We start from the raw sequence: 115343 nt of genomic DNA on the forward strand, positions 1-115343 counted from the left end.
GCGCCAAGGCCGGACTGCTGCTACCGGGATCGATAGAGAAAGCAGGGAAAGGTCTGAAGGAAGTGTGCGGTGCCCTGGGCATTCCGCCGGTACTGCATATGGGCTCTTGCGTCGATAATACCCGAATCCTGAACCTGGTCGCTGCGCTCGCCCAGCTGGCCAATGTTAGGATCGATCAGCTGCCAATAGGAGGGGCTGCGCCGGAGTGGTACTCCCCTAAGGCCGTGGCTATAGCGAAGTACTTTGTGGGGTCGGGTGTGAGCACGGTGTTGGGCATCTCCCCCAGGATACAGGGAAGCCCTAGGGTGACCAAACTGCTCACAGAGGGGATAGAGGCCAAGATGAACTCACGCTTCTGGGTGGAGCCGGAGCCCCGTAAGGCGGCTGCGCTGCTTTCCGATCACATCGAAATGAGGCGCAAAGAACTAGGCATCTGAACAGTGAATTCGACCCTATTGCGTAGAAAGATTTCCGGGTATCATGAGCTCGTGCTCGATTGAAAAGATAACACTGCACTTTCAAACTTTGAACATACGCACGGCTGGGATTGCTGAAAAAATAGGATTAAGGAAAGGGGTTTGGTGCCTGTCGAGCCTGATCAATCCGTTCAGGACTTGATCATCAGGGGCAGGACCTGCTTGCCCTTCATAACCAGCAGGACGATCGCAGCAGCCATGTAGAACGACAGCAGAGAGTAGATCATCCACAGGGCGCCCGCGAGGAAGTCCAGATCGGTGCTTCCTAGATAGAAGGCTGCGGTCACGAAGAACGCGATGGCGGCGATCCCTAGCAGTATGGGCAGCATCTTAACTGGCTGGAACAGTGATAGGAACATGTCTATCGCTGCGATGATGCCAATGACAATGCAGAGATAGCCTAGTGCATCTCCAACGGACATGGAGACGATGGTGAGGAAGAACACAGCCAGGGGGCCAAAGATAGCGGTTCCCAGAAGGTTCTCATTCAAGAACATCATTATTGCCGTTACGATGCAAAGGATTCCGACCCATGGGCCAACAGCTCCAATGAACTCTCCAGTGTCCCCAAAGTCCATTAAAGTCACGGCGACCGCGAATGTAAACATCGAGATCACCAATATTCCCATCACATCGGCCATCGCCACTTTCATGTGCGCATTCGTTTCTTCTGCCATTTTTACTATTCCTCCTTTTTTCCCACTAACTAACTTTTATGGAAACCCTCTTGGGCGATTGGGACAAACGAATGAGACCATTCGTCGCCCCGAATCGTCTCTTTAAAGGGCCTCCTCCCTTTCCACGGGTACCTTGAAGTTCAAGGGAACCCGATTCCTGTATAAGCTTGATGTATTAAAGCTATTATTATCCATACATGCCGTTAATACCATTTTTATGCCCTTTGGAATTTATCTGGTTTAACCTATATATGGTGCATTTATAGTCCGGAATCATTCCCCCTCCCTGTGGCGGGATTCCGTGTGTTTAGCCGAATCGATTTTGATTCCGCTGGGGATTCACGGAATTAACATGTAGAAAAAGGTTTGCCACGGATGTATTATGGCGCAGGCAGTCTTCCGAGCTCGTCCAGTCGTCTCAAATATGTCTTCCTACGGGTCTCATAACCCTCTTTATGGGGTCCGAAGGGTACGTACTCTGCGACCTTCCACCCGTCCCATACCAGCCTTTCTTTGGTCTCATCGGCCAGACCCTTAAGGAAGCTGAACTCCAGGATGTCCCGGTCGCTTATCCTATCCTGGCTCCATTCCAGCAGGTCCGGGTCATGGGTAGCGATGCAGAAGGGGACGTCCCGCTCCAGGATCTGCTCTACCAGGTCCTTGAAGACCTCTTGTATGATATTAAAATCAGCGATGTCACCGGTGTACGCGCCCTTGACCAGACGTATCTTGACCCCCGCGTCCAGCATCCTTTCGATGTCCTTGGGAGTGCGTTTTAGATATGATTGCAGGGCGATGGTCGGCCGCAACCCGGAGCGGGCAGATTCCTCTGCTATCAGCAGGGTGAGATCGATGGTGCGCTGTCCCTCCATATCCAGTTCGAACCCTATGCCCAGGTCCCCGGCTTTCTCCCCTATGCCCCGGACCAGCTCCATCGTGAGATTACGACTGATCACCCCACCCAGAATTGACGGCTTGACGGCGAACGAGGCCTTCAGCCCTCTCTTTTTGACCTGCTCGGCCAACTTGATGTATGCAGCATATGACTCCCTGGCCAGGGTCTCATCGCGATTATAACGTCCAAGAACATCAAGTATGCAACGTATGCCCTGCTCGTTCCTATGAGCGCACCATTGCAGAGCGGAGGCTTGATCGGGGAGGGTCCATCGCGTTGGCATGCTAGTCCATATCCATACAACCGACAAAAAGGTTAGGATATTTCGGGCTCCAGGAGCTTCGCCCCCCTTTTCCTCGGGTCCTTGGTCTTCATCGAGGCCAGTTCCTGCACTCGATTGAAGGTGTCCTGGTCGATTATGGAGGCGTGGTCGCTTTTCACCAGATAACCGTCCCATCGCCGGTAGCCAGCATAGGCGGGGTTGTGCAGTATCTGCCTTATGGAGTATAATGTCCAGTGGCCTTCCCGCCTTGTGAGTATCCCCCTGCCGTTCAGTTCATTTGCTATCTCGTTCATGGACCTCCCGGCGTTGTATGATATGAATATCTCCCGAACCACGTCGGCCTCACCATCGATGATGATCAGGTCATTGTTTGCAATGCCGTAACCGAACGGAGGGTTAAACCCCAGGAGTCCACCGGTCTCGGCCTTCTGGGCCATGCCCATGTAGGTCCTCTCCCCGATCTGCTCCGATTCCAGTTGGGCTATCCGCTGTATCATGTCCACAACGAACCTGCCGATGGAGGTGGAGGTATCCAGCTCCTCCTGCATGGAGGTGAACTTCTTGTCCCACCGCTCCAGGTCCTCCATCATGATCATGAAGTTCTTGGAGTTACGGTGGATACGGTCCATCTTCAGGACGAGGATGGTGTCCCACATGTCCTTCTCGGCGATCATCCTCTTGTACTCCTCGCGAGTGGTGATCTTTCGCCCAGTGTGTCCTCGGTCAGCATATATGTCCGTGATTTCCCAGCCCTGAGCCTCGCAGTACGCCACCAAACGCTCCCTCTGGGCCTCCAGGGAGTAGCCTTCCTCGGCCTGCTCCTCTGTGGACACACGGATGTAGATCGCTGCTTTAACCACCGGAATCCGCCTCCACCAGCTCATGGCCGGAACCCGAGCGGTTCCTGCGCCTCTCCTCCATCAGCCCCTGTACAAGATTATACGCGCCCTCGGTGACCAGAGGTTGGTGGTCCAGGCGGATGAGCCTGCCATCCCAGGCAAGATAACCGCAATACAGGGGATTCCGCAGTATCCTGCTGACCGCCTGTTTGCTCCACCGCAGCCCCTTCTTGGACAGTATCCCCCGATCGTTGAGCGTCCCGGCGATCTCGCCTAGCGAGCGCCCGTTGATGTAAGAGCTGTAGATGAAAGGGACGATGCCGGCCTCATCATCTACTACCTTCAACTGAGCCTTGACTATGATATATCCATAGGGATGGGGCGACCCCAGGTGACCTCCCCCCTCCTTGGCCTTCTGGGACATGCCCGCCTTCACCCGTTCTCCGATCTGCTCCGATTCCAGCTGGGCTATGCGCTGTATGATGTCCATGACGAACCGACCCATGGCCGAGGTGGTATCGAACTTCTCCTGCATGGAGCTGAACTGCTTCTTCCACACCTTCAAGTCGTCCATCATCTGGGTGAAGTTACGGGAGTTGCGGTGGATACGGTCCATCTTCAGGACGAGCAGCACGTCCCACTGATCGCGCTCGGCCATCATGCGTTTGTAGTGAGGACGGTTGACGTCCCTTCCTGAATAACCATCGTCCACGTACTCCGAGGCCACCTGCCAGTTCTTGGCCTTGCAGTATGCCTGGAGCCTCTTCAGCTGCGCTGGTATGCTGTAACCCTCTCGGGCCTGATCGTCGGTGGAAACCCTGGCATAAATGGCAGCACGCAATCTCATTCTCTCCTGTGTCGAGACATGGCTCTTTCGCGCATCCCAGGCGTGAATAGCCTTGGTGGGATTTAGGCTTACCCCGGTGCTTTATCACGGCCAGAACATCTTTTTTACATAGAAGTTCAAGGGTCAGGAATAGGCTGAGAGTTGATCAATTGTAGGCATTGCCTATACCTTTCCTCATAAAGGCGGATTATTAGAATATTTAAGCTTGTATCGTTACCATTTACCTTATTAATATGTATACTTACGTAACCGTTTAATGCAAAATGCACATTGGGGCCATAGGATGAGTGACAGCCTCGAGTCCAAGATGGCAAGGCTCAGAGACGAGTTCGGGGGACTGGTGGATGATGCCACCATCCGCAAACTGGTCCTCTCCGAGGGAGGAATTAAGATGGCATCCAAGAAGATCGCAGAAATCAAGGACCGTGAAGAGATCACCGTTACCGCCACTGTCAGCAAAATAAACCCTACCAGGACGTTCAACAAGAGGACCGGTGGTCAGGGGAAGGTCCGGAACATCGATGTTCAAGATGAGTCCGGAAACTGCCGCATCACGCTATGGGACGAGGATGTGGACCTTCCTGAGAGCATGGAGATCACCGTGGGGACTGAGCTGGTCCTTACTGATTGCTACGCCAAGCAATCCGATTATGGCCTGGACATCTCCAAGGGCAAGAAGGGAAAAATAGAGAAGGTTAATTAGTAAAGCTAATAACTTTACTTACTTTTTTCTTTTATGTTAAACATTATAATCATATTGATATCATGATCATCTCCATAAGGAGTGGAGCTTGTCATTGAACGGGGATCGAACATGTGTTGTAAAAATGAGGAAGAAGGTTTGAAAGAGGTTTAGGGACCAGGCTTCCTGCCCCTTGTACCAACATATAGGATGATGCCTATACAGGCAGCCGCCCCAATCACCATCAACGTTCCCAGGTATGGACTGCTGAAGAAGAAGTCGGCGATGGAGCTTCCACCCGTGGCCTCCTTTTCCACAGAGCTTGTATACGACTCAATGGAAGATATCTCACCAGCCACCGAATCCGCGGACAGTGGGTCCATGGATAGCTCATCACCGAGCATACCTGTGAACATATCAGTGCCCTCTGGAAGCTCGATCGGCATATCGTCCGTCTCGGTGGAGACTGCGCCGCCGCACATGAATCCCAGGGTTGGGCAATACAGGATCTTCTGGGCATCGTTGACCTCTATGACCAGGTACTCCTTGGATACACCATTCACCTCATGGGTGACCGATGTGCTCAGGCACCTCATCTTCATGGGTGGTATCTCGTTGGTCACGGGCCCGAAGTGGCCATTAGTTATGTTCGCATCCTCGGAGTTGAGCTTGTCAAGGTTGATGGGAAAGTCAGAAGATCCCGTGGCTTCCACGAACTCCTCGGTGAAAATGCTCTCCTTCCACTCATCCTCAAGGCCATGGGCATCCACGAAGCCAGTTACCTGACCGCTCATGGTCATGGTGCTGGAGTTGGTGTACCACAGCTCCCCCTGCATCACTGGCAGCTGGAACAGGTCAAGGGCGGGTGAGAAGTCCATGTACATGGTCAAATCGATACAGGCCTTCACTCCCAGGTCATAGTTCTTGTATGACAGGACCTGCTGACCGCTGGAACTGTTGACATTGGGGATGTTGTTGGCGTCCACTTCCAGGCAGAAGGCACCATTGGTCTGCATGGTGATATTGGAGATGGCGTGCGAACTCTTCTGCACGATGGCAGTGGTGGTCATAACTACGCCGAGCTTCTCAGTAACGTCCACGGTCACTGTCTTGGACTGCTTGGCGACCGTCGAGTCCGGGTTGAATGGATTGTCGCTGTAGCTGTAGGTACCGGCTGCAGGCAGCATTCCTGAGACACTGACATCGATCTTGGTATCCAGTTTCATGGCCACCTTCGATGTTACGATGTATGTTGTGGCGGTCTCGCCCGTCACCTCGAAGAGGACGTAGAAGCACGCCGTGCCATCGACATCAAGCTTGTTCACCGTGAGATTGAGGTACCCCTCTATCATGTCCTCGATCTCGCCCTTCATGTCAGTGAAGTTAGCACCGATGTCCATCTCCTTGCCCATGGCCCATTTGTCCCCTACATCCCATCCGGTGATGGGAGTGGTAACGGCGTTGGCCGGGACAGCGATGAAGCTGACCAGGAACAAACCTACGATCAAAAATGCGAGCGCTGATCCGATCTTTCTCATGTTTTCCCTTCCTACTTCCTTGTTCTCCTATGCTGGAATCAAGAAAGCTCATATTTGTAGGTACCGAGGTCGAATTCATAGAACGACAACGAGGCGCCAGCACTGATAAGATTCTATTAATAGTATCAAATATAAAAATTAAAAGATGGAAATTGTTTTAGGAAGGAGGGACACGGCTCGCGTCCTTACATCATACCAGGCATGCCCATTCCGGGGGGCATTCCGCCTGGGGGCATCCCAGGAGCTGCGCCGCCGGGACCGGTGGGCATCTTCTTAGAGGCGATGACGTCGTCGATCCGGAGGATCATGCCAGCGACCTCGGTCGCGGACTCGATGGCCTGGGTCTTGACACGGAGGGGCTCGATGACGTTGGCCTCCAGCATGTTGGCCGGTTCGCCAGACTCCAGGTCAATGCCCATGTAGGCGGCGTTCTTCTTGCCCTCATGAGCGGTCTTCAGCTTGATGACCAGGTCGATGGGGTCCAGACCAGCGTTCTCGGCCAGCGCCCAGGGGATGATCTCCATGGCCTCAGCGAAGGCCTCGATGGCCAGCTGCTCGCGGCCACCAACGGACGAAGCGTAATCGGCCAGCCTCAGGGCGAGCTCGATCTCCGGAGCACCGCCGCCGGCGACAACCTTGCCGTCCTCCAGTGCGACACCGACGACCCTCAGGGAGTCGTGCAGGGCGCGCTCGACCTCATCCACAACATGCTCGGTCCCACCGCGGACGATGATGCTTATGGCCTTGGGGTTCTTGCAGCCGGTGACGAAGGTCATGGACTCCTCGCCGATCTTCTTCTCCTCGACCTGCTCAGCAACGCCCAGGTCTGACTTGGTGATGGAGTCGATGTTGCCAACGACGTTCCCTCCGGTGGCCTTGGACAGCTTCGCCAGGTCGGATTCCCTGACCCTGCGGCATGCGAAAATCCCGGCCTTGGCCAGGTAGTGCTGAACCAGGTCATCGGTGCCCTTCTGGACGAACACAACGTTGGCGCCCAGGGACTTGAGCTTCTCGACCATCTCCTTCAGCTGGTTCTCCTCCTCATCGAGGAAGCGCTGCATGGAAGCGGGGTCGCGTATCTGGATCTTGGCCTCGACCTCGGTCTTCTTGACCTCCATGGCGGAGGATATGAGGGCGATCTTGGCGTTCTTTACGACCTTAGGCATGCGGGGATGGATCTTCTCCTTGTCGATGACAAGCCCGTTGATGAGCTCGGTGTCAGCGATGGATCCGCCGGTCTTTGTCTCCACCTTGATGTTGTCCACGTCAACAGTGACCTTTCCGTCGCGCTTCTCGGCGATGGACTTGATGGCCTTGACGGACATATCGGAGAGCAGTTCCCTCTGGTCGCCCACGGACTTGCCGGTCATCGCGGTCATGGCCACGCGCTTCAGCATCTCATCGCTCTTGCTGTCCACGGAGATCTTTTCGAGGACCTTCACAGCCTCGGATGCCGCCAGCTTGTAGCCATTGGCGATGATGGTGGGGTGTACATTGTGATCTAGAAGTTGCTCGGCCTGCTTCAGCAGCTCACCGGCGAGGACCACGGAAGTAGTGGTCCCATCGCCGCACTCGGTGTCCTGGGTCTTAGCTACCTCGACGACCATCTTGGCTGCCGGGTGCTGAACGTCGATCTCCTTCAGGATGGTCACGCCATCGTTGGTGATCACAACATCTCCCAGGCTGTCCACGAGCATCTTGTCCATGCCCTTCGGTCCCAAGGTGGAGCGTACCGCGTCCGCGATCGCGCGGGCGGCCTGGATATTGTTACCCTGCGCTTCCTTGTTCTTGGTGCGCTCAGTGCCTTCTCGAAGCACGATGATAGGTTGGCTTTGTCCTAGAGAATATGCCATAAATTATCCTCCTTTCCGTTGGGGGGCCATATTTTATCGCTTCTATATAACTGTTATGGTTTTTCGTCGTCCCGCAGGCACCTTATGTGGCTGCTCCGCGTTGTGATGAATTTTATCCGCCTAATGTCATTCCCTGGAGGATGGCGGATGTTCCAGAGTTGGCCATCTCAGTGACCAACTTGACCAAGAGCTTCGGAGACCTCAAAGCGGTGGATGGTGTAAGCCTCTCTGTTCCTAGAGGGGAGATATTCGGACTGTTGGGCCCTAACGGTTCCGGAAAGACAACGCTCATCCACTGCCTCATGGGTATCTACCGGTTCGAGACCGGGAGCATCCGGGTCCTGGACCACGATGTTCCCGGCCAGAAGAAGGAGGTGCGGCGCCGGACGGGCTTCATGCCCCAGGATATCTCCATCTACCAGGACCTCAGCCCTGAGGAGAACATGCTCTTCTACGGCCGTCTTTACGGCCTTGATGACGGCTCCATCCGTCAGCGTACCCACCGCCTGTTCGAGTTTCTGGACCTCGAGGAAAAGCGCTCGGTGGTATCGAGGACGCTGTCAGGAGGTCAGCGGAGGAGGGTGTCCCTGGGCATCGCCCTCCTCCCGGACCCTGACCTTATCATATTGGACGAGCCCACTGTGGGGGTCGATCCCTTGCTACGCAAGCAGTTCTGGGACCACTTCCAGGAGCTGAGGGACCAGGGCAAGACCATCCTCATCACCACCCACATAACCGACGAAGCGCTGAGAGTGGACCGGGTGGCGCTCATGATACGCGGCAAGATCCTGGCCCTGGGGAGGCCTGGGGACCTCATGGAGCAGGAGGGGGTCAGCTCGCTGGAGGACCTCTTCCTGCGCTTCGAGGGAGGTGCCTGATGCGCCCGGCCTTGGCCATCGGCCTGAGGGTCATAAGGCAGCTCACCAGGGACAGGCGCACCATCGGGATGATACTGATCGTACCGCTGGTCATCACCCTTCTCTTCGGTTACGCCCTACAGGGGGAGACCCAGCACAATCCTGTGATCGTCGTCAACGAGGGGGCGGAAACGCCACTGAAGTCCAAGTTCGTGGAGGAGCTGCGAGCCGATGATAAGGTGGACGTGGTGGATGTCTCCGGCGACATGAACGCCTCCTGGGATAGGATACGGGCCCGGGAGGTGAGCGCCCTGGTGGTGCTGCCCTCCGAGCTCAGCACCGATGTTCCCAGCCCTCCGTTCAACATTACCCTCTTGGTATACGCGGACGAGGCCGAGCCTTCGGTAAGGGCCAGCGTCATGGCTGCGGTGAGCGCGGCCTTGGGCAGGACGGTCCAGGATTCAGCCCTCCCCGTGCAGCTGTCGGTGGAAACCCGCCCGGTGTGGGGCGAGGGGGAGCTTTCCGGCCTGGACGTTTCCCTCCCCGGGGTCATCGGCTTCATCATCATGTTCCTGGTGCTGCTGCTCTCAGTCCTTCTGCTGGTGAGGGAGGACCTGGAGGGGACCAAGGTGAGGTTCTACGCCGCTCCCATCAACCGCTGGCAGATGATGTCCGGGTATGTTCTGGGTATGACCTTCTTCGGTGTCCTCATCTCCCTGGTCGTGCTCACCGTGTCCATCGTGGTGTTCGGGGCGACGGTCCGGGGAGACATCTTGCTTGTCATAGGCTTCGTCATCCTGTTCTCCATCGGCACCATAATGCTTGCCATCCTCCTCTCGCGGCTTGCCAGGAACGAGTTCCAGGCTGTGCAGCTGGCGCCCATGATAGCCATCCCCTCCATCGCCCTGTCGGGCTTCCTGGTGCCTATCCAGACCCTGCCGGTGGAGCTGCAGTACATAGCCGCGTTCATCCCCCTGACCTATGCCATCGACGGGCTGAAGACCATCATGCTGCGCGGCGGTGGCTTTGGCGATATAACGCTGGATTTCGCGGCCCTGGTGATATACGTGGTCCTGGCCTTCGCGGGGGCGGTCCTCTCCTCCAAGGAGACGGTGGCCTGAATCTCAGAACGCCGCCGCGGTGCGGATCCCGGCCTCCCTCAGCATGCTCTCCAGCATAGCTATGATCTCCGAGTAGTAGGCATCGCTTTCTACGCGAGCGTCGAACTCGATGAGAGAGGAGGGCGATCTTTCGGCCAACCTCCGGCACATGCGCGTCTTCATCCCTGGTCTCAGGTTCAGGCGGTCGATCATGGCCGACCTCACCCCTGAAGAGGCTATTCCTTGTACCAGTCCTTCGAGGTCGTGATCGGTGATGGTGGGAATGATGGGTCCCAAGAACACATAGGTGTCGATGCCCTCGTCTACGAGGCACCGGGCTGCCCTCATCCTCCGGGAGGGGGGTGGGGCGTTGGCCTCGAATATTCCTGCCCTATCATCGGAGATGGTGTTGACTGTGATTCCCACCTCCGCGCCCCTTATCCTCTTAAGGATGTCACGGTCCCTCAGAACGAGGTCCGACTTGGTCAGCACAGACACTCTGGCACTAGCCTTTACGATCTCCTCCAGGCATCGACGCGTGAGGAGGGTCTCCGCCTCCAAGGGCTGATAGGGATCGGTGACGGTGCCCAGACCGATGACCCCCTGGCGGCGGGGCAGCTCCTTGGCCAGGACCTGGGGTATGTTGACCTTGGCTACGATCTCTTTGCCCCATTCCAAGGGCGATGTCCGCATGACATAGGGGGCGTAGCAGTAGGCGCAGTCGTGACCGCAGCGGGTGTATGGGTTCAGAGCATGGTCGAGGCCAGGAAGTCTCGAGGGGGACAGGGCGGTGGAGCACATCTTCCGAACGAAGCTGGTCCGTCCCCCATCCGTGAACGCATCGAGGTCAGACATAATCGTCGATCCTTCTCTGGGTCATCATGTCTGTTAGCACGGCGGACGAGCTGATCCACCTCTCCAGGGAGATGTCCATGCGTGAGACGATATGCTGGAGCGCGGTGCTGAGGGTCTCGAAGCCATGGGGGGTGGTCTTGAGAGCTGCCCTTACGTTCTCCCGCACGTTCCACACGCCCACGGGCATCACGTATCCAGGGTGTGCTTCCCTGAATATCACTGCCCCTGCCTGGCGACCCTCGGCCATGAGCAGTTCGTTCACCGCCAGCCGGGCGGCGTAGTAGCACCCCCCGATCTCCGCATAGTCCTTCCTGCCCTCATAGAACTCATGCGAGCTGATGATCTCGATCTGCTGCCCCAGGGGGTTCCAGGTGGTGTTGGGATACCACGCCTCGATGAGCTCGTACCTCCAGGTGGTGGGCATTAGAAGGATGCTCCAGCGGTTGTCTAGCATCTCCCAGTCGTACACGCGCCAGTCCTCTATGGTGGGATTCCTCTTGGTCGTCCGCAGCAGGTCCTTGCCCAGGATGTCATCCACGGCGGTGATCGACCATCTCGTGGGCACGAACCTCCTCCTCTTGTCGACGCCGAACGCACCCACCGAAAAGGCCTTCTGGATCTTGGAGATGAGGACACCCTCCCGGTATAACGCCTTGACCGCCTCCGTGGCCCTGAGGTCGGTGTCATAGAAGGCCTTCTCCACTCGGTGGTCGTACCGGGGGTTCCCTACCTCCAGGTTCTGCAACCGTGCCGAAGGGCCGAAGGGCTGGACCTCATCGTCCAGGATCAATCTCCCTGACGGCCTCTTCAGGAACTTGGCCTCCACCTCCGTGGGGTCGTTGGAGAGGGCCAGGTCCCTGGTGTGGTCAACGATCCGACCGTACTTGTGGAAGTCGGTGGCATCGATGCGGTACTTTCCCCGCACCAGGCTGAAGCGGAAGTCCACGATCTCATCGATGGACTTCCCCACCCATAGCTCCGGGGTGTCCATGAGAGAGGTGTCCCCCATCATGGGAGGGACCAGCGGACCTATGTCCACCTTAGGGTAGCCGAACCGGCCTACGAAGATCCCGGGCGGGGACATGCCTGCAAGGTCCAGGGAATCCATGAGGTTCCTGCTGCGGGAGCGGGAATAGAACTTGATCATCAGGGGGCAGCGGTCCTTTCCGCACAGGTTCTTCGAGCCCTTGCATATGACACAGGGCGAGCCCGCGGGCACCTCCAAGACCCCGGCGGTGGAGAGGGAGCGAACGTGGTTATCGAACGTGCTGGAGGACTGATCGAACATGCCTCTTTTCGCAGAGGCGGGTCTCTATATATCCTTTGTGACCGGACCTCCGAACACCCCGCTAACCGGCCCAGGAGGTTATGTTACAGTTCCCCACCTCGTTGTACTCTCCCTTCTTGATCATGCGCACGTTGGCCCCCTTCAGAAGGTAGGTCCGGGAGAGCATGGCCATGTATAGGGAGGTGTCGCTCACCGCGAAGCGGGTCATGACCTTCTCCTTCCCTGCCTCCAGCGTCCCTGCTTCGCACGCGGCCAGGAGGCGGTCCAGCGCCTGATTGTGATCGGGAACGGACGGGTCCACCAGCACGGTCTTGATGGACGCGTAGGCGCTCTCCTCCCCGTGATGATAGGTGTGAAGGAGGGCACAGCCCTGGACGGATTCCCCCTCCTTCAGGACATAGACCTTTCCCAGCTCCTTGCGCAAGATCACCTCGGCGTCCATGCTGTAATCCAGATAGGGATTTATCCTCTGGCTGAGCGGAGATATGTACTGCGAGATATCGCCCACGGCGTCCGGGGCGATCTCCGACACGCCCTCTGTGACCACATCGTTGCGGCGCAAGATCCTTTCCAGGATGACCACGGTCTTCTCCGGCCGGTACCCGGCGGTCAGGTAGAAGTGCAGGTTCTTCGGTATGTTGGACAGGGTCTCCAGCCCGATGACCGAGCAGCCTCTCTCTAGCAGGTGCGCCTCGCACCCGGCCAGGAGACGGCGTCCGACACCGTGGTCCTGGTACGAGGGCAGGACCTCCAGGGGGCCGGTCCAGCCCACCCTGCCCACAACATGGCAGAAGGCGGAGCCGATGATCTTACCCTTCTCCACGGCCACCAGGCAGCCCTGGGGGTCCTTCCAAAGGTATGCCGCGATGATCTTCTGGGACCGCTTAGGATACGTGAACTTCCGACCGACCGACTGCGTGGCCAGGTCTGACCAGGCCAGCTGACCGGCCTCCCGTACCTCCTCGACGTCCTCTGCGGTCATCCTCCTGATGGTGACGTCCTTTCCCTTTCGTGCGAACATGCTCATCGTTGCTCACTTCCTCCATTCCCTTTGCTGGAGTGCGTGCGGGGGCAGCACGTTCAGCATCCTTTGCGGCTCCAGGCCTGCCCGTCGGACCATGGAGACGGCCCAGTCCCAGTCTTGGGGCTTGAGGGGGCATGCGGAATCGGTACCGAGCGAGTAGAACGCTCCTAGCTCATAAAGACCATAAGCGTCGTTATCATCGAGGTCCTGTCTGTCGGGATGGGCATTTATCTCCAACGCCACCTTCCTCTCGGCCGCCCTCTCGGCGATGGGGCGTAGGTCCTGGATGACCCTCTCCCGAAGGCCCAGTACCCGGCCGCAGGGATGCCCCAGCACATCCATGCAGGGATCGTCCAGGGCGTGGAGGATCCTTGCCCTCATCCCGTCCTCTCCCATGTCGAGCTTGGTGTTCACCGAGGCTATCACCAGGTCCATGTCCTCAAGCAGCGAGGGGGGTGCTTCGAGCTTGCCGTCGGGAGCGATGTTCACCTCGATACCCTTCAACAGAGTGACCGGAGAGCGCGCATCCGCCTCATCCACCATATCGTTCCTCCGTGCCAGCGTCTCCCCGTCGACCCGCCGCCCGAGGCGATCGCACAGGCAGATATAGGAGTGGCCGATGGACGCCGCGGCCTCTGCCATCATCTCCACGTTGATGGAGCCGTCCGTGAGGATGGAGCGCACCCTCAGGTCTCCAAGGAGATCGGTCTTCGCCACCACTCCATCGTAAGGCCGGCCTCTATCCCTCATCTCCTCGGGAACGAGCTCCTGTCCGGCCGCACCATAGATCTCCGCCTCGGTCGAGAACGGTCCTTCTTCGGCCGAAAGGGGACCGTACCTGGCCTCAAGGGCGGAGAGGACCTCATCGACATGGGCCTGGGGGCCGGTGCGGCGGAAGTTCTCCAGGGCGAATCGCTGCTCGGTGACCTGGCGCAGCATGCACCCCGCCCCGGAGGAGGTCTTGCCCACAGCCAGGTCCCTTTCCACCACCGTCAGCTCGGTGATCTCCGGGCAGGTCCCGAACTTGGCTATGGCCAGTTCGGGCGTGGGGGATGCGAACAGCAGCGTTATGTTGGCCACTGCGGCCACCTTCCTTCGGGCGGGACCGGATAGCTCGATCCTGCTAACAATGCCGCCCTCCTGCATGCATGTTAAGACACGCTCGGCAGAGCGTAGGGCGTACGGAGTGGGGACCTCCGCCGCCTCTTCCCTCCTCCATACCAGCCATTCCTTGATCCGCCTCTCCGCGTCCTCGCCGATCCGGATGTTGGTGGATAGGACGCCTTCATCCAAGGCCCGGAGCAGAGCGTCCACCGAGCGCACGTCCAGGTTGCTCACCAGTTCCGCAATGGCCCCCAGGCCAAGGACAGGCGCGTCGCGGAAGATGGGAAGATCTTCCGGCAGAAGGTCGCGCACCGCCTCCAGGGCTTCGATCCTGCCCGTGGACAGAAGCTCGTTGAGCTTGGCGGCGATGCTCTCGCCGACCCCCTCTATCCTGCGCAGCTCTCCCCGTTCGCTGATGATTTGCAAAGGTTCCGCCAGTTCCTCGATGCTACTGGAGGCCTTGAGGTAGGAGCTTGAACGCCAACGGTCCCCCTTGATCTCCATGGCCAAGGCCAGCTCCCAGAACCTGTCCGCGGCCTCCTGGTTCTCCGCCCTACTGACCATGAGCATCGCCCCCTTCCGGGCGAGCGTTCACCGCCGGCACCTCAGGCTGATAAGGGCAGCCGTCGCCCCCGCCCCTATGCCGTTGTCTATGTTCACGACGGTGAGTCCCGGAGAGCATGATTGCAGCATGGAGACCAGTGCTGCCTTGCCCTCCCCTCCCGCACCATAGCCGACGGAGGTGGGCACCCCTATCACGGGAACGTCGGCAAGGGAGGAGACGACCGATGCCAATGCACCTTCCATACCGGCCACCACCACCAGGGCGTCCACCCCCGCCTCCAGCATGGCCACCAAGGGGTCTAAGAAGCGATGGAAGGCCGCGATGCCCACATCCCTGGCGACCATGACCTCTACTCCCATGGCCTCCGCCACCGTCCTCGCCTCCTCAGCGGCCCGCAGGTCCGAGGTACCGGCCGCCAGGATGCCTATCCTGCCTCTCGATGCCATCGCCTGTTCTCGCTCCACCCGTAGCATGGCAGCCGGCCGAATGTAGGATACCATGCCCTCGCCCACTGCCCTGCACACCGCCTCATAATGATGCTCGTCCGCTCGGGATACAAGGACGCGGTCCGTTTCTCTGATGACCTCGCTCACAATCTCCGCCACCTCCTCGGGGCTCTTGCTCTGTCCATAGATTATCTCAGGGATGCCCTTACGACAGGAGCGCCGGGTGTCGAACAACGTGTGCTCGCGGATGCGAACCACGTAGTCCAATCGCAGCTGACGTTCAGCCTCTTCAATGGTCAGCTCCCCGTCCCTGTATCGTTCCAGAACATCCCGGGCGGTCATCCTCGCAACATATGTTGCCTCGTAATATTATTTGTTCCCTCCCCTGGAGGAGGGAAACGATTTAGGAACGGTCGGCGTTGGAGCTTCGTGAACAGCGAGGTGGGCGAGCTCGACGATCTCAGGGCCATATTGCGAAGGATGGGGAGAGCGGCGGTCGCATACTCCGGCGGAGCGGACAGCACCTTCTTACTGAGGATCGCCCAGGAAGAGCTTCCAGGTGAGGTCCTGGCGGTGATCGTCGACTGCCAGGTCATGCCCACGGGCATGGTCGGGGAGGCCGTCGAAAATGCCCGTCAGATGGGCGTGGACACCGTGGTAGCACGAATGGACATCCGAGCGATACCAGGTCTAACAGAGAACGGCAAGGACCGCTGTTACCTATGCAAGAGGGCGATCCTTCAAAACATAATATCCGTGGCCAGAACACGGGGGTTCGATATCGTCATGGACGGGAGCCACTCGGGAGACCGTGACGATGACAGGCCAGGAAGGAGGGCGCTCAAGGAGCTAGGCATCAGGTCCCCCCTGACGGAAGCTGGGTTCAGCAAGGACGATGTGCGGCGCTTCTCCGAGCACTTGGGGCTGTCCACCGCCCGAAAGCCCGCCAACCCCTGCCTGGCGACCCGCATCCCCTTCAACGTTCCCATCACCGAGGAGATGCTGCGGCAGGTGGAGGAGGCCGAAAAGGCGGTGGCCGATCTGGGCATAGAGGTGCTAAGGGTCCGTCATCACGGCAGCGTGGCACGCATCGAGGTCCTTCCGCTTGACATGCCCAAGCTGCTTTCCTCGCGCGAGATCCTCGTATCCAGGCTCCGTGAGCTGGGTTTCACCTACGTGGACCTTGACCTCCAAGGCTACCGCGCTGGCAGCATGGGCGAAGTGTTGGGACGTCAAAGCTGAGCTTGCCGCACGGACGAGTTAAGCCTTAGAACACCTGAAGGGCGGAGGCTTTCATGAATGTTAGCTGCCCCATATTCGCCGATCACAGCGTTCAGATATTGTTCACAACTAGACCGATCCTATAGGGAACAGAAGGCCTTTGATATTACCTCCTCCCATTGTCATATCATGAGCCTAACCTTGACCATGCTGTCCTTCGACCATGGCATCCTAAGACAGGTGCTGGACGTCCTGTCCGACCTGGCCACGGAGAACGCTTTCGACCGCTTCCGACCGGAAATGGAGGAGGTAAGCGAGTTCCTGTTCGATTTCATGGACCGATACCATCATGGGCGGGAGGAGATCGTCGTGTTCCCGATATCCTCAGAAGGGGCCTCCGAGCTTCCGGCAACGATCGACGAGCTCATCCGGGAGCATCGGAGGGCGTCGGAGCTGGCCCAGAACATCGCTGCCGCCCTGCACGCCCGTGACAACGAGTCATTGAGGGAGAACTGCCTGGAGCTGGTCGCTCACATGCGGGACCACATCAAAGAAGAGGAGGACGTGGTGTTCCCCAAGCTGGAGATCCTTCTGGCAGGGGATAAGGACTTTGACGCCTTCGAGAGGTCCCAGTCCTATGTGAAGGACAATTTCGGAGAGTTCTACCCTCGCGACATGGAGGAGTTCGCTAATCGCTTCCAGGATGCGGTCTGGGGGAAGGGTGTGATCAAGTTCAGCGCCTTTAAGGACTGATGCACCCACAAGCCTGTGCACCGAGTGCGGGATGCTGCCCCTATCGTCCGTTAAGGGTTTGGAAGAGGATCAGGGCCGCCTCCGTCGTTCCCAATGCCTCGAAGGTCTCGAGGGGCATGCGGTCCGAGAGGTGGCGGTCATGCACCTCCCCCAGGTCCTTGTAACCAGCTACAGGCAGTCCGCGTCTCAAATAGAATATTATCCGGTATATGTCAGCGAAGCGGTTGAACGCATCGATGTCCATCTCCTCTCCGAGTCCGATCTCTGACAGCTCCCCGGAGCTCCATCCAACCAGGTCGGCGGTGAGGTTCTTGATGGCGGTGCAGCGACAAGTGGTCATGATCTTCGTCATTACGTAACGATGACACGAAGATAAAATGGGTGCCTGATTGAGAACGGAACGCCAATCGGAGGGGACTGGGAAAAATGGCGCCGAGGGAGAGATTTGAACTCCCGAGGCGGAGACCGCCAGTGGTTCGCTCGGAGATCTCTTTCTTTCGAGACCACCGCCTTACCGGACTAGACTACCTCGGCGTCACTCATGGTGAAACCAGCGATGGATATAAGCATTTTGTCAATGGGGGCGACTATAGTGCATCTGGAAGGGGACGCACCGAAGGCCGTCAGGTTGTCGGCAGGTGCTCTGATTTATGTTGCGAAAAGAAGAAATCCATCCGAGGTATGGACTAGGCATGCGGATCAAGATAGTTCAAGGCCAAGAGGTGCAGGCGATGGACGTCCCGGAGGGCTCCAGTCCCCTGGACATCATTGGACAGCTCGCCCTGAGCCCTGATGCCTTCCTGGTGCTGAGGGGGAGAACCCCTATTCCCTTGGACGAGGTACTGACCGAGGGCGATTCCGTCAGGTTCATAAAGGTGGCCTCGGGAGGGTGAGGCGTTCTTCTGCTATCTTGTTCGATACCATTGGTCTGAATCTTCGAACCGGACCAGAAATGTTTATTAATATCAATACTCACTATCGGGGCGAAACGACTTCCTCACAAGACTGATTTCATGCTCACTATCATCATCAAGTCTCCCTCCCTATTGAGGGATATAACTAAAACACCAGATTTGCGCCGATGGAACTCGGGCGAATGTCCTGGTGAACGTGTCGGATAGAACATGTGTTCTGGTCGTAGGAAGATCGTTCTAACGTGATACGAGGTGTAACCATAATGAACATAGATCCTAGCACTACCAAATACATGATCAAGGCCAAACTGCAGGCTGATGGCATAGTGGAGAAGCCGGACGTGGTAGGGGCGATCTTCGGCCAGACCGAAGGGCTCCTGGGCGACGAGCTGGACCTCAGGGACCTGCAGAAGAGCGGCCGCATCGGACGCATCGAGGTCGAGGTTAGCTCCAAACAAGGCAAGTCCGACGGCGAGGTCCTCATACCCTCCAGCCTCGATCAGGTGGAGACCGTCATACTGGCCTCGGCGCTGGAGACCATCGACCGGGTGGGGCCGTGCAAGGCCAAGATCAATATCCTCAGCATAGAGGATGTCCGCATCACCAAGAGGTCAAAGATAATCGAGAGGGCGAGGGAACTGCTCACCGAGCTTATCAAGCAGTCCAAGACCACCGGCATCGACCTCACCGAGAGCGTTCGCCAGAGCGTGCAGACCGAGGAGATAGTGAACTATGGCAAGGAGCGCCTCCCCGCCGGACCTAACGTCGCCGACAGCGACGCCATCATAGTAGTGGAGGGGAGATCGGACGTTCTGAACCTCCTCAAGTCAGGCATAAAGAACGCCATCGCCGTGGAGGGCACCAACGTTCCCAAGACCGTAATGGACCTGAGCAAGGAAAGGGTCATCACCGCCTTCGTGGACGGGGACCGTGGGGGAGAGCTGATCCTCCGGGAACTGTTCCAGGTCGCAGAGGTGGACTTCGTCGCCCGCGCCCCCCGGGGTATGGAGGTCGAGGAGCTGACCCAGAAGCAGATCATGAAGTGCCTCCGCAACAAGATCCCCGGTGAGCAGTTCATGGAGATGTACGGCATGTCCGGGGATAACGGAAAGACGGCCCCGGAAGCACGTGAGGAACGCGCCCCCAAGGAACTGCCTAAGGAGAGGGAGCAGCGCGAAGAGCCGCAGCCGGAGCCGAAGGTACAAGAGCGGCCTCAGGAGCGGCAGCAGGAGCGTCCCCACCGTGAGCCCCGGGAGCGCAAGGGCAGAGAGCAGCGTGAGCCCAAGGAGGTCCGTGAACCGGTGAAGGAGCTGCCACCCACCGAGCCAGTGGCGGAGCTACCGGAGAAGGCCATCGAGACGACGCCCGAGCCTGAGCCGGTAGAGGATGTCCCCACCAAGAACCTCTCGGACGCCCAGACCCAGTTCAAGACCATGATAAACGAACTGTCCACGACCTCAAAGGCGCGTATCCTGGACTCAGCAGGCGAGCTCATAAAGGAGGTCCCCGTCAGAGAGCTGGTCAACACCCTCAAGACCAACGTCAAGGGAGTGGGCGCCGTGGTGTTCGACGGTATCATCACGCAGAGGATACTGGACATCGCCGCGGACAACAAGATCGCCACCATCGTAGGCACCAAGATGGGCAACATCACCAAACAGCCTACCGCGGTAGAGGTCTGGACCAAGGAAGACCTGAACGAATGAGCGAAAAGGTGGACATCCAGTCGGAGGTGGACCTCAGGTCCATCACCACGACCGCGGATATCCTGATCCCTAGGGACCCTCTTAAAAGGGTCATCGGCCAGGACGAGGCGGTGGAGCTCGCACGTATAGCCGCCAAGCAGCGGAGGCATCTGCTCTTGGTGGGCCCACCGGGCACTGGTAAGTCCATGATCGCCCAGGCCTTGGCACTGCATCTCCCCAAGCCCCGAGAGGAGGTTCGCATTGTCCATAACCCCGAGAACCCTGAGAGGCCGCTGGTGGAGGTCAAGAGGGAGGAGGAGGTGGGCCGGGAGAAGGAGACCAGAGGATCGGCGGAGGGAGAGCTCGTAGAGCCCACTGCCGCCCCCGTCCATGTCGCCGAACGCCTGGGATACCGATGCCGTTCATGCTCCTCCTATTCCAGCCCTCAGGAGCGTTCATGCCCCAGCTGCGGGAAGAGCAAGGCGGAAACGGGCGTTCAGCCGGGAAACCCCTTCGGGGACCTCCTGGGAAACCTCATGGAGTCCATGGCCAGCGCTGCGCCTGGCCTGAACGCGGGAAAGGAAAAGGTGACCACCACCAGGAGGCGGGGCGACAAAGAAGAGGTGGTGGTGTTCGAGCGCGCCGGGGAAAAGATCAGGATGCTGGACCAGGAAGCATTGGAGCGCCGCCGGGAGGTGGAGCGCCAGCGGCCCCGGAAGGTGATCGTGCCCCTGGAACGGAACCCTTTCGTTCTGGCCACCGGGGCCTCGGAGACCGAGCTTCTAGGTGACGTGCGTCATGACCCCTTCGGGGGACACTCCTCCCTGGGAACACAGCCCTACGAGCGGGTCATTCCAGGCGCCGTGCATGAGGCCCATGAGGGCGTTCTGTTCCTGGACGAGATATCCCATCTCGGACCACTGCAGAGGTACATCCTCACCGCCATGCAGGAAAGGCGGGCCCCCATCTCCGGCCGCAACCCTCAGTCGGCCGGCGCTTCCGTCAAGGTCGATTCCGTCCCCGCCAACTTCATCCTCGTGGCGGCCTGCAACATCCAGGACCTGGAGCAGGTCCTCTCTCCTCTGCGATCGCGTATCTCCGGCGATGGGTACGAGGTCCTCGTGGAGACCTCCATGCCCGATGACGAAATCAACAGGGCACGCATGGCCCAGTTCATCGCCCAGGAGATAACCACGGACGGCCGCATACCTCATGCCTCAAGATCGGCCATAGATCTCATTATCAAGGAGGCCCGGACCAGGGCCCGGATGATGGACGGGAAGGAGAACGCCCTGACCCTGCGACTTAGGGAATTGGGCGGCCTCATCCGTGCCGCCGGTGACCTGGCCGTGGAGAACGGCGATACCCTGATCGAGGAGAGTCATGTGCTCGCAGCCCAGAGGCGCAGCCGGACGGCGGAGGAGCAGATCCGCGACCGCTACGGGACCTACATGAAGGGTCTGGGAACGGACATATCCTCGGCGCAGAAGGAGAAATCGCCCTACTACTTCTGGAACGAGCACATCAAGGACGACCAGGCCTACCATTGATCAGACGTACAGCTGCAGCTGCAGGGCGTCCTCTCCATCATTGTAGTAGCCCTTGATCTCGCCTATCAGCATGAAGTTGAACCTGCTGTAGAACTCCAGCGCCTGGATGTTACCCTTGCGTACCTCCAGGGTCAGCACCTTGGCGCCCTTCCTCTTGGCCTCGTCCAGGAACTTGGTCATGAGCATTGTCCCTATCCCATGGCGGCGCATCTCCGGCACCACCGTCAGCATCAGAACCCGGGCATGGACCGATGTGGTCATTATGCCCAGAAGGAAGGCCTTTATGTCGCCTCCGCCGTCCACGACCAAGAATCCTTGTGGCCAGGCGGAGGACACGCTAGTGAAGAGATTGGGGTCGTAGCGCTCACTGAGGGTGGAGCACGCGAGTTCATACACAGAGGCCAGGTCGTCTGGGTTGAACGTTCGGAGGTACAATGCCGCGTCAATGTCCCTTCCTCCCAATAATTGTTTTCCATGCAATCACGGCCACGGCGAACAGGGGGAGGGCCATCATCTTCCATGAAGATCCTCCTCCTTCACTGTCAGGAGGGACCACTTCCACCCAGCACCATGCCCTAACGATGTTGTTACCGAGGTCGGTGATAGTTAGGACCACCGTGTGGTTCCCCTCCCCCAGCCTCACCGCGAACTTTGTCTCGTTACTTTCCGGAATGCCGTCACCATCGATGTCCCACTCTATTGTCAGGCCAGGAGCGTTGTCTGAGCATCGGGTAGCATCAAGAAGGACCGGTTCTCCCGACCTCACCCTCATGAAGGTCCATGGCAGTTCCACCGCGGGGTGCTCAGGATCGGGGGACCAGTCCTGCCAGAACAGGTGACTGAAATATGAGGCAGCAGAGGCTGACGTCACCACCGCTCCCACCTCACGGTTCTGATAGAGGGAGGTATCCCCCCAGTTTATAGAGGATACAACCACCTGGTCATCGATTATCAGCCCCTTGTTGTGCATCACCGAGAGATTGTGATAGGAGGATATCGACCTTGCCTCCAGGTCCAGGCCGCGTGCCTGGGCGATGCTGTTCAGCTCATCGGCCACCGCGGGATTGTCCCCGCCTCCCCAGGAAGAGCCCATGAGCAGGCGCACCTGTACCCCCCGCTCCGCAGCGTCGATCAGCGAGGTCAGCAGGGTCGTCCCCTTCAACCATCTGTCGTCGACGGAGAGCTGTTCCACGAGAATGATCTCTTGGGCCTCCCTTATCATGTCCATGAGGCGTTCCGCGGCGTTGTCGGGAGCGACCAGCGCCGCTACCTCACAGCGATAACGCTCCACGTCCGTCAGTTCCACCTCTGGAACGGAGAAAAGCGGTAACGCAGAGCCTCCATCGCGGGCGGGGGCGGTGTCGATGAGACCACCAATATCGTCCTTGAACACGGCCTCGAAATACCTGCCCACCTCCCCGCTGTCCAGGGTCACGCCCCAGCCCCGATTGACGTGCAGGCCTCCGCCCCAGTTCTCAGACATGATCACCACCCTGCGGGAGTCCACGATCATGTATTTGGCGTGGAGATAGTCGTAGCGCTTGTACGACTCGAACGACCTTAGTTCCTTGACCAAGACCCCATGGGCCTGGAGGCTCGCGCTGGCGTTCAGCGATGCCTCCGAAAGTCCGCCGACAGGCTGGCCTTCGATGAGCACGTTCACCTCGACCCCCCGGAGGGAGCATGCTGCCAGAGCGTTGACGATGCAGGCGTCAGTGATCTCGTAAAGAGAGCAGTTCACCGTCCTGGAGGCCTGGGATAACTCCCTCAGAAGTCGCCCGACCGCGTTCTCGGGCACAGAGAACGGTTCCACGATGGCCTGGCAGGTCAGCGCGGGGAAGGAAGATCGCCCCGGGGGAACGACCGCCCAGTCCGTGGAGCCGTTGGTGTCAGCACCCTCTCTGATCACAGCGTGGCCTTTGGTGACGCTCTCAACGGATGGACCTGTCCATCCTTCGCCTGTGAACTGGACCTTGCCATAAATCACCCTGTCCATCAGCACCCCTCCGCTAAAAAGGCCTACGTCATCACCATCATCGGCGAGCGTGAAACGGCCACTCCAGGCAATACCGTCATCTCCTTTCTGAAGACAATCCAGGTTCGGCCGGAGGGAGCTGAAGATGGTCCTATTGACGGTAACGCCTATCGATGAGGAGCGGTCCAGAACGATGTCCTTGTCGATCCTCACCTCCCCTTCCCCATCGTCGATGGTGACATTGAATAGGGAGACCGAAGGTCCACGGTTGGTGATGACCACATATTCCACAGGTCGGCCAGGGCAGACCTCGGTGAGGACCAGCCCGCTGAGCGGTTCCGAGACCGTTCCTGTTCGGATCGTGGACATTTCCATAGAAGCGGAGGGTGATGAGAGGCCTGGCTGGGCGATCGGGAGAATCACAGCCAGCAGGACCAGGAACATCAGGCCCCTCATCGATCCTGGAGGAACGAGGAGGGGTAATATTCAAAACCACTACAATTAACGCACTCTCGGTCAGAGGAACTGAACGAGGTCCAGGAGGACCCTGCCCGGTTCCTTGGCCTTGACCACGCCGGATGCCAGGAGTACACCTGACGCCCCCAGCTCCACCGCCTTGGCCACGTCCTTGCCGGTCTTCACGCCGGCCCCGCACAGGACCTTTATGCCTTCGTCAACACGGCGTACCGCGGCCACCGCCTCGCTCACGACCTCAGGTCTGGCATCGGTCACTGATACATCGCCCCCGATCAGCTCGGGAGGCTCCACCGCGATGAACTCGGGGCCGAGGGAGGCGGCAGCGGCCGAGGTGGCCTCGGTGTCCGTGCACACGCAGCATTCCAGCCCCTTCTCCTTTGCCATCAGTATGGCTAACGCCAGGTCAGCGAGCACCATGCGGCGCTCGGAGTGGTTCAGAAGAGTGCCCTGGGCCCCCGCTGCCTTGATCAGCTCAGGGGTCGTCCATCCCGTGGCCGCCCCGGGCTTCCGGGGGTCCATGTGCTGGGCCATCACAGGAATGCTGACGGCTTTGGCCACAGCCGATATCTCTGTAATGGGAGGGCAGACCGCGAAGCTCACCCCCGTCTCATCCGAGACCTCCTGGCAGGCCGTCGCCAGGTGGACGGAACGCTCTCCCTCCACCTCGGCATAGGCCTTGAAGTTCACTATTATGACCGGAGTTCGCATCTCAATCCAGCTTTTCCATGCGTTCCTTGAGCTTGTTGAGGACCGCGGGACGGGTGGTGTACTCCATCTCCTCAGGGCCGAGCACGGCAGGCATGAAGGGCCCATGGCGCCTCATGTATATGGACGCCTTGACCGCACCCTTGCGGGCCTCATCCCAGCAGCTGCCGGAGAAGTAGTCCAGAGGCACATGGCATCCGGGCTTGGAGCCGGGATCCTCGAGACCCTGGAGCTTTCCGTTGCTGACATGCAGCCCTATGGCGCATATGCGTGGGGGACCGTCGAAGTAGACAGGGTCGGAGTCGGCCACGGAGCAGGGATACCATCCGCCGTAATGGGAGCCGCGCATCCAGCCGGAAACGAGCATAGGGAACATATAGGGCTGAAGAATCTCCCCGATCGCCGGCAGACCGCTTTGCGCGCGGCAGATACAGACAGGGTCGTCCTTGCCCACGTACTTGCCGGCAGAGATGTTGAGCTTCTCGGTGGAGACCACGGCACCGATACCGATGTCATCTATCTTGGACCATATCTTCTTTATGGCATACCTGGTGGTATCGCCCAGAAGGGTCAGGATATCATAGGTCTCATCGGGCGTGGACATGGTAACCTTCTTGGAGTCGCACACGTCCACGATATCGAACTTGAAACCCTGGTGTGCACGGGGATCAATGACCAGGCCCGTGGTCGTGAAGGGGTCCATGTAAGTCTTGCACAAGGGCAGGGAATATGCTGAAGGCTCTGTCTTGTCAGCCATGAAGAAGACGATGGGCTCGGAGCCACGCTCCTTGAACTCCATCTCCGCGGCCCCCGGCCCCGCTCCCCGGACGTTGCCGGAGAAGGCATCCGTCAGGAGGTCCTGACCGGCGGCGTAGAGCTTCATCTTCTTGGCCTCCTTGGTCGCGTCCATGAACGCTTCCCAGCACAGTCCGTGGACGTCCCTGTTGTTCTCACCGCGGGTGTGGGTGAGGATGAGGTTGATATCGTCTCCTACGCGAGTGACGTAGTAGTCATCGATGGTGCCCGCCTTCAAGCCGTCAGCGAGCCTCTCCTCGCACTTCCTCATCATGAGTGGATGAGGTCTAGCGTGACCGCCAACTGAGCCTACATCTGCTTTTATAACTGAAACAGTAACCCTGTCTGACATGTGCTTTCCCCTATTGTAATGACCTTGGAATAAAGCTTGGCGTATAAATAGGTTGATGGATTTCTCATCCATCGATTAATCGCGTTTTTAGGCCTTCCGCCAGACCATGGACAACGTTACGAAGATATGGATATGACGCTGACGGGGCAGACATCAACGGCCTTTTCAACACATTCCTTGAGGTCGTCGGGCACATTACCGTTGGCGGGAGACCCGTCCTGGTATTTGCTGGCGATCTCCGAGGTTCCGTCGGGGCCTTCCACGAAGACCTCAGGGCATTCGTCGCTGTAGCATAGGCCACACTGAGTGCAGCCCTCCTGATCAATGACCACCTTGAAGCTCATGCTCAGTGATATTGGAACTTCCTGACCATATTGTCTTCGGTCCTGCATCCTTTTCTTCTCGCTCCATCACTTTTATAGTGTCGGGTTCCATCCCGCCACGGTATCATTATGAGCGAGTCGATGCTGCGTGACTCCAGGACCCTTTCTCCTGCGGATGCGGAGAAGAACGTGATCATCAAAGGGTGGGCCCAGGAGATAAGGAATCTGGGCGGGATATCCTTCCTGATAATCAGGGACCGCTATGGCCTCGTCCAAGTAACTGCCCCGAAGAAGAAGGTCTCCCCCGAGGTCTTGAGCACCCTGACCTCCCTGTCCAGGGAATCCGTGGTCAAGGTGACCGGAGTCGCCAAGGCGGCGAACCAGGTCAAGGGCGGTGTCGAGGTCATCCCAGGGTCCATCGAGGTCCTGAGCCCCGCTGCCTCTCCCCTCCCCATGGGAGTGGTGGACAAGGTGAACGTGGAGGCCGATACCCGCTACGACCACCGCTTCATGGACCTTCGCAAGCCTGAGGCCAGGGCGGTCTTCGAGATCAAGTCCGTGGCCCACAACCTCATAGACCAGTTCCTCGTGGACGAGGGATTCGTGGAGGTCTTCACGCCCAAGATCGTAGCATCAGGGGCAGAGGGAGGGTCGACCCTTTTCCAGCTGAAGTACTTCGACAAGCCTGCATATCTCGCTCAATCCCCTCAGCTCTACAAGCAGATGCTCATGTCCACGGGTCTTGACAAGGTGTTCGAGATCGGGCCGGCGTTCCGGGCCGAACCCTCCGACACCGTTCGCCATGTGTCCGAGTTCATATCCTTCGATGGGGAGATGGCGTTCATCGACTCCATGAAGGACGTTCTGGACATCATCGAGAGATGCACCCTGGCCGTCATCAAAGGGTTGGAATTAAAGGTCGGGCCGCAGCTGGAGGCGCTGAACACCACGATCAGTGTGCCCAAGGCCCCTTACCCCGTCATCGAGTACAAGGACGCCATGGACATGGTCCAGAGCGAAGGGATGAAGCTGGAGCTGGGGGACGATCTGGGTACAGAGGGTGAGAAGTGCCTTGGCGAGATCATGAAGGAGAAGGGGCACGACATGTACTGGATAGTCGAATATCCAGAGGAGGCGAAGCCCTTCTACATAATGGAGAAGGACGGCACCCCGTACTCCTACTCCTTCGACCTGGACTATATGGGCCAGGAGATATCCTCTGGTGGGCAGAGAGAGCACCGCTACGATCACCTGGTAGAGAGGATGAGGAAGAAGGGATTGGACCCTGAGTCCTTCCGCTTCTATCTCGATGCCTTCCAGTATGGAATGCCCCCTCACGGCGGCTGGGGGCTGGGAGTGGAAAGGATGCTGCAGAAGATGCTGAACCTCCCCAACATCAGGGAGACCATACTGTTCCCTCGGGACCGTATCCGGCTGGTCCCCTGAGATCGTTAAACCTTTTCCTCCCACGCTTTCTTTTTCATGCCATTGCCGGTCCAATATGCATCGACGGGGATAGTGCCACGATCAAAGAGACAGGCAGGATCCCGGCAGGTTCCGAGGATAGGTACTTAGCTCTTGGTCTCTGATTGTTTCTCGGGAACCGCCATGAAGATACCTGGTTCGATATCAGAGGAGCATGCCCACCTGCATGAGGTGCTGGAGAGAGCTATCGATGAGCAAGGCGCCCTGGGGAGTGCGGCAAGGGAGGTTATGAAAGCGCTGGCGCCGCACTTCGAGAAGGAAGAGGCCTTCGCTCTGCCACCGCTGGGGATGCTTACCCTGACCGGGGAGGAGGTGAAGGAGGATTTACTGGAGGTCATATCACTTACCGACAGGCTCGCCGTGGAAATGCCCCGGATGGTGGAGGAGCACGCCGTTATCGTAAAGGCCCTCGATGTCCTTTCCCAGAGGGCGGCGGAAGCTGGTAAGATGGACTATGTTTCCTTCGCCCAGGATCTGAAGCATCATGCCAGGATGGAGGAGGAGGTCCTTTATCCCGCCTCACTTCTGGTGGGGGCGTACTTACGGCTGTGGAGAGGGGGGGGGGTTCGACTAATCCCTAGGATCCTCGCAGGGTTCATCCCTCTGGGGTGAAAGGGTGCGTTTCCGTTCCTTCTTTTTCCGCTCTAACTGGTTCACATAACGCTCGACGATGACATAGGCCCCGGCCCTGCGCTCGTCCCCGTACTCCTTGCTCATGGTCATGGAGACCACCTGACAGTCGTCCACGAACAAGATCCCGGTCAACGCATCGTTGATGGCGCGGACCAGCTTATCGATGTCCGGTTTCACCGTAGGGTTGATCCTCTTATGTTCCGGGACCGAAGGAGGACGGGTTAGAACGAATTCCACCCTCACCCCATATGCGGACGTACAGTCGCACACCCAGGTTTTTCCCTCCAGTGCCCGCTGGGCCTCGGTGGCGATGCGGTTCCTCCAGGCCATCAGCTCCTTCTTGTTCTGGTGCGTGGTCACTGTCCGGTCGAGATTTTTTATGTAGTAAGCTCTGGTGCTACCCTCAGGGGTAGGCTCTCCCAGTACAATGAACTCAATGGACTCAACAAGACTGTCTGATAAACTCATGATCTCACCAATCTGCGCCCCACCTGTGCCATGAGCAAGAGGTTCTTATGCCCAGCTAGCCTCGGAACGCTGACCTCCGAATGGTCCAGATGTGCATAAAGCTGTCCCTATTAAGGTTACGCCCCCTAAACCACGTGAGGCTGGCAAAGGAATTATAAAAACTGAGGGGATATGGGCCACCGGTCATAGACCTCGGATGGGATGAGAGGACCGATCATGGCGGAAGGCGGGAGTAGAAAGTTCATCGAGCGTGTTCGGTCCATGAGCCCTTATCATCATGTGGCAGCCATATTGTTGGTTGGAATTGTCGTTTATGGCTCATTCATCGTGGTGGACGGGCTGATCATCAGGCAATGGCTGGACTCATCCTTCGGCACCACCCCGGACCTGGCGATCTACCAGGAACGGACAAGCCTCATACTGAACGGCGGCCTTATCTACCGGGATCTGGACATCGAGGCACCTCCCCTCATCAACTATTTACTCCTTCCCGCCCAGATCATCGGAGGAGAATGGTGGGCCTACGAGATCTACTTCTCCCTGTTCCCCATCCTAACCTCCTTGGGGATCTACGCGGTCATGCGTCGTTGGGATGATCACCGGGCCTTCCTGGCCGCCCTCCTGTTCGTCATCTGCCCGTTCGCAGTGCAGGATGCCACCTGGGGGATCCAGGACGAGCCCATGGTGGCGTTCTTCTACATCCTTCCAGTGCTTTTGCTCCTGGGTGGACACGCCCGATCATCGGCCGTGGCCGTGGCGGTGGGCTTCTGGACCAAGTTCCTGCCTATCGTCACATATCCCATCACCCTTCTGAGCATCAAGGGGACGAGGGAACGGTTGTTGAGCATCGGCCTGGTGATCTTGGTCTCGGGCCTCGTGGCACTGCCATTTCTCATCTTGGCACCGGAGGAGTTCCTCAGGTTCCCATCATACTATCTGCTGGGCAGAAGCGGCGAGGGAAGCGCGGGGATGTCCATCATAAATCTCATAGGTGTGGGAGGTTGGCACCTTCCGGGGGAGGTGGGCGCCGGGCTCACGGTCGCAGCCTTGCTCCTCTCCTACTATCTCTTCAAGAGATGGAAGCTGGACGTTTGGAGGGGAGCTATGCTGACCACGGTGATGTTCATCTCCGTCTATCCCATGATACGGCTGGGCTACTTCATCCTCCCCTTCGCCTTCTTCTCTTTGTGGGCCGTTCAGTACAAGGGCATCGCCCTGAGGCTCATACCGATGTACGTGACCCTCCTCTTCGGACAGGGCTTTGAGCGGGCCAGCCCGGGTTTCGATTATTCCTTCTCCTGGCTCCTGGGGCTGGTCCTGGTGACGGCGGGGATATTGATAATGCTTGATATCACCCGTCTGTGCCTTAAAAGGCCGTGCCTCCTGGACGAAGCGAAGCGAGAGGGGCTCCCATCAGCCTAGAAGGTCTCATCATATCCCCAGGGATCCGCTGACCCTCTTCTCGTCACCGGGAGTCCCTCCCACGGTGGGGAGAACATTGGAAATATATCACGGTGGTGGAGTCTTTAGGGCCAAGCAATCAAGGCCTTTGTTCACTTCGAACTCGAGACAATATTTGAGAATCCATAAATATCCCGCGCAACATGGGTCGGACGATGGACCAAGCTAGCGACCCGCTCTTCTTCCTGGCCATGGTGGCTTTCATCTCCCTTAGCGGAGCCCTCATGCCCGGTCCGGTGTTCGCCACCGCTGTGGCCAAGGGGTACGACGATAGGAACGCGGGTCTGAAGATCGCCGCGGGACACGCGGTCATCGAGGTCCCCCTCATCATCGCCATTTTCCTTGGTTTCGAGGCTGTCCTCAAAGATGAGAGCGTGTTTGCCATAATCGGCCTGGTGGGGGGTGCCTTCCTCCTCTACATGGGGATCAGCATGTTCCGCACCAAGATCGATGGGGATCAGGTCCAAGGTTCCAGGCTCAGACCGTTCAGCGCCGGCATCGTGCTCACGGCCGCCAACCCTTACTTCCTGGTGTGGTGGGCCACGGTGGGTGCGTCCTTGATCGGCGTGGCCGCAGGTTACGGACTGCTGATGCTTCCGGTCTTCGCGGCAATACATCTCGCATGCGACCTGGGCTATCTGCAGTTCGTGTCCTATTCGGTGAACCGTTCCCGCTCCTTCTTCACCGGAAAAAGATACAAGCTTCTGTTCGCAAGCTGCGGGGTGCTTCTGGTCGCGTTCGCCTTGTACTTCATGCTCAGCTCCCTGAACCTCATCCTTTTCTGAGAAGGAGTAGAAGAACAGGGACCTGTTGGTCCCCTTATGAAGAACGATGATCTCTCCGTCTCAGTCGCCGCGCCCGATATCCAACATGCGCTGCAGAGGCCTCTTGGCGCGTTCCATCAGCTCAGCGTCAAGGGTGATCTCCGGGGTCATGGTCTCCAGGGCCGCTATGATGTTTTCCAAGGTGATGAGCTTCATGGTCGGGCAGACCGCACCCGTGACCGTGTAATAGGTCTTAGCTGGGAGCTCCTTCTTGAGCCGGTGGACCATGTCCTGCTCGGTGCCGATGATGAACTCGGTCTTGGGGGAGTCCCTGATATAGTTCAGCATCCCCTCGGTCGAGCGCGCAGCATCGGCCATGTCGATGACCTCGGGACGGCACTCGGGATGTACCAGGATAACTGCACCAGGATGCTCTTCCTTGAGCTTGCTGAGCTTCTCCACGGTGATGGCATCGTGGGTAGGGCAGTAACCAGGCCAGGGTATGATGTCCTTCTCAGTATACCTCTGCACATAGGAGGCGAGATTCTCGTCGGGTATGAAGATCACGAGATCGGAGTCCAGTGTGTTAACGACCTTTACTGCGTTGGAAGAGGTACAGCACACGTCAGCCTCGGCCTTACACTCCGCTGAGGTGTTGACATAGGCAACGACCTCCGCCCGGGGAAAGTCCTTCTTCAGCAGACGCAGCGCATCGGGTTCGCACATGGCTGCCATGGGGCACCTGGCTTTCTGCTCGGGGTGGAGCACCACCTTTTGTGGGTTCAGGACCTTGGCGCTCTCGGCCATGAAGTCGACCCCGCAGAAAACGATGACCTCGGCGTCGGTCTTGGCCGCTTCCACAGCAAGGCCAAGAGAATCACCTACGAAATCAGCGATGTCCTGTATCTCGGGAATCTGATAGTTGTGCGCGAGGATGACGGCATTGCGTTCCCTCTTCAGTTCCATTATTCGGTCCTGAGGCCGCATTAGTCTCGTGATATTGGGTTGTGTATAAATAACTAAGCTTCAAAACGTATCAGCTGGCCTGCTGTCGATCGTTCATCGATTTGGCCATATGTAAATGGCCCGGGGGCGGTATCTCTGACAGCAACCATGTCTGATGCGACGCCCTTTTTAGCGGCACAAATACCAATATTTGAAAGGGATCAGACGCTTGCTGCTCTTCACAAGACGTTCGCATTCTGCCCCAACTCGATCGATGAGCGTTCCCTCATCAGCTGGATTCGGCGGACGAGGTGCGAGATCAGTAGCGACATGAATTGGAACTCTTTCGCACTGACCTTCATTGTGGGAATGCCGGTTAAGGTGTGATCGCCCCCAGGTACGCAGCGTGTCGGATCCAGCGAAATATGTTGCTCTCGACCATGGTAAGGCCCTCCCTTATGCGCATATGTCCTGAGAGGTTGCCTTGTTAGGCTCCCGTCCTTCATAGGCCTTATTATAGCGGAGCGGCAATACAACGAAATGAGAGAGATTGGAATGACGACCTCTAGAGAGGAGCGGGCGGCAGGGTACTTCCGCTGCAATGACCGGGAGAGAGCGGCCTTCGAGGCCGGGATCAAGCTGGCGGCAGTGTACCACCAGTTCATAGGTACGCCGGTGACGGCGGCGAGCGTCGAAAGCCTAGAGCGTGCGATCGAGGAAGGGATAAAGGTCCAGCCCTTCGTGGAATCGGTGGAGGTGCATATTCGTAGGGACAGACTACGAATGAAGAGGAACGAGTACGATTACCAATCACTGACCGGAGAGATGTTGGACGTCATCGTGGGCATCCACATCGGCTCGGTCCGGGCCGTGGGGGAGATGCGATATCTTGAGGATATCCACTATCCACTGATGTACATTACCTCCATGGAGGAGCTTGAACGACAGGAGTGACGATGCACCCTAACTTGTTCAGGTGCAAGAACTGCCCCGTGGTCCCAGCAATTATTTCGCTGGCCAAACGATTCGAAAACCATATTAATAAAGGAGCCCCATATGGGCCGGCATCGTTCAGACCGGTTGGGGGAACTGGTCCTAGATTTATTCGGTGACACAATGAACACCACGATCAAGATCGGCATCACCGGTCTACCTGGAGCAGGTAAGACCCATGCTTTACTAAAGGTGATAGAGATGTTGGAGGCCGAAGGTGTGAAGGTCGGAGGTATGGTCACCGAGCCCATCACAGAGGGCGGTAAAAGGACCGGCTTCGCCATCATCGATTGGTCCAGCAAGGAAAAGGGGGTGTTCGCGCATGTGGACATCCAGTCCAAGTTCATGGTAGGCAAGTTCGGCGTGGACCTGGAGGCGTTGGAACGCGTGGGCGTGAAGGCTCTGATAAAGGCCTGCGAGGACGCTGATGTGATCGTCATCGACGAGGTGGGGAGGATGGAAGTGGAGTCCCAGACCTTCATTGAGACGGTGAAGCATGCGTTGGACGTGGAAAAGCCTCTTTTGCTCACTTTGCATAAGAAATCCCGAAATCCACTTTTGCAGGACATCAGGCGCAGGGATGACGTCCGCATCCTTGAGGTCACACCCATCAACCGCAACCTCCTGCCTTACAAGATCATGAAGCTTATGAAAGGCGAACTTCTGTGAGCTCTCCCCATTGCTCTGTGGTTATCAAGGAAGGGTCCACCGAGCTATACGTACCCGAACAGCACTCCAACAAGGGGCCGGGGAAGCGCATCGGAAGAGTGTTCTTCAATGACCAGATGTCCTTCAATCGAGACGTTTCGGTAATGCTTTTGGCATCCTCTCCTAGGGTCAGGACGGCCCTGGACGCCATGGCCGCCACCGGGGTGAGGGCCGTCCGCATAGCCAACGAGGCCAGGCCGGATGTGCTCATGGTCGCCAACGACAAGGACGTGGAAGCTTGCGATTATATCACGGCGAATGCGGAACTGAACTCCACGGCCAATCTGGAGGCTTCCAACGAGGACCTCCGCTGCCTGCTTGCCCGACGGGTCTTCGATTACATTGACCTCGATCCCTTCGGCACACCGGTCCCCTTCGTGCCTGCGGTCATGCAGGGATTGAGGAGGTCCGGGATGGCGGGGATCACGGCCACGGACACGGCCCCCCTGGCGGGGACCTACCCCAAGAAATGCGCACGCCGCTACGGGGCGCTCTCCCGGCGGAGCCCCTTCGGGCATGAGGCGGGGCTGCGTATACTCATAGGCCACATCGCCAGGGAAGCTGCTAAGGAGGACAAGGGCTTTGAGACCGTCCTATCCTACTATGCGGACCACTATATGCGCACCTTCGTCCGCATGAAGGAAAGCGGGGCCGAGGCCGATCGCACCTTGGAAAAGTTGGGGTACATCGATTACGACCCCGACACCGGTTACCGTTCGATATCCCCCGAAAGAACGTCGGCCCGCTCCATGGGGCCCTTGTGGCTGGGACCACTTCACGACCACGAGGTCCTGAATAGCATGAACGCGGGCGAGGGGCTGCACAAGGTCGCCCGATGCAGGAAATACCTGGACCTGTGGAGAGGGGAGCTGGAAGTACCGTTCTTCTATGACAATGATGAACTGGCCTCCTTGTCTAGAACCTCACCTCGACCCTTAGAGACGGTCCTCGAGGCCCTGGGTGCCTGCGGCAAGGTATCACGCACCCATTTCTCACCCACGGGGATCCGCACCGACCTCCCTTCCAGGGAGGTGCTCGACATATATAGAACGATATGACATATAAATGACGAAACAATTAAAATACTTCGTTCTACTGACGTAATCCCACTGGTGGACCGATGCCAACGCTTGCGGTTATTGGCTCTCAATGGGGAGATGAGGGTAAGGGTAAGATCACAGACTATTTGGCCGAGGAAGCCGACATGGTGGTCAGATACCAGGGAGGGGCCAATGCTGGCCACACCATCAAGGTGGGGGACGAGGTTTTCGCCCTTCACATATTGCCCTCGGGCATCATACGCGAGGGCGTGACCTCGGTCATCGGCAATGGTGTGGTCATCGACTGCGAGGAGCTGCTCGTGGAGATGGAGGCCATAAGAAAGACGGGGCGGAGCGGCAGCGGGCTCATCATCTCCGATCGCGCCAACGTCGTTTTGCCGTACCATCGCCTGCTCGACGGCGCTGAGGAAAGGAGTCGAGGAGCGAAGGGAGTGGGTACCACCGGTAGGGGCATCGGACCATGCTACTCGGACAAGGTCGCACGCGCCGGCATCCGCATGGGGGACCTCCAGGACGAGGTCTACCTCAGGGAGAGGCTGGACATGATCTTCCCCATGAAGGAGAGGTTAGCCAGTGCTCTGGGCGTCAAGCTGGAGCAGGACCGGTTCGCCATCCTCCGCTCCCTTCTGGAATATGGAAGGATCTTTGGTCCCTACGTTCGGGATACATCGGTGATAGTGAACTCCGCCATCGAGCAGGGGGCCAAAGTATTGTTCGAAGGGGCTCAGGGCACGATGTTGGACATAGATTACGGCACCTATCCTTACGTCACATCGTCCAGCTGTACCGCCGGAGGCATATGCTCAGGCGTGGGAGTGCCCCCCTCGGCCATTGGAGACGTGGTCGGCGTCACCAAGGCGTACACCACCAGAGTGGGGGCCGGCCCCTTCGTCACCGAGCTGCACGATGAGATGGGGGCTCGCCTCCAGAGCGTGGGAGGAGAGTTCGGTACCACCACTGGACGGCCCCGGCGGTGCGGCTGGCTGGACCTTGTGGTCGTCCGGCACGCCTGCCGCCTGAGCGGGGTGACCTCCCTGGCCATGACCAAGGTGGACGTCCTCAACGACATTCCCGTGATCAAGGTCTGCGTGGCCTACGATATCGACGGGGAGATCGTGCAGGACTTCCCGGGATCGATCTCCAAGCTCGCTCGTGCCAAGCCGGTCTATGAAGAGGTGGACGGCTGGGCCGGTTGGGGAGGGGACACCGCGGCGATGTGCAGGAAGGGGTACTCTGCACTGCCCCGCAACCTCCGCAAGTTCATGGATATAATCACCACCAGCACGGGGACGCCCATAGGGATCATCTCCGTAGGTAAGGGTCGGGACGAGACCATTGACCTGCGCAAGAGGCGCTGGTCCATCTAAGCCATCACAGCACGGCGCGGTCGAAGCCCTTGGCCCCGAAGGGCTTGGTGGCATCGATCGCGATCTTCGATGTGGTCCCCTCGGCCGAGGGGTCCAGGGAGGAGCCGGCAGCGTTGTTGACGACCAGGAGGGATCGTGAGGCCTGGAACCGGGTGGCCTCCGCCCATTCCACCTGACGGTCGTCAAAGATGTCGATGTCCTCATCAACGATGGTCACCTTCTTCATGGACGGGTGACCGGAGAACGCGGCCAGAGCGGCATTGATGCCGTCGCCTTCCTTGTTCTTGGTTATGGACACCACTCCATTGAGCCAGCAGCATCCGCCCTCGGTGAGGCGAACGCCGTGGACGCGGGGGACCACCTGGTTCACGGTGCGGTATATGATCGGCTCCCTCGGCAACCCCATCATCATGTAATGCTCGTATCCGCCCGGCAGCAATAGATGGAACAGGGGGTCCTTCCTTAGGTACAGCCGGTCCACCTCGAACACCGGTGCCGGGCGCACTGAATCATACGTACCGGTTATGTCCATGAAAGGCCCCTCATCGACCATTCGCGAGGTGATGCGCCCCTCGAACACTATCTCCGACTGCGAGGGCACCAGCAGCCCATTGTTGAGCTTGGCGACCTCCAGGGGCGACCCCAGGGTCCTCTCCTTGAGGGCAGAGGCGATATGCATCTCATCGGTGCCGTAGTCGGTGGAGGTGGCCGCCGCCAGCAGTATGGGCGGGCACAGGCCCATGCAGAACGCTACGGGAAGGTCCCTGCCCTTGGCCTGCGCTCCCTTCCACATCGTGTAAAGATGCCGGGGGACCAGCCTGAGGGCGAAGGAGCGCTTGTCCAGCAAGCACATGCGGTGGAAGGACACGTTGCGCTTTCCCTCGAACTCGGCCACGGCCACCGCCGAGGTGATGTAGCGGCCCTGGTCCCCGGGGAAGTACTTGGGTATGGGTAAGGAAGTGAGATCGAACTCCTTCCTCACGTTGTCCATGAAAGGGGCGTCACCCACCTGCTTGGGCAGGGAGGGATGGACCATGGCCTCCAGCATCATGGGGATTAGCTGCTCTTTCTTGATCTGCATGGCCTCGGCTATCCTCTCCCGGGTGGACCACAGGTTTCCGGCGGCACGCATGCCATGGAGCTTGGGGAACAGGACCGGACGGGTCTGGTCCTTCATCAGCATCCTGGTTACCTCGAGGTCCAGGGGAACGTCCTCATCGACAGTTACCACGTCCTTCATCTTCGTAAGAAGATCGCGCAGGGCCATGCCAGGTAATCGTGCCTGCCATTATAAGAATGGATGGTAGACCTTAACATAACGCCTCCAATCATTTATTTATCACTTCCCGACCATCGACCGGATGCGGCCTAGGTGTGATCCTAAAGATGAACATTGAGAGAGTTGAGATCAAGTCCCGAGGTTTCCAGGTGCCTGGCATCCTCGTCTCACCTGCCGCACCCAAGGGTGCAGCGGTGATCACCCACGGCTATGGCGGCTGCAAGGAGGAGATGCTGGGCCTGGCCTGGAGGGTCGCCGAGCAGGGACTGGCAGCGTGCACCATCGACCTGAGAGGGCATGGGGAGCACCAGCTGACCATGGACGACGAGTTCCTCGCCGACATGGAGACCACGATACGGTACTATCGTACGTTCGGGAAGGTGGTGGCTATTGGTCACTCCCTGGGAGGCCGCCTGGCGTTGCTGAGCGATGCCGACTACGCCATCGGCATCTCGCCCCCGCTCGATCCCGATTACTGCGCCAGGACGCGGGAGCTGCTGCACAAGGTGAGAAGTTACCGCGTCAAGCAGGAACGCCCCAGCGCGGTGTTCGACTACCTCAAGAGCCTTCCAGCGACCGGCAGCGACCTCTCCGGACGAACCTTGATAATCTATGGATCAAGGGACGTGGCGGAGATCGTGGACTCCTGCAACGATCTCAGGGCCAAGGGAGGGAACGTGCTCCGCATCGAGGAGGCGCGGCACGGAGATACTCACCAACTGGAGAGCACCTTCTCCGCCATCTCACACCAGCTGGCCACGTGGTTCGAGGGCAATGGGAATAACGCGACAGAACGCTCATAACGCATTGTGGCGATAAGGCGCACATGTTCATCCCCTGTAGTGGGACCAAGAGCCATGACGCGTTGCCCGGCGTGGTGAGGCGGCAGGCAGCGATAGCCGAGGGCGTCCAGCTGATCGAGTTCAGAATGAGCAGGGGTGCGGTCATCCCCTGGCATGACCATGTCAACGAACAGGTAGGCATGGTTGTCAGCGGAAGAATCGTTCTGACCATCGGCGAGGATGCTATGACCCTAGGCCCAGGTGACGGTTACGTGATACCGTCAGGAGTGGAGCATACCGTCGAGGTGCTCGAGGACTCCGTGGCCCTGGACGTGTTCTCCCCGCCCCGCGACGACTACCGGGACTTTGTCCCGTGATCCGCGCCACATGAGCTGGCCAGATCAGGTGTCCTCCCGTCGAGGAGGCTCTCTGGACCAATCCTAGGTGCGAAAGGTAGAATAACGGGTTGTCCGATGGTCGAGCAATGTCCGCCGATCTCCGAGAGGTCATCAGGAAGTATGCGCTCCAGAACGCCGCCCTATATGGGGGCAAGGCCAATCCCAAGGCCGTCATGGGGAAGGTGCTGGCCGAGCAGCCGGAGCTACGCTCCCGCGCCAAGGATGTCGCAGCGACCGCGGACGAGGTATGCCGGGAGATAGCCGGCCTGCCCTTCGATGAGGTACGCGGCCTCGCCGAGGCCTCGGACCCCGACCTTTTCAAGAAGACCAAGACGGAGAGAAAGCACGAGCTTCCGGAGCTGCCGGGAGCCGTAGAGGGCAAGGTGGTCATGCGCGTAGCACCAGGCCCGTCGGGACCGCTTCATATCGGCCACACCCGGGTCTCCATCCTCAACGACGAATATGTTAGGAGGTACAAGGGCAAGTACATCGACAGGTTAGAGGACACCAACCCTGACAAGATCGATCCCGATGCCTACAAGCTGATACCGGAGGACCTGAAGTGGCTGGGCGTGGAGATCCACGAGACAGTGGTCCAGTCGGATCGTTTCGAGCTGTACTATGATATTGCCCGCCAGCTGATCGATAAGGGCAAGGCGTACATCTGCACCTGCGAGGCCGAACCTTGGAGGGAGATGAAGGAGAAGGGGCAGGCATGCCCCCATCGCGATCAGAGCCCCGAGGAGGGGCACGAGCTCCTGGACAGGATGCTGTCGCACTCCTTCGGGGAGGAGGAGGCGGTGCTGGTGGTCAAGACCGATCTCGCGCACCCCAACCCCGCCATAAGGGACTTCATAGGTCTGCGCATCGTGGACTCCGTCCTCCACCCCCGCACCGGGGACCGTTATACTGTTTACCCCATGATGAACTTCTCCGTGGCCGTGGACGACCACCTCCTGGGGCTCACCCACGTCATCCGGGGCAAGGACCACCTCAACAACACCCTACGCCAGGAGTACATCTTCGATTACTTCGGATGGAAAAAGCCCTGGTACCACCACTACGGTTTAGTGCACATACCTGACGCCATTCTCAAGACCTCGGCCATTCGCCAGGGTATACTCAGGGGAGAGTACGCGGGCTGGGACGACGTGCGCCTGGGAACGGTGCGGGCGATGGCCAAGAGAGGCATCAAGGCCGAGGCCATCCGCCGCTACTGGATCGATGTAGGCATGAAGGAAGTGGACATCGAGTTCGCCTGGGACAACCTCTACGCCTTCAACAAGCAGATCATCGATCCTATCGCCTCACGTTATTTCTTCGTGTGGGACCCTCAGGTCCTGGAGATAACGGGTACCGACCGCATCGAGGCCCGATCGCCCGTTCACCCCGATCATCCCGAGAGGGGGACCCGGGACCACGTGCTCGCTCCACCCATAAAGGTCTACCTCACCGCGGAGGACCTGGCCGGGTTCAAGGAGAGGGGGACCGTGCGCCTCAAGGACCTGTGCAACCTCCGGTGGGAGGACGGTCATGGAGTGTACACCGGCAACGATCACAACGTTCTCCGCGAAGGGGTCAAGATTGCTCACTGGGCACCCTGCGATGGGATGAAAGGGGAGGTCCACATGCCGGACGGTACGGTGAGGTCAGGCATCATGGAGAGGATACCCTGCGAAGAGACGGACAAGGTGGTGCAGTTCGAGAGGTTCGGGTTCTCGCGCATCGAGTCACTATCCCCCAAGGTGCTCGCCTACTTCACCCAGTGATGAGCCGTCAGTTCAGATGAGGCCTGTGGAATGCAATGTGGACCATATCATGTTCACGCTAAGGTAGACCAGGAAGAGGCCGCACACCACCTCTATGAGCTGGAAGGCTCTGGGAGTAACGAAGCGGCGGCCCACGCTGACCACATAGGCGAAAAGGAAGCACCATGCCACCGCCGCGGCCTCGAAGCCCATCATGAAGACCACATAATGTATCAGCTGAGGCTCTGGTGCTATCAAAGCTATGGTGGTCACACCTATGCCCAGCCAGAAGGCGGCCTGGAAAGGGTTCCCTATGGAGATTAAGGCTCCGGTCAGGAAGTCCCCTCTGCTCTCGCCCTCCCTCCCTTCGGGCAAACCGCCCTTCCTAGCCTCCTTGAAGGCGGACCACGCCAGGTAGAGCATGAAACCGCCTCCCAGGATCCCTAGCCCTAGCTGCATGAGAACCCCCTCGAACAGGAAGGCCATGCCGAACAGCGCGATGAGCACCCACAATGTGTCGCCGACGATGGCGCCGATCTGGACCATCAGAGCAGGATGGTAACCTCCCTGCACCCCTCTCCTCAAGGCCTCGGCCGTCAATGCCCCGGGGATCGCGCAGAATATGATCTCCATGACGAACGCGGTGAGGAAGATCAGCTCCAGCTCCATGGTGGGGGGAGAAGAAAAAGCATGATATAAAAACTAAGTAAGGATGAACACCAGGTTGGCCAGACCTCCGAGCAGGAAGGCGAATACGATGGAGGCCACTGAAACCAGCGCTGCGTCCTTGATGCCGAACTCCTTGACCAGTGCTGCCAGGACACCTATGCACGGCATGTACGTGGCCATGACCAGGGCGAACACGAAGAGCTGCTGGTCGGTCAGGACCGTCCCTAGGTCCGCGCCCACGCTCAAGGCGAATATTACGAAAAGTATCTGCAGCGCCATCTCCTTGCGCAGCACCCCGAAGATGAGGGCCACGATTATGACCGCCGGCAGTCCTAAGAGGCCCACGGTCAGCGGGGCCAGCGGCTCCACCAGGGAGTCCAGGATGTTGTACAGCATCAGGAACTCCAGGATGAGGCTGCCAATCAACAGCAGGGGGAAGGCTATTATGAAGAAGTCCTTGATGCGGAGCCACGTCTTCGACAATATGTTTCGGAACGAGGGCATCGACAGGTCAGGGATCTCGATCACGAGGCTAGGTGGCTCCTGCTTGAGCACCAGGTGCAGTATCCTGCCTAGAAGTAGGATCAGGACCAGCAGGATGAGGTAGATGGCCACGGCGTACAATATGCCAGCGTGGTGGCCTACTGTGCCGATGATGATCACTGTCTGAGCTGAGCAGGGGACTGCCATCACGATTATCGTAGCTAGAATGAGCCTCTCCCTCTTGGACTCCAACGTGCGCGTGGCCAGAATGGCCGGCACGTTGCATCCCGTACCCACCACCATGGGGATGATGGCCCTACCGTGCAGCCCGAGCTTCAGCATCAGGCCGTCCAGGAGCATGACCACACGCGGCAGGTACCCTGAGTCCTCCAAAAGGCCCAGGATGAGGTAGAACACTAGTATGTAGGGGATGACGATGGCGATTATGGCCTGGATAGAGAGGTCTATTCCCTGCGCGATGGCCTGCCCCGGCGTGCCTCCGATCCATGATGCCAGCTGGGTGAAGAAGTCGCCTACGACAGCGGCGTAGACATCGGCCAAGAGGGTCTCCAGGAGCCCACCGACCACCACCACACATAGGAAGATGCTTACCAGCACGACGAGAAGGATGGGGATGCCGGTCCTTGGTCTGAGGGTCACCTCAGAGATACGGTCCTTGAGCGTCAGGTCCCTTTTCGGGAGCCAGGTGATGACCTCGCTAGCTATCTTTCCCGCCTCGCCGTAGCGGTCCCGGGCGATATGCACCTCCACATCCTCAAAGTGCTGCTCCCGGAACTCCTTCCGATACTGGTCGGCGAACTCGAGAACGCTGGGACTGAACTGACCGGTGAAGAAATGGTTCCCTTCGAGCAGCTTGATGGAAGCACCCCGTATGGGGTATCCGGAACCGGTGCTGACCGACCCCTCGGCTATGTCCTCCAGGAAGGCCTCTATGTGGCTGTCGTAGCGGGTGACGTATGGTGACCTATGGACCGTGTTCGATACGACCAGCTCCATCAATCGGTCCACGCCCTCCCCGGTGGTCGCCACCGTGGGCACCACCGGCACCATCAGGGTCTTCTCCAGGCGATCGATGTCGATGGTGTACCGCTTCCTTGCCTGGTCCATGAAGTTCAGGGCCACAATCACTCTGTAGCCCAGCTCGATGAGCTGGAGCAGCAGAACCAACCCCTGCTCCAGGCGGGTGGCGTCCAGAACCGCGATCACATAGTCAGGGGTCTTTTCCGAGAGGAGCTTGGTGGTCACCAGCTCGTCCTCGGTCTCCCCTGCCAGGGAGTAGATGCCAGGCAGGTCGTAGACGGAGATCTTCTCCCCGTGGAAGGTCACCGAGGCCTCCTCGAAGGTGACCGTGGTGCCGGGGTAGTTGGCGGAGATGACCCCGATGCCCGTGATGCGGCTGAACAGCTGGGACTTGCCAACGTTGAGGTTGCCGGCCAATAGGATCTTCAACTTAGCACTTCCGGACCATCACCAGGGAGGCACAGTCGCGTGCCAAGGCCACCTTGAGCTCTTCGAGCTGTACCAGTAGGGGACCTCCCATCGGCACCCTCTCCTCGAGGGCCACCGAGCGGCCGGGGACGAAGCCCATGGATATCAACCGTTTTATCTTCGTGGTCTCGTCGCAGGTCAAGTGAGTTATGATGCCCTTCTCACCCTCATCGAGGTCCGTTAGGTGGATGGAGAGGTCGGGATCGGGGTCAAGGGGCTCCTCGCAGGGAGGAATGGGGTCGCCATCGGGGCAAACCTGAGGATAGTTCAAAATCTGATTGAGCTTCTCCACGGACTCATCGGACACGGTGTGCTCCAGCTTCATGGCCTCATCGTGGCTCTGGTCCCGCCTTAGGCCGATGACATCGCAGAAGAACCTCTCCAACAGGCGATGCTTCCTCTTGATCCTCTCGGCCACCTTCTTACCCTTGTACGTCAGGGTGACACCTTTGTACTTCTCGTAGTTGAGATAACCTTCGGATGCTAGCTTTTGCGTCATTTCCGTTACGCTCGCCGGGGTCAGTTTTAATTTTGCGGCTATGGCGGTGGTCTTAACGACATCAGACCCGGTCCTTTGCCCCAGGTCCCAAATGCAGGCTAGGTAGTCCTCGGCGTTCTCACTTAACATCTACCCAAACCTATTGTAGTTCAATATTAAAATATTTCGGCTAACCTAAACAATATCATCAAGGATTATATGTCACGGAAGGGTACGATATCGCAGCACCCGCACTCATGGCACATGGTGTGAAGGGTCAGGGAAGTTAGGCCATTGTTCTCGAGGATCCTCCGATGCTCACGTGCCAGCCGCAACAGTCGCTCCGGGGTCAGCTCCTCCATTGTTCCCAGCGCTTCGGCCATAGGCCTGCGGTTGAGATCGTTCAGGCGCAGAGGTCGGAGGGTCGCCACGCAACCACGGCTGGCCAGTTCCTGCACGCCCTGAAGGATGTTGGCGTCGGTCTCCCCCATACCCACGATTATGTTGGAGGTTACCTTGCCGCGGCCGAAGACCCTCACGGCATACGTTATGGTCTCCAGGATGTGGTCCAGATCAAGCTCTCCGCAGACCTTCTGGAAGATCTCACGGTCGAAGGTCTCGATGTTCAGCTTTATCTCGTCCGCCCCCGCCTTCTTGAGCTGGTCGATCTGCTCCCATGTGTCGATGTATGGCTCCACGCCGATAGGTATGTCCGGCAGGAACTCCCGTACCTTCGATATCACGTAGGCAAGCTTGTCCACGGTGCTCTGCGGGTCCTTCACCACGGCCGCCGTGAAGGCCACCGCCCTCAGGTCCTCGCGTTGCGAAAGACCTCTCACCATGGCCACGACCTTGTCCGGGTCAAGCCCTTTGGTGAGCTTTTTCTCGAGAGCGGGGGAGGTGCAGAAACGGCAGTGATAGATACACTGGGTATCAAGGTTGAAGAAGGCCTGCTCCGGTGCGTGAGCTATCGTTGGCAGGATTCGCACATCATCGAGGAACGTCTCCTCGCCTCTCATCAGGACATACATAGGCCCGTCCCCGACAAGCAAGAACTCGCAAGGCTCGGTGGTGATGGCCTTCTTCACCCGGAAGCGGCCGAAGGACAGGACCAGTGAGGATGAACCTGCGCCGGGCCCGGCGGTGGATCGGGAGAGGGGGAAGGGTGGGCGGAACTGCGGCGATACCTGTATGGGGCCTGAGGTTAGGAGGATGGCTTTCTTCCGGACGATCAGTTCCCGGTCCTCTTCCACTTCACGCCCTCCGCGGTGTCCTGCAGCTCCACGCCCTTCTCCTTGAGAAGATCGCGGATCTTATCCGCAAGGTCATACTGCTTTCTCTTCCGCAGCTCGTTGCGCACCTCTATCAGGATGTCGATGATCTCTCCGGAGCGGTCCTCACTGGAAGATTGTTCCGCGGGGAGGATGGCGAACACCGAGTCCATCTCCTTCAGCACGCCCAGGATGTTCTTCGCTCCTTCCCCGCTCAACCTGCCGTCGGAAAGAAGCTTGTTGATCTCCCTGACGGCCTCGAACAGCTCGGAGATGGCGGCGCGGGTGTTGAAGTCCTGGTCCATGGCCTCGATGAACTTTGCTCGGAAGATATCCACGAGCTCCTTGGCGTCGTCGCTGCCTTGCGCCCTCTTCTGGGCGGAGAGGAGCTCGTGGTACACGTTGTGCAGGCGCTTGAGGCTGGCCGAGGCCTCCTCTAGGGCGGCCTCGGAGTACACCTGGGGGCCGCGGTAGTGGGCTGACAGGACGTAGAATCTCAGCTCCTCCTTGGAGTGCTTGGTGAGCACTTCCCTGACCGAGAAGAAGTTCTTCAGGGACTTGGACATCTTGGCATCCTGGACCTGGAGCATGCCATTATGCACCCAGTAGTTGGCCAGCGGCCGACCGTTGGCGGCCTCGGACTGCAGGATCTCGTTCTCATGATGGGGGAACATCAGGTCGTTGCCGCCGCCATGGATGTCAATCGTCTCACCAAGATACTCGGTGCACATGGCCGAGCACTCGATGTGCCAGCCTGGACGACCCTTTCCCCAGGGGGAGTCCCAGAATATCTCGCCCGGCTTGGCGGCCTTCCACAGAGCAAAGTCGTACGGGTTCCTCTTAAGTTCATTGACCTCGACCCGTGCTCCCGCCTGCATGTCCTCCAGCCTCTGCCCGGTGAGGCGGCCATAGTCCTTCACCTTGTCCACGGAGAAGTAGACGGACCCGTCCTCGCTCTTGTACGCGAAGCCGTGGTCCATGATCTTCTGGATCATGGCGATGATCTGAGGTATGTTCTCGGATGCCTTAGGGTAGGCGTTGGCACGCTTTACCCCTAGGGCGTCGACGTCCAGGAAGTACTTCTCGATGTACATCTTGGAAAGGGCCAGCGGCTCCATCCCCATCTCCGCCGCCCGGTTGATGATCTTGTCATCCACGTCCGTGAAGTTCGTGAGGTGGGTGACATCATAGCCGCGGTAGCGGAGGTACCTGGTGATCATGTCGAACACTATTATGGAGCGTGCGTGCCCCATGTGGATATCGTCGTACACGGTGACCCCGCAGACGTACATCTTGACCTTCTTGTCTTCGATGGGCTTGAACTCCTCTTCCTGCTTGGTCAGTGTGTTGAAAATCCTCAGGGACACGTCGATACCTCATTTTTTAGATAGGCCAGGATTGATTAGCTCTTCTTTATCCTTTCCTCCAAGGCCTCAACGCGCTGTTCCAAGCGGTCCAGGGAGCCGCATATGAGGTTCAATCGGTCAAGGAGGGGATCGGGAAGGTTCTCCTGGGGGACCTCCACCTTTCTCTCGCCGTCCTTCTTGACAACCTTCCCGGGGATGCCCACCACGGTGCTGTTGGGGGGGACGTCCTTAACGACCACGGAGCCCGCCCCGACCTTTGAGTTCGCGCCGACGGTGATATCACCGAGGACGGTGGCGTCCGCCCCTATGACGACGTTGTCTTCGATGGTAGGGTGCCTCTTGCCCTTGGAGGTGGACACCCCTCCCAGGGTGACTCCCTGGAATATTGAGACATTATCGCCGATGATTGTTGTCTCACCAATGACCACCCCCGTGGCGTGATCGATGAAGAAGCCTTTGCCCACGTGGCAGCCTGGATGTATATCCGCACCTGTGAGAACCCTGCTCCAGTAGTTGATGAGCCGGGCCAGCTTGTACTGCTCTCTCTCGTAGAGATTGTGGGATATGCGGTGAAGAAGTATGGCATGAAGGCCCTGGCTGAACATCAGGGCCTCGGAGAACGATCGGGGAGCGGGGTCGCGCTCCAGGACCGTGTTGACGTCGTCCCTCCAGCTCATCAACGATTGTGAAAGGGACCCATCTAGATAATTTTTTCCCGCTTATCGAGAGAACGAACAGGGGAGGGAGTCAGCAATTACCTTGTTTTTTGTCGAAGAAAAAATGTCTGGAAGTGGTTTCAGATGTTCACATTCGTCCTGCTCATGAAATTATTGTACTGCAGCTGCGTGGGTGTGGTGTCCACGGATATCTCGAAAGGTATCACCATCGTAGCTTGGGCACCTGGCTGAAGGCCATCGGGTATGATTGGATTCACCCAGATTGTGGGATTGTGCACCTGGCCGTCGGCGGTCGCCAACTTAAAGTGATAGACCTCGGTATCCAGCAGCTTTCCCATGAGATTGGTCAGCTTCACGGTGACGTTCACGAACTTGTTGCCCTCTTCAGGTTGGAACGAGATGTATCCAGAATCGGCATCGGTGATGCTGACGACCTCGAGGTTGACATATACCGGCAGCGTGAGGTCGGCGAAACCGGAAGGGAGGTCCACTGTGATGCTGTTCGTCCCATCATCATATGTCAAGGCCTTAGGCGTGACCCCCTCCGGGATCTCAAAGGCCGCATACATGTCCATCTTCTCGTTCTTGGAGAGCTGGGTGGAATCGAACGTATCGACCATCATGCTGGTCTCGTAGGCGATATCGTCCGAGCAGGTGAGCTTCAGGTAGAACGGCGAAATCCACTTCGAAGTGGAGTCCCTGTTGGTGAGGTTCGCGTAGATCATCACCAACAGGTTACCCTCATCGGCCTGGGCGTAAGGTTCGGTCGACAGGTATCCATTTGCGCTGTTTACGGTCATGGAGAGATGGGAATTGGAATTGGTAATTCCATCGTCCCCGGCCTTGCTACCCCCTCCCCCCAGGGCCAGGGCGATGGCGGCTATCGCCACCACTGCCACCACGGCTATCACGGCTATGATGGGCAGCATGTTCCTTCCACTCCTCGCAGGCTTGGCCGACGCCGCTGGCGCCGGAGATGTCGGTGGGGGGCTCTGCTCCTGGACATTTATCGCCTGACCGCAGTTGGTGCAGAAGGCGGTGCCGGGTTCCACGGGCAGGCCGCATTTTGGACAGTTCATCTTTTTCCTCCCTTGGCCGCTGTTAGCAATATTAAAGACAATAAAGATTACCGACGGGGCGAGGTGTCCTGAGGACGGGACAGCCGGATAACGCAGATATCCTCAATGTGGAATCCGATATGCATCTTGCACTGCCATAGCCTCTTAGGCCGATCATTGGGACGATCGTTCCGCGATCATATTCTTCCGTTGATGGATATCTACCGTTCACTTCATCGAGGTGCCCATGTACCCTCGTTCAGGATCAGATGCTCTTTGAATCTATTCGGTATCGGGCAGGGGGATCATCTCGCCCCCCCCCGTTCAACCCTTATGAACAATGCCCTGAAGAATGGTTGAGATGAGCGGACGACGTGGAAAAGGATGGTGGCCCGGGTCCGCTCCTTTCACCTGCTCGCCGTGAAGACTACAGCGCATCGTTGAATGTGACCTTTACCTCCTTGACGTCCCATAGGCTGCCGATCTTCTCCTTGATCTCGTCGCTGATGTTGGTGGCGAACAGGTTGTTCGACGGCAGATCGATCGCCACCGCCACGGTCCCCTCCTCCACCTTGATCTCCTTGACCAGGTCGGTCCTCACGATGTCCAGCCCCGCCAGGGGGTTCATGACCGTCTTCAGACGCCTCCGCACGACCTCCTCGGTCGTGGGGACCTTGTCCTTGATGAGTCCATGCCTCTCCTCGTAGTTGAGTATGGCCTCCCTCAGTCCCTCGACCGCCAGGACCGAGCAGTGTGCTTTGACCTTGGGGAGCCCACCCAGCGCCTCCGCCGCCTCTTTCCAGGTTATGGCCTTCGCCTCCTCGATGGTCTTCCCCTTGGCCAGCTCGGTGATGATCGACGCGGTAGCGATGTTCGAGGCGCAGCCGTAGGACTCGAACTTGATGTCCGTTATCACCTTCGTGGCGTCGTCCACCTTGATGTATACGGCCACCATGTCCCCGCAGGCCGGGCTGCCGACCATCGCCTTCCCGTCATCATCCTCGATCTTCCCCACGTTCCGGGGGTTCTTAAAGTGCTCAAGCACCGTCTCGTTGTATGGAAACTTCATGTGTGGTCACCCTTCTACTTCTTCAACGGACTTATCCTCCTAAGATTAGCTACGATCGCTGATATGGACTCCACCACCGCATCCACGTCCTCCGTTGTATTGAAGCGGCTGAAGCTGAAGCGTATGGACCCATGAGCGCGTTCATGGTTGCCGCCGATGCCCATGATCACGTGGCTCGCCTCCAGCGTCCGGCTGAAGCACGCCGAGCCGGTGCTGACCTCGAACCCGCTCATGTCCAGGTGCAGCGTCATTGATTCTCCTTCCACGTAGTGGAAGGTGATGTTGGCGTTCTGCGGTGTCCTGCTCGTGGCGGATCCATTGATCATCGTATCAGGTATGGTGTCAAGGACCTTGCGGATGAGGCGGTCCCTCATCCCCCGGATGTAAATGTTCTCCTCCTCGGTCACCAATGACGCGGCTTTGGCGAAGCCGATGGCCCCGGGGATGTTTTCCAATCCCGCCCTACGGTTCGACTCCTGGAAGCCACCGTCCATCCACTTGGAGATGGGCGTCTTGCCGCGTATGTACAGTCCGCCCACGCCCCTCGGCCCGTGTATAGTGTGCGCCGAGATCGTGAGCAGGTCCACCGGCACCCTGGACACGTCCAGGGGCAGCCGCCGGAAGGTGTGGGTGGCGTCGGCGTGGTAGAGCACCTTCTTGTCGTGGCAGATGTCAGCGATGGCCTTGATATCCTGGACCGTGCCGATCTCCTGGTTAGCGTGCTGGACGGACACCAGCACGGTATCGGCGGCGATGCTCGACTGCAATTTGTCCAGGTCCAGCAGGCCTTCCCCGTCCACGTCCAGGTAGGTTACGCGGAGACCGTCCTGCTCCAGGGTCCGGGCGCTGTTGAGGACAGGAAAGTCCTCGATCTTGGATATTATCACGTGGCTCCCCTTCTTCCTCAGGGCCTTGGTCACCCCTTTCAGCGCCATGTTGCTGGACTCCGTGTCCCCGGAAGTGAACGCCATGTCCTCCGCCGGCGCCTCCAGGCACTTGGCTAGTGACTCCCTGGCGTTGTCCAGGGCCTCCCTCGCATCCAGCCCCATGGAGTAGCCGAACTCCGATGTGGCCACCGCATAATGCTCCAGGAAGTAGGGCTTCATCTCCTCCAGGACCCTTTCGTCAAGCTTGGTCGTCGCTGAGTTATCCAGGTAGTGGATCTTATTGGTCATGATATCTCCTCATATGAATAGCGTGATCTTGGATTGTTTCGCATCGTTCACGTACGTTCCCACCGCCCCGAACTCATCGATCAGCTCGGTCCGCAGGTCCTCCCTCTTGATTCCCATGACCTCCATGGTCATCTCGCAGGCGATCACCTTCCCACCCAATTCCCGGTAATCGCTCATCAGCTTGTCGAGGCTGGCCACGCCTGCCTTCTCCATCCTCCCCTTGACCATGGACCGGCCCAGGCCGAGCATGTTCATCCTCGACAGCTTGCCCTTGTCCAGTCCTCCCTTCCTGAGCCTCTGCAGGCCCCAGAAGGTGAAGTAGATGGTCGCCTCCATGCCCATGGATAGTGCGCCGTTCCCGACGATGAGGGCGCTATAGACCTTGTCCATCTCGCCGCTGTGAAGAATTATCGTCGCCCGGTCGGCCACCTTCAACCCTCCTTGATCTTCCTTATGCGGATGCGCCACCGCTTCCCCTCCTCGGTCGTCTCCACCAGCTCTTGCCCCAGGGAATCGACGGCCATGGGGATCTCCTTCTTGGACGCGGGATGGTCACCGGTTATCTCGATTATGTCGCCCACTGCCGCCTTCCTGATGGCCTTCCTCGTCTCTATCAGGGGTATGGGGCAGTTCTTACTCGTGCAATCGATCTTGATCTCCGACAAGTTCTCAACCACCTTCCTACTTTGAAATCCGTCTTTATTAACCGTTTTGGACGCCTGCGTGACATCTCATTTCCCTTGAAGCATCATTATCCGTTCGTCGTCCTCCACCCCCAGCGATGGCGCCAGGCACTTTGTGGGGCATGTTCGGTGACAATCAGGCCCTAGGACCCTGTTATGGTAATTAACAATTGTTTAATAAATATCCTACCACTGATGACCTTGTATCGTTCGCCCATCTACCGGCCCTACCACATTGCTGAAAAATGACCGGTCTATTCTCCAGAGGGGAGGGAGCGGTGGGAGAAACGGCCTGCTGTTGTCGATCGGCGGGACCTGCAGCTCACGAGGATGAATGCGGCGTCAGCCGGACCTATGCCGATAATCATCTATCGCCTTCCTGAGGGCCTCGGGCGCCAGGATGGAGCAGCTCACCTTACTCTCCGGCATACCCTTCTCGAAAGCGTCGGCGACCGCAGCCTTGTCGATCTTGACAGCCTCGTCGATCCGCTTGCCTTTGACCATCTCCGTGAACATGCTGCTAGAGGCGATGGCTGCCACGCACCCGAAGGTCTGAAAGCTCACATCCTCGATGACGTCGTCCTTCACCTTGAGGTATATGACCACTACATCCCCATCGACATCGTTGGCGGCCTTGCCCACGCCGCTGGCGTCCTTCATCTCGCCAACGTTCCGGGGGTTCATGAAGTGCTCAATGACCTTGACACCGTACGCCATTATATTTACCTCCCTTTGGAACCCTGGTGGAGAAGCGCTATCGGCGATATGTTCCGGAGCTTCGCGGTGACCTCCTCGATCGTGGTCAGGTACATCTCCGCTTCAGCTAGGGTGCTCATCTTAGATAGGGTTATGCGCAGGGAGCCCCGAGCATCCTCCTTCCTCACGCCGATAGCCTGGAGCACGTGAGACGTCTCTGTCTCCCTGGAAGAGCAAGCAGAACCGGTGGAGGCGGCGATGCCCCTCATGTCCAGGCTCATGATCAGAGCCTCTCCCTCGATGTAGTCGAACCTGAAGTGGGCGTTGTTGCACAACCGGCCCTCCCGGGGTCCGTTGAGATAGCAGCCGTCGATGTTCGCTAGCGTGCCCTCGATCATGCGGTCCCGTATGGAGGTCATGCGCGCGACGCTCTCGTCCATCTCCGACATCCCCAGCTCGATGGCCTCCCCCATCCCTACAATACCCGGGACGTTCTCGGTCGATGAGCGCAGGCCCCTTTCCTGGCCCCCGCCATAGACTAGCGGCTGCACCTCGGTGCCATCCCGCATGTACAGGGCACCGATGCCCTTGGGGCCGTGGAACTTGTGCGCCGAGATGGCCATGAGGTCGATGTTGTCACGATCCACATCGATCGGTACCTTGGTCATCGCCTGCACCGCATCGGTATGAAAGAGGGCGCCCCCCTCTCTCGCGATATCACCTATCTCGCGGATGTTCTCGATGGTACCGATCTCGTTGTTGGCAGCCATGATGGACACCAGCACCGTGTCCTTGGTGATCGCCGCCTTCACCGTCTCGGGGTCCGCCCGCCCGTACTGGTCGACGGGCAGATAGGTAACGCGGAACCCCTGGCTCTCGAGGAAACGGCAGGTCCTCAGGACCGCGTGGTGCTCGATCGTGCATGTGATGATATTATCTCCCCGGTCGCGGCTCGCGTACGCCGCCCCCTGCAAGGCCAGGTTGTCCGACTCCGTCCCCCCAGAGGTGAAGACGATCTCTCGTGGCGCTGCTCCCATAGCCTTGGCCACCTGCTCCCTCGCCCTCTCCATGGCGGCAGCGGCCTCCCTCCCGAACGAATGGAGGCTGGAAGGGTTCCCGTACCAATTGTTGAAGTAGGGGTGCATGGCCTTCAGCACCCTGGGGTCGGGACGGGTGGTCGCGCTATTATCGAAGTAAACGCTATCCATGTTAAGCCAAATTAACTATTGTTACCTCATATGTCTTATTTCAAATTATTGGCGGTGGATAATCCATGATATGGTCAGTGTTTTTGGAGGAGTAGCGTCTTAAACCTTTTTATGAGGTTCGTCCCCCGCCTCTCTTCTGATCATGCTTGCGAACGTCACCTTGTTCCATTCATGCATAACCGCATAGGCGAGGATAGGGATGCACAAGGAATCACCAACAAATGTGGTAATCGAATAGAGTTCAGGTATGTAAGAAAAAATGGGGCCGGGACCGAGATTTGAACTCGGGTGTACGGATATCTGCCAGAGGCCTGACAGCCCTGGAAGGCTGCAGTCCGCCACATGGCCGCTCTGTCATCCCGGCGTCGTGGGTGTTAATCGCGGACGGATATATATCCCTTCGCCTGTTCAGAGGTTCCAGAATCCTGTAGTGGAACGACCGCTCCGTTCAGGTCACAACGATAGGGCATTCGGGCGTATTCTACATACGTACTGTTCCGCTCGGACCCTGTCAGCAAGGTATTTTTAGCGCCATACCGTGCATGTGTCATGCTCCCCGGGCACTGCAAGGATGTGGCGGTAAAGGATGTCAGCTTTCCTCTGACCAGAGAGAACATCGACAGAGCGATCGAGGGGAAAAGGGCGTACACGCGCTGCGATCATTACGTTCTCAGAAACTGTGAGGACCTGGCGGTGGTCCGTGTGGTCAAGGAGGAGGGCAAGGAGCTGTTCCGACCCATTGTGGAACATGAGGTGGTGTCACTGCCGCAGACCACGGTGTTCATCCAGGATGACAGCGTGGACGTTATCAACGCGCCTTCGATGGCCCGCATCGCCCAGCGGCATCCAGGCATGACGGTGGTCGTACAAGGCTTGTTCAACCACATATCTTTCATTGAACCCACAGAGGTGCTCGAGCTGATGGTCGTTGACGTGGTACCCCCCTCCCCGTCCAAGCTCTCGGTGCTCGTGGAGCGGGCGCTGGTCAGCGGCCTCATCGACCTGCCGGTGGTACCATCCTACCATGAGATTGATCTCAACGAGAAGGTGCAGGAGGTCACCACCGAAGGTGTCCTTTTCCCCTGCCAGGCATCGGGCCTGGTGGCCACTGGTAAGGTATACTACCTTGATCAGATGCCGATGATGTCCGGAGATGTGACCCTGATCGGCTGCGACCTCTCCGCACGTATCTACCGCTCGCTGTACCCTCGAGATGTGGAGCGGATCGAGATGTGTCCACAGGAGCTCGCGCCTCGCGACGGGAGGAAGTGCTTGGTAAAGTGTTGCAAGGTCCGCGACGGGTTCCAGATCAAGGACGGGATGGCCATAGTCCCCTGGGGAGCTACGGTCCTGGAGGTAGCGGATGCCATCAACGCTCTCTTCTCCCCACCTTAGGCGCCAGCTCCCTGGCCCGGCTCATCGCTCGGAACGCGTCCTCGCCGCGTTCTAGCTTGAACAGAACCTCTGCGGCCACATACCAGGCCTCCGCATCCTCCGGCTCCACGATGAGATGGTCCTCGATGACCTTCAACGCCGCTTTTACCCTCCCTCGGGCAAGAAGTTCCCTGGCCCGCTCATGAGCTTTCTTGGAACGCTCGATGTGATCGGTCATGGCCTCCCTGGCCTCCTTTATCACTTCGTCCAGGGCATATCTGCTAAGCCAGGGATAGCGGGCCTGCAGGGTCTGCTTGAAGCGCTCCACCTCCTCGGGAACGGTCTCGCTGGTCCCGTCCTTGAACATCTTTCGCGGGACCTTGAGCTCCAACCGCCCATGGTACATCTTGATGAAGTTGGGGTTATCCTGCTGCCGGGCAGCGAGCTTCATGCCTGAAGCATTAACAAAGGGTTAATAATCCTTTTTTATCATGAGAACACCAGCCTTTCTCATCGCTTGTCTTTTTCAGCGGTGGTGCCCCATGACCGAAAGTTGTATGGCGTGGTTCCTCTCTGTTAGAACCCCATGAGAGCCGTCCGAACCCTGCTGGTGTTGTCGGTCCTTGCGGTCATTGCTTCTTCAACCATGGGGTCCGTTGACGCCGCCTGGTCAGGGGACGCGGTTTCGGGCACCGAGGATGTCTACCCTAACTTCCTGGAGCGCTTGAGGGTCGTCGTTCATAACAACGGGACAGTACCCATGGAGGTTACGTCCATCACGTACAGCATTAGGTGGTCCGGCTCGACCGTTCTGTACGATGTCTTCTCAGGCTCGGCCATGGTGGAGGCCGGAGGATCAAAAGAGTTCGTGAGCCCGGCAGTGAGGATGCCCGATGAGGTGGCGGGTGAGTATAGGTACACCATAGCGGTCAAGGCCGTAGGGGCCGACGGCCAGGTCCAGGAGCGCAAGTTCACTGGTACCATCTCTGTCATACCATTCTCTCTATCGTTCTTTGGCATCCCCGAGGCGGTGTTCGTCCCCTCTGCACTGGCCCTATTTGCGGTGATATCGACATTGATCTTCTTCAGGCTGGAGAGGACGTCAAAATGGCCTCTCCTTCGGACCGAGCCCCGCTTAAAATTTCATCGTTCCCGCCGGACAAAGCCGTAGATCGTGTAGGTGGAGAAGAATATCAGGAGAATAAGGCTGATGCCCACCGTGATGTTCGACCTTAGCACCAGCCCCACAGAAATCATGAAAAGGGATGCCAAGGCAAGTATGAGGTTTATCCTCATCTCATGCTTGCGCAATGAAGGGAACCGGGCCGGGGGCTTCTCATCCATGGCCCGGAATAGTTATCAGCATTGAATAAGTATCTTATGGCACTCTTTGCAGCGGTCCCCTTCCATGAAGCAGAAACCTAGGGAGTTGGGCTTAGCGATGCTCTCCAGACCGAGGCTCTTGGAGCTCACCTCGGTCATCCACTTTACCCCGCCGATGAAGCTCTCGGCGCGCACGAACCCGTGCTCCATCTCCTTCCCGCAGTTGGGACAGTTCATGAACGGATACCGGGGTCTTGTGATGTCCTCTTAGTTTATACATATTCCTATTTCTATATTTGTTTTTGAATTTGATAAAATAGAACCTATCGGTGGGAGGATGATTCAAATAATGTTATAAGACCGCAGGTGTTCGGTTAATCATGGACCACGTCGCGGTCAGCCCCTACAACCCCGTCCTGAGGGACGCTCGGGTGATAGTGTACGATTCTACCTTGCGAGACGGTGAGCAGACACCTGGGGTGGCCTTCACCCCCGAGCAGAAGCTGACCATCGCCAGGATGCTTGACGAGGCCCATGTCCACCAGATAGAGGCAGGTTTTCCGGCGATATCGGAGAGCGAGGTGCGAACTATAAAGGAGATATCCGCCGCGGGATTGGACGCGGACATCCTAGGCCTGTCCAGGGTCACCAAGGGGGACGTCGATGCCGCAGTGGACGCGGGCGTGGACCTGATCCTGCTCTTCGTGGGCACCTCGGAGATACACCTCAAGTACAAGATGAAGAAGACCCGCGAAGAGGTCCTGGCCATGACCGCCGAGGCCCTTGACCACTGCAAGGCCCGGGGGGTACCCGCTTCAGTGAGCGCCGAGGACACCACCCGCACCGATCCCGATTTCCTCATGAGGTTCTACCGCGAGGCCGAGGCCAACGGTGCGGTCAGGGTAGGAGTGACCGACACCCTAGGATGCGCGACCCCCGAGGCCATCACTGACCTGGTGCGCATGGCGGTCAAGGAGGTCAAGGTGCCGGTGGCGCTGCACCTCCATAATGACTTCGGACTATCCACGGCCAACGCCATCGCCGGCGTGAAGGCGGGGGCGTCCGCGGTCACTACCACCGTCAACGGCATCGGTGAGAGAGCGGGCAATGTGCCTCTAGAGCAGTTCGTCGTGGCCCTCAAGTACCTATACGGTCTGGACATCGGCATCGATTGCACCAAGATGAAGGCGCTCTCGGATATCATTTGCAATCTCTCCGGCCTGCACAAGCCCCGGAACCAGCCCCTGGTAGGCACGAACGTGTTCGCCCACGAGTCCGGGATCCACGTGGCGGCGATCCTCAACTGCCCCATGACCTATGAGTCCATACCGCCTGAGGCGGTGGGGAACGAGCGCCACATCATCATGGGCAAGAAGACCGGGGTCAACTACGTGAAGAGGAGACTGGAGGAGATGCGGGTAGAGGCCAGCGATCAGCAGGCCGCGGAGATTTGCCGGCGCATCAAGGAGCTGGGGGAGAAGGTGGGAAGGGTAAGCAACCACGAGTTCAATCACATCGTGGATGAGGTTGTACCTAGAGGCTGATCCTAAGACCGGCGTCGTCCCTCTTCCACTTTCCGAACTCGGTCATCCGCTCTACCTGCTCCCCGGTGAACACCGGGCCGTCGGCGCATACCCGGAGGCCGTCGATGACGCAGGAGCCGCACAGTCCGGCCCCGCACTTCATAAGCCTCTCCAGGGATAGCTGGCAGGGGACGTGGTTCTCATTGCAGGCCTTCAGCAGGTAGCGGTTCATGATCTCGGGGCCGCAGCCCAGGACCACATCGTATCTCTTCTCCTTCATCATCTGGTCGGCCAAAGCGACCACGGTGCCCTTGAGGCCGTAGCTGCCGTCGTCCGTAGTGGTTCGCACGTCGTCCGACGCTTGGCGGGCCCTATCCTCGAATATTATCTCTCCAGCGTTGCGGGCGCCTATGGCCACGTCCACCCTGGACCTATCGGCGATGCCCTCCACCGCGGTCATGATGGGCGCCATCCCTACGCCCCCGCCGACGCACAGCACCCGACCCGTAGGCAGGTTCCACCCGTTGCCGTACGGTCCGCGCACACCAAGGACATCTCCCTCCTTTAGCGAGGACAGTGCCCTTGTGGCCTCCCCCACCTCCTTCACGGTGATGCCGCCCATGGTGCCGATGAAGGAGACGGACATAGGGACCTCGTCCACACCCGGGACCCACACCATCACGAACTGCCCCGGCCTGACCTTCGTCCCCAGGGGGAACCTCAGGGTGGTGATGCCTTTTCCTTCCTCCACCCGTTGCTGTATTCTCACCGCTTCACTGTACATGGGCCACCCCCACTATGTCCGAGGGAGAGGTAAGACTGTTCTCCTCGAGATATTTCAACAGTCCGAAGCACACGGTCTGGAACACTCCCAGGCCTTTGCGTCCCACCCCGCTGCCTATCTGCACAGCCTTCGCGCCTGCCATGAGGTACTCCAGCACGTCCCTTGACGTCTCCGCTCCGCCGACTCCGATAATGGGTATATCCACCGCCTCGTAAAGCTCATAGACGCATCGAAGGCCCACGGCCTTGATGGCCGGTCCCGACAGCCCCCCAGTGCGATTGAACAGCACCGGCCGTCTGGCCTCCACGGAGATGGCCATGGCCTTGACGGTATTGACCGCCACTATGGCGTCCCCTCCTGCACCTTCTACCGCGCGAGCGACATCAAGGAGACGATGAGTGTTTGGCGTGAGCTTGGACCATAAGGGGATGTCTATGGCCGCCTTCACCTGCCTCACGATGTTGGCGACAGCGTCGGGGTCCACGCCTACCTCCATCCCGTAGCCCTTGGCATGGGGGCAGCTCAGATTAAGTTCGATGGCCGACACCCCGTACTCCTGCATCCTAACGGCCAGGGTCACGAAGTCCTCGGGAATGGCGGCGAACAGACTGCCTACTATGGGTATGCCTCCCTTGAGGGCGATGGGCATCTCCTCTCCGAAGGCGTGTATGCCCGGGCCGGGAAGTCCCATGGCGTTGATGTATCCGTCGTCAAGCTCCACCAGGGTGGGATTGGGGTAGCCCTGGCGAGGCTCCAGGCCGATGGACTTGGTCACCACGGCCCCCGCCCCCGCCTCTGCCACCCTCCGCAGGGAATCGCCGGTCTCTCCCATCACTCCGGATGCCAGCATGGTGGGGTTGCGAAGCCTGGTGCCACAGAGATCGATCTCCAGCGAGGTCGTCATGTCGGCCCGCTCATGCCGTTCGGGGGTGATAAGCCTTAGGTCGACTATGGCCTCTTGGGTACATTGGTCTCGATGTGTATCAGGGAGTCCTCATCGGCCTCGCACGAGTGGTCGTGCTCCTCCTTTTTGGCGTCAGGGGGCAGAGGCGGCTCCCTACCCTGCTTCCTAAGATAATCGTGGATGGCGTCATGAAGGGCGTCAGCGGCAAGGTTGGAGCAGTGCATCTTTTGTGGAGGCAATCCTCCCAGGTTCTCGGCGACGTCGTTCCGTGTGATCTTTAGGCCTTCCTGAATGGTCTTGCCCTTTGCCAGGTCCGTCACCATGCTGCTGGTGGCGATGGCCGCTCCGCATCCGAAGGTCTTGAACTTCACGTCGGTGAGGACATCGTCCTTGACCTTGATGTAGATGTACATCACATCACCGCAGTTATGAACGGTGAACGCATCGGTGGCATAGGAGTGCTGGTCGGCGATTTCGAGGTTGTGGACCTTCCCAGTATACTGCATGGTATCTGTCGAGGTAATCGGCGTAAATAGGAAGCCATCTTTTATCCAGGAGTGCTCCTTTACTGTGCCAGTCAGAGCACATTCTATGCCCAGTATTCCGCAGAGCTTCTTTAAAGAATTTACATCGCCGACATGGATGCGGTACAACTCCCTGTGGGTGATATCCTCTATGATGGAGCCCTTCTCCTTATAGATGGAGGGGATGAACCCTTTTCTAAGCGGCAGCGTCTTTATCTGTCCAGCCAGCTGGCCGGATATCGTGGAGTATCCTGCCCTTGGTACCTCCCTTACGATGTTGACATAACCGTCCCCTCTCCATAGCCCCTGAAGGAGATGGTGCTGCTTTTCGGATGGTAAGAAAAGCATGAAATCCGGGATCTGCTTGTTCTCCGCACCCTTGCCAAAAGTTTTCTCAAAACCCTGGCCAGGTTCGCGCTGTTTACTATGACTTATGTTGCATTGGTCTCTTCACGCGGAATAATCGAGGCATCTAGACCAAACTTGTCTTTGATGATCTTGACGACGTCTCTTTGATACTCCACCTCCTTGATGTGGAAGGTGAAGCATATATGCGCCTTGGTCACCTTGGTGACGGCATTGCCCTCCGCAAGATAATAACCAGCGAGGCGGAGAAAATCTGCATCCGCGGGCACTCTCATAGGAATGTCGGTGCTCCGATGGTCCAACATTTTCTTTTGGAAATCAAGGTCGAACAACTCCTGGTCCTTAATCACCTTTAGAATCGGATAGACGGCAATATCTCGAGGCTGGTGGTCGCTGACATTGTACCATTCGGCATTCAGCTCTTTCTTATTGCGTGTATAGTTGAACTTGTGCTGGTCAGGCCTCTTCACCGCCAGTACGAGATGCTCCGGGGTCATCTCAACTAATCCCAGCTTGTTCTTCAGACGGATTATCGGTCCATCATAGTCTCTCACATACCTCCGTTCGACCGTTGAGTATACCCCTTCATGAGTAAGGACCCTCCTTTTTCCTGCACGTTCTCGATCTCTTTGAAATGGTTGTTGAGATGGATCATGGTCCCACTGACCAGGCAGACGGGATTCCCGTCCTGGCCGATGCCATCGGCGTCGGGGATGTCCCCCATGTTATGAGGGCTCGTGAAATGCTCCATTACCTTCTCAGTGTAAAGTTGTGACATCGTATGCAACTCCTTCGCTCAGTGGTGACATCTTTCTAAGTAGTTCGACGACAGGCCCGATGGTGGCATTGAAACTGTCCGCCTCCTCCATGGTGTTGTACTTTCACAGGGATAGACGCAGGGAACCGTGGCACTGCTCGTGCCTTAGGCCCAGACCCCTAAGGACATGGGACGGCTCCAGGCTCTTGGTCGAGCACGCGGAGCCCGTGGAGGCAGCGATGCCCCTCATATCCAGGTGTAGTATCATGCCCTCCCCTTCGATGTAATCGAAGCGGAAATGGGCGTTATTGCACAACCTCTTCTCACCCCGTGGCCCGTTAAGGTATGATCGGGGTATCGTGTCCAAGGTCGATCCGATCAGGCGATTACGGATGGCACTCATCCTGGCGACGTTCTCCTCCATCTCCGCCATCCCTATCTCCAGTGCCTTTCCCAATCCTACGATCCCCGGGATGTTCTCAGTGGAGGATCGCAGCCCTATCTCATTCCCTCCACCTTAGATAAGGGGGCGGAGCCTGATACCTTTACGGACAAAGAGGGCGCCGATACCTTTGGGACCATGGACCTTATGCCCTGATAGCGAGAGCATATCTATCTTCATCTTTCCGACATCCAGTGGCATCTTGGTCACGGCCTGGACAGCATCGGTATGGAACAGAGCACCCGCCTCCTTGGCGACCTCGGCGAGCTCCTTGATAGGCTGAATGGTACCGATCTCGTTGTTGGCGGCCATAATGGACACGAGGGTCGTATCCTTAGTGATGGCGTTCTTGAGATCTTCCACGGAGACCGACCCTCCTCGTCCACCGGAAGATAGGTCACCTTGAAACCCTGGGTCTCCAGGAACTGGCAAGTGTGTAGGACCGCATGGTGCTCCACGGCCGAGGTGATGATGTGCTTGCCCTTGCTCATGGAGGCGTAGGCGGCCCCTTGAGTGGCCAGATTATCGGACTCTGTCCCGCCTGATGTGAATATGACCTCCTTGACCTCTACGCTTAAGGCCCGCGCGGTGCGCTCCCTGCCGATCTCCATGGCCTCATAGGCATCTCGGCCGAACGAGTGCAGGGAGGATGCGTTGCCATAGCTTCGGTGAAATATGGCATCATCTCCTGCATCACCCGGGGTTCCACCTGAGTGGTGGCACTGTTGTCAAAATATATCCTCTCCATAGATTCACCTCGCAGGTACAAGATGGGTAAGCTGGTAGGATATATAACAATTGTTAATTTTTAAACCAATGAATTGTAGGTCACAAGCCGGAGCGTTTTAATAAATGGGCCATCTTCGAGACCGTCACCATAGTCTGAAATATAGGCTATCCGAATGGACGGTCGTTACCATGGCCTTTGATAAGGTTCGACAAGATTTTCCGTTATATTCATCCGAGGACAAGGACATCGTCTACCTGGACAATGCCTGTCAGACATTGCGGCCGCGGCAGGTCATGGAGGCCATGTCCGAGTACTACAATGATTTTCCGGCCTGCGGAGGCCGGTCCGTTCATCGCCTTGCTACCAAGGTGACGATGAAAGTGGAGGAAGCGAGGGAGCATGTGGCCGATTTCATCGGCTGCTCCGATCCATCCTGCATAGTGTTCACCAAGAACTGCACCGAGGCGCTGAACCTGGTGGCAAAGGGTTATCCCTTCCGCAGGGGGGACGCGGTCCTCACCACCGACATGGAGCACAACAGCAATCATGTCCCGTGGTTGCAGCAGCGTGAGGTTATAGGTCTTGAGCACCGGGTGGTAACCACGCCGACCTCAGGCCTTTTCGATGTTGAGAGATATAAGGTGGAGATCTCCACGCAAGTGGCCATGGTGGCCATGGTCCACACCAATAACGTGACCGGTGTCACCATTCCGGACAAGGACATTGTGCAGGAGGCCCACGATCGTGGCGCCCTGGTCATGCTGGACGGGGCCCAGTCCGCAGCTCACCGCCCCATCGATGTCGAGGATTTGGACGTGGACTTCTTTACATTTTCGGCCCACAAGATGCTGGGCCCTTCAGGGGTGGGTGTTCTCTATGGGAAGGAGCATTTGTTGGAGCGCCTTCAGCCGCTGATAGGGGGAGGGGGTTCGGTCGGTCTTACGGACTATGAGAAGGTCACCTTCCTTCCTCCACCAGAGAAGTTCGAGGCGGGCCTCATGAACTACTCCGGGGTCATCGGCACGGGAGCCGCGGTGAGGTACCTGGACGGTCTGGGCATGGACGCGGTGGCCGAGAACGATTCGAAGTTGAACGGGATCGCTACGGTGGGTCTGCGAGAACTTCCTTCGGTATCGATACTGGAGCCTCAGGATGCACGGCATCGCGATGGGATACTGTCCTTTAACATCAGGGGGATGACATCGCATGATGTCGCCATGATCGCGGACGAGGTCGCCAAGGTGGAGATCCGGTCGGGCATGCACTGCATGCACCCCTACTTCCTCTCACGGGGGATAGAGGGTTGCGCTCGCGCCTCCTTCTACATTTACAATACGGAAGAGGAGTGCAGGAGGTTCGTGGACACCATCAAGTTCGTGGCGGACACCTTCTCCAGTTGAACCTCGCGCTCTGACAGGGCCCCTATTGACCTTAAGATAAGGACATCGTCACTATGGACGATGATATCACTGACGCGGTCCCCATCGCTGAAAAGTACTACCGGTGCGGCCATATTGACGGCCTGGGCCGTCGCTCCATCGCCGACCCAGATCGAACCGTTGTAGACCCTGAGGGGCTCTCCGCCCTTAGGCAATAGGTCCTTGGCCTCGAACATCACCATTCCCTCATGGACACTCGTACTTAGTGCTTCGATGGAGCTTGCCAGAGCCTCCGCCCCCACCATCTCCGATGCGTTCCGTTCATTGTCGTCCAGCACCCCGAAGGAATAGAGCACTGCGCCGGTCATCATCAAGCCTGCGATGACCAGCCATACCCTGGACATTATGAGCTCCATCACGGGATCGCCTCCACCACGACGCACAGTCTACCCTCGATCCGAGCGCACTCCAGCATCAGTGGCACCGTTCCAGCGTCAAGCGTCAATGGGGAACCGTTCTTGGTGATGGTCCTTACCGGCGGGTCATCAAGGACTATGGTAGAGAAGACCTTCTCTTCCTCAAGGCAGCGAATAGTGTATTTGGATGCGTTGTCGATACCGCCGCCCACCTCTATGATCATTCCATATCTGGACGAGGCCGTGGGCAGCTCCATGGTGATCGAACGCCGGTTGCCCTCCCCTGCTGAGAGCACCTCCTCGGTCAGCCGGGCCAGTCTGCTGGCCTCGGACATCATCTCCGAACGCGTCAACGAGCGCTCATAACCGTCCAAGCTTCCCATGACCGCGGGGGCGGTCATGGAGACCAGAAGGGACATTATGAGCAGCTTCAGCGGCAGGCCCTCCAGGGCTTGATGGTCTCTTGCCAACATGACCTCACTCCGAGATCACCGGGATGGTCAGGGAACCATCGGTCCCCATGCCGCTCTTGGTAGCGCTGACCGTTAGATATCCTACAGATTTTCCGATCTGGGAAGCGCTGAGGCCTGTAAAGGTGACCTTACCTGACACGTCCGTGGTGCCGTGGACCTGCTTCCCATCGCTTGTCTTTATGTTGCACCCATCCAGCAGGACAGTGGCGCCTTGTACGGCCTCGCCGCTCTTGTCCAACACGGTTATGGTCAGAGTTATGCCGCTCCTTGCATGGATGCCATCGCGATCGTTGTCATTGAGCACCAGTTCGCTGGGGTTCGAGTATACGGCCTCTATCGCATTAGGGGCCCTTATGCCTCCCATCCATCCCAGCAAAATTGCTGTACCTAGCCCGGCCACGACGACCATTATCATGAGCTGCAACGGCAGACCCTCGATCCCTGCGTCCTTGTCCCTGCGGATGTTCTTGGTGAACGATCTCATGTTTCTCCCGACGCTAGAGCGGCAGGAGGGTATCTCACCCATGGCACTACACTAAGCCTTCGAAGAGGCTAACGGAAGGAGGCCTCGTCCACCGTGGTGTATATGGGGCCCGATACGGTCAGCACGCTTTTCTTTAGGCGAACGCGGTCCACATGAACCTTACCCAGATATGTTAGGGTATGCTCCTCCAAGATGGTGCGGACTGCCGGTATGGACCTTTCTACCCGGGCCCGGGCCACCGTAAGGTGGGGTGTGAACCCCCGCCGCTCAGGCTCGAAACCCAGGGGAGAAAGGAGGTCCTCCAATCGGCGGGCTATGACCGCAAGCGGTTGCGCGTTCTCCAGTCCCACCCATATGACCCTCGGCCGGTCCTTTCGGGGGAACGCCCCCAGACCCTTAAGGTCAAGCTCGAAAGGGGCCAAGCCATCGACCGCCTTCCTCATAGCCTCCGAGATCGCCTTGACCTTGGACTCCTCGGTGTCGCCGAGGAACTTCAAGGTGATGTGCATCAGTGAGGGGTCCACGGTCTTCAACGTTGGGTCGGCAAGATGCAGTCTTCCCAGGATGTCCTCCAGCCTTCCCTCCCCAGGTATATCGACAGAGATGAACGCCCGGAACGTCATGGCCAGACGGTCAACCTACATCGATCACAAAAAATTGTCGTCCGACCTTTCGTAAATGAGCAGAGGACATCTCTCTGCACGCCCGTCGCGAAGGTAATTGAGAAGAGATGTCATCTATCCTAGGGATAATGTCTCGGTCCCGTCCCAAAGAGATCTGTTATGCGGTAATGCGAACTCTGGGCCTGCTATATCGACGTCCAGTGATCATGGGCGAACAGGACGGCAGATAACGGACCCGATGATCGGGAGGAGGTCCGCCCTTGCACGTTCATGCATTGTATCCGCTTATCCTCCATCGCAGATACAGGAAGGCTACGACGACGAGGGCTACAGAGATCACCAGCCCGTACACGGAGGTGGCGGCCCCCAGCTCCCCGCTGAAGAACTCACCCAAGGAGGCGAAGAGGTTGAAGGAGGCGTGCATAAGGACCGCGATGAGGTAATAAGGCCACCAGTGAACACCATATGATTTCGCTCTGGCTACACCGTATCCGGAGACCGAGGTGGATGCGGCATGCATCAACGAGGAGGAGATGCTGCGTACGAACGCTAGGACTAAGAAAGCTATCAGCCCTTCTTCGAACAGCACTGTGGACTCGTAAAGGAAGTTCTCTGTTGCAGCGAAGCCCAGGCCGCAGGCGGCCCCGAAGATCAGGCCGTTGCGCGGCCTCCATATGTAGCGGGAGAAGTTGCGTACCACTAGGACCTTGGCGAACTCCTCTATGAAAGGTGCCACCACTATGATTGCCAGGAAGGTCAATATGGTGGGCTCACGTACGAACAGCTGGTACTCGCGGACCACTGTGGAGTATAGGAGCTCGGCGGCGATCAGCTCTAGGATGGTGGCGATGATGACCGCTACGACCGCACCACCAATGAAGGTCAGGATGAGGTCATCCCAACGCTCCTTCTTGCCCCGCACACCCCATCGCAGCCAGAACAGGACGGCGAGGGAGGGGACGAAGGCTGCGATCAGGAGAAGGAGAGTTCCCGTCACCTGGTCAGCGTTCATCGGGTCCAGGTAGCATGAGTTCAGATATTAAGTGTGGCCTTCACAAGGATGTATGAAAATTTGGAAGAGGGAGCAGGGCTCCGTTGACCTCTGTTCAGACGGTCTTACTCGTCCATGGTGATGGCGTTGTTGGGGCACTCGTCGACGCAGGCCCCGCAATCTACACAGTCAGGTTCATTGATCACAGCTACATCAGTGACCTTGATGGCCGACTGGGGGCAGACATCCTCGCAAGCTCCGCATCCAACGCACTCGTCAGCGTTAATCTTCGCAACCAAATCTAACACCTCGGTTAATTTGGATGCACAATCTAATGTTTCTATAAAAAGACTTCCACTGAACAGTGAGGGAGCGAAGTAGAACCTAGTCCTCATCCTGTAGTTTCCAGGACCGGTTATGTTCCCCAATGAGGGCTTTATGATTAGATGTTCAATTAAATTCGTCTCTCAAACTCAGACAGATATGTGGTGCGCGCGATCGACAGGTTGATGGATTATCACCTGAGGGTAATGTTCACCTTCCAGCGCCACCATTGAAATATCACATTCCATTACCCTGGAGCATGGAGTATGTCTCCGGGAAGGTCCTCACCGAGGAAGGCTTCCGGGATGGTCATGTGGGCTTCGAGGATGGAAGGATCATCGAGGTGGGTAAAGGCAGGGTCAAGGATAACTTGGCAGAGGGTCTGATACTGCCCACCTTCGTCAACGCCCACACCCACATCGCCGACTATGTGGTCCCGGTGGACCTGTCCCTCACCTTGGCAGAGATAGTGGCACCCCCCCATGGCCTGAAGTACCGCATTCTCTCACAGACCCCAGAGGAGAAGCAGCGGGAGGCGATCGCCGCGATGTCAGAGTCCATGCTCCGCAAGGGCATCTCCGCGTTCTCCGACTTTCGGGAGGGAGGCGTCAACGGAGCCAAGCTAATGTCCTCAGCCCAGGGGGCGCGGCCGTTCGTGCTCGGAAAGCCCAGAGCGCCGCACTTTGACCGCGAGGAGATATCCGCTCTCCTGGAGCTCACCGAAGGGATAGGGCCATCGGCCATATCAGACTGGGACTACGAGGAGCTAAGGGAGCTGACCGATTTCGTGAGGTCCCGCGGTAAGATCGTGGCCCTCCACTGCTCAGAAAGGATCAGGGAGGACCTGGACAAAGTGTTGGACCTCCGTCCCTCGTACCTGGTCCACATGACCCAGGCCACAGATGGGGACCTGGAAAGGTGCGCCCAACTGGACGTCCCCATCGTGGTGTGCGCCAGGTCCAACATGTTCTTCGGGATGGTGCCGCCTCTGGCAAGAATGGTGGATCAGGGCGTTACAGTAGCGATCGGTACCGATAACGCCATGATCTCCATGCCGGACATGTTCGTGGAAACGGAATTCGTGGGAAGACTGCTCCGACAGCAGGGGATCGCCCGCCTAGAGTGCGTTCTCAGTATGGCTGTGGCCAATGGGCGAAAAATTATAAATCAACTTCCGTTAATGGAGATAGTATCGGACGCACCATTGGATCTCATGGTCGTCCGCTCAAAGCAAGGAGACCCGCTCACTGACCTGGTACTGCGCACCGCTGGGGAGGAGCCACTGCTCGTGTGCGTAGGTGAGAATAAGAGGAGAGGAACGAGATGAACGATTTCAAGAGGATACTGATACCGACCGACGGAAGCGAGAACACCAAGGCCGCGATCACTCAGGGATTAGAACTGGCCCGCGTGTTGGGAAGCGAGGTGACCGCGCTCTATGTTGTCGATCAGGCTTCGTTCGTCAACTTCCCCATGGATGCGACCGTGGTCAGCATATACTCCCTTCTGGAGAAGGAGGGAAAGGATGCCGTAGATTATGTGGTCAGTGAGGGTCAGAAGCTTGGTGTGAACGTCACTCCCAAGGTCGTCGAGGGCTCCCCGGCAAAGAAGATCGTGGATGAGGCCGAGAACTATGACCTGGTGGTCATGGGCACCCTGGGTCGGACCGGCATCTCCAAGCTCCTTCTGGGCAGCGTGGCAGAGAGGGTGGTAAGGTTCGCTCCTTGCCCCGTCCTGGTCGTCCGCGCCGAGACCCCTGGGGAGGAATAGGCATGACCATTGTAGACCAAGTGATGACCCACAACCCCATTACAGCAGAGATACCAGGCTCGCGGAACGACGTTCTCAAGCTAATGGTGCGGCATAACCTCACCGGCCTTCCCATCATCAAGAAGGCCGATGGCAGCCTGGCCGGGATGGTCACGCGCAGTGACATCTTCCAGCACCCAGAGGAGGACCAGCTGGCGATGGTGATGAACCGTGAGCCGCTGGTGCTGTCCCCCCAGGATACCGTGGAGACCGCCGCTACCCTCATGACCACCAAGAGGGTCACCCACTTCCCCGTCGTGGATGGTGGGAAGCTCGTCGGCATACTAACCCCCACGGACCTGCTCAACGAGGTGGAGAAGAAGGCCTCCAACATTCCAGTGGAGGACCTGGCCCTCGACCCCTGCGTGCCCATCTACCAGGAGACGCCCCTGCGGGCGGCCCTGGTCACATTCAAGGCCAGCAGGGTCAACGCCCTCCCCGTCCTGGACGCTAACGGACGACTTGCCGGCATCATCACGGACAGGGACGTGTTCAATAAGAGCCTGATCAACGGCTCGGTGGCCCTGACCGCCCTGGGAATGGGCGATGACGAGGACTCATGGTCCTGGGACGGCCTACGCAACATCATGAAGCTGTGGTTCGAGGTATCCAAGATCGAGATGCCCGCCGTTCCCGTGAGGGATATCATGGTGCGTTCGCCCACAACGGTTTTTAAGAAGACCAACGTTTCCGAGGCTGCGCGGACGATGCGCCGCAATGATTTCGGTCAGCTGCCTGTGGTCGATTCCAAGGAGAACCTGGTGGCCATGCTCTACGATATCAACGCGGTATCGATACTGGCACAGTGAGCATTAGGCTCAATATACGAGGAATTACTATGGATGCATCAGACGTTCTCTCGCTCTGTAAGCGCAGGGGTTTCCTTTACCCCTCCTATGAGATCTACGGCGGGGTAGCTGGCCTGTACGACTATGGGCCCTTGGGCACGGCCATGAGGAACAACATCGTGGAGATCTGGAGAAGACTGTACACGCTGGGCGAGGGTTTCGTGGAGATAGATTCGGAGACCATAGGCCCTGAGGTGGTCTTCAAGGCGTCCGGCCATGTGGACGAGTTCGCGGACAAGATGGTCAAGTGCAAGGTCTGCGAGGAGGCGTACCGCGCGGACCATCTTATCGGCGACCGCCACCCCAACCCCGGCTCCTTGAAGGAGGAAGAGCTGGACGACCTCATAAGGGAGCATGGTATCACCTGCCCCGCCTGCAGCGGGGAGCTGTCCTCGGTGGAGGAGTTCAACCTCATGTTCAAGACCGTGATCGGTCCGGGTTCCGGCCGAGTGGGATACCTGCGTCCGGAGACCGCTCAGGGGATCTTCGTGAACTTCCCCAGCCTCTACCGCTACAACCGTGAGAAGCTGCCCCTGGGTGTGATACAGGTCGGCCGCGGGTACCGCAATGAGATCTCCCCGCGCCAGGGCGTCATACGCATGCGCGAGTTCAATATGATGGAGTGCGAGCTCTTCGTGGACCCTGAGGACAAGGGCTGGCCCCGCTTCAAGGACGTCAAGGATGATAGGATGAGGCTGTTCGCCAACGACGGCCGGGAACTGGAGATAAGCGTCGGGGATGCGGTGGAGCAGGGCATCATCTGCAACCAGGTCCTGGCATACTTCATGTGGTTCACCCAGGAGTTCCTCAAGGCCATCGGCGTAGACGGTACCCGCCTGCGCTTCCGCCAGCACGAGAAGGACGAGATGGCCCACTATGCTGCTGACTGCTGGGACGCTGAAGCATTGCTCAGCTTCGGTTGGACCGAGATCGTGGGCATCGCCGACAGGGGATGCTGGGACCTCTCGCGGCACATCAAGTTCTCCGGCGTGGACATGAGCGCGTTCAAGCGCTTCGACACCCCTCAGGAGGTGGAGAGGGACGTCATCAAGCCGAAGTACGGCATCCTGGGCCCCAAGTACAAGGCCCTCGGCAGCAAGATCGGGAAGGCCATGGAGGCTACCGATCCGTCCTTGATAAAGGACGACTCGGTAACCGTGGAGGTCGACGGGCAGAGCTACGTCCTCAGCCGTGACTGCTTCGATGTGGCCCGAGTCAAGGAGAAGGTCTCCGGCGTCAAGGTCATACCTCATGTGATAGAGCCCTCGCACGGCCTGGACAGGATCACCTACACCTGCCTGGAGCACGCCTACACCAAGAAGGAGGACATGGAGATGCTGCGCATATCCGCAGCTATAGCTCCGATAAAGTTCGGCGTTTTCCCACTGATGGCCCGGGACGAGCTCGACAAGGTGGCCATGGACATCGACCAGGAGATCCGCTACAGCGGCATCGAGACCTACTACGACGATTCCGGCTCCATCGGCAGAAGGTACGCCAGGATGGACGAGATCGGGACCCCCTATTGTGTCACCGTCGACTACCAGACCCTGGAGGACGGCACCGTGACCCTCCGGGAGAGGGACAGCCAGGCCCAGATACGCGTAAAGGTCCAGGAGATCACCTTGGTAGCCCGGGCGGCCCTGTGCGGGGCCAACCTCGATCAGTTCGTGGTGGGCGAGAACAAGTCCTGAGTTCGAATTCCAGTAACCTGGAAACCTTTTACCTCAACCTTTCCCTTCCCTTTTTTCGTAACCTCGCATCGATGTTGATTCTTATCGGCGGATTTCTATGGAGAAGGTTCAATAGCATGGACCGCGATTTGTTATCCAGAGATAGGGATTCGCCATTTTCGGGCGAAAACCTCTTCAAGAGAACCCAAACGATACGGGAGTCGATAAGATGAACGGAACGGAAATAGCGGGGATCAAGAAGAGGGAGCAGCTCAGGTCGATGGTGGAAGCGACCAAGATAACCGACCTGATGTCCAAGAGGTTCGATTTCGTGAGCCCTGAGGACCAGCTCTCTGACGTGCTTAAGAAGATGGGGCAACTGGACCTGCACGAGATGCCAGTGAGCTTGGATGGTAAGAGATTGATGGGGGTGGTAAGTTATGGCACCCTCCTCAAGCGGAGGAATCTCCCCATCACTACCAAGGCGGGCTCCATTACCGTCATGCCTCAGGAGGTCACCCCCGATACGTTGGTGACAGAGGTCGCTGAGGCCTTCATGACCTCCGGCTTTCGCCAGATCCCGGTCGTGAAGGGTCAGAACATACAGGGGATAATCGCCCGAACCGACCTGATCAAGATCGTGGAGGGCATAAAGGAGCTGCGGGAACTGAACGTGAAGGACATAATGACCGAGGACGTTCAGACCGTAGGCCTCGAGGATCCCGTGGAGACAGCACTGCTGTCGATGAAGAACCTGACCATCCGCACCCTGCCCGTGGTGGATGATGAGGGCAACCTCACTGGCATCGTAGGCATCAAGCAGGTGGCGAACTACAACTGGAAGGAGCGAAAGCGCGAGACCGTGGGAGAGATGACCGGCGACAACAGCCCGGTGAAGGTCAAGGTCTCCTCCATAGCCCTTGATGCCGTGTACACTGTGGATGAGGACGCAACCCTGGGGGGTGCGGTGAAGGCCATGCTGGAGAACAATGTGTCCACCCTTCCCGTGGTGAAGGGCAGCCGCCTCGCCGGGATCATCACCAAGTACGACATCATCGAGCTGCTGGCATCGTTCCGGCAAAGGGACATGGTATACACCCAGATCACCGGCTTGGACCAGGAGGACCGTTTTGCGGCGGATACGATGGAGAAGGACATCACCGCGTCGCTGCAGAAGATCGCCAAGATCACCCGGCCCATGTTGTTCACGCTGCACGTGACCAAGTACAACGCCCAGGGGAACACCAACAAGTACTCGCTGAACGGCCGTCTCACCACCGAGAGCAAGGTGTGGGTGGCGTCGGCGGTGGACTGGGACCTCAACAAGGCCACGATCAGCCTGATGCAGCACCTGGAACGAAGGGTCATCGAGCGCAAGGAGGAGAAACTGGACCATCGCAAGAAGGCCAAGAACATCGGGCACAGCTGAGAGCGCTCTCGTTCTGGCAAACCCTTTCCAGTTAATTCTTTAAGACACTTCATTGGACTAAAGGCAGACGATATATACTGGTGGTAACGCTTTTAATAGCAAGGCATGACCGGCGCCATGGCCACGGGGAAAAGGCAGAAGGCCGGTCCAACAGAGGGAGGTTTTTATGAAAGCCGAGGAACTGGTTGGAGCGAACAGGCAGGAAAGGCTCCGGGCCGAGGTGGACGCCATGGGTCTGGAGAAGATCATGAACGTGGATTTTGAGACCGTTTACCCCTCGGACACTGTGAATGTGGTCCTCAAGAAGATGAAGGAGCTGGACATGCATGAGATGCCTGTCGCCGTCGACGGAGGGAAGCTCATGGGAGTGGTCAGCTACGGTACCCTCCTGAAGAGGAGGAACATCTCCATTGAGGCCAAGGCCGAGACGCTGCTCCTGAGGCCACAGAACGTCACCGTAGTGTCACCGGTCACCGAGGTAGCGGAGATCATGATCAACTCCGGCTTCAGGGAGATGCCGGTGACCAGGGACGGGACCATCATAGGCGTGGTCTCCCGGTCGGGTATGCTGCGAATAATTCAGGACGTGAAGGAGCTGCAGCGCATACCGGTGACCGAGGTGATGTCCAAGGAGGTCAGAACGGTCAAGCTGGACACGAGCGTGAAGGACGCGGTGAGGTACATGAGCGCCATGGAGGTCAGGGTCCTCCCGGTGGTTGATGACCACGATCGAATCATCGGTGTGGTGGGCATCAAGGACATCTCTCATGCGAACTGGCACATGCGTGACAGGGCTACAGTGGGCGAGTTTGCCGGGGAGAGCCTTCCCATCGAGGTCAAGGTGGGCTCGGTGGCGGTGGAACCGGCAGTGGTAGCCGCGCCCGAAATGACCCTGGGCGAAGCCGCGAAGGTCATGCTGGACAGGGGAATATCCACGCTTCCGGTGGTGGACTTCGGGAAGCTGCTGGGCATCGTCAGCAAGTATGATCTCGTGGCCCTCCTGGCCTCTCTTCGTGAGAGGAACAAGCTCTACATCCAGATCTCCGGCCTGAGCGACGACGACAAGTTCGCGCAGGACGTCATGGTCACGGAGATCGAGAGTTCCATGAAGAAGATAGCCGCCATCGAGACTCCGGTGATGTTCGATCTTCACGTGGCGGCGTACAAGGACGAGGGGCTGAACTACAAGTACTCCCTCCATGGGCGCCTGACCACCCATGAACGCCTCTACACGGCCAGTGCCACCGAGTGGGACCTGGTGCAGGCGACGTCCACGCTCATGAAGACCTTCGAGCGTAGGATCATCGACCACAAGGAGCTGAAGCTGGACCATCGTCGGAGGACGAAGAACATCGGGCACCACTGATCAGGGGGCACCGGCCCCGATTTTTTTCTCCCATAGGGCCGTAAAGGTTATCGTTCCTATCCACGGGCATCGCTACCCGGCCAAATGCTTTAATCTACACCGGACATGTCCGAAGCCGTTTATGGCACAATACGAAGCAGTAGAGACCGAGAGGAAGTGGCAGCAGAAGTGGAAGGAGTGGGAGCTGTACAGGTTCGACCCCAGTTCGACCGCTCCCGTATACAGCATAGACAACCCTCCCCGGTACACGTCCGGCTCCCTGCACCTGGGACACGCCACCGGATACTCACTGATCGACTTCGCGGCCCGCTACCGTAGGATGCGTGGCCATAACGTCTTCTTCCCCCTGTGCTTCGACGTCAATGGGACGCCCACAGAGGTCAAGGTGGAGAAGAAGCACGGCATCACCAAGCTCACCGTGCCTCGGCAGGAATACATTCATCTGTGCTCGGAGTTCGCCAACTCCTTCATCGACGAGATGACCAGGCAGTTCGAGGTGCTGGGAGAGAGCATGGACCCCTCCATCTATTACCAAACGGACGCCCCCTACTACCGCCGCATCACGCAGATCACCTTCCTGCGCCTTCTGAAGAAGGACCTGGTGTACAAGGGGACGTACCCTGTGAACTGGTGCCCCTCGTGCATAACCGCCCTGGCGGACGCCGAGGTGGAGTACTCGGACAATGTCACCAAGCTTAACTACGTAAAGTTCCGCGTCCGGGGTACCGACGAGGATATCATCATCGCCACCACCCGCCCCGAGCTGATATGTGCATGCCAGCTGGTGGCCGTGTCCCCTGAGGATAAGGATAAAGAGCCCCTGGTGGGCAAGACCCTGCTGACGCCGCTGTATGGCAAGAGCATTAATGTCATTGCCGACGACAAGGTGGACCCCCAGTTCGGAACCGGCGTGGTGATGATATGCACCATCGGTGACAAGACCGATCTGGAGTGGGTCATGAAGTACAACCTGCCGCTGGAGAAGGCCATCGACGAGCAAGGGAAGATGACCTCTCTCGCCGGAAAGTACCAGGGCCTTTCAGTTAAGGAGGCCAAGCAGGCGGTCATAGAGGACCTCAAGGCCGCCGGGCTGGTGATCAAGCAGGAGGATGTGAAGCAGAACGTCGGCGGGTGCTGGCGCTGCCACACTCCCATAGAGTTCCTGCAGGTACCGCAGTGGTTCCTGCGGACCATGCAGTTCAAGGAGCAGGTGCTGAAGCTCGCGGACGAGGTGGAGTGGCACCCAGAGTTCATGAAAGTACGTCTAAAGGACTGGGTGGAGAGCCTGCAATGGGACTGGGTCATCTCCAGGCAGAGGTTCTTCGCCACCCCCATACCGGTTTGGGAGTGCGAGGACTGCGGATATGTCTTCCCGGCCAAAGAGGAGGACTGCTACATCGATCCCACGGTGGACAAGCCCCCCGTGGACCGCTGCCCCCTGTGCGGGGGGAGGCTCGTCGGCTGCCAGGACGTCTTCGACACCTGGATGGACTCCAGCATCTCCCCCCTCTTCAACACTCATTGGGAGAGGAACCCTGCACTTTTCGACCGCCTGTACCCCATGTCCATGAGGCCACAGAGCCACGATATCATCAGGACGTGGGCGTTCTACACCCTGCTGCGCTGCTACCTCATGACCGATAAGAGGCCGTGGGACCACATCATGATCCACGGGTTCATCATGTCGCCGGACGGAACCCCCATGCACTCCTCGCTGGGCAATGTGATCGATCCCGTGCCCATCCTTGAGGAGTATGGGGCGGACGCGTTGCGGTACTATGCTTGCACATGTGCTCTGGGGGAGGATAATGCCTTCAGGGAGAAGGACGTCATTCACGGCAAGCGGCTGGCGACCAAGCTATGGAACATCGGCAAGTTCACCAACATGGTGGTGAAGGAACTTCCGGAGATGGGCGGCCTCCAGCCCCTGGACCGGTGGATCCTGAGCCGCTATTCCAAGGTGGTCAAGGAGGCGACGCAGTTCTACGAGAGCTATCAGTTCGACAAGGCCATGAGGGTCATCGAGGACTTCGCCTGGCACGAGTATGCGGACCACTATCTGGAGCTGGTGAAGTACCGCACCCGGGAGGGGGACGACGGCGTTCGTTTCACTCTTTATACGATCACCCTGGGCATCGCCAAGATGATAGCTCCCTTGTTGCCGCACGTAACCGAGGACATTTACCAAGACGGGTTCAGCGCTATGGACGGGGCCAGGAGCATTCACGTTTCCACATGGCCGGAGCCAGTTCTGTTCTCCGACGAGGACGAGGTCCGCGGTGACCTGGTGAAGGACGTGGTCAGCGCCATCCGCTCCTGGAAGGCGGAGAGGAAGCTGCCACTGAACAAGGAGCTGGAGCTCATCGAGCTTATCGGGCCATCGGCACCGTCCCTTGTTGGCTACGAGAAGGACATCCTGGAAACCTCCCGGGCGAAGGAGCTGAAGATCGTCACCGAGGCCGACCTGGAGCAGAAGGTCGTGGCTATAAAACCGGTCAAGTCGAAGGTCGGTCCCACCTTCAAGACCAAGGGCAAGGAGGTCTTGGATATGCTGGCGGCGATCGATCCCCAGGAGGCCGCAGCGGCCCTGGACAAGGGCGCCCTGGAGCTGGTCCTCTCGGACGGGAGCAAGGTCGAGCTTGATCCCAGCTTCGTGGAGGTGCAGAAGAAGCTCATGATCGAGGGGAAGGCCGTGGAGACGCTGCAGGTGAGGGACATCCTCATCGCCGTCAGTCCCTGACCAATCTCCCTTCCAGTATCCAATAATGAGAACATAAAAAGTGAGCAAAATATAAATGGGAGAAGCTTGTTGACAGTGGCACAAGCGGGCGTAGTGTAGTTGGTTATCACTTAACCTTGCCAAGGTTATAACACGGGTTCGAATCCCGTCGCCCGCACTCCCTTTTTACCTTTCTTCATATGGGTCGTCTAAATTGATTATTGGTGCATTGAACCCCACATCGGGTTTGGCCATACTGATGTAACCTGATGCCTTTATTTATGTGAAAAATCAGCGGTCGATGAACCTTACTTATAGAGATCTGGTACCATTGTTGCATCAACATTTGTGACCAGACCAAATCGCTCAAATTTTGGTCATTCATCTCTAAGACTGTTCACGACCAGTATTATGATCCCGAGAATGATGAGGACTATACCCAGGATTATGAACAGCGTGAAAAGAAGATAACTGGAATAAAAATTATCAAGTGGCAGGGTGGAAAAAGCGAACAGTATAAAAAAACCAATAATTAGACAGAGGAATCCTGTCCTGTTGAATCTCTCCTTGCTCCCCCAATGCATGTGGCAAAATTGTTCTAAAACCATATATTATTTACCGTAGATAGATCTACATCAATCCTGCTTAGAATAGCTGATTACTTCCTATGTAAAACGTCTAAGGCTTTGATGCAAGAATATGAACAGGGATCTTGAGCAAAAATATAGTTTGTTATTTATTTATTTATTAAACAAAATTCATTGTGTCAATTGAAGTAATATGAAAGCATGCTGACGAGCTCACCCACTGGCGACGGCTTAAGGGTACTGGCTTTCCGCTTTTCCCGAGCGCGATCAAACTGTCGCCTTCCTTGTCCGCCAGCTCTTTCTACCCCACTTCCAAGAAAGGGAGTGTCTCAAGGCCACGGCTATCAGTATCACAATCTAGCTCCTATCAAGAGCCGAGCGGATGGCAGAGTACAGTCAGTTCTGGGAACTCTTCGACATGCCCTTCAGTAAGTAAGCCCTCGACGGATGTATCATTGGCCATCCAGACGCCTACCTCGCTCCATCCTCAAGGTCTTCCTTGTGCGAGGTGTCAAGGTAGCTATGAAATTCCATCATGAGCTGACATAATGGGTGGCTGGAAGGTAGGGCGATGCCAGGGACCAAACCGATCGGAAAACAATCTAGTGGGGCGTTCAGTCCGCCGTTCCGTCCTATCATCGCCGACAAAGAGGGAGGATCGAGCTCATCGCACCATCTCATCGAGCATATGCTGATTCGCTTATGGTAGGATGCGCTCGATGTCGTTTATGTCCTCCAAGATCGCTATTGCTCCATTCCTAACTAGAAGGTCCCTCACTTGGGAATCTACCACGCCGGGGGAGATGCAGCCAATAGGGCTAACATCAGCTCGTCTGGCTGCTATCATATCATCAATGGTATCGCCAATGTATATAGCATCCATTATACAGATCTTGCTCAATGCCAGGTTTATTGCATAGGGATCGGGTTTGGACCTTTCGGGCGGATAATCCTCCATGGCCACAATAACATCGAATAGATGCGCCATGTTGAATTTCCTGAGAACGAACAGGGCCTCATCTCTCGGCCTTCCGGTCACTATGCCAAGAGCATATCTGGTCTTCAGCCGTGTGAGCAGTTGGCTCGATAGCAGCCATCTCTCGCTCTCAATGTAGCCTTCCTTGTCCTTGGTTCCACGGTATAGTTCCTGGAACTTTTCGATTATGTCGATCTTTGGTACGTTCTTCCCCCTGCTGACCAGGATCGCCTCGGTAAGATCCCAATCATTGTTGTACCCTCCCTTACTCTTGAGGGCCTGGATTTCCTCGAGCGGTGCTTCATTTCCGGAAAAATAACACACGGTTTCTTGAATGGCCCGGCGGTAGGAAGATGTCACATCGACAAGTACGCCATCCATGTCGAACAGGATTGCCAGTCGTCCAGTATCGTCCTCGATGTCGGCTCGTATGCGATAATTTACATTATCAAATTTTCCAACTGTGGGATTATACTTCACGCATTCACCACATTGTCCTGCAAATTCATTAACCATCGACTACAATTCAGAATATCGATTTCAACATTTCTTCATTTTCAATGAAGACGTAGTGACACCAAACTGATGTTTCGAGTTGAGCTCGCTGGCATATCATTCACATTCGCTGCTCATCCATATCGTCAAGCACCTCCATGATGAAGGCCACCTTGCTATTTGGCTCCCTGAACAAGGATGGATAGCTTTTAACGTAAATGTCATAGCACGCGGGGAACTACTAACATGAGCGTTTCGCTGATGACTCTCCGCGTACCTCCTGAATGATGAAAAAGCGAGATGCTCCAGGTTACGCAACCAGTGAGTGAAGGGGGGATGCAACAGTCCAGTTGTCTCTGCTCGTCTTCGTTCTTCCTCTCCAGCTCCCTCCTCCTTGAAGCGGAATTGTGGATATCGGTGGCGACTCCATCTCCTCGCATGCGGTTCGTTCCACCGTCCCCGATCTCCTCTTTCCTTTTGCCTGATGCTCATTCGCCAGAAAGCGTCCGCGTCCAATCCTTTAATACTGTTGAATCCTGTCGAAAAGAAGATGGCGGTCATCAGGGACAGCAAGGGTCAGGCATTGCTGCTCATCGCCATCGTTTTCGTCGTTTTCATGGATGGCCTGGACGCATCCATCGTGAACATAGCCCTGCCATACATCACATCTTCCTTCGCTATCGATGCGGGCACCGCCGTCTGGATCACCATGGTCTACTTCATGATGATGGCCAGCCTGCTGCTGATCTTCGGTAAACTTGCCGACCGTGGCATCATCAAGAAGATCCTCGTTGCAGGGCTCATCATCTTCTCCCTCTTCTCTCTCAGCTGCGGTCTGTCGAACTCGTTCGAGACCTTGCTGATAAGCCGTATCTTCCAGGGGATCGGAGCAGCCATCATGGGGGCCTGCTCCCCCCTGTTGTGCGTGAGGTTCCTCCCTGAGAACAGACTTGGTATAGGTTTGGGGGTGATCGCGGCGGGTGCATCCATAGGATATGCCTCGGGTCCGGCGCTAGGCGGCATCCTTACAGAGTTCCTCTCTTGGCACTGGATCTTCCTCATCAATGTGCCGATAGGTGTGGCCGGGATCGCATTCCTGCTCCGGGCCTTACCCCAGGATGAAGGCTATGTGAGGTCCTACTTCGATGTGCCTGGTTCTATCTTGCTCGTGACGGCCACCATCACGGGCATCTTCGCGCTGGAAAGGTCCACGCACCTTGGTTTGGAGAACATTCAGATCATATCCGCTGTGACGATCTGCATTGTTTCTGTGATCCTTTTCATCATCTGGGAGGGTCGTTGTGAAGCGCCCCTGTTGAACCTGAGCATCTTCAGATCCAGTAAGTTCAGCCCGGTGTTCATCGCATACTTCCTGATAAACCTCGTCGGTACGGGCAAATGGTACCTTATTCCGTTCTACCTCGCGCTGATCATGGGGTTCGACTCCGCGACCAGCGGGATGTACATGTTCATTCAAGCTGCCATCACGGTCATCATCAGCGTTCCCATAGGGAGATGGTCCGATCATGTCGGGCGCAGGTGGTTCAGCGTCGTGTCCTGCCTGGCCATGGCCATTTCCTGCGCGATCCTGATCTTCATCGATCCCTCGATGGGTCTGCTACCCCTCATCACCGTGGCCATCCTCTCGGGGATCTTGTGGGGTTTTTCCGGCCCCGCCGCAGGCCGGATAGTGGAACATGTGCAGGAAGGAGAGGAGGGAACGGGAGCAGCCCTGATCGCGGTCTCCGGCTACTTCGGGGCCGCTGTGGGAGCGGCTCTCTTCGCCGCGCTCTTCTCCTTCATCAGTGATTCCGGGAACGTTCCCTTCACGGACCTCGATCCCGGAACCTTCATGCTAGGTTTCCATGGGGTGATGCTCGTCGGGCTGGTGATGGCGATCGTTGCGGTGGTCCTTTCAGCAGCGGTCAAGGACAAATGTCCTCCAGAAAGTTCGATGGTTCCAGCCCAGTAGTTAACGAGGTCGATTGAGCGAAATAATGTGAATTAAAAGGATGGGATTTTTTGATGAAAAATAGCTGAGGCGTTCAAACCTCAGATGACATTAAGCAGCTTGTTAAAGAACTCTCTGAGGGACTCCCAGGTCCCGTTCAACCACTGGTAGACATCGGTCCATATCCCATTTATGAACTGGGTTATATCGTTCCATGTTTGAGGCAGGAACACCGATATGGCCGCGGCGAGAATGAACAGGATAATTAACCAGACAGCCGTGGACACTATTCCTCCGCTCGTATCTCCCTTCCAATTCTTCATCGGACCATCCTCATCACGGCACCTGATATTATGCCGCAAGATAACACATCATACGGCCAATTAGAAAAACTTATGGTTGGCTTGATAGAAAGGGGAGTATGCTCGAAGAAAAAAATTTCAATTCTCCATTCGGTAACGTTCGATGTGAGCGGTCTGTCCATATCACACTTTGGGGATAATCTGAAGCCAGAATGATATATTCAGGCCAAGATTAATTTCATTGAGCCGTCAGTATTATGCTCCCTAATATTCCTCTCATATCATAGGGAAGGCATGACCGACCTAGAGCTGATAATGGCTGAAGCGCCTACGATAAAGATTAAGGCAGTAAAGGAGCGCAAGGTAAGAGAGAAGAACAGGGAGAAGCGATCGAAGAAAGTTGAAATACAGAACCGGACCCAGCGTTCGGTGAACCCACGTCGAAGGTGACCCTCCTTTTCTTAAAGTACACCGCATTCCATTATCAGGCTATCTTACCTTCAATAGATCAACCGAATACCATTTAAACGCCTGGATAAGGCGGAATTGTTCAGGGTAAGCTGTTCAGTATCGCCGCTTCCACCCTGTTCGCTGCCGCCTCCAACTCATTGCTCAACCCCTCGCCGAAGTCCACGTTCTTCGGTTCGATCAGCACAAGAGCGATCTTCGCCCCGGTGAGCCTCTTCACATACTCGCAGAAGACCCTCAGAGGTAGCGTGTGGGTGGAGATGGAAGGAACGTTCATGACCTCCTCCGCCTCGTAGAGGTGAGCCTCTCCGGGACCGAGGCCCATAAGGGCAGCATCTACCAGGAGCACATGTGTCGGTCTGATCTCCACAATCTCGTCCACGAAGCTCTCGGGTACGGTCTCGCACTCGATGAGAGTTACCGTCGGCGACACCTTTCCCTGCAGGTCCGATACCACCTTGACGCCCACGAAATCATCTGAACGGATGGCGTTGCCGATGCCAGCGACCACCACTCTGCGAGCGTCGTTCAACCAGGAACGCAGCTCCTCCTCGACGTTCATGTCGTGCCTTTTCAAAAGCAGTTACCACCTCAAGAAAGATGAGAATGGGTTTGAGGCTACCGCGACACGGAGTCCAGCAGCTCCTTGTTGTGGTCGAAGAGCTTGACCTCCAATGGCATCTGCCCGACCGCGAAGTGAGTGGCGCAGCCGAAGCAGGGGTCGTAGGCCCGGAAGGCCATCTCCACCTTGTTCAGTATGGTCGCGTCCACCTTCCCCTCGTGTATCAGGCCCTTGGCCGCATCACGGATGCTGAGGCAGATCGACGGATAGTTGTTGGTGGTGGCGACGATCATGTTGACCTTTCGCATCAGGGCGTTCTCGTCCAGCTTGTAGTGGTGGACGAGCGTTCCCCGAGCGGCCTCCACGATGCCTATCCCCTCGCCCGGCTCTCCCACCGGATTGCGGACATAGGTGCTGGTGATCTCTGGATCGGTGGCCAGCTCCACAGCGCGTTCGGCCGCGTACAGCAGCTCGATCAGCCGGGCCCAGTGGAACACCAGGGTGCCGTGGACAGGCTTGCCCAGCAAACCGAACATGCTCTCGTACTCCTTCTGCGCCAGGGGCGTGGCCATCCCATCAGCGGCGTTCAGACGGGCCAGGGGGCCGACGCGGTATATTCCGCTATCAGGACCATCGGTGAAGCCTTTCCAGCCGATCTTGCGCAGGAAGGGCAACTTGGAGTAGGTCCACTCCTCCGAGCGCTCCTCGATATGGTCCTGGTAATCGGCAGCGCCGAAGCGAGAGAACTCCTTGCCTGAGGGGTCCACCACCCGGACGTCACCGTCGTAGAAGTTCACGCGGTTCTTGGCGTCCACGGTGCCGGCGTAATGGGTCCTCATGGTGTAGGCATCGCTCTTGATCATGTCCAGGTACTGAGGGTTGTCCAGCACCAGGTCGTGGAACAGCTGCAGCGTGAACTGGGCGAAGTCGACGGACGATCTGGCCATCTGCAGTATGGACAGCCGGTTCTCCTCGCTGAGAGGCTTGCTGATCCCACCAGGCAGACCGCTCACGGGGTGCGTGGCCTTCCCACCGAGGATCTCCGTGATCTTTTGACCATAGGCACGGTGCTTGATGACCTCCATGGTGACGTCCAGCCCTGCTTTCTCTATCACGCCCAGGATGTTGCGCTTATCTGCGGGCGCGTCCGGCCCCACTATGAAGTCCGGTCCTCCCAGGAAGTAGAAGTGCAGGGTGTGGTCGTAGATGATATAGCCCATGTACTGGAGCTCCCTCAGCTTCTTGGCGGCCGGGGGCGGCGTAACGTTGAAGGCCGCGTCCAATGCTTTCACGGAGGCGTAATGGTGCGCGACCGGGCACACTCCGCAGATCCTAGTGGTGATTATGGGCATGAGCTCCGCCTGTCGTCCTAGGCAGAAGGCCTCGAAGCCCCTCAGCTCGGGTACCTTGAGGTATGCGTTCTCCACCTCGCCTGCCTCGTTGAGGAATATGGATACGCTACCGTGGCCTTCCAGCCGGGTGATGGGGTCGATGGTTATCTCCTTCATTCTTTCATCTCCTTCCTGCGCAGTATGGCGGCCGGCAGACTGTACATATAGAAGATACCTGCCGGGTCCTTTATCTGTGATATGAGCTTGTTGACCTCCTCCTCATCATATGTTCCCGGCTCCTTGCCGGGGTTGAGGATCGAGGCCAATGCCGTGATCATTCCAGTTCCCATGTCCGGCTGGTTAGGGGTCGCGCCCCCGCAGCCGGTGCAGGGCATGTCCACTTTGAGGCACTGGGCCCCGCAGCCGCTTCGGGTGGCCATCCCCATGCATATGATGCCCTGCTCCATGAGACAGCGTTCTGGTTCCGGTGTAAGCTCATACACCCGGTGTATGGTGGTGATCTTCTTGTTCTCCCGCTTGCGAGGGCACTCGTCGCACACCGCCGGCAGGGGCGCCAGCACCGATCCCTTGGGAGGCAGCTCGCCCTTGACTATCGCTTCCACCGCCCTGTTGATGAGCACGACAGGGGGTGGGCAGCCGGGTAGGAAGTAGTCCACATCAACGGTCTGGGCAAGGGTCCTCACTGCATCGTGGAATACTGGAATGTGAAGAACGCCCTCCTTTACATGGGTCTCAGGCTTGGGTATCACTCCACCGTCCGATGACACCTGATCGTTGCTTAGGTACACCTTCTCCAAGATCCCTTTGGCGTTAAGGAAGTTGGCCAACCCGGGTGTGGAACCCTCGTTGGCGCAGGAGCCGAAGGCTATTAAAGTACGTGACTTGGCACGTAACATCTTCGCCATGTGCTCCTGCTCGCTGTTACGTATAGAGCCATTGAAGAACGTTATATCGATGTGACCGTCGGGCATGGCCTCGACGTCCTTGTACTTGACGTCCATGGCCACTGGCCAGAACACTATGTCCGCCGCCTTGACGACATCGAGTATCTTTTCGTTCATGTCCAGCACGGCGATCTCACAGCCGCCGCAGCTGGCGGCCCAGTAGAACGCGATCCTCAGTTTCCGGTCTATGATGACCCCTCCTTGGGCTCCTGGTTCGTAAGGTAATCGTGCATGGCCTGGGCCGCTCGTCTACCGGCTCCCATGGCGCTGATGACGGTGGCCGCCCCTGTAGCTACATCTCCACCGGCGAACACCCCCTTAACATTGGTCCTACCTTCATCGTCGATGATGATGGTCCCGTTGCGCGGGTTTGTCTCCAGCCCCGCGGTGGTGCGCTGGATGATGGGATTGGGGGTCTGACCGATAGCTACAATGACCGTGTCCGCATCCATGGTGAAGTCGGTTTCGGGAATGATCCGGCAGCTCTGCCGGCCGCTGGCATCGGGCTCGCAGAGCTCCATCTCGGTGCACCTCATGGCCCTCACCCAACCCTTGTCGTCACCATAGAACTCCAGGGGAGCATTTAGGAACCTGCAGATAAGTCCCTCTTCCTCGGCGTTCTCGATCTCTTCCTGTCTGGCAGGTAGCTCTTTGCGCGAGCGGCGGTAGTTCAGGCATACGGTGGCGCCTAGCCTCATGGATATGCGGGCGCAGTCCATGGCGACGTTACCGCCGCCTATGACCACCACATGCTTGCCCACTCGGATGGGGGTGTCCTTTTGCGGGAAGTCGTAGGCCTTCATCAGATTGACGCGGATAAGGAACTCGTTCGCCGAGTAGATCCCGCCCAGGTTCTCCCCGGGGCAGCCGGTCCATTGCGGGAGCCCGGCCCCGCTTCCGATGAAAACGGCATCGTATCCGCTCTCCATGAGCTCGGGTATGGTGTGTATCCTCCCGATGAGGTTGCCCAGCCGGAGGTCCACGCCCAGTTTCTGAACGTACTCCACCTCCTTCTGCACGATGTCCTTGGGCAGGCGGAACTCGGGGATGCCGTATATCAGCACCCCGCCGGCCACGTGCAGCGCCTCGAACAGCGTCACATCGTGGCCCAGCTTGACTAGGTCAGCAGCGACGGTCAGGCCTGCAGGCCCGGCGCCGATCACCGCCACCTTCTTTCCGGTCGACGGCGCCCGCTCCGGCACATGCACGCCGTGCTCCCGCTCCCAGTCCGCTAGATATCGCTCCAGGCGGCCGATGCTGATGGGGTTCCCCTTCTTGCCCAGGATGCACATCTTCTGACACTGCTCCTCCTGGGGGCAGACGCGGCCACACACGGCCGGCAACGCGTTCTTGGTCTTGATCACGGATATGCCGTCCGCGTAATTGCCCTCGGTGATGCACTTGATGAAGTCCGGTATGGGCACATCCACCGGGCAGCCCTTACGGCACTGGGGGTTCTTGCACTGGAGGCACCTGTTGGCCTCCTCATGGGCCATCTCCTCGGTGTATCCAAGGGCGACCTCGCGGAAGTTCTTGACCCTGTCCTCCGGCTCCTGCTTGGGCATCTCCACCGCTTGCTGCCGCTTCGTGGACGCGGCCTTCTTGGTATCGGGCTCACTGCCGTTCACAGTCGCAGCCTCCGCTGGTCTCCCATAGTATGGAGCTTAGCCTCTCCTCAGGCAACATGGTGCGCTGACGTTTGATCAGCTCGTCGAAGTCGGTCTTGTGGCCATCGAACTCGGGGCCGTCCACGCAACCGAAGAGCATCTTACCGTCTACGGTCACACGGCATACTCCGCACATGCCCATGCCATCGATCATTATAGGTGTCAACGTGACCACCGTGGGTATGCCGTAGGGTTTGGTGATCTCGCTCACCTTCTTCATCATGACCACTGGACCCATGACCACGCACCGGTCGTATCTCTCTTTGTTGAGTAGCTCATCAAGGAACTCCATCCCCTTCTCGCCGATGGAGCCGTCATCGGAGGCTATGAGCACCTCATCGCTGCAGGCTTTGGCATCATCGACCATGAACAGGAAGTCCTTGCTGCGGCAGCCCAGGACCGTCGTAACGTGGTTACCCGCGGCCTTCAATGCCTTCGATTGCAAGAGAAGCGGGGCGATCATTATGCTCCCGCCCACGCACAGCACCCGACCATAGTTCTTTATCTCCGAAGGATTGCCAAGCGGTCCAGTGACATTGTACAGGCAGTCGCCCTTCTCGAACGTCCCCAGCTCCTTGGTGGTCTTACCAACCTCATGGAAGGCGAAGGAGACTGTTCCCTGCTCTGCATCATAGCCGCATATCGTGAGGGGTACCCTCTCTCCCCCAGCACGGGGGATGACTATGAGGAACTGCCCCGGCAGGGCCTTGGCCGCTATCTCCGGGGCGCTGACCTCGAACAGCGTTTCCTTATGCGCCAGCTGGGTCTTCAATAATATCTCATAACTCACGGCTGCAACCCCCTGGTAACGATGCATTGCTTCGACAAATTCATGATCTTCTCGTGGAAATCGTCGAACTTGGCAGCGAACTCGCTCCCGCATCGAGGGGAGAGCTCATGGAGCTCGAACCTGTCGCTCAATCCCAACTTCTTCAGGGCGTTCTGGAGGACCTCCAGCTGCCTGTCCGCCACATCCCTTCCCTTCTGTAGCTTGCAATCCGTATCCGAGCAAACCACAGCCATGACCCCATCGAACCCATGTCTGAACGCGTTGACGACATGGACGGGATCCATTCCCTTGAAGCAAGGGACCTCCATGACCATGGCATTCTTGCCCTTGAGCATCCTTTCTGGATCGTCCAGGGCAGAGAACTCGGACCACTGGCAGCTGAACACGAGGATGGCCGGCAGGTCACGTTGAGACCTCATCCGCTTCGCGGCCCCTCCGTACGAGGCGAGAACATTGTCGAACTCGTAGCCCTTCACCTGTATGGCCTTATGAGGACACACCAGTTGGCACGCTCCACAGCCCACGCATTTATCCTCGATCACTTTGGGCGAGGAGAACGGCTCCGCGATTATGGCATCATAGGGGCATATGAATACGCACTTATCGCATCCCACACATTCCTGGTTGATCCACATCGCCTTACGTGAATACTTCACGACCTTCAGCGCATCCCGTGGATAGCCGAACTGCTGAATCACGGCCATGCCTAGAAGCATGCGCCTGGTCTCGATCGAAGTGCCCTCTTTCATACGGCAGAAGCCGTCCTGGCATTGCACCGATATGATATTCTTCGTGCCGGACCGGAGGACGTTGAATATGAAGTCCATGGGTATCCTGCCCGCACAGGGAACGCGCATGGACAAGTAGCTATTTCCACCCAGACCCTGTGCGGCGAGGATATCCTCTATCTCACCGCTACTGGGGGAGTTGCCTCTGCACATAATCACCAGTGTATCTTCGTTCTCGTTCCCGGTCGCCTCCCGGATGTGTTCCAGCAGGCCCTCATGATCATAGTACGCCATCTCAATGGCCGACACCGGACAGGAACTGGAGCATATGCCACAGACCTGGCACTTCTGGATGTCGATCTTTATTCTGCCGTCCTCAGGCTGTTGATAGATGGCTTCGAACGGACAGAGCGAGTAGCATACCTTGCATCTGCTGCAGAGGTCTTGGTCTATACTCACGGCTGCAAGGCAGGTATCGTTCATCACTAATTCCCCCCTCCAGGGTCTAGGACTCTAGTGGGCCGTCGCATGCACTTCGACATATTTAGCATGTGCCGGTTGCGCCTAGGACGGTCTCTCATTAGAAGCCTACGGATGTTCGTTTTTCGTATTTTCTATTATTATTTAACGTGTTTGACCGATGGTTCGTACTTCGGTAAACTTCGTAACATGAATATCTAGAAAGAACGCTTAATGACAAACAGATGAACATTTTTTGAACGTATTATGTATGTTCGATGGATTGATTACTACGAAATTATTTGATTATATATCTAAGCTCAATATCGAAAATAAAACATTTGTATAATATATGGAGATTAATCAGACGAAAAATGCTATTTTTCTTAATTATACTATCAATATGTTGTCATGAATAGCTATTAAATAAACGATATTCGTTCGCTCCTAAGTCACATCGCTATCAAGCGCAAATGAGGAGCACGAGTACAATGCCAACCAAAGATCTATTGGAAAGGACAATAGCGAAGAACCCGGGTGAGAAAGAGTTCCACCAGGCCGTGGGTGAGGTTCTGGAGTCCCTCGAGCCGGTCCTGAAGAAGCACCCTGAGTATGAGAAGGCCAAGATCATCGATAGGATCATCGAACCCGATCGCCAGATCATGTTCCGTGTCACCTGGACCGACGACAACGGCAATGTCCAGATAAACCGTGGTTACAGGGTTGAGTTCAACAGCGCCATTGGCCCCTACAAGGGCGGCCTGCGTTTCCATCCATCGGTCAACCTGGGCATACTGAAGTTCCTCGGTTTCGAGCAAGTGTTCAAGAACTCCCTCACCGGCCTGCCCATGGGTGGCGGTAAGGGCGGTTCGGATTTCGATCCCAAGGGGAAGAGCGATGCAGAGGTCATGAGGTTCTGCCAGAACTTCATGAGCGAGCTGTACAGGCATATCGGGCCCAACACCGACGTACCTGCCGGTGACATCGGCGTGGGCGGTAGGGAGATCGGTTTCCTTTATGGCCAGTATAGGAAGATCACCAACAGGTCCGACTCCGTTCTCACGGGTAAGGGCATCAACTGGGGTGGCTCTCTCATCAGACCGGAGGCGACCGGGTACGGATGCACCTACTTCTGCGAGGAGATGCTCAAGACCAAGAGCATGAACTTTGAGGGTAAGACCGTCGCCATCTCCGGCTCCGGGAACGTCGCCCAGTACGCTGCACAGAAGGTCACACAGCTAGGCGGAAAGGTCATCACCGTCTCTGACTCCGATGGTACCGTATACGACCCTAGCGGCATCGACCTGGATAAGTGCCAGTATATCATGGACCTCAAGAACGTCAAGCGCGGCCGCATTTGCGAATATGCAGACAAGTTCGGCTGCGATTACTGGAAGGGAGAGAAGCCTTGGAAGGTGGAGGCCGATATCGCCCTTCCATGCGCCACCCAGAACGAGCTGGACAAGGACGATGCCAAATTCCTCATCGACCATGGCCTGATCGCTGTGGCAGAAGGTGCCAACATGCCTTGCACCCCTGAGGCTGCGGAGCTGTTCATCGAGAACGGCGTGCTCTTCGGTCCCGGAAAGGCAGCCAACGCCGGTGGCGTCGCCACCTCCGGCCTGGAGATGTGCCAGAACCACATCGGAATCTCCTGGACCGCCGACGAGGTGGACCACCAGCTGCATCAGATCATGATCAACATCCACAAGAACTCTGCTGATGCCGCCAAGAAGTACGGCAGCCCCGGCAACTACATCGTGGGTGCCAATATCGCAGGCTTCCTCAAGGTGGCCGAAGCGATGCTGGACCAAGGCATCATCTGAGCAACGCGACCTATCCTTTCCAAAACCCTTCCCTGCCTACCGCATCCAGCGGTGGTGCAGGGAGAGTCATTTTTTCATATACTGAGAGATCTGCCTCCATTATTACTGATCGAGAACGATATTGCGGTTCCTAACCGGCGAAGGGCGGGAGCATAGGCTTTTCAACAGCAGGTGGTCATCACATTGACTACAGGATGGAAATACCAGGAAGAGGCGATGAAATGGGATCCGTGGACGACTACGTGGGCAGGTTCGATGGCGACAAGAAAGAGTGGTTGACGACCATGATCGGATACATGCGCAAGAATCATCCCTCTCTCGAGGAGATCATCTCATACCAGATACCCACCTTCAAGTTCGATGGCCAATACATAGCCTTCTCCGTGGCCAAGGAACACTTCACCTTTCATACGCTGGACTTCGAGGTGATCGAAGAGCTCAAGTCGCTCCTGCCCAAGGCCAAGTTCGGTAAGGGCAGCGCCAAGGTCCCGTTCAGCGACCGCGCCGCCATTCCGGTCCTATTTGAGGCATGTGAGAGGATTATCGAAAGGAGTTCACATAGGCGAGGTGCTCACAAGGTTATGAAAAGTTGAACTCTAGATGCGATAGATGACCTTCGCACGGGCTCGAAATCGAATGTTTCTACACTCCATCTTCGACTGGATGTAAGCTGGGAATAGAATGGCTTGATCTCACGGGACCTGGGGCGCCCTCTCCTTCCAATGATCATAGATGCCTCCACGGCGGGTACAGTCCTCGCACTCCTTGGCATCCTCCCACTCGGTCTTTCCGTGCTCATAAAAGTGCTGGCAGTTGGGGCATATTCGCTCTACACTGCTGCTGGTCACGTTCTCTTCTGCCATGCCCCACCCTTATCCCTCACAGGTTTTTCTCCTTTGTGCTCAAGGTCATGTTTCACCGGCGTCCGGTCTCCATGAACCTCGCTCAGGTTTATTTCCAGGCAGGACATTCAATGTTCATGGACGCGCCTTGGAACTGGTTTAGGGATGCCACCGAGCGAGCACCGACAGAAGTGGAAGCGCTTGCATTCAAGCCCTTCTCAAAGGGAGGGTACGCTGACTACCGATGTAAGATCCTAGACCGCGAGTGTAGCTATGACCAACGGACCGGTTCGGGGGACTGCCGCAGGTGCATCTTCGCTCTCGCCCAGGTGATGAAGGACCCCGACTCCGTGAAACAAGCGAAGGAATGATCCATCCACTGAAGACTTTTTGGGACCTAGGATGAATGCCTGCACCTCCATTGTAAAATTTTGTTCAGAATGTAAGTTTGTTCGGAGCGAAGATCTGCAGCATATCGATTATTAAATAGAATATAATAAAATAAAAATGAGGCTTCCCAGCCTCTTTCACTCACTACTTCTTCAGGCCACGTCCTGCAAGCAGCAGGAACGCCACCATCGCCACTACCATGATGCCAGAGGCAGCGAGGATGATCGTGCCGTTGGAATCGTCGCCACCGGCAGTGCTGGAGCGGAAGCTGATGCTGCCCAGATCGATCTCCTGGCCGGCACCTGCCTCAACGTTCTGGGTCACGGTGGGGAATCCGGCCTTGGTGATCTCCAAGGTGTAGTTGCCGGCACTGACGTTGGAAAACTCGAAGTGCCCATACTCATCGGTGGTGGTGACCTGACCGTTCGATAGTGCAACGGTAGCGTTGTCCACCAGGTTCCCATCAGGGTCCCTAACTGTACCGGAGATGGAGCCCTCGTTGCTCATAGTGGTGAACGACCACGATTCACTGACCTCATGCCCTGCCAGGTCCTGACCTTCCACCGCCACCGTGTAGGTGGTGGAATGGTCCAGGAAGGCGGAGGGGGTGAATATCGCGGTGTTCCCGTTCCAAGTGAGGGTGCCCGTTACACCGTTGACTAAGATGCTGACAGTGTCATGGTCCATGGCCTCGGAGAAGGCCACGCCTATGGTTGTGCCGATGGCAACGTTAGTGCCTACTGGTGTGACCATTACAGTGGGAGCAACGGTGTCCACGACGAAGGTCAGGGTGGCGTCCTCATAGTTGCCGGCATGGTCGGTAGACCTCACCACGACGGTGTGAGGACCATCAGCAAGATCGGTGATTGTATGATTGTTGACAGAGACGACCTCCCAAGTGGCATCATCGACACGGACCTTGGTGTCCGCTACCCCTGAACCGGCCTCGCTCACTGTCCATGCCACGATCACGTTATTGGTACCGATCATCGCCCCTTCGTTGGGAGATGAGAAGAGCACCTCAGGAGATATACTATCGACATCAATGGACACTGAGCTGGTGTTCACGTTGCCGGCGAAATCGCTTACCTTCACGGAGATCTCATGCTCACCCTCAGTAAGACCAGTAAAAGTGTAGGAGGTGTTCATGTCGATATCCGTCCAAGCATCGCCGTCCATGCTCACCCAGTAGTTGGCGATCTCTATTGAGGGATCACCTTCCCAGGTGGCGGTCACGCCTGTGGAGCTGAGCAGCTGTGCCTCCGCGGGAGCGGTTATGTGTACGGAGGGCAGGACGGTGTTGATGTTGAAGGTCTTGGTAGATGTGCGCATATTCCCGGCGTTGTCGATCACGCGGACGGAGATGTTGTGCTGTCCATCGGCCAGGGAGGTGAGCTCGTAGTACTCAACGGTGACCTCGGTCCAATCACCCTCGTCAAATGATACCGAGGTATTGTGTAACCCGCTTCCGCCATCAGACGCTGTCCAGGTGGCGTTGATCGTGGTAACGTTGTACCATGCGCCGACGACCGGATAGTTGATCGTCAAGGTAGGCACGGTCATGTCCACGATAAAGTTCACTTCATCATACACGGCGTACAATTCAGGGTTGTAGGCCGTGACGTTCACGTTATGGTTCCCCTCCTCCAGCGGATCGAAGGTGATGCTGGTGTTCGTAGATACATTGACGGCGGAAGCCCCGTCGAGACTTACGTCAATGTGCGAGATGTACGGACCGGCCTCCCATGTGACCGTGACATTGCCGGTGTTGTTGCAGAAGCCCTCGCTAGGCGAGGTGATCGTCACAAAGGGAACTATTCCCATTGGCGCACTAGCCCCAGCAGCATGTGATTGTGCTGAGCTCATCTCCGCATTGGCGGCAGATGTTGCCTGAATATTCCCATCGAAAACAATACCAAAGCTCGACAGGAGCACTGAAGCACACATTATGATAATCAGTAATCTACGGCATCCCATTATCTCTCACCATCCTTGACCATTCGGCATCGAGGATCGTTGAGTTGCTGGTTCGCTTCGAGCGTATATAACTCCCTGTTTCTCAATATCCTCGGTGATACTGACCGTAGTATCGTGTGAAAATTGTAGGGTGCCAATGCAATGGCGACCCGAAATCGTGCCGATCTGTTCACAGTGGAAGAAAAAAGAGCGGAAAAGGTTTGTTTATGGGATCAAAGAAGCATTTCCTTGTCCGGTTTTCCGGATCCCAGCGCCCCGATGGCCTCGGCCTCCGCTTTCTCCTTGGCCATGATGTCTTCCAGACCCTTCAGCTCGCTGCGCAGCTCATCCGGAGTGGGTATAGGGCCTAGGATGTCCTCAGGCTTGCCCACGGCCTTCTCCAATCCATCTATATCGCAGACCTCGCGGGTGGGGGTCTGCCTGGATACACCCAGGAACTCGGACATTCCCTCCAGTACCTTGGTGACCTCGAAGGGTAGTATCCACTTGGTCGACTGGGAGTAACCCAGGGTCTGCATGGTCTGCATAGAGAGCACTGCCAGCGCCTTGGAGTCGAGGGGGCCGGCACCCACAGCCAGGATACGCAGCTTTTGGGCCTCACCTTGGCTCTGTAGAATGATCGCTAGCCTCTCACCCTCTGCCTCCAATACCTTGGACTGTCGTACACCTTCCGCTTGCAGGATGCGGGCTCTCTTCGATCCTTCAGCGCTAAGAATGGCGGCGCGCTTGTCGCCGTCCGCACGCAGGATGGCTGCCCTCCTCAGACGTTCTGCGGAGGTCTGTTCCTCCATCGCCGTCTTGACCTTGGGGGCGGGATCGACCTCCCTGATCTCCACCGCTTCCACCTTGATGCCCCACTTGTCGGTAGAATCGTCAAGAATGTCCCTCAGCCGGAGGTTGATCTTCTCACGGGAGGATAGGATCTCATCCAGCTCCATATCGCCGATGATGGCCCTCAGGGTCGTCTGCGCCAGGTACACCGTAGCGGCCCGATAGTTCGTAACTTCGAAGTACGCCTTCTTGGGGTCGATGACCTTGATGTAGATGATGGCGTCCACGTTGGTAGGGGAGTTATCTTTGGTGATGACCTCCTGACTGGGAACGTCCAGCACCTGGGTCCTGAGGTCCAGCTTGACGACCTCGCTTATCAATGGGAACACATAGTTGAAACCCGGATTCAACGTCCGCTTGTATGTACCGAGCAAGATATAGATGGCCTGCTCGTAAGGTTTTACGATCCTGATGCCGGTTATGAGTATGAGCACGGCGGCGACGACCGCCAGTACCAATAGTCCGACTGTGACTAAATCTACCTGTGCCAAAATATCTACCATTTCTTTACCTCCTCACTTGCACTCTGCCATGGGGGCGTCCTCTATGGGCTCCACCTTGACATGGACTCCTTCGCTGGATACCACGCGAACCTTGTATCCCACCGCTATGGGACGGGTGGAGGTCGCGCTCCAGACATCGTTCTTTATCTTCACCTTGCCCTTAATGTTCTCGGGGCATACGTCGGTCACAACCGTGCCCTCCATCCCCACGAGGGACGTGGCCACCGTTGTGGTGGGGGGCATGGAAGGAGACAGCTTCTGGTAAGCTTTCACTGTCAGCAGGAACACTGGCACCCCAACAGCGAGAGCTAGTAAGGGCGACCATATGCTTAGAAGCAGGTCAGGCGCGGCCAGACCCAGCGCACCCAACACGATCAATACTGTGGCGGGGACCACCAGGAACGCTCCGGGGGTCACAGCCTCCGCCAACAACATGATCACCCCAATGATGATGAATATCAATCCTAGGTCCGATCCGGTCATGGATAAAAATATGAGTGGGGGTTTTTAAAAAGGTATGCCTGGAAGGAGGGCCTTCCGGTCTAAAGTCAAGGGTGATTTGACCTTTTTGTGTTCTTTTTTGCCTCAGGATGTAAACTCAGACCGCCAACTGCAGGCCGTTGGGTCCCTGTTCGAAGGGCAGGTAGATCAGCTTGGTCTCCTGCACCTTCAGATCATAGTCCAGGTACTGCATCTTGCCTGGCTTCTCGGCCTCCAAGGTGACCGCAACAAAGTCCGCCATCTCCGCCGCCTCCTCGGGGGTGAGGGTGGTGGGCATCCTCTCGACGTTGCTGAAGTCCCTTCGCAGGTTGTAGCGGGGATTGTTCACCGTGAGGTTCACGGCCATGGAGCGGAAGGTCGAGGCCTCGAGGTCCGAGGCCGGTACGAAGATGTACAGCATGCCACCGTTGTCACCGCCCTTTATTTTCGTTGCCAGTTTGTGCACGTAACCCCCCTCTATATCCCGGGAGCGGATGTTGAAGTGGCAGTACACCCGCCAGAAGGGGATGTAGTACTGCCGACCCCTGACATTTGGATTCACGTCCGCAATCTCGTACTCCACGGAGTGAGGACCTTTGAGGTCACGGTAATGGATGGTCCCACAGTTCTTGCAGTGGAACATGTTGTCCCTCTGCTTCTGGTAGATCGGCTGCTCGCAGTTCGGGCACTTCACCTGGACGACCTTCATCGGTACAACCCCTCTATCTGTTTCCCTATATCGGTCATGGACTTGAGGTCCAACGGTTTCTTCTTGTCACCAAAGTCCCCCTGGATTATCTCCGAACCATGGCGGAAGAAGAAGTAGGTCAGTCCCAGGATGATGAGGCCACCTATCACTCCCACGATGCCTATCTCGTTCCCTGCAGCTATTGTGAACAGTATGCCCCCAGCTGCGGCCAGCCCTCCTATGGACGTGCCTGCGGTCACCGCAAGGCTTTGGAACAGCGGGTCCCCCGGGGCGCGACCGGAGAGTACCTCGCCGGTGACGCCGTCCACCGTCAGGATGTACATGCGGTCGCGGTAGCTGTACCTGACCACCCATATCGGGTAGTATATTATGGAGGTCTTCTTGAGAAGAACATGCAGGTTCTCGAAGGTGACGTGGGGGACGTTGGCAGAGGACCTCCCCCGCTGGGCCGCATCGGCCCGAGCATGGGCGGTGGCATCGTCCTTGCTGGTGGTGGACTCGAAGGTGGGTATCATCTCGAAGTCCTCGAACGAGGACTCACCGGAAAAGTTCCTCAGCGCCTTTATCCCCAGGTCCCCGGGGTCGCAGGCGATCTCAGAGAACACCAGGTCCTGGAGGACCATCTCCTCCTTGTATATCCTCTCAGTGGTGGTGTGACCCTTGGAGTCGGAGTGGGTCCTCTCCTCATAGCCGCAAACCCATCCAGCCACCCGAGAACTGATGTTCCAGAACGGTATGTAGATCGGATAGCACTCGTTAACGGTGCCCGTCTTCTTCAGATCGCGGGCCTTGAAACCTTTCTTCCACCAATCCTGAGCGGTGTTGACCGCCGATTCCCTGGTAAGCTTGTTCTTGAAGGCGATGGTGAAAACGCCCTTGTCCCCTTCGATGTAGAGAGTGGAGCCACAATAAGCACAGTTGACCGAGGTGTCGCCTTCCTGTATGACTATGGCGCCCCCGCAGGAGGGGCAGCTCAGACCTATCGACAGATCGCCCATATCACAGCCTCCTGGCCACGGTAAGCGATAAGAAGAACACCGCGAGCACCGTAATGCCCATCAATATCAGGGCTGGAACCAGGGCAACCGTGGCGATGAACCCCTCGACGAGGAATGCCAGGAACCCCACGATGGCCACCACAAGGTAGGCGGCGGAGCTGCGGGTAGGAAAATCGCTGGCGAAGACCTCCGAAGAGGAGGCGTCCACGATGACCTTGTAGGACTTGCCGTTGAACGTGTAGTCGATCATCCAGACGGGGAAGTATACCAGGGACTGCTCCTTGGACGTGCCGGGGAGGGAGCTCAGGTAGTGGGTCATCTCGATGTCCGGCTTGATCAGCTCCGCCTCGGTGGTGTCGAACGACTGGTCGAATATCTTCAGGTCCCCTCCAGGGACCTTGAGGCTATGAAGCCCAGGAAGGGTGGTGGAGCCCGCGGGTTCGATGATCACTTCCTCCCGACCGTTCACGTCCCTCCGGAACATGTACACCGGGAAGAACACCTTCTTCACAGCGGTGATGTTGGCCTGACGGTCCAGGTCCTTGGCCCGGGTGGAACCCCCTGCCCATCGCCGGAAAGTACCGATGGCGTCGTTCTGGCTGAGCTTGAACGGTATCACGTAGTAGAAGCCGGCACCCGCCCGGTCAAAGAATATGAGGGAGCCGCAGTAGTTACATTTGGTGAACTTCACGCCGCTGTCCAGTTCCACTGGTGCTGCGCATTTCGGACAGTTGACCTGAGGCATCTAGGGACCTCACTGGATAGGCTTACCGCATTCGGGGCAGAACTTGGTCCCTGCGGTCACCTCAGCACCGCAGTTAGCGCACTTCTTGTTTCCCATGGGCGTCCCGCACTCGGGGCAGAACTTGGAGCCTCCCGGCACATTGCCCCCGCACTTGGGGCACTTCTTGTCCGCCTCGAACTTGGTCCCACAATCGGAGCAGAACTTGTTGGTGGGCGGGTTCATGGTTCCGCACTTGGGGCACTTCACAGTGTTCCCGAAAGGCGGTGCTGCGGCGGCCCCGGCCTGCTGGGGTGGCCCTGCGGCCGGCTGCCTCATCTGGTCCATCATGGTGTAACCCATCCCAATACCGGCTCCCACACCTACGCCGACGCCCGCGGCCCCGCCCGAGGGGTTGTTGGCCGCATCGCGCATGGCCTGCCCGGTCTGGTAGCCCATGTAGTTGGTGCCCAGCACCTGCATGGAGGCCCGGGTGTCGACCGCCTTCTGCACCTCTTCAGGTAGGGAGATGTACAGACCCGAGACCTTGTCGATGAGCAGGCCATAGAGGTCGAAATGGTCCTTGGCCTTGTCCAGCACACCCTGCTCGATGTTCATGAGGCTGGACGCGAAATCGGCCACTCCCATTCCCTGCTCCTTCATCTCGCCAACGACGTTGTAAATGAGGACGACCATCTGCTCCTTGATCCTCTCCTCCACCTCTGCGGAGGTCGCGAAGTTCAATGTACCGACGAACTGGTTGACGAAGTTCTCGGGCTGGTTGATCTTATAACGGAACTCGCCGAACACCCTGAGGTTCACCACCCCGAAGTCCGGGTCGCGGAACTGGTACGGCTGCTTGGAGCCGAACTTACCGTCGAACGCCCTCTTCTGGAGGTAGACGACCTCGGCCTGTTGGACCACGCCCGTAAGGGCTTTGACTATGGTGCCCACAATGGGCGCGTTGATGTCCGTCAGAGCATACCTGTCAGGGCGGTCGAAATAGGATAGCGCCTTGCCATCCCGGTAAAAGACGGCGATCTCATCCTCCCTGACCACGATATTGTCGTTCCACCTGATGAGCCGGGGGACGCGATACATGATGTTGCTGCGCTTCTCGTTGTCGTCCCAGCTGAAGGTGGCCGATCCGATCAGGCTGTCCTTGAGCGCCCCTCCCTTGCTTGGATCCGTGACCTTCGCCATGCTTAGACCTCCGTGCCCTGGATAATATCTATACGCTTCTTGAACTGGTCCTCGAAGTTATCTATCTGCGCCCGGAGCTGGGTGATGTTCTTCCTGGCCTGCTGGTTCTCTTCGGCCTCCAGGGCAGCTTTCATCGCATCTATGGCCTGCTGCATGATATCCAGCCCGTCGATCATGGCGGCATCGTAATCGTACAAGCGGTTTATCTCGTCCTGCTTGAACTGGATGTCCGCGGAAATACCTGAATAACCGGGAGAGGAGTGAGATACCAGTCCCTCGGTCTTCTTGTACTGGTTTATCACCTTTCCCATCAGCTCAAGCTCCTTGGACCTGAAGGACCTGGTCACCAAAGATCGCGCTTCCTCCACCTCTTCCCGCTGCGCCCCCAGCTTCTTCGCCAGCTGGTCTCGGAGCATTCGGTCGGCGTCCCGCAGGTCCTCCTTCTGGCGATAGCCGCGGAAACCTGGAACGAACATCTGGATCTTCTTCAGTATGCCTTGGTCCTCTTTGACTCTCTGGCGAATATCGGCCATGTCACATCCCCATTTGGGTGTAAAATGAATGGGTCAGATGATAAAAGTATCGTATCGGTTAGCAAGAACGCACACACGCTGGAACGTTCTCCTTGAACAGGAGCGCCGACAATGAAAAGCGACCAAAATTATCGTGGTCTAGCTCCCTCCTTCAAGCATAGGCCTTCGGGACAGGTTTTAAAACATCTGAGAGGATAATATCTGTAGGCCGATGTACAGCTTCCGAGCGATCTGCATGGGTCTGACCCTTATGCTTCTGATGTCGTTACCTTATGTTGCCGCTCACAGCCCGGTCTTTTCCGGGGGTAACGATGGGCTCGACAGAGCCATGGAAGTGGATGATCCCACCAAGTCATGGGCGATCTACAACACGTTGCCAGAAGGCGGTATGGCACACTACTACAGATTGGAGATGAAGCAGGGCGAAGGGATCGTCCTCTCTCTGATATCTCCTCAGGTAAGCGTCGAGAAGGGTTTCCTCCCATCGGTTGCGATCTTGGGCAAGGGCCTGGGGAGTAACGATACGTTGCCATCGTTCGTGGATAGGCCCACGGATGATGATGCGTTATTGGTGAAGGGTGATCCGTCCTCCACGATCGAGTTCGAGCCCTTCACACCTGCAGCATTCCACGAGATCGCCAAGGTGACCGTGGATGCACCCGCCGACGGAACGTACTACATAGCTGTGTTCGATGAGAACGTCGGCGGCAACTACGGACTTGCGGTGGGGACCAGGGAGACCTTCACCGCTGAGGAGTGGCTATTGATCCCCTTCGTTTCCTTCAGGACGTACCAGTGGGAAGGGCAGACGACATTAAGCATACTGGCCCCGTCCATCATCGCCTTCTTCGTCTCCTTCGGCTACGCCGCCTGGACATCAAGAAGACGAGATGTTCCCATGGATGGTCTTTGGTTGATGACCGTTATCTCTGGCTCGCTCATGGTGGCCACCGCCGCATCGATACTCTATCAGATGACATGGGGACTATCCAAGGTCGGCTGGGTCAACTTCGCCCTGGTGAGCATCATGTTCGCGGTCATTCCTCTGTTCCTTGGGCTCATGATCATCAGGATCGGGTTAAGGGACAGTCGGGCTCGACCACTGACTCACCGCACCCGCCTGGCCCTGCTTCTGATCGGCGCTGTAGGCCTCCTCTTCTGGGCGGGATGGATCGCCGGACCCATACTTGCCATAATATCTGCGTTCTTCCCACGAAGATGGATGAAGAGAGACCACTCTGATGCATAAGGCCATCTTATTATGTCTGGATGGGGGATAGAGAACGGATCTTTTGCCTAAGGCGGCGGTCGGATGCAGATTATGAAAAATAAAAAAAGATTTGAGCGTGCTCAGGCCCTTTTCTTCTTGTCCCTGGCCTGATATTTCGCAAGCACTCTGGCGATCCCAATGATGGCGATGACTGCCAGGATGGTCACGAGGATAGCGTACACGAACAGACCGGTCAGGTCGCCCTCGTTAGGGAACATTTGAGTTATAGCGGTCTGGATCGCGGTGTTCCACGCTAAGGCGGCAACGAATGCGAAGGCAGCGCTCATGAGGCCTGCAATGACCTCGATAACTATCGTTCCCATGCTCTTCCCATCTTCTTCCTTAATATCTACCATTTCTCACGTCCTCCTATGCTGGAGGGAATGATTTGGGTACCTTAATATTTAGCCCGTAAATACTGTAAAAAAAATATCCAGTGTCCTGAAAGAATTGAGTTAATAGGCCCGGTAACATAATATGATCGTTGTAGGCCGGCAGATTTTGTCCCTTGCATGACCTTTTTTTCGATCGTCTAACTTTGTCGTCACCAGAAATCATGGGTAAAGCGTTCATGTCCATGAGAGGATCTACCGTCAAGAACCCCGAAATCTCATCATTTTTCCAACATCCGTGGCAAATCATTTTATACCTGGTTAAAAAATTGGACTGCAGAAGGAGAGACTGTGTCGTGGAGGCTTACCCTCCATGACTGAAATAGAGGAGGAAAAACGGGGGGTGGACAGGTCTCTGTTGACGGTCCATCCCCATTCTATCGTTCACTTTTGAGTTCTCAATGAAATCTTATTATCCACGCCTCGCCGTTTGTTGATCGGCAATGATCCTATCATGAGAGCTGCGGGAAGTAAAGCGAATCGATTGCTGGGGGAGAAGAGCCCTTACCTTAGGCAGCATGCCTACAATCCTGTTGATTGGTTCCCCTGGGGACCTGAGGCATTGAGCCTATCCGTGGAACTTGATCGCCCTATCTTCCTTTCCATAGGTTACTCCTCATGCCACTGGTGCCATGTCATGGAAAGCGAGTCCTTCGAGGACCAGGAGGTGGCCTCATACATCAATGATAACTTCATCCCCATAAAGGTCGACCGGGAGGAGCGACCGGACCTGGATGCCACCTACATGGCCGCTGCCCAGCTGCTGCATGGTGGAGGCGGCTGGCCGCTCACGCTGGTCCTCACTCCCCAAAAAAGGCCGTTCTTCGCCGCCACCTATCTACCCAAGAGGGCCAGGGGAGGGATGTTGGGACTCCTGGACCTCCTGCCCACCATCACGAACTATTGGAAGGATAGGAGGGCTGAGATCGAGGAAACTTCCGGAAAGGTCCTGGAGATCCTACGCGAACAGCAGGGGACCACAGCCGGAGGCGACCTGGGGGATGAGGTATTGATAGGTGCCTTCCAATCCCTTCTGGATAATTACGACGGGGGTTATGGCGGTTTCGGCCGGGCGCCCAAGTTCCCCACCCCTCACCGCATCACCTTCCTCCTGAGATATTGGGCCCGGAGCGGCGATGAGAAAGCCAGGGACATGGCCGTGGAAACCCTGGAGGCCATGCGACGTGGCGGTATCTTCGACCAGCTGGCCTATGGCTTTCACCGCTACTCCACGGACCGTGTTTGGAGGCTACCTCACTTCGAGAAAATGCTGTACGACCAGGCGTTGCTGGTGCTCGCTTATGTCGAGGCCTGGCAGGCGACGGGGAGGGATGTGCTCGCGCAGACCGCCCGCCAGACCCTGGATTATGTGCTGAGCACGCTGGCCTCACCACAGGGAGGTTTCTATTCCGCAGAGGACGCGGATAGCGAGGGGGAGGAGGGCAAGTACTATCTATGGACCATGTCCGAGGTCAAGGACGCTGTGGGCATAGAGGGAGCATCGATCGTCCAAGAGCTATTAGGAATCGACCGTCAGGGTAATGTAGGCGCAGGGGCCAGGGGAGAACTGGAAGGAAGGAACGTCCTGCACCTACGAAGCCTCGATGCCATGTCCGATCCTCGCTACGAGGAAATGAGGAACATGCTGCTGAGGGTTAGACAGGACCGGTCCCGGCCGCTCACTGACGACAAGGTCATGAGCGATTGGAACGGCCTGATGATCGCCGCCCTGGCCCGGGCTGGGTGGGCCCTTAGGGAGCCAAAATATGTGGAGGCGGCGAGGATTGCGGCGGATATGGTGCTTACCACTATGCGCTCCAAGGAAGGAGGCCTTCTCCATATGGCCGGCACCCCAGGGGTTCCGGGGTTCCTGGACGATCATGCGTTCATGGCATGGGGCCTCCTGGAGCTTTTCCAGGCGGACCAGGACCCCCGATGGCTGAAGGCCTCGATAGATATGGTGCGAGCAATGCTGGAGAGGTTCTGGGATGAGGAGGAGGGAGGCTTCTTCCAGACCGATCACATGTCCAGCGACGTGCTCCACCGTCACAAGGAGGTGTACGACGGGGCCTTGCCCTCAGGCAATTCCGTGGCCCTTCAGGTACTGCTCACCCTTAACCGGATAACTGAGGATGAGGACCTGATGAGGAGAGCGGATCGGTTGATCACCGCATTCTCAGGGTCCATATTCCGTTCCCCGGAAAACTTCTCGCATTTCCTGTGCGCCCTGGACCTAAAGATCGGGCCGTTCTATTCGGTGGTCATCACCGGTCATCATGATACGGCCGACACATCATCGTTCATCGACGCCATGGCCTCCGAATACCTTCCTAACAAGATCGTCATGGTCGTCGATCCGGGGGAGAAGGGGGACCTCATCAGGGAGCTGTCCCCAGTGGTCCGCGAGTATGGGATGATGGAGGGCAAGGCCACTGCATATGCATGTACACAGAACAGCTGCCTGCAGGGGACCGCCGATCCCTCAACGCTGATATCCTTGATGCGCCCCGTCAGATGATCTCGAAGGCAGCGGCCAATGCTCCCTCTTCTGCGCGTTGGACATCAGACGAGGTGCCGATGATGACCACGTCTCCGTCGTTGAGATCGAACAACCTGCGGATCTCCCCCGCAATATCTGGCTGGTCCTTGTCCAGATCATAGTCCACGGGCACTACCAGTCGGTCGCCCCTCACGATTATGGTGGTCGCTCCGTCCGCCCCTGCCTTTATGGCGTTGTCCCTCTGCTCCATGCCCGAGCCTATTTTGGCACTAGCTCCCTTGACCAGGACGGCCACTGACTGCTGGCCGAGGGTCATCTCCTGCACATCGAGCGTGTACAGCTGTAGGGGCAGGCGGACGATATACTCCTGGCCCTTCTTGGTGATCTTTACACCGGTCTGCTTGACATCGATGTATCCCTCGTCACGGAGATAATCGACGATGGTGCGCATGCTGCCCTCGCCCACCCCGATCCGGTCGGCGAGCTGTTTTCGACCCTTCCTTCGTCCATCGGACAGCAGGGAGAGGGTCTTATAGACGTGATAATCGCTGAAGCGGAACAATGGTCCATACTTCGGTCGATCGATGAGCTTCACGTCCAGGATATGGTTCACATGTCCATAAACAATTTGCCATCGCATGAAGGAGCTGAAGGGAGCGACAGGGATGGCATGTCGGAGAACGTCCGGTGTTATGTGCCTCCGCTTCTCGAAGCGCATCGATCCTACTTGGTCCTGACCTTCAGGGACATGAGATCTTCCGCGATGATGGTCCGGGGGAATACCTCCTGGGCCTCGGCCTCCAGTATGGACAGGTCATCATAGCGGTTGGAGATGTGGGTCAGGATGAGCATGTGGACGTCGGCCTCCCGGGCCACCTCGCCGGCCTCCCTGGCGGTGGAGTGGCCGTAGCTTTTCGCGCCCTCCTTCATGCTCGAGTCCAGGGTGGCCTCATGTATCAGCACGTCCGCGCCTCTTGCCGCTTCGGTCAGCCTAGAAGTGGGCCGGGTGTCCCCGGAAATGACCACTTTGCGACCTTTGCGGGGAGGCCCCAGTACGTCCTCGGATCTCACCAGCCGGTCCCCCACTACTATCTCGCCCCCTGACTGCAGAATGCTGAACTGGGGGCCTGGGATCACACCCAGCTCCTTGGCCCGTTCGGTCAGGAAGCGCCCTCGACGCTCCTTCTCCTCTATTACAAAGGAAAGCGCGGGCACGGTATGCTCGCCGGCCACTGCCATCACCGTAAGGGGGCCGAGGTCGACCGAGTCCCCGTCCTCCATCTCCGTGGCCGTCACTTGGAATCCGAGCTGGAAGTAGCCTAGGGATAGTATCTGTTCGGCCGTTTCGATCATTCCCGAGGGCCCATGGAGCGCGAGCGGCTCCTTCCTCCCGGAGAAGCTCATGGACTGTATCAGACCAGGAAGGCCCAGGAAATGGTCCCCGTGAAAATGGGTGATGAATATATTGGTGACCTTCATGAAGGACACCGAGGATTGCATGAACTGGCGTTGGGTGCCCTCGCCGCAGTCAAAAAGAAGGACCTCCCGCCCCACCTGCAGGGCGATGGCGCTGACCCCCCTGGAAGGTGAAGGCATCCCCCCACCGGTGCCTAGGAAGGTCAGCTGCATATCTCCTTCCATGACCATCAAGGGATAATAACTTTACATTCCCTCATGGTTGTCGCCGTGGGCCAGCCTTCGTGGGAAAGATCAGCGTCCCAGGTTCTCCAGCTTGCGATCGTCCTTGGTGGCCTTCTTATACTCCTTGTTGTGCTCCTTGCAGAGGTGCACCCGTTTCGCATTCTCATCCGCCACCTTTAGGCCCCCCTTCTCCACCGCGTCACGGGAGTAGGACCTCACGCCAGGTTGTGAACAGCCCATCACGCCGCACTTGTCCTCAGCCATATTAGCCCCATCCGCAATCCCTGTTAAAATAAGTTTTCAGGTGGTTCCACCGTCAGCATTATGATGCTGGCACTCACAATAGTATTATTTGTATGACCGAGATCAAGAAGATTCTGCTGGGCATCGACGGATCGGACGGTTCGTACAAGGCCGCAGGCTATGCAGCGGAGCTCGCAGCCCGCACGGGGGCGACGGTGACGCTGATGTTCGTGGTATCAGACCAGTACACCGACCGATTCATTGCCAAACCTACATACACGCCGAACGAGGAGATCATGGTGGGGACCAGGTTCAACCGCGCCAAGGCCATCATGGAGGAGAAGCATGTGACCTACGATACAGTGGTGGAGATGGGCAACCCCGCCCAGAAACTGATCGCCACAGGAGATGAGGGGTACGACATGATCGTGCTGGGGACCAGGGGCCTGAGCGCGGTGAGGGAGTTCATGCTGGGAAGCGTCTCCTCGAGGGTCGTGCAGCACTCCAAGATACCCGTGTTGGTCGTGCCCTAAGCCTTTATAGTGCGATGGAGATTTCCCGCGGATGATCAAGATCGCTCCCTCCATCCTCTCCGCCGACTTCAGCAAGCTGGGTAACGAAGTGGAGCGGCTGGATGCCCAGGGGGCGGACTGGGTGCACGTGGACATCATGGACGGGCTCTTCGTCCCCAACCTTACCATCGGGCCCGGAGTGGTGAGTGCCATCCGGCCGTTCACCCAGCTACCTTTCGACGTTCACCTGATGATCGTCGAGCCGGAGAGGTACCTTGACGTCTTCGCCCAGTCCGGCGCCGACATCATCACTATACATGTTGAGGCATCCACGGACGTCCGCGGCAGCATAGAGAAGATCCATTCCCTGGGCAAGAGGGCAGGCTTGTCCCTGAACCCCGAAACGCCCTTCGAGGCCGTGGAGCCCCATCTCGATAGTATCGACCTATTGCTGGTCATGACCGTGCATCCCGGGTTCGGCGGGCAGTCGTTCATGGAGAGCTGCGTGCCCAAGATATCCCAGGCCCGGAAGTTCATGGACGATCAGGGCTATAGCACCGAGCTGGAGGTTGATGGAGGGATCAACTATGATACTGCCCGCAAGGCCATCCGGGCCGGGGCCACGGTCCTGGCGGCAGGAAGTTCTCTCTTCAAGAGCGGGGACATGAGGACCGAGATGGAGAGATGGAGACAGCTAAGTTGTCAGAAAGATGATTAGCAACGGGAAAGTTTCTTAAATAGGCCATATCATCCACCATCGTTCCTATGAAGTTCGATTTCGTCGGTTCTAGGTGGTTCCAGCCGCTGATGATCATCATCCTGCCACTTCTGCTGCTCCTCTTGGCCATGGTGCTCAATGCCGATATCTGCTACTTCTTGCTCATTATCCTGTGGATCGGAATGGGCCTGATGCTATTCTGCCTGCCCAAGATGAAGGACTAGGTCCCAAATCGTTATTACTTGGTCCAACGTTATTTCTGACCAATGGGTGTCAATCTTTCCGATATCGTTCCGGTCCAGGCCAGGGACCTGGAGGATCTTTCGGGTCAGAAGCTTGCTATCGATGCTTACAACGCCATTTACCAGTTCCTGTCCATCATCCGCGGCCCCGACGGCAATCCCCTGAAGGATTCCCGAGGCAGGGTGACATCCCACCTGGCCGGCCTCCTTTATAGAAACATCAACTTCCTCGAGGCGGGGGTGCTTCCTGCCTATGTTTTCGATGGCCATCCTCACGTGATGAAGACCCAGACCCTGGTAGAAAGGTCGGAGCGCAGGAGCAAGGCCCATGATGAGTGGAAGGAGGCCATCACCGAGGGGGACATGGAGCGGGCACGCAGCAAGGCCACCCAGTCCTCGAGGATAAACAACGAGATCGTGGAGTCCTCCCGCATACTCCTCACGTACCTGGGCATCCCTACGATACAGGCGCCGGAGGAGGGTGAGGCCCAGGCCGCCTACATGGCGATGAAGGGTGATGTGTGGGCTGCGTCCTCCCAGGACTACGATTCCCTCCTGTTCGGCGCGCCCCGGCTGGTGCGCAACCTTAACATCACCGGCCGCAGGAAGATGCCGGGCGGCAGGGAGTACCGGGACGTGCACATCGAAGTGGTGGAGCTGGCCAAGGTCCTCGAGGTCAACGGACTGGAGAGCAGGGAACAGCTCATCGACATGTGCATAATGATCGGCACCGACTATAATCCCGGGATCCGGGGTATCGGACCGAAGAAGGGTTTGAAGCTCATCAAGGAGAACGGGACCCTGGACAAAGCCCTCCAGGCAGCAGGGCAAAGCATACCCGACAGCGATGTGATCAGGGAGATATTCCTTCATGGGGAGCGTCTTGACGATTACAGCCTGGAGTGGAAGCCCCCCCAGCGGGACAAGGTCGTCAGCTTCATGTGCGATGAGCACGGATTCTCGGAGCAGCGCATCAACTCCGCACTGGACCGCCTAGAGAAGAAGAAACCGGCGAAAAGGATGGAGAGCATGCCGGCGTCCCAGTCCAGCCTGGACCGCTGGGGCTCCTGACCCTGCACACCGTGCCAAATGAATTATCCAGCGTTCCCTTTCGTACCATCAAGATTTTAAAGGGTCACTCTATTGACAGCCGGAAAGGGACTGCGATGATAAAGCAGGTTCAAGCGAATTATAATCCTCCTGAGCTTGAGAAGAGAGTTCAAAAGTTCTGGATCGATACCAACGCCTATAAGTTGACCAAGGAGCTCCGTGCCCAAGGAGTGGACTACTACTTCGTGGACGGTCCCCCCTACACCACCGGATATATCCATCTCGGCACCGCCTGGAACAAGACCATAAAGGACGCGGTGGTCCGCTACAAGCGGATGCAGAAGCACAATGTACGGGACCAGCCGGGCTATGACATGCACGGCCTGCCCATAGAGGTCAAGGTGGAGCAGGCGATAGGGATCAAGAGCAAGAAGGACATTGAGACCTACGGTATCGACAAGTTCGTTTCTACCTGCAAGGAGTATGCTCTCGGCTTCCAGAAGAAGATGACCGAGCAGTTCCAGGAACTGGGCATCTGGATGGACTGGGAGAATCCGTACATGACCATCGCCCCTACCTACATAGAGGCGGCGTGGTGGACGCTCAAGAAGGCATACGATAAGGGTTTGTTGGTATCCTCCAACCGGGTCATCTCCTGGTGCCCCCGCTGCGAGACAGCGCTGGCAGAGGCGGAGATCGAGTACGCCGAGGAGAAGGACCCGTCCATTTACGTGAGGTTCCCGGTCCGTGGTGAGGCGGGCGTGTCCCTCCTCATATGGACCACCACCCCCTGGACACTGCCGGCCAACATGGCGGTGGCCGCTCATCCCGATTACCGTTATGCCAAGGTCAAGTTCATCAAGGGAGATGAGTCCAGCATAGTCATCATACTGGAGTCCCTCATCGATCAGGTGGGGGAGCTGGAAGGCTGGGAGGAGTACGACGTCCTACAGCTCATAGAGGGCGATGACCTCGTGGGCAAGGAGTACATACCTCCGCTGGAGGGCGAAGTCGAGTCCCAGGGCTCCATGGTCGGCAAGTGGGTGCACAAGGTCATACCCTCCAAGACGGTGGAGGCGGACATGACCGGCCTGGTGCACATAGCTCCCGGCCACGGTCCTGAGGACTTCGAGCTGGGCAAGGAGTTCGGCCTGGAGCCTTACTGCCCTGTGGATGAGAGCGGTAAGTTCACCAATGACGTGGGGCCGCGGTACGCCGGTCTGCACGTGAAGAAGGCCAACGGCCAGATCATTGAGGACCTGAAGTCCAAGGGGCTCATGTTCCACCACGGGACCATAGAGCACCGCTATGGGCACTGCTGGAGATGCAACTCCGGCATCATCTACAGGAACACCAACCAGTGGTACCTGAGGATCACCCAGGTCAAGGACCTCATGCTCGACGAGATAGCTAAGGTGCGTTGGACGCCGGAGTGGGCAGGATCGTCCAGAGAGTACGACTGGACCATGAACGCCCGCGACTGGTGTGTGTCCCGGCAGCGCTACTGGGGCATACCCCTGCCTGTCTGGACCTGCAAGTGCGGACATATGAAGGTCATAGGTTCCGTGGACGAGCTGAATGGCGCGGAGGGTTACCGCAAGGACATGGAGCTCCACCGGCCCTGGATCGACGGGGTCACGCTGAAGTGTGACAAGTGCGGTTCCAATATGAAAAGGGTGGCCGACGTCCTCGATGTTTGGTTCGATGCCGGTGTCGCCTCCTGGGCCCAGCTCGGGTTCCCCCGCAGCCGCACCGATTTTGACCGCTGGTGGCCCGCCAAGTTCATCACCGAGGCCCATGACCAGACCCGGGGATGGTTCTACTCCCAGCTTGGCTCGTCGTGCGTGGCCTTCGGCCGCGCTCCCTACCAGAGCGTTCTCATGCACGGTTGGATGCTCGACCCCCAGGGACAACCGATGTCCAAGAGCAAGGGGAACGTCATAGACCCTGCCAAGGTCATCGCCGAGTTCGGGGCCGATGCCCTCAGGTTCTACTTCCTGCGGGTATCCGCACCTTGGGAGGACATCTCCTTCCAGCACGAGGGGGTCAAGAACGCCCGCAAGACCCTCAACATCCTGTGGAACGTGGCCAACTTCGCCACCACCTACATGTCCATAGACAAGTTCGATCCCACGTCCGTGGACACCGCGGCAGTGCGCGGTGCCATGAGGCCCGAGGACCGCTGGCTGGTGTCCCGCACCGAGAAGCTCAAGGGAGATGTGACCAGGAACCTGGACTCCATGGACCTGCACAAGGCATGCCGGTCGATAGAGGAGTTCATCCTGGAGGACCTATCACGTTGGTATGTGCGCCTCATAAGGGACCGTATGTGGAGCGAGTCCACGGACATGGACAAGGTTGCCGCCTACGTCACCCTGCACGAAGCCCTCATGACCACCATCAAGCTCCTGTCACCAGTATGTCCGCACATAACCGAGGAGATATTCCAGGCCCTGGACGGCTCCAAGGGCTCGGTGCACATGTGCGACTGGCCCATCCCCGACCTGACACAGGTGGATGACCGCCTGGAAGCATCGATGAAGACCATGCAGGAGCTGGTCGAGGAGATCACCAAAGAGCGCCAGAAGAAGAACATGAAGCTCCGCTGGCCGCTGCAAAGGATCATCATACACCCGCAGACGCAGGAGACCCTGGACCTCTTGAGGCCGATGGAGGACGTTCTTCTGTCCCAGGCCAACGTGAAGAATGTGGAATACGTTGCGCCGGAGCAGGAATGGAGCGAGCTGGTGCTGGATGTCGTACCCAATCCCAACGCCATCGGTAAGGTCTACCGCCAGTGGTCGTCCAAGATCGCGGTCCTGCTGAAGAACCGACCCGCAGCCACCATTAAGGAGGCCATAGGCCGCGGGGAATATTCCCTGGGGATAGAGGGGCAGATAGTGAAGATAGAGCCCAACATGGTATCCTTCACCTCCACTCTACCTGAGAACGTGGCGGGCGTGAAGTTCACCGGAGGGGACCTGTACATCGACTTCAACATGAACGAGGAGATCGAGGCCGAGGGCTACACCAGAGAGCTCATCCGACGCATCCAGCAGATGCGTAAGGATATGAAACTGGACGTGGAGGAATACATCCGCGTTGAGGTCCGGTCCACCGCGGTCATCGAGGAGTACTTCAAGTCCTGGAAGGAGCACATCATGAAGGAGACCCGGGCCCTGCAGATGGACTTCAAGACCGAACCCAAGGGGGAGAGGGAGGCCAGTTGGGAGGTGGAGAAACAGCGCATGGATATCGCCATCACCTCCCTCCACCTGAAGGAAGGGCTCAAGGAGCTCACCAAGGTTCCGGGGCTGTCCCAGGAGGGGGCGCTTGCCGTGATCAGGTCCGGGAAGACAAAAGTGGAGGACCTGAAGGGCATGGACGAGGCCACTCTGACCGCCATACCTGGTGTCAGCAAGAGCGATGCCCGGAATATCTCTCACTATCTGGCGAGACAGGACATATTGCCCAAGGCCGAGATAGCCCCCCAGCCCTCAAAGGGCCTGGACGGCGGGGACCGCGACCTCATGATCAACTACCTCATGCGAGTTCCGCGGATGAACCAGCTCAAGGCCGAAATGGTGGTCGACGCCGGCTACGATACCGTGGACAGGATCGGCCAAGCGTCCAAGGACGACCTGAGGGCCATCAACGGCCTGGGCAACAAGACCGTCCAGGAGATCATGGACTACGCCGCCGCAGGAGGGTTTACAAAGGTCACGCAGTGCTCCCAGTGCCAAGGGCCGGTGCAGCCTCACGAGCGGGAGTGCCCGACCTGCCACGCCCCCGTGGAGGCCTCCTTACAGGAGGTCAAGACGGGGGAGGAAGGAGAGGACAGGGCTCGCCCGATGCCCTCACAGGCCAAGCTGGAGCCCTCGTTCACCTATCTGATCAAGGAGACCAAGGGTGGCCTTTCATACTCCTTGTTCGAGGAGGCGATCAAGAAAGGGATGCTCGGGTACTGCATCACCCGCGAGTATCCTCTTAAGATCCGCTCCAAGTACAACCTCGGAGAGACCCCCGTGGTATGGCTGAGCAACATCGGGAAGGAGAACTGCCTCCGGCCCAAGGACCTGGAGAAGCTGAGCTTCTCCCTGGAGCAGTTCCTCTCCAAGAAGGACGTGATAATCCTCCTGGACGGTCTGGAGTATCTCATCACCAACAACAACTTCCTGACGGTGCTGAGGTTCATCCAGAGCCTCAGGGACCAGGTGGCCATAAACCACTCCATCCTGATGCTGGCAGTGAACCCCTCCACCCTGGACCCCCACGAGCTCAACCTGTTGGAGAAGGAAGTGGACGCGAACCTCTAAAGGAGGTCACGCAGAAGCTCTGCCAGACCGGGAACGGTCTGGTAGTCCTTCAATTCCTGCGGTTGGACCCAGCAGAACTCGGTATGCTCCCAATCGATGCATACCAAAGGGGCATGGGCCTCGAACAGGAAGGGATGGATGTGCCAGATGGTGTCGCGGTCTCGGACCGTTACCATCTTTCCCTCCTTCGCAATAGGCAGGTCCAGACCTGTCTCCTCTCCCAGCTCCTTGACGGCCGTTCTCTGAGGGCTGTCCCCCTCTTCCACGAAACCGGAGACGGCTGCCCAATACCCTTGGAACGTTCCCACCTCCGCGCTCCTCTTGAGAAGAAGTAACTTGACACCGTCCCTGACGATGCAGCTCACCACGTGGGACTCCTTCACATCGGGCAGCTCCACCGTCCCCTGGGTGCCGTCCACGACCGCATGGTCCCCGTCCTTCAGCAGCGAGAGGTCGATCCGGTCCACCAGCGGTACCGCGGCCATCACCGCCCCTGTTGCCACTATGGGCTCGGCCAGAGCGTTGATCAACGCCGCTGGGAGAGTTCCCTGCCTCCTCATCTCCAGAAGAACGTAAGAGCCTACGGTGCTCCCGCGGCCCTGAGGGAAGGCGAACACCTGCCCCTTGATCGAACGACCGTTGTGAGCTGGGTCGGTTAGCATGCCGGTGGACGGCTCCACACCCCCGAGGAGGGACGTGGCGGATGCGCTCAGAAGTACCTCTCCTTCTCCCTTTCCCTTGGAGATGCCCCTTCCCTTGAGGATCATGATATCATCTCCACGAGGCCGTCGGTGGAACGGTACACCACCTTCTGCGAACATAGCGTGGGGAGGTAGTTGCAGGCCTTCCCCGAGTTCGTGGCGGTGGTCCTGAAACGTTCCTCTATGGGTGCCACCACCATGCAGGTGTCGCAGACCACACGGCCGAACTTCGACAGCACGTCTAGTTCCCTTGGGCATTTGGCCGCGGTGCATCGAGAGGTACAGAACCACACCTCGGCGTCCCCTTTGCGGTGCTTCCCTCTAAGCTTGGAGGCAAGGTCCCTAATCTCCTCGACCGATAGATGCGGGCATCCTAGGGCAATGAGCTCCGGGTCCTTACCGGTCTCGAACTTGTTCCTTGCGGCCTCGACCTCCCTCTTGCCTACGGCCAGGCGGTCCAAGCCCTTGAGGTCATGGATCCCCGCCTCAGGGGTGACACCTTCCACGTGGAAAAGAGCAACGGAGCCCGCGGCCGCCATGGCCGCGGCCAGGGTCTTTAGCTGGTCAACCGTTGGACGGATGCCTCTGAAATAGGGGACGCGTCCGCCCACGGCGGAACCTACGGCCTGACCGAGGAGGGAGTAGTCCACCTTGTCAAGCTCCACGCTGACGAAGATGGCGGGAGCGCGGTTCTCATCCAGATGGAGACCGTACCGGGGGGTCTTGCCCACGATGGCAGCTGCCAACGCTCCTGGCCCTCCTTCGCGGTTGGTCCTGGCCCCGATCACGGAGTTGGCGAACGACAGAGCGTTGGACTCCGCCCATGCCAGGGTCTGCCCCTTCTGAGGGATGTTCGTTCCCAGATAGGGGGTGCAGGAGCAGTCCGTGTTGACCCCCAAGCGCTCATACTGGTCGATTATATGCAGCTGGCGATCGGCAAAGCGGGGAGATATACCCATCTCCTTCCACTTCTGTCTGTCCATCCCTGCAGGGTTGAGGGTCGTGGGAACGCACACCTTGGCATCTTTGGATAACCGCTCCAGGAACTCTATCCCTCCTTCACCGATGGTCTTGTAGGAAACGCCAGAGAGGTGCGCGGAGGATATGGGCACCAGCTCCTCGGCATCATAGATATCGCCAAGAGCCACCAGAAGCTCCATGGCTGTCCTCAGGCCCTCGCCCTTCTCGCCCGCCAGGACAGACTCCTCATCCCTTGTAAGTAACATGATGTTTCCTCTCTAGGCCATCAGGCGTTAAAATCCTTATGCATGAACGAGCCACCTCTACAAGGAGGTCCCCGATCTTGCTGATGATATAGTTCAGCGGTAGAAGAATCCGGCCAGCGAGCTATTGCTTCTTCTTACCCTTTTTCTTGAGCCGCGCTGTGCCGAGCGTCCACTGATCCTTGAGATTGATGCTGTGAAACTTTGGTGGTTATAGCTGAAGGACGTCATCGTTCCTCTCTCCTTGATCCCCAGCCTGCTGATGTGCAGCGTACCCCTCAAGAGCGTGAAGGAGCACCATGAGGAAGAGGCTGCCAACGCCCAACCTAAGGTCATCTCAGGGATCGCTCGAAATGACAAAGAGTGGTGCGGTCCGGGCCCAACCCTCTTTCCAATATTTTTTTAATGGTTGGGGGATGTATTCTATACAAGACCACTTGGTGTTCTAATGCAATGGTACCGGAAGATACTCATCCCCACTGATGGCAGCAAGTATGCTCAGAACGCGGTAGCACGCGGCCTCTACATCGCCAAGATGTTGAACGCGGACGTGACCCTTCTCACCGTGATTGATGTCAAGGCCACGGTGAGTCTGCAACAGGGCCTGGGCGTGCCTGATGAGTACGCTTACCAGCAGAAGTCAGCGGAGGCCGCGGTGGAGGCAGCGGAGGCGATGGCCAAGGAGATGGGGGTTAGGGCGACCTCCATAGTAAAGAGGGGTTCACCGGCCTATGACATCATCGAGGAGTCAAAGAACCATGACCTCATAGTGATGGCCAGTCGGGGGAGGACGGGAGTGGCCAGGCTGTTCATTGGGAGTGTGGCCGAGAAGGTTGTCCGGTTCGCGGCCTGTCCAGTGCTGGTCGTCAAGACCAAGGAGTGATTAGGGAAATAAAACCGAGGGCCGGGGCGGTATCCTTCTCCCGGACCTAGGATATTGCTGATCGCAAGTGGTTTTTCTCCTGGAGACTTTGATCTGATGCCACCTAGGTAAGTTGGACGCGGGCCGTCCTGAGCTTCAGGCAAGGTCTGTAGTGTTCAGTTCCGCTTACGACCCCACAGTCCGTATCCGACTATCCCGATACCGCATAGGGCCAGGGCAACGATCGCCACCTGACCTGCCATGGTCCCGAAGAACGATGGTTTTGAGCCATCATCGGCACCGACAACGGTGGATATGTTGACGCTGCCCACGATGTCGCCTTCACCATCTTTCTCTAGAGCTTTTACCTGGTAGTAGTAGGTCATGTTGCTCTGAACATCTCCATCCAGGAACTCTGTTCCTGTTGTTGATGCCAAGTACTCCATGACCGTTTGGTTCTCTCCCCGGTAGATATTGTAACCAGTGATGTTCTCTTCCTCAGCTACTGGAGCATTCCAATCGAGGGATACGCTGCCGTTGACCAGGTAAGCGGAAAGATCGGTGGATCCTGGAAGGTTCGTGGAAGGCGTTAAGGTCGTTACGCTCACAAGCTCGCTCATCGCTCCCTCGCCAACTACGTTGATAGCGGACACCCGATAGTAGATCGTTGTTGAGTTATCCAGACCCTCATGAACATAGCCGGCCTCAGAGAGCAAAATGGATTCAAAGGTACCGTTGGGGTCTAGGGACCAGGAGAGATTGTAGCTCGATATGGGAGCACCCCCATCGGTCTCAGGAGCGTTCCAGGTGAGTATGACCTCATCCTGGGAGGGCACTGCAGTAAGGTTCATGGGAGCCCCTGGTGCCAACATCGATACCGATGGTGCAACTGTCACGGCATTGCTTTTTCCTCCGACCCCCGCACTGTTGTGCGCACCTACGGCGAAACTGTACTGGACACCGTTGGTCAAGCCTGTGATCTGGGTTGTGGCTCCAGTAACATGTGCCACATCCCTTCCGTCCTGGTAGACGACGTAATAGTCGATCGCCGCACCCCCGTCGTCTGCAGGTTCGCTCCAGTAGAGGCGAACCTCTCCGTCACCAGGGGATGCCCTCAAAGCGGTCGGCGCTCCTGACATCTGTATCAAAGCATGAGGAGTGACCTTGACCGTAGAGCTCAGGGCTCCAGTTCCGGCGCTGTTGTGGGCGGCCACCGCGAAGCTATAACTAACGCCATTGTTGAGGCTTTTCACGATGGTGTTTGTCGTAGAAACGTGAGCGACGTCCTTACCGTTCTGGTAAACGACATAATAGTTTATGGCCGCTCCACCGTTATCTGCAGGCTTGTTCCAAGTGAGGCGGACCTCTCCGTCACCTGGGGACGCCTTCAGTGAACCAGGAGCTCCCGGTATCTGCACCGATGCATGAGGTGTTGCCTTCACTGTAGAGCTCAGGGTGCCAATGCCCGCACTGTTATGGGCAGCCACTGCGAAGCTGTAACTGACCCCGTTGCTAAGCGCTTTCACGACAGTGCTAGTAGCTTTGACATGAGCCACGTCCTTTCCGTTCTGATAGATCACGTAGTAATCGATCGATGCTCCCCC

At 57.5% G+C, this 115343-nt stretch carries 115 protein-coding genes, 3 tRNA genes and 1 pseudogene (2 of these 119 running past the window's edge); 45 read left to right on the forward strand and 74 right to left on the reverse strand.

Going from position 1 to position 115343, the window contains the following annotated elements:
• Positions 1-437: the 3' end of an anaerobic carbon-monoxide dehydrogenase catalytic subunit gene (cooS, locus tag GXX95_01570; protein ID NLT36835.1), read on the forward strand. It extends 1426 nt beyond the left edge of the window; the window shows 437 of its 1863 coding nt (coding positions 1427-1863); the start codon falls outside the window, past its left edge; the stop codon is at positions 435-437.
• Between the two features lie 170 nt (positions 438-607).
• On the opposite strand, the gene GXX95_01575 is transcribed toward cooS, so the two are convergent.
• The 4 genes from GXX95_01575 to GXX95_01590 all read right to left on the reverse strand — a co-directional run bounded on the left by GXX95_01575 (position 608) and on the right by GXX95_01590 (position 4017).
• On the reverse strand, positions 608-1153 hold the full coding sequence (locus GXX95_01575; GenBank protein NLT36836.1) for a hypothetical protein: 546 nt from the start codon (positions 1151-1153) through the stop codon (positions 608-610).
• Between the two features lie 380 nt (positions 1154-1533).
• On the reverse strand, positions 1534-2331 hold the full coding sequence (locus tag GXX95_01580) for a hypothetical protein (protein NLT36837.1): 798 nt from the start codon (positions 2329-2331) through the stop codon (positions 1534-1536).
• Positions 2332-2363: 32 nt separating this feature from the next.
• Entirely contained in the window at positions 2364-3191 is an 828-nt protein-coding gene (locus GXX95_01585) for a recombinase family protein (GenBank protein ID NLT36838.1), read from the reverse strand.
• Positions 3184-4017: a recombinase family protein gene (locus GXX95_01590; GenBank protein ID NLT36839.1), complete on the reverse strand. Its 834-nt coding sequence runs from the start codon at positions 4015-4017 to the stop codon at positions 3184-3186. The genes GXX95_01585 and GXX95_01590 overlap by 8 nt, the downstream gene beginning before the upstream one ends.
• 283 nt (positions 4018-4300) lie before the next feature.
• On the opposite strand from GXX95_01590, the gene GXX95_01595 reads away from it, so the two are divergent.
• Positions 4301-4720 carry a hypothetical protein gene (locus GXX95_01595; GenBank protein ID NLT36840.1) on the forward strand — a complete coding sequence of 140 codons (420 nt, stop codon included), beginning with the start codon at positions 4301-4303 and terminating at the stop codon, positions 4718-4720.
• A 149-nt stretch (positions 4721-4869) separates the two neighbouring features.
• Here GXX95_01595 and GXX95_01600 read toward each other — a convergent pair whose 3' ends face one another.
• Both GXX95_01600 and GXX95_01605 read right to left on the reverse strand, forming a co-directional pair.
• Positions 4870-6237, reverse strand: a complete 1368-nt coding sequence (locus GXX95_01600; protein ID NLT36841.1) for a hypothetical protein — start codon at positions 6235-6237, stop codon at positions 4870-4872.
• A gap of 185 nt (positions 6238-6422) precedes the next feature.
• A complete protein-coding gene (locus tag GXX95_01605) occupies positions 6423-8090 on the reverse strand; it encodes a thermosome subunit (protein NLT36842.1) in 1668 nt (555 codons plus the stop codon).
• Positions 8091-8248: 158 nt separating this feature from the next.
• Between GXX95_01605 and GXX95_01610 the strand changes: the two genes are divergently transcribed.
• Both GXX95_01610 and GXX95_01615 read left to right on the forward strand, forming a co-directional pair.
• Positions 8249-8968 (forward strand): ABC transporter ATP-binding protein, encoded by a 720-nt coding sequence (locus tag GXX95_01610; protein NLT36843.1) that lies wholly within the window; start codon positions 8249-8251, stop codon positions 8966-8968.
• A complete protein-coding gene (locus GXX95_01615) occupies positions 8968-10068 on the forward strand; it encodes an ABC transporter permease (protein NLT36844.1) in 1101 nt (366 codons plus the stop codon). The genes GXX95_01610 and GXX95_01615 overlap by 1 nt, the downstream gene beginning before the upstream one ends.
• 3 nt (positions 10069-10071) lie before the next feature.
• On the opposite strand, the gene GXX95_01620 is transcribed toward GXX95_01615, so the two are convergent.
• From GXX95_01620 to larB, 5 genes are all read right to left on the reverse strand, one after another.
• Positions 10072-10902 (reverse strand): radical SAM protein, encoded by an 831-nt coding sequence (locus tag GXX95_01620; protein NLT36845.1) that lies wholly within the window; start codon positions 10900-10902, stop codon positions 10072-10074.
• Positions 10895-12190: a hypothetical protein gene (locus GXX95_01625; GenBank protein ID NLT36846.1), complete on the reverse strand. Its 1296-nt coding sequence runs from the start codon at positions 12188-12190 to the stop codon at positions 10895-10897. Before GXX95_01625 ends, GXX95_01620 begins: the two co-directional genes overlap by 8 nt.
• A gap of 61 nt (positions 12191-12251) precedes the next feature.
• The gene (locus tag GXX95_01630) at positions 12252-13217 is read right to left on the reverse strand and encodes a GNAT family N-acetyltransferase (protein NLT36847.1); all 966 of its coding nucleotides are present in this window, start codon (positions 13215-13217) and stop codon (positions 12252-12254) included.
• Between the two features lie 6 nt (positions 13218-13223).
• The gene (locus GXX95_01635; protein NLT36848.1) at positions 13224-14888 is read right to left on the reverse strand and encodes a hypothetical protein; all 1665 of its coding nucleotides are present in this window, start codon (positions 14886-14888) and stop codon (positions 13224-13226) included.
• Positions 14889-14909: 21 nt separating this feature from the next.
• On the reverse strand, positions 14910-15671 hold the full coding sequence (larB, locus tag GXX95_01640) for a nickel pincer cofactor biosynthesis protein LarB (protein ID NLT36849.1): 762 nt from the start codon (positions 15669-15671) through the stop codon (positions 14910-14912).
• An 87-nt stretch (positions 15672-15758) separates the two neighbouring features.
• On the opposite strand from larB, the gene larE reads away from it, so the two are divergent.
• Together larE and GXX95_01650 are read left to right on the forward strand one after the other, a co-directional pair.
• Positions 15759-16571: an ATP-dependent sacrificial sulfur transferase LarE gene (gene larE / locus GXX95_01645; GenBank protein NLT36850.1), complete on the forward strand. Its 813-nt coding sequence runs from the start codon at positions 15759-15761 to the stop codon at positions 16569-16571.
• 168 nt (positions 16572-16739) lie between these two features.
• On the forward strand, positions 16740-17303 hold the full coding sequence (locus tag GXX95_01650) for a hemerythrin domain-containing protein (GenBank protein NLT36851.1): 564 nt from the start codon (positions 16740-16742) through the stop codon (positions 17301-17303).
• 40 nt (positions 17304-17343) lie between these two features.
• On the opposite strand, the gene GXX95_01655 is transcribed toward GXX95_01650, so the two are convergent.
• Complete coding sequence (locus tag GXX95_01655) at positions 17344-17655, reverse strand: hypothetical protein (GenBank protein NLT36852.1); 312 nt, start codon at positions 17653-17655, stop codon at positions 17344-17346.
• A 75-nt stretch (positions 17656-17730) separates the two neighbouring features.
• Positions 17731-17837, reverse strand: a tRNA-Ser gene (locus GXX95_01660).
• A gap of 158 nt (positions 17838-17995) precedes the next feature.
• On the opposite strand from GXX95_01660, the gene GXX95_01665 reads away from it, so the two are divergent.
• The 3 genes from GXX95_01665 (at position 17996) to GXX95_01675 (ending at position 21452) form a co-directional block, all read left to right on the forward strand.
• Positions 17996-18196, forward strand: a complete 201-nt coding sequence (locus GXX95_01665; protein NLT36853.1) for a MoaD/ThiS family protein — start codon at positions 17996-17998, stop codon at positions 18194-18196.
• A 284-nt stretch (positions 18197-18480) separates the two neighbouring features.
• Positions 18481-19923: a DNA primase gene (locus GXX95_01670; protein NLT36854.1), complete on the forward strand. Its 1443-nt coding sequence runs from the start codon at positions 18481-18483 to the stop codon at positions 19921-19923.
• Positions 19920-21452 (forward strand): sigma 54-interacting transcriptional regulator, encoded by a 1533-nt coding sequence (locus GXX95_01675; protein NLT36855.1) that lies wholly within the window; start codon positions 19920-19922, stop codon positions 21450-21452. The genes GXX95_01670 and GXX95_01675 overlap by 4 nt, the downstream gene beginning before the upstream one ends.
• On the opposite strand, the gene GXX95_01680 is transcribed toward GXX95_01675, so the two are convergent.
• From GXX95_01680 to GXX95_01700, 5 genes are all read right to left on the reverse strand, one after another.
• Complete coding sequence (locus GXX95_01680; GenBank protein ID NLT36856.1) at positions 21453-21914, reverse strand: GNAT family N-acetyltransferase; 462 nt, start codon at positions 21912-21914, stop codon at positions 21453-21455.
• Positions 21895-23871, reverse strand: a complete 1977-nt coding sequence (locus GXX95_01685) for a hypothetical protein (GenBank protein NLT36857.1) — start codon at positions 23869-23871, stop codon at positions 21895-21897. The genes GXX95_01680 and GXX95_01685 overlap by 20 nt, the downstream gene beginning before the upstream one ends.
• A gap of 72 nt (positions 23872-23943) precedes the next feature.
• Entirely contained in the window at positions 23944-24612 is a 669-nt protein-coding gene (gene tpiA / locus GXX95_01690) for a triose-phosphate isomerase (protein ID NLT36858.1), read from the reverse strand.
• Between the two features lies 1 nt (position 24613).
• Complete coding sequence (locus GXX95_01695) at positions 24614-25756, reverse strand: fructose 1,6-bisphosphatase (protein NLT36859.1); 1143 nt, start codon at positions 25754-25756, stop codon at positions 24614-24616.
• Between the two features lie 116 nt (positions 25757-25872).
• Positions 25873-26100, reverse strand: coding sequence for a ferredoxin (locus tag GXX95_01700; protein ID NLT36860.1), 228 nt, complete (start codon positions 26098-26100; stop codon positions 25873-25875).
• A 108-nt stretch (positions 26101-26208) separates the two neighbouring features.
• Between GXX95_01700 and aspS the strand changes: the two genes are divergently transcribed.
• Positions 26209-27525 (forward strand): aspartate--tRNA(Asn) ligase, encoded by a 1317-nt coding sequence (aspS, locus tag GXX95_01705; protein NLT36861.1) that lies wholly within the window; start codon positions 26209-26211, stop codon positions 27523-27525.
• A 132-nt stretch (positions 27526-27657) separates the two neighbouring features.
• Positions 27658-28176 (forward strand): hypothetical protein, encoded by a 519-nt coding sequence (locus tag GXX95_01710; GenBank protein ID NLT36862.1) that lies wholly within the window; start codon positions 27658-27660, stop codon positions 28174-28176.
• On the opposite strand, the gene GXX95_01715 is transcribed toward GXX95_01710, so the two are convergent.
• The gene (locus GXX95_01715) at positions 28135-28665 is read right to left on the reverse strand and encodes a RusA family crossover junction endodeoxyribonuclease (GenBank protein ID NLT36863.1); all 531 of its coding nucleotides are present in this window, start codon (positions 28663-28665) and stop codon (positions 28135-28137) included. The two genes, GXX95_01710 and GXX95_01715, sit on opposite strands and share 42 nt — an antisense overlap.
• Before the next feature lie 216 nt (positions 28666-28881).
• Here GXX95_01715 and GXX95_01720 point away from each other — a divergent pair, with 216 nt between their 5' ends.
• Positions 28882-30087, forward strand: a complete 1206-nt coding sequence (locus GXX95_01720; protein ID NLT36864.1) for a hypothetical protein — start codon at positions 28882-28884, stop codon at positions 30085-30087.
• A 194-nt stretch (positions 30088-30281) separates the two neighbouring features.
• Positions 30282-30911 carry a LysE family transporter gene (locus GXX95_01725; GenBank protein ID NLT36865.1) on the forward strand — a complete coding sequence of 210 codons (630 nt, stop codon included), beginning with the start codon at positions 30282-30284 and terminating at the stop codon, positions 30909-30911.
• 60 nt (positions 30912-30971) lie between these two features.
• Here the strand turns inward: GXX95_01725 and nadA are convergent, their stop codons facing one another.
• Positions 30972-31877, reverse strand: a complete 906-nt coding sequence (nadA, locus tag GXX95_01730) for a quinolinate synthase NadA (protein NLT36866.1) — start codon at positions 31875-31877, stop codon at positions 30972-30974.
• 513 nt (positions 31878-32390) lie between these two features.
• On the opposite strand from nadA, the gene GXX95_01735 reads away from it, so the two are divergent.
• From GXX95_01735 to GXX95_01750, 4 genes are all read left to right on the forward strand, one after another.
• Entirely contained in the window at positions 32391-32789 is a 399-nt protein-coding gene (locus GXX95_01735; GenBank protein ID NLT36867.1) for a dihydroneopterin aldolase, read from the forward strand.
• 102 nt (positions 32790-32891) lie between these two features.
• Positions 32892-33497, forward strand: coding sequence for an NTPase (locus GXX95_01740; GenBank protein ID NLT36868.1), 606 nt, complete (start codon positions 32892-32894; stop codon positions 33495-33497).
• On the forward strand, positions 33494-34594 hold the full coding sequence (locus GXX95_01745) for a N2,N2-dimethylguanosine tRNA methyltransferase (protein ID NLT36869.1): 1101 nt from the start codon (positions 33494-33496) through the stop codon (positions 34592-34594). The genes GXX95_01740 and GXX95_01745 overlap by 4 nt, the downstream gene beginning before the upstream one ends.
• A gap of 62 nt (positions 34595-34656) precedes the next feature.
• Positions 34657-35964: an adenylosuccinate synthase gene (locus GXX95_01750; GenBank protein NLT36870.1), complete on the forward strand. Its 1308-nt coding sequence runs from the start codon at positions 34657-34659 to the stop codon at positions 35962-35964.
• Between the two features lie 4 nt (positions 35965-35968).
• Here the strand turns inward: GXX95_01750 and GXX95_01755 are convergent, their stop codons facing one another.
• A complete protein-coding gene (locus GXX95_01755) occupies positions 35969-37231 on the reverse strand; it encodes a UbiD family decarboxylase (GenBank protein ID NLT36871.1) in 1263 nt (420 codons plus the stop codon).
• Between the two features lie 119 nt (positions 37232-37350).
• Between GXX95_01755 and GXX95_01760 the strand changes: the two genes are divergently transcribed.
• The 3 genes from GXX95_01760 (at position 37351) to GXX95_01770 (ending at position 40192) form a co-directional block, all read left to right on the forward strand.
• The gene (locus GXX95_01760; GenBank protein NLT36872.1) at positions 37351-38046 is read left to right on the forward strand and encodes an alpha/beta fold hydrolase; all 696 of its coding nucleotides are present in this window, start codon (positions 37351-37353) and stop codon (positions 38044-38046) included.
• A 23-nt stretch (positions 38047-38069) separates the two neighbouring features.
• Entirely contained in the window at positions 38070-38402 is a 333-nt protein-coding gene (locus GXX95_01765) for a cupin domain-containing protein (GenBank protein NLT36873.1), read from the forward strand.
• A gap of 107 nt (positions 38403-38509) precedes the next feature.
• Positions 38510-40192, forward strand: a complete 1683-nt coding sequence (locus GXX95_01770; GenBank protein NLT36874.1) for a glutamate--tRNA ligase — start codon at positions 38510-38512, stop codon at positions 40190-40192.
• Between the two features lie 12 nt (positions 40193-40204).
• On the opposite strand, the gene GXX95_01775 is transcribed toward GXX95_01770, so the two are convergent.
• From GXX95_01775 to GXX95_01840, 14 genes are all read right to left on the reverse strand, one after another.
• Complete coding sequence (locus tag GXX95_01775) at positions 40205-40840, reverse strand: LysE family transporter (protein ID NLT36875.1); 636 nt, start codon at positions 40838-40840, stop codon at positions 40205-40207.
• A gap of 33 nt (positions 40841-40873) precedes the next feature.
• The gene (gene feoB / locus GXX95_01780; GenBank protein NLT36876.1) at positions 40874-42793 is read right to left on the reverse strand and encodes a ferrous iron transport protein B; all 1920 of its coding nucleotides are present in this window, start codon (positions 42791-42793) and stop codon (positions 40874-40876) included.
• Position 42794: 1 nt separating this feature from the next.
• Positions 42795-43460 carry a metal-dependent transcriptional regulator gene (locus GXX95_01785; GenBank protein NLT36877.1) on the reverse strand — a complete coding sequence of 222 codons (666 nt, stop codon included), beginning with the start codon at positions 43458-43460 and terminating at the stop codon, positions 42795-42797.
• 65 nt (positions 43461-43525) lie between these two features.
• Positions 43526-44563 carry a radical SAM protein gene (locus tag GXX95_01790; GenBank protein ID NLT36878.1) on the reverse strand — a complete coding sequence of 346 codons (1038 nt, stop codon included), beginning with the start codon at positions 44561-44563 and terminating at the stop codon, positions 43526-43528.
• A complete protein-coding gene (locus tag GXX95_01795; protein ID NLT36879.1) occupies positions 44542-45948 on the reverse strand; it encodes a cysteine--tRNA ligase in 1407 nt (468 codons plus the stop codon). Before GXX95_01795 ends, GXX95_01790 begins: the two co-directional genes overlap by 22 nt.
• 35 nt (positions 45949-45983) lie before the next feature.
• The gene (gene cysE, locus GXX95_01800) at positions 45984-46625 is read right to left on the reverse strand and encodes a serine O-acetyltransferase (GenBank protein NLT36880.1); all 642 of its coding nucleotides are present in this window, start codon (positions 46623-46625) and stop codon (positions 45984-45986) included.
• A gap of 119 nt (positions 46626-46744) precedes the next feature.
• The gene (locus GXX95_01805) at positions 46745-47704 is read right to left on the reverse strand and encodes a DUF4352 domain-containing protein (GenBank protein NLT36881.1); all 960 of its coding nucleotides are present in this window, start codon (positions 47702-47704) and stop codon (positions 46745-46747) included.
• A 406-nt stretch (positions 47705-48110) separates the two neighbouring features.
• Entirely contained in the window at positions 48111-48752 is a 642-nt protein-coding gene (locus tag GXX95_01810; GenBank protein ID NLT36882.1) for a DUF59 domain-containing protein, read from the reverse strand.
• Between the two features lie 14 nt (positions 48753-48766).
• Positions 48767-49927, reverse strand: a complete 1161-nt coding sequence (locus tag GXX95_01815; protein ID NLT36883.1) for a cysteine desulfurase — start codon at positions 49925-49927, stop codon at positions 48767-48769.
• Positions 49928-49936: 9 nt separating this feature from the next.
• Positions 49937-50356 (reverse strand): NAD(FAD)-dependent dehydrogenase, encoded by a 420-nt coding sequence (locus tag GXX95_01820; protein NLT36884.1) that lies wholly within the window; start codon positions 50354-50356, stop codon positions 49937-49939.
• Between the two features lie 2 nt (positions 50357-50358).
• Positions 50359-50592 carry a sulfurtransferase TusA family protein gene (locus GXX95_01825; GenBank protein NLT36885.1) on the reverse strand — a complete coding sequence of 78 codons (234 nt, stop codon included), beginning with the start codon at positions 50590-50592 and terminating at the stop codon, positions 50359-50361.
• Positions 50593-50952: 360 nt separating this feature from the next.
• Positions 50953-51327 (reverse strand): iron-sulfur cluster assembly scaffold protein, encoded by a 375-nt coding sequence (locus GXX95_01830; protein ID NLT36886.1) that lies wholly within the window; start codon positions 51325-51327, stop codon positions 50953-50955.
• A gap of 5 nt (positions 51328-51332) precedes the next feature.
• Complete coding sequence (locus GXX95_01835) at positions 51333-52514, reverse strand: cysteine desulfurase (protein ID NLT36887.1); 1182 nt, start codon at positions 52512-52514, stop codon at positions 51333-51335.
• A 260-nt stretch (positions 52515-52774) separates the two neighbouring features.
• Positions 52775-52878 (reverse strand) — tRNA-Cys (locus tag GXX95_01840).
• 185 nt (positions 52879-53063) lie between these two features.
• Here GXX95_01840 and GXX95_01845 point away from each other — a divergent pair.
• Positions 53064-53909 carry a hypothetical protein gene (locus GXX95_01845; protein ID NLT36888.1) on the forward strand — a complete coding sequence of 282 codons (846 nt, stop codon included), beginning with the start codon at positions 53064-53066 and terminating at the stop codon, positions 53907-53909.
• Here the strand turns inward: GXX95_01845 and GXX95_01850 are convergent.
• The gene (locus GXX95_01850) at positions 53884-54339 is read right to left on the reverse strand and encodes a tetratricopeptide repeat protein (protein NLT36889.1); all 456 of its coding nucleotides are present in this window, start codon (positions 54337-54339) and stop codon (positions 53884-53886) included. The genes GXX95_01845 and GXX95_01850 overlap by 26 nt on opposite strands.
• 135 nt (positions 54340-54474) lie before the next feature.
• Here GXX95_01850 and GXX95_01855 point away from each other — a divergent pair, with 135 nt between their 5' ends.
• Entirely contained in the window at positions 54475-55059 is a 585-nt protein-coding gene (locus GXX95_01855) for a hypothetical protein (GenBank protein ID NLT36890.1), read from the forward strand.
• Here the strand turns inward: GXX95_01855 and GXX95_01860 are convergent.
• Together GXX95_01860 and GXX95_01865 are read right to left on the reverse strand one after the other, a co-directional pair.
• Entirely contained in the window at positions 55032-55232 is a 201-nt protein-coding gene (locus GXX95_01860; GenBank protein NLT36891.1) for a hypothetical protein, read from the reverse strand. The two genes, GXX95_01855 and GXX95_01860, sit on opposite strands and share 28 nt — an antisense overlap.
• Positions 55233-55247: 15 nt before the next feature.
• Entirely contained in the window at positions 55248-55448 is a 201-nt protein-coding gene (locus GXX95_01865) for a hypothetical protein (protein ID NLT36892.1), read from the reverse strand.
• A 143-nt stretch (positions 55449-55591) separates the two neighbouring features.
• On the opposite strand from GXX95_01865, the gene aksA reads away from it, so the two are divergent.
• Positions 55592-56755, forward strand: coding sequence for a homoaconitate hydratase (aksA, locus tag GXX95_01870; GenBank protein ID NLT36893.1), 1164 nt, complete (start codon positions 55592-55594; stop codon positions 56753-56755).
• Here the strand turns inward: aksA and GXX95_01875 are convergent.
• From GXX95_01875 to nifS, 6 genes and pseudogenes are all read right to left on the reverse strand, one after another.
• Positions 56745-57518, reverse strand: a complete 774-nt coding sequence (locus tag GXX95_01875; GenBank protein NLT36894.1) for a dihydroorotate dehydrogenase electron transfer subunit — start codon at positions 57516-57518, stop codon at positions 56745-56747. The genes aksA and GXX95_01875 overlap by 11 nt on opposite strands.
• Complete coding sequence (locus GXX95_01880) at positions 57508-58422, reverse strand: dihydroorotate dehydrogenase (protein NLT36895.1); 915 nt, start codon at positions 58420-58422, stop codon at positions 57508-57510. The genes GXX95_01875 and GXX95_01880 overlap by 11 nt, the downstream gene beginning before the upstream one ends.
• A 44-nt stretch (positions 58423-58466) precedes the next feature.
• On the reverse strand, positions 58467-59294 hold the full coding sequence (locus GXX95_01885; GenBank protein NLT36896.1) for a hypothetical protein: 828 nt from the start codon (positions 59292-59294) through the stop codon (positions 58467-58469).
• An 83-nt stretch (positions 59295-59377) separates the two neighbouring features.
• Positions 59378-59866 (reverse strand): hypothetical protein, encoded by a 489-nt coding sequence (locus GXX95_01890; protein ID NLT36897.1) that lies wholly within the window; start codon positions 59864-59866, stop codon positions 59378-59380.
• Positions 59863-60090: a hypothetical protein gene (locus tag GXX95_01895; GenBank protein ID NLT36898.1), complete on the reverse strand. Its 228-nt coding sequence runs from the start codon at positions 60088-60090 to the stop codon at positions 59863-59865. Before GXX95_01895 ends, GXX95_01890 begins: the two co-directional genes overlap by 4 nt.
• Positions 60071-61259 (reverse strand): annotated as a pseudogene (nifS, locus tag GXX95_01900) (cysteine desulfurase NifS). The gene GXX95_01895 and the pseudogene nifS overlap by 20 nt, the downstream one beginning before the upstream one ends.
• A 170-nt stretch (positions 61260-61429) precedes the next feature.
• Here nifS and GXX95_01905 point away from each other — a divergent pair.
• Positions 61430-62641 (forward strand): cysteine desulfurase, encoded by a 1212-nt coding sequence (locus GXX95_01905; protein ID NLT36899.1) that lies wholly within the window; start codon positions 61430-61432, stop codon positions 62639-62641.
• On the opposite strand, the gene GXX95_01910 is transcribed toward GXX95_01905, so the two are convergent.
• The 6 genes from GXX95_01910 to GXX95_01935 all read right to left on the reverse strand — a co-directional run bounded on the left by GXX95_01910 (position 62569) and on the right by GXX95_01935 (position 65906).
• A complete protein-coding gene (locus GXX95_01910; protein ID NLT36900.1) occupies positions 62569-63039 on the reverse strand; it encodes a hypothetical protein in 471 nt (156 codons plus the stop codon). The genes GXX95_01905 and GXX95_01910 overlap by 73 nt on opposite strands.
• Positions 63036-63509, reverse strand: a complete 474-nt coding sequence (locus GXX95_01915; protein NLT36901.1) for a hypothetical protein — start codon at positions 63507-63509, stop codon at positions 63036-63038. Before GXX95_01915 ends, GXX95_01910 begins: the two co-directional genes overlap by 4 nt.
• 4 nt (positions 63510-63513) lie before the next feature.
• Entirely contained in the window at positions 63514-63993 is a 480-nt protein-coding gene (locus GXX95_01920; GenBank protein ID NLT36902.1) for a carboxypeptidase regulatory-like domain-containing protein, read from the reverse strand.
• A 68-nt stretch (positions 63994-64061) separates the two neighbouring features.
• On the reverse strand, positions 64062-64616 hold the full coding sequence (gene thpR / locus GXX95_01925; GenBank protein ID NLT36903.1) for an RNA 2',3'-cyclic phosphodiesterase: 555 nt from the start codon (positions 64614-64616) through the stop codon (positions 64062-64064).
• 268 nt (positions 64617-64884) lie between these two features.
• The gene (locus tag GXX95_01930; GenBank protein NLT36904.1) at positions 64885-65628 is read right to left on the reverse strand and encodes a PrsW family intramembrane metalloprotease; all 744 of its coding nucleotides are present in this window, start codon (positions 65626-65628) and stop codon (positions 64885-64887) included.
• Positions 65629-65732: 104 nt separating this feature from the next.
• Entirely contained in the window at positions 65733-65906 is a 174-nt protein-coding gene (locus GXX95_01935; protein NLT36905.1) for a 4Fe-4S binding protein, read from the reverse strand.
• 284 nt (positions 65907-66190) lie between these two features.
• Between GXX95_01935 and GXX95_01940 the strand changes: the two genes are divergently transcribed.
• From GXX95_01940 to GXX95_01975, 8 genes are all read left to right on the forward strand, one after another.
• The gene (locus tag GXX95_01940) at positions 66191-67258 is read left to right on the forward strand and encodes an amidohydrolase family protein (protein NLT36906.1); all 1068 of its coding nucleotides are present in this window, start codon (positions 66191-66193) and stop codon (positions 67256-67258) included.
• Positions 67255-67701, forward strand: coding sequence for a universal stress protein (locus tag GXX95_01945; protein ID NLT36907.1), 447 nt, complete (start codon positions 67255-67257; stop codon positions 67699-67701). The genes GXX95_01940 and GXX95_01945 overlap by 4 nt, the downstream gene beginning before the upstream one ends.
• A 2-nt stretch (positions 67702-67703) precedes the next feature.
• On the forward strand, positions 67704-68549 hold the full coding sequence (locus GXX95_01950) for a CBS domain-containing protein (GenBank protein NLT36908.1): 846 nt from the start codon (positions 67704-67706) through the stop codon (positions 68547-68549).
• Positions 68550-68578: 29 nt separating this feature from the next.
• Entirely contained in the window at positions 68579-70282 is a 1704-nt protein-coding gene (gene glyS, locus GXX95_01955) for a glycine--tRNA ligase (protein ID NLT36909.1), read from the forward strand.
• A gap of 208 nt (positions 70283-70490) precedes the next feature.
• The gene (locus tag GXX95_01960) at positions 70491-71690 is read left to right on the forward strand and encodes a CBS domain-containing protein (protein ID NLT36910.1); all 1200 of its coding nucleotides are present in this window, start codon (positions 70491-70493) and stop codon (positions 71688-71690) included.
• Between the two features lie 166 nt (positions 71691-71856).
• A complete protein-coding gene (locus tag GXX95_01965) occupies positions 71857-73056 on the forward strand; it encodes a CBS domain-containing protein (protein ID NLT36911.1) in 1200 nt (399 codons plus the stop codon).
• A 121-nt stretch (positions 73057-73177) separates the two neighbouring features.
• Positions 73178-75796 (forward strand): valine--tRNA ligase, encoded by a 2619-nt coding sequence (locus GXX95_01970; protein NLT36912.1) that lies wholly within the window; start codon positions 73178-73180, stop codon positions 75794-75796.
• A gap of 84 nt (positions 75797-75880) precedes the next feature.
• Positions 75881-75953 (forward strand) — tRNA-Gly (locus GXX95_01975).
• Between the two features lie 1109 nt (positions 75954-77062).
• On the opposite strand, the gene GXX95_01980 is transcribed toward GXX95_01975, so the two are convergent.
• The gene (locus tag GXX95_01980) at positions 77063-77818 is read right to left on the reverse strand and encodes a TIGR01548 family HAD-type hydrolase (protein NLT36913.1); all 756 of its coding nucleotides are present in this window, start codon (positions 77816-77818) and stop codon (positions 77063-77065) included.
• Positions 77819-78383: 565 nt separating this feature from the next.
• On the opposite strand from GXX95_01980, the gene GXX95_01985 reads away from it, so the two are divergent.
• Positions 78384-79805, forward strand: a complete 1422-nt coding sequence (locus tag GXX95_01985; protein ID NLT36914.1) for an MFS transporter — start codon at positions 78384-78386, stop codon at positions 79803-79805.
• A gap of 80 nt (positions 79806-79885) precedes the next feature.
• Here the strand turns inward: GXX95_01985 and GXX95_01990 are convergent, their stop codons facing one another.
• Positions 79886-80107 (reverse strand): cytochrome c biogenesis protein ResB, encoded by a 222-nt coding sequence (locus GXX95_01990; GenBank protein ID NLT36915.1) that lies wholly within the window; start codon positions 80105-80107, stop codon positions 79886-79888.
• A gap of 273 nt (positions 80108-80380) precedes the next feature.
• Here GXX95_01990 and GXX95_01995 point away from each other — a divergent pair, with 273 nt between their 5' ends.
• Positions 80381-80536, forward strand: a complete 156-nt coding sequence (locus GXX95_01995) for a hypothetical protein (GenBank protein ID NLT36916.1) — start codon at positions 80381-80383, stop codon at positions 80534-80536.
• Positions 80537-80636: 100 nt separating this feature from the next.
• Here the strand turns inward: GXX95_01995 and GXX95_02000 are convergent, their stop codons facing one another.
• The 6 genes from GXX95_02000 to GXX95_02025 are packed head-to-tail and all read right to left on the reverse strand — an operon-like array spanning position 80637 to position 87080.
• Positions 80637-81116, reverse strand: coding sequence for a hydrogenase 3 maturation endopeptidase HyCI (locus GXX95_02000; protein ID NLT36917.1), 480 nt, complete (start codon positions 81114-81116; stop codon positions 80637-80639).
• 56 nt (positions 81117-81172) lie between these two features.
• Positions 81173-82624: a Ni/Fe hydrogenase subunit alpha gene (locus GXX95_02005; protein ID NLT36918.1), complete on the reverse strand. Its 1452-nt coding sequence runs from the start codon at positions 82622-82624 to the stop codon at positions 81173-81175.
• A complete protein-coding gene (locus tag GXX95_02010; protein ID NLT36919.1) occupies positions 82621-83601 on the reverse strand; it encodes an oxidoreductase in 981 nt (326 codons plus the stop codon). Before GXX95_02010 ends, GXX95_02005 begins: the two co-directional genes overlap by 4 nt.
• Positions 83598-84977: an NADPH-dependent glutamate synthase gene (gene gltA / locus GXX95_02015; protein ID NLT36920.1), complete on the reverse strand. Its 1380-nt coding sequence runs from the start codon at positions 84975-84977 to the stop codon at positions 83598-83600. Before gltA ends, GXX95_02010 begins: the two co-directional genes overlap by 4 nt.
• 49 nt (positions 84978-85026) lie before the next feature.
• Positions 85027-85896, reverse strand: a complete 870-nt coding sequence (locus tag GXX95_02020; GenBank protein ID NLT36921.1) for a sulfide/dihydroorotate dehydrogenase-like FAD/NAD-binding protein — start codon at positions 85894-85896, stop codon at positions 85027-85029.
• Entirely contained in the window at positions 85866-87080 is a 1215-nt protein-coding gene (locus GXX95_02025; protein ID NLT36922.1) for a hydrogenase iron-sulfur subunit, read from the reverse strand. The genes GXX95_02020 and GXX95_02025 overlap by 31 nt, the downstream gene beginning before the upstream one ends.
• A gap of 467 nt (positions 87081-87547) precedes the next feature.
• On the opposite strand from GXX95_02025, the gene gdhA reads away from it, so the two are divergent.
• Both gdhA and GXX95_02035 read left to right on the forward strand, forming a co-directional pair.
• Positions 87548-88882, forward strand: a complete 1335-nt coding sequence (gene gdhA, locus GXX95_02030) for an NADP-specific glutamate dehydrogenase (GenBank protein ID NLT36923.1) — start codon at positions 87548-87550, stop codon at positions 88880-88882.
• A gap of 221 nt (positions 88883-89103) precedes the next feature.
• Complete coding sequence (locus GXX95_02035) at positions 89104-89475, forward strand: DUF1801 domain-containing protein (GenBank protein NLT36924.1); 372 nt, start codon at positions 89104-89106, stop codon at positions 89473-89475.
• Positions 89476-89574: 99 nt separating this feature from the next.
• On the opposite strand, the gene GXX95_02040 is transcribed toward GXX95_02035, so the two are convergent.
• A complete protein-coding gene (locus tag GXX95_02040) occupies positions 89575-89745 on the reverse strand; it encodes a hypothetical protein (GenBank protein ID NLT36925.1) in 171 nt (56 codons plus the stop codon).
• 116 nt (positions 89746-89861) lie between these two features.
• Here GXX95_02040 and GXX95_02045 point away from each other — a divergent pair, with 116 nt between their 5' ends.
• Entirely contained in the window at positions 89862-90095 is a 234-nt protein-coding gene (locus GXX95_02045; protein NLT36926.1) for a hypothetical protein, read from the forward strand.
• 163 nt (positions 90096-90258) lie between these two features.
• On the opposite strand, the gene GXX95_02050 is transcribed toward GXX95_02045, so the two are convergent.
• From GXX95_02050 to GXX95_02085, 8 genes are all read right to left on the reverse strand, one after another.
• Positions 90259-91938, reverse strand: coding sequence for a hypothetical protein (locus GXX95_02050; protein NLT36927.1), 1680 nt, complete (start codon positions 91936-91938; stop codon positions 90259-90261).
• A gap of 365 nt (positions 91939-92303) precedes the next feature.
• On the reverse strand, positions 92304-93425 hold the full coding sequence (locus tag GXX95_02055; GenBank protein NLT36928.1) for an SPFH/Band 7/PHB domain protein: 1122 nt from the start codon (positions 93423-93425) through the stop codon (positions 92304-92306).
• 12 nt (positions 93426-93437) lie between these two features.
• Positions 93438-93860: an NfeD family protein gene (locus tag GXX95_02060; GenBank protein ID NLT36929.1), complete on the reverse strand. Its 423-nt coding sequence runs from the start codon at positions 93858-93860 to the stop codon at positions 93438-93440.
• A gap of 163 nt (positions 93861-94023) precedes the next feature.
• Positions 94024-94614 carry a hypothetical protein gene (locus GXX95_02065; GenBank protein NLT36930.1) on the reverse strand — a complete coding sequence of 197 codons (591 nt, stop codon included), beginning with the start codon at positions 94612-94614 and terminating at the stop codon, positions 94024-94026.
• Positions 94611-95612: a hypothetical protein gene (locus GXX95_02070; protein NLT36931.1), complete on the reverse strand. Its 1002-nt coding sequence runs from the start codon at positions 95610-95612 to the stop codon at positions 94611-94613. The genes GXX95_02065 and GXX95_02070 overlap by 4 nt, the downstream gene beginning before the upstream one ends.
• A 1-nt stretch (position 95613) precedes the next feature.
• On the reverse strand, positions 95614-96357 hold the full coding sequence (locus GXX95_02075; protein NLT36932.1) for a zinc ribbon domain-containing protein: 744 nt from the start codon (positions 96355-96357) through the stop codon (positions 95614-95616).
• 9 nt (positions 96358-96366) lie between these two features.
• Entirely contained in the window at positions 96367-97536 is a 1170-nt protein-coding gene (locus GXX95_02080; protein ID NLT36933.1) for an SPFH domain-containing protein, read from the reverse strand.
• Between the two features lie 2 nt (positions 97537-97538).
• Positions 97539-98069: a hypothetical protein gene (locus GXX95_02085; protein ID NLT36934.1), complete on the reverse strand. Its 531-nt coding sequence runs from the start codon at positions 98067-98069 to the stop codon at positions 97539-97541.
• A 211-nt stretch (positions 98070-98280) separates the two neighbouring features.
• On the opposite strand from GXX95_02085, the gene GXX95_02090 reads away from it, so the two are divergent.
• Entirely contained in the window at positions 98281-99318 is a 1038-nt protein-coding gene (locus GXX95_02090; protein ID NLT36935.1) for a hypothetical protein, read from the forward strand.
• 101 nt (positions 99319-99419) lie between these two features.
• Here GXX95_02090 and GXX95_02095 read toward each other — a convergent pair whose 3' ends face one another.
• Positions 99420-99695: a hypothetical protein gene (locus tag GXX95_02095; protein NLT36936.1), complete on the reverse strand. Its 276-nt coding sequence runs from the start codon at positions 99693-99695 to the stop codon at positions 99420-99422.
• Positions 99696-100185: 490 nt separating this feature from the next.
• Here GXX95_02095 and GXX95_02100 point away from each other — a divergent pair, with 490 nt between their 5' ends.
• A complete protein-coding gene (locus GXX95_02100) occupies positions 100186-102249 on the forward strand; it encodes a thioredoxin domain-containing protein (GenBank protein NLT36937.1) in 2064 nt (687 codons plus the stop codon).
• Here GXX95_02100 and GXX95_02105 read toward each other — a convergent pair.
• From GXX95_02105 to GXX95_02115, 3 genes are all read right to left on the reverse strand, one after another.
• The gene (locus GXX95_02105) at positions 102242-102949 is read right to left on the reverse strand and encodes a DUF4443 domain-containing protein (GenBank protein NLT36938.1); all 708 of its coding nucleotides are present in this window, start codon (positions 102947-102949) and stop codon (positions 102242-102244) included. The two genes, GXX95_02100 and GXX95_02105, sit on opposite strands and share 8 nt — an antisense overlap.
• Before the next feature lie 5 nt (positions 102950-102954).
• Positions 102955-103878 (reverse strand): ribonuclease Z, encoded by a 924-nt coding sequence (gene rnz, locus GXX95_02110; protein ID NLT36939.1) that lies wholly within the window; start codon positions 103876-103878, stop codon positions 102955-102957.
• A 63-nt stretch (positions 103879-103941) separates the two neighbouring features.
• A complete protein-coding gene (locus GXX95_02115) occupies positions 103942-104136 on the reverse strand; it encodes a hypothetical protein (protein ID NLT36940.1) in 195 nt (64 codons plus the stop codon).
• A 92-nt stretch (positions 104137-104228) separates the two neighbouring features.
• Between GXX95_02115 and GXX95_02120 the strand changes: the two genes are divergently transcribed.
• From GXX95_02120 to GXX95_02140, 5 genes are all read left to right on the forward strand, one after another.
• Positions 104229-104648 (forward strand): universal stress protein, encoded by a 420-nt coding sequence (locus tag GXX95_02120; GenBank protein ID NLT36941.1) that lies wholly within the window; start codon positions 104229-104231, stop codon positions 104646-104648.
• Between the two features lie 31 nt (positions 104649-104679).
• A complete protein-coding gene (locus tag GXX95_02125; protein NLT36942.1) occupies positions 104680-105345 on the forward strand; it encodes a ribulose-phosphate 3-epimerase in 666 nt (221 codons plus the stop codon).
• Positions 105346-105392: 47 nt separating this feature from the next.
• Complete coding sequence (locus GXX95_02130) at positions 105393-105569, forward strand: hypothetical protein (protein NLT36943.1); 177 nt, start codon at positions 105393-105395, stop codon at positions 105567-105569.
• Between the two features lie 42 nt (positions 105570-105611).
• Positions 105612-106658, forward strand: coding sequence for a flap endonuclease-1 (gene fen / locus GXX95_02135; protein NLT36944.1), 1047 nt, complete (start codon positions 105612-105614; stop codon positions 106656-106658).
• A gap of 95 nt (positions 106659-106753) precedes the next feature.
• A complete protein-coding gene (locus tag GXX95_02140) occupies positions 106754-110953 on the forward strand; it encodes an isoleucine--tRNA ligase (GenBank protein NLT36945.1) in 4200 nt (1399 codons plus the stop codon).
• Here the strand turns inward: GXX95_02140 and GXX95_02145 are convergent.
• Both GXX95_02145 and GXX95_02150 read right to left on the reverse strand, forming a co-directional pair.
• Positions 110950-111720 (reverse strand): DUF126 domain-containing protein, encoded by a 771-nt coding sequence (locus tag GXX95_02145; GenBank protein NLT36946.1) that lies wholly within the window; start codon positions 111718-111720, stop codon positions 110950-110952. The genes GXX95_02140 and GXX95_02145 overlap by 4 nt on opposite strands.
• Complete coding sequence (locus GXX95_02150; GenBank protein NLT36947.1) at positions 111717-112880, reverse strand: DUF521 domain-containing protein; 1164 nt, start codon at positions 112878-112880, stop codon at positions 111717-111719. The genes GXX95_02145 and GXX95_02150 overlap by 4 nt, the downstream gene beginning before the upstream one ends.
• Before the next feature lie 445 nt (positions 112881-113325).
• Here GXX95_02150 and GXX95_02155 point away from each other — a divergent pair, with 445 nt between their 5' ends.
• A complete protein-coding gene (locus GXX95_02155; GenBank protein ID NLT36948.1) occupies positions 113326-113760 on the forward strand; it encodes a universal stress protein in 435 nt (144 codons plus the stop codon).
• A 155-nt stretch (positions 113761-113915) separates the two neighbouring features.
• Here GXX95_02155 and GXX95_02160 read toward each other — a convergent pair whose 3' ends face one another.
• Positions 113916-115343, reverse strand: partial view of a hypothetical protein gene (locus tag GXX95_02160; GenBank protein ID NLT36949.1) — the 3' portion only. 564 nt of this gene lie beyond the right edge of the window; only the last 1428 of its 1992 coding nucleotides appear in the window; the start codon falls outside the window, past its right edge; its stop codon occupies positions 113916-113918.

The sequence above is a fragment of the Methanomassiliicoccus sp. genome, from assembly GCA_012719175.1.
Lineage (GTDB): Archaea > Thermoplasmatota > Thermoplasmata > Methanomassiliicoccales > Methanomassiliicoccaceae > UBA6.

Coding starts and splice junctions, on each gene's coding strand:
- GXX95_01775 (NLT36875.1), bottom strand. CDS start 40,840: ATGGAGCTGGAGCTGATCTTCCTCACCGCGTTCGTCATGGAGATCATA.
- GXX95_01740 (NLT36868.1), top strand. CDS start 32,892: ATGGGCCGGCATCGTTCAGACCGGTTGGGGGAACTGGTCCTAGATTTA.
- rnz (NLT36939.1), bottom strand. CDS start 103,878: ATGGTCATGGAAGGAGATATGCAGCTGACCTTCCTAGGCACCGGTGGG.
- GXX95_01895 (NLT36898.1), bottom strand. CDS start 60,090: ATGTCACAACTTTACACTGAGAAGGTAATGGAGCATTTCACGAGCCCT.
- GXX95_01995 (NLT36916.1), top strand. CDS start 80,381: ATGACCGACCTAGAGCTGATAATGGCTGAAGCGCCTACGATAAAGATT.
- GXX95_02085 (NLT36934.1), bottom strand. CDS start 98,069: ATGGCCGATATTCGCCAGAGAGTCAAAGAGGACCAAGGCATACTGAAG.
- GXX95_01615 (NLT36844.1), top strand. CDS start 8,968: ATGCGCCCGGCCTTGGCCATCGGCCTGAGGGTCATAAGGCAGCTCACC.
- aksA (NLT36893.1), top strand. CDS start 55,592: ATGGACCACGTCGCGGTCAGCCCCTACAACCCCGTCCTGAGGGACGCT.
- GXX95_01850 (NLT36889.1), bottom strand. CDS start 54,339: ATGAAGCTCGCTGCCCGGCAGCAGGATAACCCCAACTTCATCAAGATG.
- GXX95_01695 (NLT36859.1), bottom strand. CDS start 25,756: ATGTCAGACAGGGTTACTGTTTCAGTTATAAAAGCAGATGTAGGCTCA.
- GXX95_02000 (NLT36917.1), bottom strand. CDS start 81,116: ATGAACGTCGAGGAGGAGCTGCGTTCCTGGTTGAACGACGCTCGCAGA.
- gdhA (NLT36923.1), top strand. CDS start 87,548: ATGCCAACCAAAGATCTATTGGAAAGGACAATAGCGAAGAACCCGGGT.
- GXX95_01805 (NLT36881.1), bottom strand. CDS start 47,704: ATGAACTGTCCAAAATGCGGCCTGCCCGTGGAACCCGGCACCGCCTTC.
- GXX95_02090 (NLT36935.1), top strand. CDS start 98,281: ATGTACAGCTTCCGAGCGATCTGCATGGGTCTGACCCTTATGCTTCTG.
- GXX95_02075 (NLT36932.1), bottom strand. CDS start 96,357: ATGCCTCAGGTCAACTGTCCGAAATGCGCAGCACCAGTGGAACTGGAC.
- GXX95_01990 (NLT36915.1), bottom strand. CDS start 80,107: ATGAAGAATTGGAAGGGAGATACGAGCGGAGGAATAGTGTCCACGGCT.
- GXX95_01675 (NLT36855.1), top strand. CDS start 19,920: ATGAGCGAAAAGGTGGACATCCAGTCGGAGGTGGACCTCAGGTCCATC.
- cysE (NLT36880.1), bottom strand. CDS start 46,625: ATGAGCTGGAGGGACGACGTCAACACGGTCCTGGAGCGCGACCCCGCT.
- GXX95_01760 (NLT36872.1), top strand. CDS start 37,351: ATGAACATTGAGAGAGTTGAGATCAAGTCCCGAGGTTTCCAGGTGCCT.
- GXX95_01725 (NLT36865.1), top strand. CDS start 30,282: ATGGACCAAGCTAGCGACCCGCTCTTCTTCCTGGCCATGGTGGCTTTC.
- GXX95_01620 (NLT36845.1), bottom strand. CDS start 10,902: ATGTCTGACCTCGATGCGTTCACGGATGGGGGACGGACCAGCTTCGTT.
- GXX95_01580 (NLT36837.1), bottom strand. CDS start 2,331: ATGCCAACGCGATGGACCCTCCCCGATCAAGCCTCCGCTCTGCAATGG.
- GXX95_01755 (NLT36871.1), bottom strand. CDS start 37,231: ATGGCCCTGCGCGATCTTCTTACGAAGATGAAGGACGTGGTAACTGTC.
- GXX95_01835 (NLT36887.1), bottom strand. CDS start 52,514: ATGGATAGCGTTTACTTCGATAATAGCGCGACCACCCGTCCCGACCCC.
- aspS (NLT36861.1), top strand. CDS start 26,209: ATGAGCGAGTCGATGCTGCGTGACTCCAGGACCCTTTCTCCTGCGGAT.
- GXX95_02005 (NLT36918.1), bottom strand. CDS start 82,624: ATGAAGGAGATAACCATCGACCCCATCACCCGGCTGGAAGGCCACGGT.
- GXX95_02065 (NLT36930.1), bottom strand. CDS start 94,614: ATGAAGGTCGTCCAGGTGAAGTGCCCGAACTGCGAGCAGCCGATCTAC.
- GXX95_01600 (NLT36841.1), bottom strand. CDS start 6,237: ATGAGAAAGATCGGATCAGCGCTCGCATTTTTGATCGTAGGTTTGTTC.
- GXX95_01815 (NLT36883.1), bottom strand. CDS start 49,927: ATGACCAATAAGATCCACTACCTGGATAACTCAGCGACGACCAAGCTT.
- GXX95_01670 (NLT36854.1), top strand. CDS start 18,481: ATGAACATAGATCCTAGCACTACCAAATACATGATCAAGGCCAAACTG.
- GXX95_02130 (NLT36943.1), top strand. CDS start 105,393: ATGAAGTTCGATTTCGTCGGTTCTAGGTGGTTCCAGCCGCTGATGATC.
- GXX95_02095 (NLT36936.1), bottom strand. CDS start 99,695: ATGGTAGATATTAAGGAAGAAGATGGGAAGAGCATGGGAACGATAGTT.
- nadA (NLT36866.1), bottom strand. CDS start 31,877: ATGCGGCCTCAGGACCGAATAATGGAACTGAAGAGGGAACGCAATGCC.
- GXX95_02140 (NLT36945.1), top strand. CDS start 106,754: ATGATAAAGCAGGTTCAAGCGAATTATAATCCTCCTGAGCTTGAGAAG.
- GXX95_01965 (NLT36911.1), top strand. CDS start 71,857: ATGAAAGCCGAGGAACTGGTTGGAGCGAACAGGCAGGAAAGGCTCCGG.
- GXX95_01590 (NLT36839.1), bottom strand. CDS start 4,017: ATGAGATTGCGTGCTGCCATTTATGCCAGGGTTTCCACCGACGATCAG.
- gltA (NLT36920.1), bottom strand. CDS start 84,977: ATGCCCAAGCAGGAGCCGGAGGACAGGGTCAAGAACTTCCGCGAGGTC.
- GXX95_01720 (NLT36864.1), top strand. CDS start 28,882: ATGGCGGAAGGCGGGAGTAGAAAGTTCATCGAGCGTGTTCGGTCCATG.
- GXX95_02105 (NLT36938.1), bottom strand. CDS start 102,949: ATGCGCTTCGAGAAGCGGAGGCACATAACACCGGACGTTCTCCGACAT.
- GXX95_02145 (NLT36946.1), bottom strand. CDS start 111,720: ATGATCCTCAAGGGAAGGGGCATCTCCAAGGGAAAGGGAGAAGGAGAG.
- GXX95_01960 (NLT36910.1), top strand. CDS start 70,491: ATGAACGGAACGGAAATAGCGGGGATCAAGAAGAGGGAGCAGCTCAGG.
- GXX95_02120 (NLT36941.1), top strand. CDS start 104,229: ATGACCGAGATCAAGAAGATTCTGCTGGGCATCGACGGATCGGACGGT.
- GXX95_01865 (NLT36892.1), bottom strand. CDS start 55,448: ATGAACTGTCCCAACTGCGGGAAGGAGATGGAGCACGGGTTCGTGCGC.
- GXX95_02070 (NLT36931.1), bottom strand. CDS start 95,612: ATGGGCGATCTGTCGATAGGTCTGAGCTGCCCCTCCTGCGGGGGCGCC.
- GXX95_02055 (NLT36928.1), bottom strand. CDS start 93,425: ATGGTAGATATTTTGGCACAGGTAGATTTAGTCACAGTCGGACTATTG.
- GXX95_02155 (NLT36948.1), top strand. CDS start 113,326: ATGCAATGGTACCGGAAGATACTCATCCCCACTGATGGCAGCAAGTAT.
- GXX95_02060 (NLT36929.1), bottom strand. CDS start 93,860: ATGTTGTTGGCGGAGGCTGTGACCCCCGGAGCGTTCCTGGTGGTCCCC.
- GXX95_01875 (NLT36894.1), bottom strand. CDS start 57,518: ATGTACAGTGAAGCGGTGAGAATACAGCAACGGGTGGAGGAAGGAAAA.
- GXX95_01860 (NLT36891.1), bottom strand. CDS start 55,232: ATGGATGAGAAGCCCCCGGCCCGGTTCCCTTCATTGCGCAAGCATGAG.
- GXX95_01770 (NLT36874.1), top strand. CDS start 38,510: ATGTCCGCCGATCTCCGAGAGGTCATCAGGAAGTATGCGCTCCAGAAC.
- GXX95_01970 (NLT36912.1), top strand. CDS start 73,178: ATGGCACAATACGAAGCAGTAGAGACCGAGAGGAAGTGGCAGCAGAAG.
- GXX95_01845 (NLT36888.1), top strand. CDS start 53,064: ATGCTCCCCGGGCACTGCAAGGATGTGGCGGTAAAGGATGTCAGCTTT.
- GXX95_02150 (NLT36947.1), bottom strand. CDS start 112,880: ATGTTACTTACAAGGGATGAGGAGTCTGTCCTGGCGGGCGAGAAGGGC.
- fen (NLT36944.1), top strand. CDS start 105,612: ATGGGTGTCAATCTTTCCGATATCGTTCCGGTCCAGGCCAGGGACCTG.
- GXX95_01940 (NLT36906.1), top strand. CDS start 66,191: ATGGAGTATGTCTCCGGGAAGGTCCTCACCGAGGAAGGCTTCCGGGAT.
- GXX95_01945 (NLT36907.1), top strand. CDS start 67,255: ATGAACGATTTCAAGAGGATACTGATACCGACCGACGGAAGCGAGAAC.
- GXX95_01655 (NLT36852.1), bottom strand. CDS start 17,655: ATGACGAAGATCATGACCACTTGTCGCTGCACCGCCATCAAGAACCTC.
- GXX95_01635 (NLT36848.1), bottom strand. CDS start 14,888: ATGCTCATGGTCAGTAGGGCGGAGAACCAGGAGGCCGCGGACAGGTTC.
- GXX95_02115 (NLT36940.1), bottom strand. CDS start 104,136: ATGGCTGAGGACAAGTGCGGCGTGATGGGCTGTTCACAACCTGGCGTG.
- GXX95_02045 (NLT36926.1), top strand. CDS start 89,862: ATGGACGCGCCTTGGAACTGGTTTAGGGATGCCACCGAGCGAGCACCG.
- GXX95_02080 (NLT36933.1), bottom strand. CDS start 97,536: ATGGCGAAGGTCACGGATCCAAGCAAGGGAGGGGCGCTCAAGGACAGC.
- GXX95_01985 (NLT36914.1), top strand. CDS start 78,384: ATGGCGGTCATCAGGGACAGCAAGGGTCAGGCATTGCTGCTCATCGCC.
- glyS (NLT36909.1), top strand. CDS start 68,579: ATGGATGCATCAGACGTTCTCTCGCTCTGTAAGCGCAGGGGTTTCCTT.
- GXX95_01930 (NLT36904.1), bottom strand. CDS start 65,628: ATGAACGCTGACCAGGTGACGGGAACTCTCCTTCTCCTGATCGCAGCC.
- GXX95_01915 (NLT36901.1), bottom strand. CDS start 63,509: ATGTTGGCAAGAGACCATCAAGCCCTGGAGGGCCTGCCGCTGAAGCTG.
- GXX95_01735 (NLT36867.1), top strand. CDS start 32,391: ATGACGACCTCTAGAGAGGAGCGGGCGGCAGGGTACTTCCGCTGCAAT.
- GXX95_01625 (NLT36846.1), bottom strand. CDS start 12,190: ATGTTCGATCAGTCCTCCAGCACGTTCGATAACCACGTTCGCTCCCTC.
- GXX95_01575 (NLT36836.1), bottom strand. CDS start 1,153: ATGGCAGAAGAAACGAATGCGCACATGAAAGTGGCGATGGCCGATGTG.
- GXX95_01650 (NLT36851.1), top strand. CDS start 16,740: ATGAGCCTAACCTTGACCATGCTGTCCTTCGACCATGGCATCCTAAGA.
- GXX95_01700 (NLT36860.1), bottom strand. CDS start 26,100: ATGAGCTTCAAGGTGGTCATTGATCAGGAGGGCTGCACTCAGTGTGGC.
- GXX95_01765 (NLT36873.1), top strand. CDS start 38,070: ATGTTCATCCCCTGTAGTGGGACCAAGAGCCATGACGCGTTGCCCGGC.
- GXX95_01880 (NLT36895.1), bottom strand. CDS start 58,422: ATGACGACCTCGCTGGAGATCGATCTCTGTGGCACCAGGCTTCGCAAC.
- GXX95_01810 (NLT36882.1), bottom strand. CDS start 48,752: ATGAAGTTTCCATACAACGAGACGGTGCTTGAGCACTTTAAGAACCCC.
- GXX95_01630 (NLT36847.1), bottom strand. CDS start 13,217: ATGAGCATGTTCGCACGAAAGGGAAAGGACGTCACCATCAGGAGGATG.
- GXX95_02020 (NLT36921.1), bottom strand. CDS start 85,896: ATGCATCGTTACCAGGGGGTTGCAGCCGTGAGTTATGAGATATTATTG.
- GXX95_01715 (NLT36863.1), bottom strand. CDS start 28,665: ATGAGTTTATCAGACAGTCTTGTTGAGTCCATTGAGTTCATTGTACTG.
- GXX95_02025 (NLT36922.1), bottom strand. CDS start 87,080: ATGAACGATACCTGCCTTGCAGCCGTGAGTATAGACCAAGACCTCTGC.
- thpR (NLT36903.1), bottom strand. CDS start 64,616: ATGACGTTCCGGGCGTTCATCTCTGTCGATATACCTGGGGAGGGAAGG.
- GXX95_01830 (NLT36886.1), bottom strand. CDS start 51,327: ATGGCGTACGGTGTCAAGGTCATTGAGCACTTCATGAACCCCCGGAAC.
- GXX95_02100 (NLT36937.1), top strand. CDS start 100,186: ATGAGAGCTGCGGGAAGTAAAGCGAATCGATTGCTGGGGGAGAAGAGC.
- GXX95_01950 (NLT36908.1), top strand. CDS start 67,704: ATGACCATTGTAGACCAAGTGATGACCCACAACCCCATTACAGCAGAG.
- GXX95_01665 (NLT36853.1), top strand. CDS start 17,996: ATGCGGATCAAGATAGTTCAAGGCCAAGAGGTGCAGGCGATGGACGTC.
- GXX95_01685 (NLT36857.1), bottom strand. CDS start 23,871: ATGTTCCTGGTCCTGCTGGCTGTGATTCTCCCGATCGCCCAGCCAGGC.
- GXX95_02050 (NLT36927.1), bottom strand. CDS start 91,938: ATGGGAATAGTTCCCTTTGTGACGATCACCTCGCCTAGCGAGGGCTTC.
- tpiA (NLT36858.1), bottom strand. CDS start 24,612: ATGCGAACTCCGGTCATAATAGTGAACTTCAAGGCCTATGCCGAGGTG.
- GXX95_01785 (NLT36877.1), bottom strand. CDS start 43,460: ATGTTAAGTGAGAACGCCGAGGACTACCTAGCCTGCATTTGGGACCTG.
- GXX95_01855 (NLT36890.1), top strand. CDS start 54,475: ATGAGAGCCGTCCGAACCCTGCTGGTGTTGTCGGTCCTTGCGGTCATT.
- GXX95_01595 (NLT36840.1), top strand. CDS start 4,301: ATGAGTGACAGCCTCGAGTCCAAGATGGCAAGGCTCAGAGACGAGTTC.
- GXX95_01750 (NLT36870.1), top strand. CDS start 34,657: ATGCCAACGCTTGCGGTTATTGGCTCTCAATGGGGAGATGAGGGTAAG.
- GXX95_01885 (NLT36896.1), bottom strand. CDS start 59,294: ATGCTTTTCTTACCATCCGAAAAGCAGCACCATCTCCTTCAGGGGCTA.
- GXX95_01905 (NLT36899.1), top strand. CDS start 61,430: ATGGCCTTTGATAAGGTTCGACAAGATTTTCCGTTATATTCATCCGAG.
- GXX95_02125 (NLT36942.1), top strand. CDS start 104,680: ATGATCAAGATCGCTCCCTCCATCCTCTCCGCCGACTTCAGCAAGCTG.
- GXX95_01920 (NLT36902.1), bottom strand. CDS start 63,993: ATGAGATCGTTCACCAAGAACATCCGCAGGGACAAGGACGCAGGGATC.
- GXX95_01605 (NLT36842.1), bottom strand. CDS start 8,090: ATGGCATATTCTCTAGGACAAAGCCAACCTATCATCGTGCTTCGAGAA.
- GXX95_02040 (NLT36925.1), bottom strand. CDS start 89,745: ATGGCAGAAGAGAACGTGACCAGCAGCAGTGTAGAGCGAATATGCCCC.
- GXX95_02035 (NLT36924.1), top strand. CDS start 89,104: ATGGGATCCGTGGACGACTACGTGGGCAGGTTCGATGGCGACAAGAAA.
- larB (NLT36849.1), bottom strand. CDS start 15,671: ATGACCGCCCGGGATGTTCTGGAACGATACAGGGACGGGGAGCTGACC.